This is a genomic window from Flavobacterium sp. ZE23DGlu08 (assembly GCF_030505335.1).
GTDB classification, from domain to species: domain Bacteria; phylum Bacteroidota; class Bacteroidia; order Flavobacteriales; family Flavobacteriaceae; genus Flavobacterium; species Flavobacterium algoritolerans.
Map to the genome: position 1 here is coordinate 3,690,067 of NZ_CP130045.1, position 115,343 is coordinate 3,805,409.

The window sequence follows — 115,343 nt, forward strand, 5'->3', positions numbered from 1 at the left end:
TACCGGAGCTTCCCGGACCTTGAATTCCGGAATTTTCAGATTGGTAATATTTGGCTCCAATTAAAAAAGCACTGGTGTTGTTTTTTATTCTGTACCGTTTTAAAAATCGTGCTTCAGCACCCCAATTGACAAATTCCCCTACTATTAAATCTCTTTCCGTTCCTAATACATCAGGATTAGATACTCTATTGGAACGATATCCAACAGCTTTGCGGCTAGCATCTAGCCCAAATAATTGCAGTGAAAAATCGGCATTAGCATTAAATTTATGTTTCAAGCGCAATGCAAATAAGTTCCAGTTTACTGCAAACCAATTCATGGTTCTGTTGCTTTGTGTAGGGTTATCGTTAAACATCACATCGGTCAATCCGCCGGCTTGTTGGGCTAGATAATTAAAATAAGTGTAGTCCAAATGCAAGGAAGTTTTATCGTTTAATTGATAATTTAAATTTCCAAAATAATTTTTACTCTCGAATTCAGAATTGGATCTAAAACCATTTCCTTGCTTGTAATTATAAAAGGTATAGTAACTGAATTTATCTTTTGTACCGCTTAATGAAGTGAAATTGGTAAACAAACCATAAGATCCAATGCTATTTCTTGTTGTAAATTCGAATGGTTTTTTGCTTGGCGTTTTTAATTTAAAATTGACTAATCCGCCAAATTGGGTTCCATATTGCAATGATGCTGCACCGCGAATTACTTGAATTTTTTCGAGAGCCTCGGTAGGTGTTGCATAATAACTTTCGGGATAACCCAAAACATCGGCACTGATATCATAACCGTTTTGTCGGGTATTAAAATTGGATGTTCGGTTTGGATCCAATCCACGTCCACCAATACTTAATTGTAAACCTCCATCTGAACTTTCGTTGATTGTTAATCCTACAACTTGAGCAAATATTTGACGTGCATTGTTGGTTGCCTTGTTTGCCGTAAGTTTGTTTAACGAGATTACTTCGGTTTTCTTTCCGGCATAAATGGCCGTTTCATCAATATCTTTTAATTTATTAAGTGCAAATATTTTTTCTTTTTGTTTATTGATAACTACTTCCGAAAGGTTGGTGATTTTATCTAAAATAATAACAATACTTTCTTCGGATGTTGAAACTGTTTTTTCTAAAAAGGCATAGTTTTCTTTGTAAAAAACGAGTTCATAATTGCCTGGTTTGTCAAACTCTATTGAAAACTCTCCTTTAGCGTTAGATAGGTATTTAGTCCCGGAAGATCTATTATATACTTCAACGGAAGCCAGTATTCTACCATCGTCAGCTGTAGTTATTCCTGAAATTTTATATTAGGAAAAACTATCTATTGTAAACAATAAAAACAGGATGTAACTAAAATCCTTTAATTTCATCGTTAAAAGGTAATATCCAAGTTTTGTGATGGAATGTTTCATTTTCGTTGGTTAAATTTATTGTTGGATTGATATATTTTTGACTTAATCTTCCATTGAGAGCGACGTAGCTTTCTACTCTAACTTCCGGGTTATAAATACCTTGTTTTTGGTAATAATCGTGTAAAAAATGTGCGTATTCCAAAATAAAATCCGGTTGAAAAGACATTTGTTTTTCCTGAAAAGTGGTTAAGAAATGACTGTTATCTACCATTATATTTTCTTTTGTTTTCGCATCGGTAACACTAAATTGTGTATAACCGGCTTTTTCCATAAGCATCACGCGCCACGAAAACCGAAATCCTTCCTCTGTCCAAAATAATTCGTCTGGATACAATACATATCGAAAAGGAAACAGTAGTTGGAAAGTTATAAAAGAGGTTAAAAAGGCGATTTTAATTTTATAAATCCCATTGAAATTCTGAATTTTTTCTTTTCCGTTCTCAAAGAAAGTTATACTGAAATTGAATAATTTTGAAACAGTTAGGAAACACTTTTTATGAAAATCCGCATCAAAAAAGAGCAATGAACTTACAATCATTATAAATGGAAAAACACCAATTGGGAAAAGAATTCTAGTCAAAATATGAAATACTACCACTAAAACAAAAGCGAATAATCGGGCTCTTTTATAAAGTAATAAAAAAGGAATACTTAAATCGTACATCATTCCTGTCCAACTGAAAGCATAATGCACCCAATTCTCGTTTAATAAAGAACCAATTATTGGTAAATTTGAATTATTTGGCAACCATATTTTGAGTGGCATGGCTTTAAAAAGCCAGTCGGAATTGAGTTTTGCTATACCTGCATAAAAATAGACAATTCCTAACAGCAATTTTAAAATATCAATAGTCCAACTCGGGATTTTCTAAAAGGCACTTTTTGGATTTCTATAGGCATCAACAGAAAAATAGGCGTTTGCCGGCAGAAAAATCATTATAAAACTCACAACCGTAATAAAATAATAATGGTTTAGGTAAGTGGTTTTATCCATAAATTCTATTTAGGTAAAGCTCAGGAAAAAGGTAATGATCGATAATTTATATTTGTATCCAATGGCGACAAATAAGGCAGCTAATCCTGAAATAAAAAACAATAAATAAGTATAAATTCCTAAAGGCTTTACCCACTCAAAACCATAATACGTAAAGTGAAATTGGGGTTGGATATAAAATTTATCAATCCAACCGTAACTCACAAATCGTATTAGACTTAAAACCATCATAACGCCAAACGCTAGCCTAAAAAAAGCTAGCGTTGATGCCTCTTGAAATTCTTCTTACACATTTATCGAAAAACCCATAAGGTATGGATGTAGAGTGGTTCCGTTCAACACAGCTTTCATTGTTCGTGCTACGCACGCAACGAAAGCTTAGCTGTTAGGTACTGGCGTTCTCATATTGTCAATTGTCTTTAAGCTCATTTTCTGTTTCTATTTTTGTTGCCAATTTTCGGAACAGTTCAAAATAAAAACCTACTACAAGAAAGTCCCGACCTGTTTCATCATTTATTTTATAGTCGAACTGATGTAAGTACCCCAATTGGATTGTTGAGCCTTTTGAAGGTTTATAGTTCAGTGTCATTTGTATTCTGTTCCGTTCAAAGTAAGGCTCGTTGTCGGTAAAAAACAATTCGTTACTAATGCTTGTCTGAAAAGGTTTGTACCCATTTCGTTCTTTCCCAAATGGATAAGATGCACCTAATCTATAACGAAAACGGTTACGGTAGCCATTGCTCGTCCATCGCAATTCTGCTCTGTATCGTTGTTCTATTTTAAATTTACCGACTGATTGAAAAAGTATTACCTGTGGCCAAAGTCTAAATTCGTCATTATTTTTTGGTAGAACAAAATTGCCTCCTTCTTTATATGTTTGGTAGCTACCTGCTCCTAATGTCAAATTTACATTTTTATGAACTTTGTAGTTTATACCGCCTTTATATTCGTAATAGTGAAAGTCGTTGTAAAATTTTAATGAACGCAATTGTGCTTCGCCAAATAAGCTTAGTTTGTCATTGTGATTGTATTTGATATTTAATATATTCCAAGAGCCTAAATCGAATTGCTGTGCATAAGTTATCGTAGGATAAATCATAAAACTCAATAGAAATAGTATCGTTCGTTTGTTATTTATTAACTTCATTTTTGATAGATTTTTCTACTACCAAAAATGAACTTTTTAATAGTAAGGCATTTGGGATTGTTAATACTCCTCTGTTTGGCGTTTTTATGAAGATAAAAAAGTAAGTAATATCTATTAGCTCACCTTCAGTTTCTTTCCCTTCAAAAGTTATTGCTATGGTATCACCAACTTTTATTGGGTGTTGGAAAAAAAGAATTAGGCAAGCTGTAATATTCGTAAGAATGGACATTTCAGCAAAAAGTGCTACACCAAAAACAGTAAGTAACGAACTTGCAAATATTAAAATGTTTTCTTGCTTAACACTCCATATAGCCACTATGATTGCAAATTCCAGTGATATTGACCACCCAATTCCAATTTAAAGTGAGCACCTGATTCCAATTCAAAATGACCACCCAATTCCGGGGCAAAATGACCACCCCATTTTTCATTAAAAACTACTCTTTTTCATCTGTTAATTAGTGTTCAAATATACTTAAATATTATCCTTTGTTTATCCCTCTTTTTTTTCTCATAGATTCTCCATGTAATTCGAGTCGATGAGATTGATGTATCAGCCTATCCAAAATTGCATCAGCTATGGTTTTTTCTCCAATGATGTCATACCAGCCTTGCACTGGGATTTGTGAGGTTACAATGATAGAACCGTTATTATGCCTGTCTTCAATGATCTCTAAAAGGGTAATTCGGTTACTGCTATCCAAAGCTTGGAGTCCAAAATCGTCTAATATAATAACATCTTGCCGTTCTATTTTGGCCAATTCTCTCAGGTAAGAACCATCTGCTTTGGCCATTTTTAATTTAGCAAACAGCTTCGAAGTATTAAAATAACTTACTTTAAAACCTTGGATACAGGCTTGATAACCTAATGCTGTGCCTAAATAACTTTTGCCTACACCAGTGCTTCCCGTTATTAAAATGTTTTCATTTTTTTCGACAAATTCACATTCTGCCAGACGCAGTATGGTATTTCGATCCAGATTACGGGTTTGGTCAAAATTGATACTTTCAATATTTGATTTGTAATGGAATCGGGCGTTGGTGATACTGCGGGCAATACGCCGATTGTGCCTTTCATCCCATTCGGCATCAATAAGCATCGATACAAACTGATCGAGCGTGTAATGGTCTGTTTTTCCGCTTTCAATGGCTGTTTTAAAAGCATTGTGCATGCCGTAAAGCTTCATTTGTTTCATTTTTGTTACTGTGGATTCATTCATGATTACTGTGTTTTAATTTAATTATAATACTGTTTTCCTCTTATGTTAGCGTGAATTGGAAGTTCCTGCTCAGGTTCTTGTTCAAATTCGATATGATCTAAGTTGTTTTCTAAAATATTTTGAATGGTCTTAAAATTGTAAATTTTAAAATCAAGTGCCCGCTTACAGGCATTTATTAATCGCTCTTTCCCTACCTTTTTCTCGAAGTTTAATATTCCCAAACAACTTTTATAAGCCTGTTCAGGATGGTTTCTACTTTCAATTATTTGCATAATATATTCTGCTACTGACTCGTCAATACTACTGGCCCAATCAATGAAGCGGGCAGCACTCCACTGAGCTACAAATTGATGCGTGCTAGCCATATGTTCCGGGATTGTGGTATAGATATAAGGTTTGTAATTCCTTGGATGGATGGCTATTCGATTGTATTTGTGATAGATCTCTACCGTTGATTTGGTATACAATAGTTTCGCTTTTTTCTTGACATATTGATACGGAACGCTATAGTAATTTTTGTCCTGACTTAATTGAACATGCCCATTTTGCATTACTGTTGCAAAGGATTGGTATTTGATTTCAAAACGTTCTTGTGGTAATGGACTTAGTTTTTGTTGTTCATCTTCTAAAAATAATTCTATCCGAGAGTACGGACGTCCTGTGAGTTTTCGACTGTTATGAGCATCCAATAAATCCCATATTTGCTGGTTTAATTCTTCCAGAGAAAAGAATTTAGTTTCTTTTAGATTTACATAAATCCTTCGATACAAGATCTTAACAGCTCCTTCAACCAATGATTTGTCTCGGGGTTTATAAGCCCTGGCAGGCAAGATTGTAGTTTGGTAATGTTCGGCTAAATCAGCCAAGGTTTCATTAATGGTGGGTTCAAAACGACTGCTTTTTATCACTGCAGATTTTAAATTATCCGGAACAATTGCCGCAGGAGTACCTTCAAAAAAACGCATAGCATTTTCTACCGATGTAACAAAATCTTCCTTTTGTTGGCTCATGGAAGCTTCGGCATAGGTGTATTGACTGGCTCCTAATATGGCTACAAAAAATTGTACTTCTTTAATTTCTCCCGTGTCTTTATCAATGATGGAGAGTGTTTTTCCAGCATAATCCACATACATTTTATCACCCGCTTTGTGATTCATGTGCATCACTGGATTGACTCGTTTGCTCCATATTTTATAATGATGTCCAAATTGCGAGCTTCGGTAACCATTAGGATTTAGGACAATATATTGCTCCCACATGTGCTGTATGGTAACGCCAACTTTTTTTAGTTCGCGTTCCATTTTAGGAAAAAAATCATAAAGAAGCTGCAGTTTGGGACTGATTGATTCCACGGTAGTGTGTGAGAACAAAAGTTCTAACTCAGCATCAGTTTTTTCACTAATTACTTCAAAACTTAATCCTAGCACTTCAAATAAAGAAATATACTTCTTTACCGTATTTCTAGAAAGAGATAAGTACTTACTTATGAATAACTTACTTTTTCCGTTACAGTAGAACTTAATTGCTTTTCTAATTTTACTCATGTCTGTTATTTTGTTTGCCATAATCCGTCTTTTTTTAACGAATGTATGGTGCTAACAACATGAAAAAGTAAGTAGTTTTTGATGATCAATTGTACCCCAAAATTAGGTGGTCAATTTGAACTGGAAAGTGGTGGTCAGTTTGCTCCGAAACTGGTGGTCAATTTGCACTGGAATAGGATGGTCAATTTGACTGGTTTTTCCACCTTTACCATACCGTCTTTAAACTTCTTGTCTTTGGCTTCCTGTTCTTTCTTTTGTGTGTCGGATTTTTCCTTTTCCATTGCCGATTGCTTTTTAGCTTCTTCCAACTGTTTCATAAAGGCTTCCATATTTACCATTAAACCTGAAGCGGTTTGCAAAGGAGTTGTTATCTGCTGAAAAAATCCCTCATCCAATTCTTCTGCCGTTCCCCTTAGATTAAGTGGTGGTATCAGTTGTTTTGCGTTATCTCCACATTGCTCATTTTGAAGTATTATAGAAACAATAAGGTTGTTTTCTATACCCTTTGATATAGTGAGTTGTAAATCTCCTGTAATGCCCATTTGCGCTATCTGATTGAAAAAATTTGTGTTCATCGTTCTAAAAATTTAATTGTTTTTACATGGCTCTTTTATTACTGTTAACTTCTCGTATATATCTGTCCAATAGGTGTTCTGCCTTTTATCAAAATCGGAGTAGCTTTTATCTTCGTGCATGTATTTTTTGTACTGTTTGGTTATACGGATTGCTTCTTTAAGGTCTGTTACTTCAATAGGGCAACCGTTTAAATCTGTTACTTTCATTTTTTGCTATTTAAAAGCAACCACCCGAAGGCGGTCGCCTGTGGTTATACATTCAGATTAATTGAAATTGAATACGTCTGCACCGATTTTATCGAAAGAAGTGCATAATTCAAATGCTTTCTGTGATTTGATTTGAGCTGTTCCACCCATTACAATACTTTGTAACTTGGCTTCATCATCTTTGTAATTGCGTACATTCTGATAGTAGCCTGTCACAGCATTGTACGCCCCGAACAATGTGCCTTTGGTGGTATCCATTTGTTGAGTGTCGCTTGTCATAGCGTATGCAAAGGCATCTTGCACCACATTTTTGAACACGGTGGAAACTTCATCGTCCGCACCCTTTTTAAGCAAATCCAATGTTTCCTTGTTCGGGCAAAGAGCCAATTGGATTAGTTTTTTTACTTCTTGGTCAGTAACCTTTAGTTTAGCCCACTGGTTGAATATTCCTTCTAACTGGTTGCTTAAGGTATGCGCTAATCCCATAACCTTGTGGGCATTTTCCAAGTGCTGTTTTGCTCCCGAAGTATGTTTGATGCGTACCACATTACTCATCGAACGAAGCGAGGCGTTAAGGGTATTTTGGCAAATAATACGGATAGGGGTGAAGGCTGCTGTTATGCTTCCACTGCCATTGTGTGAAGTGGTTAAGAAAATGTACTTTTCCGTTACATCATCGCCATTTCCTACTCGGATATAGTCGGGTAGTTTGGCAGTGATAAAGATGCGTTCCCCTTGTCCCAATGCTCCTGCGGTTTCATACAATATTCCCTCGTCACCGCCTACAATAGCATCAAAGAAATTGAACGCTTCACGGTTTTGTACGATGTGGTAATCTTTACCCACCACACCCAATACGGCATTGTTATCGGTACGGATATTGGCAAAGTAGTTGGGAACGTGCAGTTCGTTGTTGCCTATTTCTATATCGTTTGCCGTTTCAATAATGCCCGAACATTTTGTATATAGCGGTGTTTTGATGACTTCATAGTCTAATCCTGCATGTTTTATAGCTTCTTCGCTTGTTGGGTATTGCTCTACAATTTGCCCCAAACCGTGCCATGCTTTTTCTTGTACGCTAAAGAATGAATAACGTCCTGTTGTGCTGTTGAAATTGATATTATGTGCCATGATTAAATGATTTAAAAAGTTTAAATATTATTTAGATACTCGTTGTTAAAATGGGAGGTCGTCCTTTGTATCGTCATTGTTGTTTACTGTAGGAGCTTGTACCGTATCTACTTTTTTACCTCCCCCGTGCAGTTTGATTTGCGAGGTGTTGTAATTCAGTCCTGCGTGCGGTTGTCCGTCACTGCCTGTCCACGCTCTTGCGGTCACTTTGCCTGTAAGTTCTACCACCGTACCTTTTGTGAGTATCTGCGCTACTTTTGGGCTAAGCCAGTATGCGCAGTCGAAATACGTTGTCTGCTCTATGCGTTCGCCCACTTTGTTTTTGTAGCTGTCGTTGATAGCTACCGAAAAGTTTACTACTGTTTTGCTGTTCGACACGTTGCGTACCTGCGCATCCGCTGTCACTCTTCCTGTGATGTTCATAATTTCTACGATTTTTAGTGATTAATTTTTTTTGAAATTTTATTCGGCAATGAGAGGAGGTGCTGTTTTGTTTCATCAAATCCATTTTTAATATTTTACTTTTCATTGCTGACATTTTTTTTATTCGTCTAAAGAGCCGGAGTATGCTATGTTTCGTTTCAGGAGCATAAAAAGGTTAGTGTTTAGCAATAGCAAGGTTTTGACAAAAAAATACAACACGGATGGGTGGAGATTTTTTGTCAAACCTGAAGGGCCTGGCCTTGCTATTGCGTTAAGAACACGGAATTACCTTTGCTGCTGAAATGAGACAAAAGCATACTGGTTATTGAATTTAAAAATGACCGGGAAGTAATGAAGAGATTGGGAAATGGTTTTAATGATCAGAAAATTTCATCAATATGACCAAAGCTCTAAATCGATGTTTAGATTTTTTTTAAAACTGCTGCTGATAGAGTTATTATTATTATTATTATTATTATTAGATGTAGTTACAGCACAAATAGCTGCTGTTGGTACTGCTGATAGAGGTATTGATTATATATTAGATGTAGCTGTAATATGAAAAGTTGATGCTGATGTTGTTAATATAGCTAAATAATTATACATTTGTTCACTAATGTTAAGTGTTCACGTTTTCGTGAACATAAATATAAAGTGAACAAGATGAACGAGCAGTACATTATACAGAACGCAATACATAGTCTTCATAAAGATGAGATACGGGCTGAATGGAGAGAAGCAGCTAATGATGGTTTCATTGATGGAAAGCTGACGCTTCATATGAAGCATCATCCAGCTGTTGTATTAAATGTAGAAGTTAAAAAAGAACTACGTGGAATGCATCTTACTATTATGGAGGATAAGGCACGTAATGAAGCACCATTTATGATAGTTGCTGATCGTATATTTCCTAAGGTTAAGCAGGAGTTAAAGGAAAAGCAAATCAATTACTTGGAGGCAAGCGGAAACATGTTCCTGGTAATGGATGGTCTTTACATTAATATTGACGGCAGGAAAAATGAGGTTACTGCAACTACAGGCGGCAACCGTGCTTTTACAAAGACTGGGCTGCAGGTCATATTCCAGTTTCTAATTGAAGAAGAATGGGTAAATCGGCCATATCGTGAAATAGCGCAACGCACCGGTACAGGCTTGGGTAATATCAATAATATATTCAATGGGCTGGCACAGGAAGGTTTTCTTTTACAGCTGACAAAGAATGAGCAGAAGTTGGAAAATAAAAAGCAACTGTTGGAAAAATGGATTTTGGAATATGAGAAACGCCTTAAGCCAACGTTAAATATTGGTACATTCAGGTTTCTGAAGGAAGAAGATTTTTACAATTGGAGAGGAATCCCTCTTAAAAACCAAAAAACATATTGGGGCGGAGAACCTGCCGGGGCAATTTATACCAATTACCTGCGTCCGGAAGAGTTGACAATTTATACCGCAGAAGAGTGGAATGATTTGATCAGGAACTATAGATTGGTTCCGGACAAGCAAGGAAACGTCAAGGTATTTAAGAAATTCTGGAAACATGATGAAGCAAACGAAAATGCAGTGCATCCACTTTTGGCATATGCCGATTTAATGAATAAGGGAGATAGAAGATGTACAGAAACAGCACAAAAAATATACGATGAGTATCTACAAGATAAGTTTTAAGCAATTAAGGCAAGAAGCAAAACTTTCAGAAATGCTTACGGCATTAGAGAGGGGTTTAAAAAAGTTTAGTATAGATTTTTATCTCGTTGGGGCAGTGGCACGCGATGTTTGGATGTCCGCAATAAATGACATTCCGCCAAGCCGTATTACGGGAGATATAGATTTTGCTGTTTTCATCAATGATAAAGGAACCTATGAAGAATTAAAAAAATATCTGATAGAGGCTGAAGGATTCCATCCATACAAAGGCAATGCATTTGTACTGGTGTGGAAAAGTTACATTCAAGTTGATTTACTGCCGTTTGGCGAGATAGAAGGTAAAGGATCTCATGTAAGGGTCGAAGGCACCGGTCTTACAGATGTTAGTGTTCCCGGTTTTAAGGAAATATATGATGCAGGACTTCCGGAAGCAGAACTGGAAGGAAAGCACCACTTTAAATTCTGCACGCTTCCAGGAATAGTATTGTTAAAGTTGATGGCATATGAGGACCGACCTGAAATCCGTAGGGACGATATCAAAGACATCGGTAAGATTTTAAAGCACTTCTTCGACATGTATGCCGAAGAGATTTATACAAACCATCTCGATTTATTTGGTCAAGATCAAGAACTCGATATGCTGGCTGCACGCGTTATGGGTCGGGATATGGCAAAAATAGCAAGACTGAATGAAGAGTTGTTTACCAGAATCGCAGCTCTGCTGGATAAGAATACGGTAAGCCCTGCCAGTAGTGAAATAGCAAAAATTATGGCTGAGTTTTTCGAAAATACGGTTCAGGCTAGCATGGATATGTTGATTGAGATTAAGGTCGGATTTATGGAGTAGGATTAATATTGTATCATAATATAATGAATTCGGAATTTAAAACAAGGGATAGAATCTTACTTTAAAAAAGAGGCTGCAGTAAAAATATTAAATTTTTCGTAAGCCTGCATCCACTTTAACTTAGTATGGCCAGTATTTATTGTTTCCCTCCTTGAAGAAGAACTTTGTAGACAACTAAGAATTTTTAGTATTAATGATTTAGTACAAATGCTGCTTATTATCAATAGTATTTGTGTTTAAGACTTTTTTGTATATTTGAGAAATTATTAAATACTTCAATTTCTTTAAAAAAAACAGCTACTCTTATAGAAATTTAGGGGCACTTAGAGTAATCAATTTTTGTCTGCAAGCTGAAAGAGAAAAAAAGGAAATAATAGATGCAGTAGTACCTACAATACGGTATTATTAATTTCGATAAGATCAAAACAATCAGACTAAAATCCAAATTGAAAATCCAAATTCTATTTATTAGCTTAATTTTTATGAGCGTTTTATCTTGTAAACATCAGGGAACTGATACAAAACAAGACACAACGGAATCAATTGACGCAAAATCACTTAATTTAATTAAGAAGAAATCTCTAGTTGCATCATTGACCCCAAATATTAAATACTTTACAGAGCAATTAGACAATACAAAAGGACTTTCAAACAGTTCCGTAAATGCTATTTTTCAGGACTCTGAAAATTTACTTTGGATAGGAACTTGGGACGGACTCAACAGATACGACGGAAGTAATTTTAAAATTTTTAGACCGGAACTTGATAATGAAAATAGCTTGAGCAATCAGGTTATTCTTAAAATAGCCGAGGATAAAACAGGCCAAATATGGATATTAACCATTCACGGTATCAATAGATTTGATAAAAAGACAGGAACTTTTCACCGGTATTATTTTTCCAGAGCCAATACACCACCACTCTCCGAATCAGAATTTAATATGGCACTAGATAGTTCGAAAAATGTCTTTTGTGCGGTTAAGGATTGGGGAATTGGATATTTTGATGGCTCGGTTTTTCAAGTATTAGATAATAAAAAGTTTCCTTCCACGGCAGTACAAAAAATGGAATTCGCATCTACTGGCGAACTTTTGGTGTTGTTTGCAAACAATGATTTGTATTCAATGTCAATTAAGGATTTGGGTAACCAAAAAAAAGCAATTTCGAAAGCAACATTAATTTCCAAAGGTATTCGAACATTTAATACTGTTTCAAAACAAAAAATTTGTCTTATTTCTACTGATGGAAAGGCAAGATTATATTCAGTTTATAACAAAACGAGTGAAACAATTGCTGAAGATTATGTTGTAAATAGTATTGGTCAGGTTTCTGATGGACTTGTCCTTTCAGGAAAGTCAGGTTATTTTATTATTGACGAAAATGGACAAAAAAGAAGTACATCTTGGTTGAAACTGCTGCAGAATCAAAAAGTGACAACCTTATTCCAGGGGAGTGAAAATATTATTTGGACGGGAACGGATGGTGATGGAATTTTTAAGATGTACCCACTTAAAAAATCATTTAATTTAGTTACAAAAGCACAAGTCCCCATGCTTGATGGGGGAATTGTTCGCGCATTTCTGGAGGTTGAAGGGAATTCATTCTGGGTTGGTACAAAAGGTAAAGGGTTGTTTCGTTTCTATTCCGGTTTTTATTTAAATCCAGATAATCCATTGCAGTATTCTACTTTCAATGAAAATAACAGTGCTATAAACAATTCGGTATATGCTTTATCCAAAGGAAAAAATGATTTGATTTTTATTGGAACAGATGGAGCCGGATTAACCATTTTTGATTTGAAATATTCTAAACTTATTAATTGGAATCAAATTTTAGGAAGTGCTGAGTGTAGTTATTTTAAATCCATTTATTCAATTTTTCAAGATGAGAAAGGATTTGTTTGGCTTGGGACAAATGGATTTGGGATGATTCGTTGCAAAATTGAGCGTGTTGGTTCACAACTTAAAGTAACCGATTTCAAGCAATATCTAGCCAGCAATAAGACAGGAACGCTTAGTAGTACAATTATTTTTGCTATTGTACCAAAAGATGAGAACCAGCTTTGGATTGGTACTCGTTTGGGCGGTTTAAATCTTTTTGACAAAAATACGGAAAAATTTCAAACCTTTAAAAATATAAAAGACGACCCAAAAAGTCTTTCCAATAACGATATTCTATGTTTACAGAAAGACGTTCAAAACAGGCTTTGGATAGGTACAAGTTTTGGATTAAACCTTTTGGAAGATTTAAAGCCTGATGGGAAAGCTATTTTTAGAAGTTTCACGGATAAAGAGGGACTTCCTAATAATACTATTCACGGAATTGTATCGGATCAGAAATCGAATCTTTGGATTAGTACAAATTTTGGTTTGTCTAACTTTAATCTCAATGGATTTAAATTTATTAATTATACAAAAAATGAAGGGCTTCAGAATAATGAATTTGCCGATGGGGCTTTCTACCAAAACACCAAGACAGGCTTTGTTTTTATGGGAGGAATCAAAGGATTTAATTATTTTTTGCCTCAGAATATAAAGGAGTCAGCACTAGTTCCTGATATTTTTATAGATAAAATTAGCGGTCAGAATCAAGCTACTCCTTATTATCAGGGATTAGTTATCTCGCCGAATTCTAAAGAAGCTCCTTCGATTGTCTTAAAACACAATCAGAATTTTTTTGACATTGAAATGGCTGCTTTAACGTATATAAACAGTGAAAAATGCCAATATGCGTATCAATTAAAGAATTTTGATAAGAATTGGAATGCAATCAATAATAGGCGAATTATATCCTTTACAAATGTACCTAAGGGGAACTATTCTTTATGGATAAAATGGACCAATAGCGACGGCGTTTGGAGTAAACCTGTTCATGCAATTGATATCCGGATTAAACCTGTATTTTGGCAATCCAATCTTGCCATTGTAATTTACATTGTTTTGGTAATGCTTTTCATTTTGTTTGTGCTCAGTTATTACAAGAAACGACAGTCTTTAAGTCAAAATATTCTTTTTAGAAAACGTGAAGAAGAACTTCATGAAAACCGACTTACATTTTTTACCAATGTGGCACATGAATTCCAGACACCTTTGACATTAATTGTTGGACCCGTTCAAAAATTATTGGAGACACAAAATCTCAATGAGAGAAACCAGAAGTATATTCAGATGATTCAAAGGAATTCATCACGATTGCTTTTTCTGACCCAGCAATTATTAGAATTTAGAAAAGCGGAATATGATTACCTTGAAGTTACAGTAAAAGAATTTGATCTTGTGAACTTAGTGGAGCAAATAGCTGAATTGTTTGATGAATGGGCATTAGATAAAAATATTGAGTATAAAGTGGATTTTCCCGCATCATTGCAAGGTTGGTACGACAAGGATAAAATCGAGAAAATTGTTTTCAACCTGATGTCAAATGCTTTTAAATATACTCCTGTAAAAGGAAAAATAAACCTCGTATTTAATATCGAAGAGGCAAATTCAAAGCGATTGAACATTACCATTGTAAATACAGGTAAAGGAATTTCAAAGCAGAAATTAGAGTCGTTATTTGACAGATTTTTTGTCCCTGGTGTCAATGGAAATTCAGAAACTGATATGTTTAGGACCGGTATTGGCTTGGCTTACATCAAAAGGCTTGTAACTGTATTACGCGGTGAAATTCAAGTTTCAAGTATTGCCAATGAAGAAACGAGATTTACAATTCTGCTGCCATGTGACAAAGAATCCTTTACGGAAAAAGAATTGGATTCTGGAGTAAGTCCAATTTTGATTTCGCAGCATCTTAAAAATATTTTGGAAGAAATTCCAAATGCTTCAAATGACATTTCTAATAAAATTTCATCTTTGGAACAACTGGAGGATAATAGAAAAGTGATTTTGATAGTCGAAGATGAAAAAGAAATTCATTTATTTCTCAAGGATTTATTGGAATTAAAGTATAAAATAATAGTTGCTTATAATGGTTTAGAAGCTTTAGAAATACTAAAAGATACATTCCCTGATATTATCATAAGTGATGTTATGATGCCAGAAATGGACGGTGTAGAACTTTGTAGAATAGTAAAGCAGGACTTAAATACCTGTCACATTCCATTTATAATGCTTACCGCAAAAGATTCTGTTATTCACAGAATTGAAGGTCTGGATAGTGGAGCCAATTCGTATATTCCAAAACCTTTTTATCCGGATCATTTATTGGTACGAATACAAAAATTATTAGAAGAGAAAGAGTTGATTTCGCAATATTTTTCACAGGAAACGCTTACGGATAACCTTTCGAAACTTCCAGTGAATTATGAGGATAAAGATTTTATAAAAAAGGTTATTGATTTAATTCGTCGCAATATCGATAATGAAAATTTGCAAAGTTTATTTATTGAAAAAGAATTAGGCATCAGTAATTCTCAATTGTATCGAAAAATAAAACAACTATTTGGTTTTACTCCGGGGGATTTAATACGAACGATACGTTTAAAGTATGCAGCTGAACTGCTGCGTAAAAATGTATTAACAGTTTCAGAGGTATGTTACCAATCCGGTTTTAATAATCGCTCCTACTTTTACAGGGAGTTTAAAAAAATCTATAATACCACACCCAAGAATTATCAATTAAAGTTTAGAGGTAAATAATATGGGGTCTATTTAATTATCTAAATAACAGCGTATTACAGTATGGTGTACACTTTTGATGAAATAGTGTACACCTTTTTTTATACTCCATATTTACTTTTATGAACTGATATTTAAGCCAAAAAAAAACATTAATGTATTTAATTAACCTAATTTTTATAGACATGAAAAAAATAACACAGTTTATTAACCAATTTAATACTTTCTAGTAATGAGAAAAAATATGATTTATAATTTGTTCTTAATTTGGACAATAGTATCAGGGAGTGTTCTAAGTGCACAAACAGTTAAGGGAGTTGTTTCGGATAACAGCGGTCCATTACCACAAGTAAATATTAGTGTAAAGGGAACCCAAATAAATACGGTAACTGACTTTGACGGTAATTACAGCATCAATAATGTAGAGGCTAATGCAATTTTAGTTTTCAGTTATATTGGGTATGTAACTAAGGAAGTTCCTTTTCAGGGAAATAGTACAGTTAATGTTGTTTTAGTTGAAGATTCACAAAAATTAGGAGAAGTAATTGTGGTAGGATATACCAGCCAAAAAAAGGCTTCTATCACTGGTGCAATAAGCACGGTGGATATGGGAGATTTGTCTAAAACCAGAATTGCCGATGTAGCTCAGGCATTGCAGGGACAAATCGCAGGAGTGTTTGTGGCTGCGAATACAGGCGCACCTGGCGATGGGATTAAATTGCGTATCAGAGGAGAAGGGACTCTTGGTAATAATGAAGTTTTGTATGTAGTTGACGGAGTTCCCACACGAGATATATCGTTCCTGAGTCAATCTGATGTCAAAACGATGACAGTACTTAAAGATGCCGCTGCGGGTGCTATTTATGGTTCGAGAGCTGCAGGAGGAGTTGTTTTGATTACGACTAAAAGCGGACTTAAAGGAAGAAGCAGTTTTGATGTAGATTATTTTTCAGGAATTCATTTTGCTACAAATCTTCCTAAAATGCTGAATACGGATCAATATTTAACTGTAAAAGATCAAGCTTGGCATAACACGGCAGGAAATGCAGCATCAGCAGTAAGTCCTTATGCCGCTGACAGAAATAGAACTGATTTATCTGATACAGATTGGCAGGACGAATTATTTACTACCGGTATCTCAAAAAACTTCCAAGCTTCTGCGAGCGGGGGATCAGAAAACGTACAGTATTTATTTTCTGGTGGATATTTTGGACAAGACGGAATTGTAGTTGAAAATAACGACAGGTATCAGCGATTCAATTTTAGGTCTAATGTAAGTGCTGATGTTTCGGACCGATTCAAAGTAGGCACTAACATTCAGCTGAGTTATGCAAAACAGGATAAATTATCTTCCAGTGGTGATGTACCTGGTGTGATTCGTCAAGCATTGATTCGTACACCAGTAATTGGAGTGTATAAAGATGTAAACGACCCAACGTATTCTGCCAGTAATCCATACACTGATTTACCTTTTTACACTGGACCCAACGAGGGATGGAGTAAAATTTATGAATTTGGTTCCAATCCAATTGCTATAGTTCATTTTACAGATGATAAAAGAAATACGTTTCAAACTTTTGGAAATGTTTTTGGTGAATATGCCTTGCTAAAAGATAAATCTTTAAAGTTTAAAAGTAATTTGGGTGTGGATATTCGGTTTACTCATAATAAAAATTTCGCATCAAACTATGGAGATTCTAATATCAGCGATACTTCTAATCCATTTTTTGGCTTAGGAAGAAATAACCGACCTAATGGTTTAGACGAAAATAGAGGACAAGACATGGCATTCACGTTCACCAACACGTTAAATTATTTAAAGACATTTAATGATTTGCACAACGTAAATCTATTGTTAGGAATGGAAAGTATTTCCAGTAAATCCGCTGCAATTGGCGGTAGCAGACAAAATTTTGATAATACTACCGATGCCTTCAGATACCTTGATTATGGAAGTTTAGTAAATATTTATAATTCCGGATCAGCCAGTAACTGGGCTTTATTATCTTATTTTGCTTCAGGAACGTATGGCTATGCTAATAAATATTTTGCAACAGCAACAGTACGTGCAGATGCTTCTTCGAGATTTGGACCCAATAATAAATGGGGTTACTTTCCTTCAGTTTCTGCAGGTTGGGTACTATCTGAAGAAGGATTTATGGATAAAGCAGATTGGATTTCGAATTTAAAAGTAAGAGCAAGTTGGGGACAGGCAGGAAATCAAGAATTACCAAATAATGCATATGAGACTCTGGTATCGTCAACAGGAGGAGTTATAAATGTAATTCGTTACGGTAACCCGGATTTAAAATGGGAAACGACCACGCAAACTAACTTTGGTTTAGATTTAGGGATTTTAAAAAATAAATTGTCATTTACTGCAGATTATTTTAGTAAAACTACTGATGATATTTTATTGACCGTAGGCTTACCCGCAGTTTCAGTTGGTGTTATTCAACGAACCTTCGTAAATGCAGGGGAAGTTACTAATAAGGGATTTGAATTTGGGGTGAATTTTCAAAATAATGACAATGAATTCACGTATGGTATCAATGCTAATGTTGCCACATTAACTAATAGGGTAAATAAATTACAAGAATTTGTAAAGAACTTAACGGATGATTTTACACGTACAAAAACGGAAGTAGGTCAACCAATAAGTTCGTTCTATGGGTATCAATTTGATGGAATCTATCAAAACACGGCAGAAGTTAACACCCATTTGTTTTCAAATTCAAATGCTACACAACCAGGAGATATAAAGTTTAAAGATTTAAATGGTGACGGACAAATAAATGCCGATGACAGAACTTTTATTGGTAATCCAATTCCAAAAGTAACGTATGGAATCAATTTTAATGCAGGTTACAAAAACTTTGATTTTTCATTTTTATTGCAAGGCGTTGAAGGTGTTGATCGTTATAATGATCTGAAACAGATTCTAAATTATGATAGCCGCCCATTCAATTCTACAACAGCAGTATTGGATAGTTGGAATGGCGAAGGGACAAGCAATACTATACCTCGACTTACTTTTAATAATAATGGTGGTGGTAATGTCTCTAGTGTTTTTGTAGAAGATGCTTCCTATTTGAGATTAAAAAATATTGAACTTGGGTATACTTTCGGCAAGTCAATCATTGGTTTACAAGACCTTCGTTTGTATTTGTCAGGCCAAAATTTATTTACAATTACGGACTACACAGGCTTGGATCCAGAGTCGACTTCTTTAATAGACAAAGGAACATATCCTCAATCTAAGTCGTTTATTTTTGGAGTGAGAGTAAAACTTTAAATAAGAAATTAAAAAATATAAATTATGAAAAATTTATTTAAAACGGGTATAGTTTTAGGTTTGCTGTCAATGGCAAGTTGCCAAGATGAGCTTACGCAAGAGCCTATTGGATTGACAACTTTGGAACAGGCCAATAGTACACCAACACTCAATACAGTTGAAACCGCGGTTGCCTCTTCGTATGAGCTACTCTCTAATCGATTGAATATTTTAGCACAATGGGATTGGGCCGGAGGTCTTGTATTTCAAAATGATTATATCATGCAGGATATCGCATCAGATGATATGGAGAAAAAATGGAATTCAGATGGGGATCAGGCCTGGATGGATGAAATTAATAACTTCACTTTTACATCAACTAATGGAGGCCCAAACGGATTGTGGAAATACAATTATGAAGGGATAAAAAGACTGAATATCGCGATTGAATTACTTACAAAAGCAGATATTGAAACTATTACAGGAATCAGTACTGCCAGAAAAAACCAATTGTTAGGTGAGGCCTATTTCCTTAGATCTAATTATTACTTTTCATTGGTAACTAATTTTGGAGATGTTCCTTTAATTTTAAGTCCTGTAAAAACCTACCAAGAAGCTTTTGAAGTTGCAGTTAGGACCGATAAAACATTAGTTTGGGATCAAATAAAGTCAGATTTAACTTTGGCTAAAGGATTGTTGCCAAACTCCAAATTTTCTTCTACCACTGAAAAATGGAGAGCATCAAAAGGCGCGGTGATTGCGCTTCAAGCAAAAGCAGCTTTATATACACAAAAGTGGTCAGAAGTAGTGACTCTGGTTGATGAATTAGCGTCATTGGGTTATAGTTTAAATGCTAATTATTTTGATAATTTCAATGCCTCTAAAGAATACGCAGAGAACGAAGTTATTTTTTCTTACGACCATCAATCAAATTCTAATCCGAGAAGAGGTAATGGGATTTGTGCTCCTTTAGGATGGGGTTTCTTTGCACCGAGTACCGATTTTTTAAATTCGTTTGAGCCAAATGACCCAAGAAAATTTTATACCGTTGATGTTGCAAATCAGAATATAAATAAAATGTTGGGAAGTGTGAACGGGGCCAATAAAGGAAATGATGATGCTTCTACTAACAAGGTTTATATGCGTTATGCGGATGCCTTACTTTGGAAAGCTGAAGCACTTAACGAAACTGGCAATTATTCTGGAGCGATTGCTATTATCAATCAAATAAGAGCCAGAGCAAGAACTTCGGTAACAGCTACAGGTGGAACAGCTCCAGTTGGGACTTTAATAGACAGACCAGCATCAACTGATAAAGCAACAGTAAAAGGTTGGTTAATTTCAGAAAGAAGAGCAGAACTTGGTTTTGAAAATCAAAGAATGATGGATTTAAAAAGATGGGGAATTGCAAAAGCAGTTATGACAGCCCACGGCAAAAATTTCCAAGACAAGCATATTTTGTATCCAATTCCTCAATCAGAAATTGATGCATCAGCTGGAACACTAACGCAAAATTCAGGATATTAATAAATAATTAAAGTGGTTTGGTTTAATTAATATCCCTTAAGAAGTAGCAGTTGCATATTAAAAATTGCTACTTCTTTATTTTTATATTTGAATTGGCATTAAAATAAAAAGTAAAATCAAAACTACTACTTACAATTTTAGAAATTTCAACAGGCTTATACCAACTTCATAAACCTCAAGGAAAAGGGGTTTTTTATTTAATTGTAAATGAATGCAATAGCATTGATTTTACAGGTTGAATTTTTAATAAACTATTCACTAACATATTCTTAGAATGAGTTCCTACTTTAAAAATAAAATAAAAAATAGAATAGCATGAAAGACATTGCAAAACGATTTGAACAGAACCCATTATTATCACCAAAAGATTTGCCTGCAAGCATAGAAGGGCTACAAGTTACCTGTTTGCTAAATCCGGGTGTCTTTCAATATAATGGAAAAACATGGTTATTGGTAAGGGTTGCTGAAAGACCAGAACAAAAAGAAGGCGTGATTTCTTTTCCGGTATTAACTGATAAAGGAACTACTGAAATTATTGAAATCGCTAAAGATGATTCGGAATTAGATGCCAGTGACGCTAGAATTATTAATTACAAAGGGGTAGATTATTTAACGACACTTTCACACCTGAGATTGTTATGCAGTGAAGATGGGATTAATTTTTATGAACCCGAAGATTATCCACTACTGGTAGGAGAGGGAATGCTAGAGACTTTTGGTATCGAAGACAGTAGAGTCGCTTTGATTGATGGTAAATATTATTTGAGCTTCACTTCTGTGTCAGATAATGGGGTAGGTGTTGGTTTACGTACTACCACTGATTGGAAAAATTTCGAAAAACACGGAATGATTATGCCTCCCCATAATAAGGATTGTGCCATTTTTGAAGAGAAGGTGAATGGAATGTATTATGCTTTGCATCGTCCAAGCAGTGTTGAGATAGGCGGAAATTATATTTGGATTGCTTCTTCTCCGGATGCGATTCATTGGGGAAATCACCAATGTATTATCAAAACAAGAAAAGGCCTTTGGGATAGTAAAAGAGTAGGTGCTGGTGCGGCTCCTATCAAAACGGAAAAAGGCTGGTTAGAAATTTACCATGGTGCTAATGAAAATCATCAATATTGTTTAGGTGCTTTTTTAATGGATTTGGAGGATCCTACTAAAGTTATTGCAAGAACAGAAGAACCTATTATGTTTCCTACGGCAGATTACGAATTGAGCGGTTTCTTCGGGAATGTAGTGTTTACAAATGGACACATCGTAGAACCTGACGGGGATACATTAACCATTTATTACGGTGCTTCAGATGAGTTTGTTTGTGGTGCAAAGTTTTCTATCAAAGACATTTATTCACTTTTAAAATTTGATTATGTTTAAAAAAATTAAAAATGAAATTGAACATTTTCAAAGTCAAACGCGAAATTTCCGCATCCTGATTTTTACCAATTTAGTTTACGCTTTAGTGTTGCCAGTTATTGATATTTTCGTGGCCGCTTACATCATGAGAAACTCAAATGATACTTCTAAAGTAGTTATTTATCAGTTGGCTATTTATACAGGCATACCGCTTACGTTTATATTAAATGGTTTTCTATTGAAACACTTCAATATTCGAAAACTATATTCTGCCGGAATGATGCTTAGTGGTGTGGCTATGATTGTCATGATGTCATTCGAGATATTAGATTTAACCGGAATTGGAATAGCGGGAATTATAATGGGAATGTCTTTTGGTTTGTATTGGTCTAATAGAGATTATTTGGCATTAGCGATTACAAATGACAAAAACCGTAATTATTACTATGGACTAGAGACTTTTATCTATACGATTATTGCCATCATTATTCCAGCAACAATAGGTTGGTTTATCCAATCAAAAACTGGTGATGCAGAGAAGCACGATGCTTATATTATCATCACAGGAATAGTTTTTCTTATCACGATTTTAGCTTCTGTAGTATGTTTCAGAGGTAAATTTGAAAACCCGGCTCAAAAGCAATATATCTTTTTTAAATTCCATCCGCTTTGGAATAAGTTACTGTCTTTGGCAACTTTCAAAGGTTTGGCACAAGGATTCTTGGTTACTGCTCCTGCAATGCTTATTTTTAAATTATTGGGTGAAGAAGGCGCATTGGGAAATGCACAATCTATTGGAGCAGTATTAGCGGCCATCATTATTTACCTGATTGGTCGTTTTTCTAAACCTTCTGACAGAATAAAGATATTTTCTGTAGGGCTTATTCTTTTTGCTCTTGGCGCTTGTCTAAATGGATTTTTATACAATCAGACAGGAGTAATTATATTTTTGTTGTTATTATTGATTGCGAAACCATTAATGGATTTAGCTTATTTTCCTATTCAGTTGAGAGTGATTGATATTGTTTCGCACATTGAAAAAAGAGGTGAGTTTACTTATATATTGAACCATGAAGCAGGTTTGTACGTTGGAAGACTTTTTGGTGCAGGAACATTTCTAGCATTATATTACAGCGTATCTGAAGATTTTGCTTTACGTTATGCGGTTGGAATTATTGCTCTATTGCAATTGTGTTCTATTTATATAAGCAAAAAAATCATCAAAGAAGGGAACAAACTATCTCCTGAGGTACCCGAAGAAATAGAGATGAAAGTCCTGGAAGATGTAGCTACCAAATTAGTTTAAACTTAAATCAAATTAAGACATGAATACTATTTTCAAAATTACTTTCGTCGGTGTGTTTTTTATTCTTTTTGGAATAAATGCAAATGCGCAGGTAAAACAACAAAAGATTGATCGTGTGGATCAAATGCCAAACTTGCCACAACCATTTCAAATCATTGATTATAAAAAACTGGCGGTCAGTTTTGATAGTACGGTGTATGATTTTAATGCCAAAGGCAAATATTGGCCAATGGTATGGATAGACAGTAGCAAAAAGAATTTTCCTCAGGACGTTGTGGGTTTGTATACCGCTGTGGCTGATGTACGACAAGGAACGAACAATAAAGGAATGTTTCATGAAGCTTTAGCCACGATAGGGGCCACATTAGGAGCGAGTTTGGTAGGAATTGACAAAACCAAGCAGCAAAATCTTAACTATGTAAGTATGCTGAAAAATTATTTCAATTCGGAAACGGGTTGGGATATTATGATGAATAACACGTGTCCGGAAGTTGCTTTATTAGGAGGCGGTTATGGACGTGACTGGTGGTATGATGTATATCCAAATCTTTTATTTTATGCCGTTTATGATAAATATCCGAATGAACCGGGTTTTGATGTCATCGCTAAAAGCATAGCCGAAAAATTCTTCAAGGCCGATTCTATTTTGAACGGGAATTATGATTATTCCTATTTTGATTATGGCAAAATGAAACCCATGAAAAATAATATCTGTGCACAACCCGATGCGGCCGCTGGTCATGCTTGGGTTTTGTATGCAGCGTATAAAAAGTTTGGTGATCCACGATATTTAAAAGGAGCAAAAAGCGCTTTATCCGCTTTACAGTCTCAACCAATAAATCCAACGTACGAATTATTAATGCCTTTTGGCGCTTATTTAGCAGCAAGAATAAATGCTGAAGAAGGAAAAGAGCAATACGACACGAATAAAATGTTAGGTTGGACCTTTGACGGAACTGCAATTTGTAGGGAAGGTTGGGGAGTATTGGTGGGTAACTGGAATGGTTTTGATATTTCAGGAACGGTTGGCAGTACAGTAGATCATGGCGGTTATGGCTTTTTGATGAATACTTATGATATGGCTTGGCCAATGGTTCCAATGGTTCGCTACAACCAATCGTATGCTACAGCTATCGGGAAATGGATGTTGAATGCCGCAAATGCATCCCGCTTTTTTTATCCGCAGCACATGCCGGATGAACATGAAACAATCTCTGAACTTGCTGAGGTAAGTAAAGGAGTAATTGGTTATGAAGGTATTATTAAACAATCCAGCTATAAGGAATATGAAAATTTAAAAGGACCGGTCGCTCAGGGAGATGGACCACTTTGGGTACTGGGTCAAAATCCCAAGGAGTCTCAGTTTAGTGTTTACGGCAGTGGACACGTAGGTATCTTTGGTAGTATTATTCGAGAAACAAATGTTGAAGGAATTTTGCAACTGAATTTGCTGGCTACTGATTTTTACAGTGATAAAGCCTATCCTTCTTTTTTATATTATAATCCTCATACAACTAAGAAAAAAGTTTCAATACAAACAGAACAAGGAAAAAAAGTGGATTTGTACAATACAGTTTCTGGACGTTTTGTTACCCGTAACGTTTCTTCTTCGGCTAAAATAAAGATTGCACCAGAAAGTGCAACGGTTATTGTTTGCGTTCCTTCAGGCGGTAAAATAACCTATGAAGGTTCTAAAATGTTGATTGATGGTATTGTGGTTGATTATAATTATCAACTGAAACGATAAAAGAATCTTGAGATGAAATCTAACTTAGTAATCATTACTTTACTTTCCTTTTTTATGTTTAATAGTAGTTCTGTGAAAGCACAAGACGATAAGAACTCCCAAAAATGGTGGAAAGAATCAGTATTTTATCAAATCTACATGCCCAGTTATGCAGATAGTAATAGAGATGGATACGGAGATTTTAAAGGCATGACCAGTAAGTTGGATTATTTGAAAGATTTAGGTATAAAAGGGATTTGGCTTACTCCATTTCTGACTTCTCCTAAAGTAGATAATGGCTATGATATTGCTAATTATTACGAAGTGGATCCCACTTACGGAAGTAAAGCAGATTTTGATGAATTTTTGAGCGAAGCCCATAAAAGAGGAATCAAAGTAATTATGGATATGGTTCTGAATCATACTTCTACGGAAAGTAAATGGTTTCAGGAATCAAAGAAATCACTTGACAATCCGTATCGTGATTATTATATATGGAAAGATAAACCTAACAATTGGGAATCTTTTTTTGGTGGTATAGCTTGGGAAAAAGACACGACGACTAATCAATATTATTATCACAAGTTTGATAAAAAAATGGCGGATCTCAACTGGTCCAATCCAAAAGTGGTCGCTGAGGTTCAAAAAATACTTCGTTTTTGGTTGGATGCTGGCGTCGATGGATTTCGATTGGATGTGATTAATTTTTTATCAACCGACGGAATTACAGCTGATAATCCAATTAAAGATGGTCAGCAACAGCATATCAACGATATTGATCAGGCTGGCGTGAAAAAGGCGATGCGAATAATAAAATCCACCGTCAGCGAATATGAGAGTCGTTTCATTGTTGGCGAAATAGGAAGCGACAAAATTGAAGTTTTAAAACAATACCAATCGCAGGATTTATTGGATGTAGTTTTTAATTTCAACTTTGGAAGCATTAAAACATTTTCTTCACAGCGTAGTTTTGAGGAGTTGCAAAGCATGGAAAAAAACATGAGCAATTATCCAACTCTATTTTTTGGAAGCCATGACATGCCTCGAATGATTGACAGATTAGCTGATGGGAATCCAGAAAGAGCTTTGGCTTTAGCAACTTTGATGCTTACCGCCAAAGGTGTTCCTTTTGTTTATTATGGCGAAGAAATCGGGATGCATAATATTATTTCCAACAACTTGGATGAAATGGTAGATATTCAGGGAAGAACTCATTATCAATTGGCTTTGGCCAAAGGTAAAAGTCCAGATGAGGCTCTTATGGAGGGGAATGAACACAATCGTGATAAATCTAGAAGTCCGATGCAGTGGAATGGAAATGCTTTTGCCGGCTTTTCAACAGAGAAAACTTGGATTAAATTCAATTCGAATTATAAGAGAGTCAATGTTCAGCATTTAATGAATAAAGAAAATTCAATTCTTAACGGTTACAAAAAACTGATTGCCTTAAGAAATAATGAAAAAGTGTTACAATATGGAACCTACGATAGATTGGAATACAACGACAATCAAATTTTGTTTACCCGATCTTTTGAAGGTGATAAAATAACTGTGGTACTAAATTTTGGCACAGCAAAGAAAATTAGTATTCCAAAAGGAGCAAAAATCCTAATGGGAAACCCGAAATTAAAACTAAACGATTTTATTATTTACAGAAACTAGCATTGGCAAAAAAACATCAATCGAATATTTTTTACTTTTTTAAAACAATACAAATGAATCTTAACATACCTAATACTTTAGAAAAAAGTGCTGTTTTTGAACAAATTGCAGCAGCTTTGAAACAAGAAAATTTTACCGTTATAAAACAAGATGAAACCCGTCCTTGGGGAGGATTTTTTGTAATTGACGAAAGTCAAGCCGCTGCTTTTGCGGCTAAATTTTTCCCTCATTTAGCAATGGATTCGATTAGAATTACAAATAAGTTAAGTCCGAAGATTCTTGTGGTGGCTCCAACTAAACGGTTGTCGTGGCAATTTCACCATCGCAGAGCAGAAATATGGAAGATACTTTCAGGAGTTGTTTGCGTGAAAACTAGTCTCACTAATGAAGAAGGTGAAATTCAGGAACTGCAACCAGGTACTTTTAGACAAATGGATAAAGGAGAACGTCATCGACTAGTAGGATTAGATTCATGGGGAATAGTGGCTGAAATTTGGCAGCACACTGATCCTGAAAATCCTTCTGATGAAGATGATATCGTTCGTCTGCAAGATGATTTTGGCAGATAAATATGAATATATTTTGTATTTAACTATTTCAGAAGTTAAAAAGTTTAAATACTAAACTATCTTACAGTAAATGAAACTTTTTTTATTCCTTAGGTATATTACAGAGGGTTTTTATATGTATGGATGATTGTTAACTTTTTTCTGTTTTTTCCTTTTTAGAGTAAATAGAATAAACTGGATATGAAAATAAAACCTGCAGTATAAATTAATTTACATTTTTGTAATTAATTTGATTGTTAAATTCTTCATTAGTTTCATAATTCAAAGCAGAATGTCTCCTTTTTCTGTTGTACCAAATTTCAATGTATTGCAGCAAATTTCAGTGATATTGACCACCCAATTCCAATTTAAAGTGACCACCTAATTCCAATTCAAAATGACCACCTCCATTTTTTATTAAGAACTACTCTTTTTCATCTGTTAATTAGTATTCAAATATAATTAAAATATTACCCTTTATTTATCCCTCTTTTCTTTTTCATAGATTCTCCATGTAATTCGAGTCGGTGGGACTGATGTATAAGCCTGTCCAAAATTGCATCAGCTATAGTTTTTTCGCCAATTATATCATACCAACCTTGTACTGGGATTTGTGATATCACAAGTATATAACCTTTATTATGTCTGTCTTCAATGATCTCTAAAAGGGTAATTCGATTGTGACTATCTAATGCTTGGAGTCCAAAATCGTCTAGTATAATGACGTCTTGCCTTTCAATTTTGGCAAGTTTTCGCGGGTAAGAACCATCTACTTTGGCCATTTTTAATTTAGCAAACAACTTCGAAGTATTAAAATAGCTCACTTTAAAACCATGTGTGCAGGCTTGATAACCCGTTGCAGTGCCTAAATAGCTTTTGCCTACACCAGCAATTCCTTTGATTAAGATGTTTTTTTTTTACAAATTCACATTCTGCCAGACTCAGCACCATGTTGCGATCTAGATTACAGGTTTGGTTAAAATTGATACTTTCAATATTTGACTTGTAATGGAATCAGGCATTGGTTATACTGCGCTGAATACGACGATTGTGTCTTTCATCCCATTCCGCATCAATAATCATCGATACAAACTGATCAAGTGTGTAATGGTCAGTTTTCCGCTTTCAATGGCTTTTTTAAAAGCATTATAAATGCCATAAAGCTTCATTTGTTTCATTTTTGTTACTGCGGATTGCTTCGCCTGTTCGCTTACGCTCGGGTCATTCATGTTTTCAAGATTTAATTTAGTTATAATATTGTTTTCCTCTGATGTTTACGTGACTAGGGAGTTCCTGCTCGGGTTCTTGCTCAAAATCAATATGCTCTAAGTTGTTTTCTAAAATATTCTGTATGGTCTTAAAATTGTAAATTCTAAAATCAAGTGCCCGTTTACAGGCATTTATTAATAGCTGCTTACCAACCTTTTTTTCGAAGTTTAGTATTCCTAAACAACTTTTATAAGCCTGTTCAGGATGGTTTCTGTTTTCGATTGTATTTATAATAGATCTCGGTTGATTTGGTATACAAGAGTTTCGCTTTTATCTTTACATATTGATGCGGAACACTGTAGTAATTTTTGTCCAGACTTAATTGAACATGCCCGTTTTGCATTACCGTTGCAACGGATTGGTATTTGATTTCATAGCGTTCTTGTGGTAGTGGACGCAGTTTCTGTTTCTCATCCTCTAAAAATAATTCTTTTCGAGAGTACGGACGTCCAGTGAGTTTTCGGCTATTATGAGCACCTAATAAATCCCATATCTGCTAGTTTAATTCTTCAAGGCTAAAGAATTTGTTTTTTTTTAAGTTTACATAAATCCTTCTGTACAATATCTTAACAGCTCCTTCAAATAATGACTTATCTCTTGGTTTATAAGCCCTGGTTGGCAAGATTATAGTTTCATAATGTTCCGCTAAATCGGCCATGGTTTCATTAATTGTCGGCTCAAAACGACTGCTTTTTATTACTGCGGATTTTAAATTATCCGAGACAATTACCTCAGGATTGCATTCAAAAAAATGCATGGCATTTTTTACCGAAGTGACAAAATCTTCCTTTTTCTGGCTCATGAAGGCTTCGGAATACGTGTATTGACTGGCTCCAAATATGGCCACAAAAAATTGTACTTCTTTGATTTCTCCAGTGTGGTTATCAATAATAGAGAGTGTTTTTCCGGCATAATCCACATACATTTTATCACCGACTTTGTGATTCATATGCATTACTGGATTGACGCGTTTACTCCATACTTTGTAATGATGAGTAAATTGCGAACTCCTGTAACCATCAGATTTATGGCAATATATTGTTGCCACTTATGTTGTATGGTAACGCCAACTTTTTTTAGTTCACGTTCCATTTTAGGAAAAAAATTATGGAGTGCCTGCAATTTGGGACTAATGGATTCCAAGTAGTCTGTGAAAACAAAAGTTCTAGTTCAGCATCTGTTTTTTTATCAATTAATTCAAAGCTTAATCCGAGAACTTCAAATAAAGAAATATACTTCTTTACCGTATTCCTGGAAAGGGATAAGTAGCTACTTATAAGTAACTTACTTTTTCCATCAAAATAGAATTTAATTACTTTTCTAATTTTACTCATGTCTGTTATTTTGTTTGCCATAATCCGTATTTTTTAACGAATGTATGGTTCTAACAACATGAAAAAGTCAGTAGTTTTTAATAATCAATTTACCCCGAAATTAGGTGGTCAATTTACACTGGAAAGTGGTGTTCAATTTAACCGGTTTTTCCTCCAAAGGGTAATATATTTCCAATGTATAAAGAATGTATAAAGACGGCATCACACCTGAAGATTATGTACAAAAATATGAACAATCCATTAAAAATATTATTGGAGCGGATGGACAATTAGACCTTATTTTATTAGGAATGGATGATGATGGCCATACAGCTTTACTATTCCCTGGTGAAGACGTTCTTCAAGAAATCGACAAACAGGTAGCAGCCTAATATCTGGAGTCTGAGAATATGTATCGCATTACCCTGACGGCGCCTATAATTAATAAAGCCAGTGAGATCGTAGTGGTCACTTTCGGAGAAAATAAAGCGTATGCCCTAAATGAAGTTTTATATGGGGTTTATAACGCACGGAAATATCCTATGCAGTTAATCAAAGCATTGGATGGAAATCTGCTGTTCCTGACCGATCAGGTCGCTATAGGTACAAACCCATAATTACAGATTCAGTACCATACTGTAAAAATATTCCTTTAACTCCATCTATATTTCTTCTTTAGCACGGAGTTAGATACCTGATATACTCAGACTGGATAAGCAGTAAACAAAGTGCCATTATTTCTTAAGCTCTTAAATCCTGTCTGTTGTCAATCCAAAACATTAGGGTGCCACTTTTACTCTTTTTCAATTCTTTCGAATAATGACGCTTAACTGATGCTGTCACCGTTTCCTTAGCGTTAAAATAATTCTTGTTCTTTCCTCAATACACTGATTTAGTTGACAATTTTATAACGAATAATTCAAATTTAAAGCCTTATATCTATTAAAATACAATTTAGTAAATCCTTCCATGCTTATATCTATGTTTTCAATAAATTAATGCAGTTACCACTTATTCCAGTTACGTTGCAGTTATTACTTCTTGTTTTATATTTAAAAAGGTTGCCTTTACATTTGTACAATATTTAACCCCCAAATCCTTTTCTACTATGAAAAAAATTAACTCAATTATTGCAATCGTAACCTTATCGATTGCCTTTTCAGCAACTGCTTCAGCACAAGTAACTGCAAACGCTCCTACAACGGCTACTATTGTGGCTCCAATTACGATTACTAAAAATGTGGATATGAATTTTGGAAACGTGGCAGTTTCAAGTACTGCAGGGACTGTGCTTATGAATGCTTCAGCTACCCCAGCAAGAACTGCTTCTGGTGGTGTTACTTTACCAACAACAGCGACAGGAACGCCTACTGCAGCTAAATTTACTGTAGGAGGAGAGGGTGTATACACGTATGCGATTACGTTGCCTTCGACTGGTCTCACACTTGATGAAGCTGGAGTTGGAACTGCAACCATGACTGTTAGTACTTTTACCAGCACACCTTCTACAACCGGTACTTTAACAGCGGGTTCACAAATTGTGTACGTTGGGGCAACACTTAACGTTGGAGCTTCACAAGTTGCTGGTTTGTACGAAAACACTACAGGTTTTGCTGTGACAGTAAATTATAACTAATACTACTAAAATAAAGGGTGCTTCTAATTTTAGAGTGCCCTTTTTTTATCGTTTTTTACTGTTGCTGTCCCTGGTAAAACCCAAAGCGGAATCAATGAAACAAGGACTCCCATGAAAGAGAAAATTTTACTGCTGTTACTGTTTTTTTTACCCTTTACAGGTTCTTTAATGGCGCAGGTTCCCATCTCCATTTCGAAAAACACAGACATGAATTTTGGTACTATAGCGGCTTCATCTGGTGGTACAGTTGTATTGTCTCCTTCAGGATCAAGAACTGCATCCGGCGGATTAATCCTGCCCTCCTTTATCGGAACGGTTAGTGTGGCTCAATTTACAGTAACTGGTGAGCCTCGTTATACCTATGCAATCACTTTACCTGCTTATTTCACGCTCTATGAATCTGGAGTTGGTCCTGCAACTATGGTTGTTACTGCTTTTACCAGTACTCCTTCTTTTACCGGTACTTTATCAGGCGGTACAGAAACCATTCTTGTTGGCGCAACGCTAAATGTTTCAGGTTCTCAAACCGCAGGTTCCTATACCAATGCTGCCGGTTTTGAAGTGACTGTAAACTATAATTAGTCGTATGAAAAGGGCGTTTTGTATCCTTATTTTTACCTCTTTAAACTTTGCTTTCAATACTAATATTGAAAGCTAATAAAATGAATGACTTGCCATGAAAGAGAAAATTATACTGCTGTTACTGTTGTTTTTACCCTTTGCAGGTCCCTTAATGGCGCAAGGGGATTTGATGATTTTTCCAAAACGCATCGTTTTTGAAGGAATTCAAAACAGGACACAAAATATTAACCTGTCCAATGTTGGGAAAGATACCGCCACTTATAAACTGTCGTACAGCGAGATAAAAATGGATCAGGACGGAAAATTTATTGCTATTGAAGAGCCCGAAACAGACCAGCATTTTGCCTCTCCTTATTTGCGGTTTTACCCCCGCATGGTTACGCTTGCTCCTAATGAATCGCAAACCGTAAAAATACAGCTCATCAAAACTGATGAACTGCAACAAGGGGAATACCGTTCCCATCTTTATTTCCGTGCCGTGCCTAAAAACAAGGTTTTAGAGAAAGAAGATCCCGCCCATAAACCGGAAGGCCTGAGCATCAGTATAACCCCTGTTTTTGGAATTTCGATTGCCAATGTCATTACCATAGGAGAATCTACCACAGCGGTGACACTTTCTAATTTGGTAGTGGAACGATCTGAAGACGGCATCACTCTGTCTCTGGATTTTAACCGCAACGGCAACAGGTCTTGTTATGGCGACATACAGGTCAACCATATTTCTGCTGCAGGAATTACCACCAGCGCAGCCAGCGTAAAAGGTTTTGCCGTGTACACCCCGGGAATTCTACGCCGAACCAAAATGAAATTGAGTACGGTCCAAAAGACAGATTATACTAAAGGCCAGCTTCAGGTCATCTATTCCGCTCAAGACAAAGGCAAGAAATATGCTGAGGCGACCCTACGTTTATAACACCCTAAAATACAGCACTGATGTATTCCTTAATGGCACGTTTATTTATTTTACTGCCCCCAAAAGCTGTTCTAGGAATAGACTCTTTAACTTCTGCTGCCTGTCTTGTTAAAGACAGTGTATGGCTTGTTAATCCTTATAATGGATAAGTTTATCCAAAAAAAACAGTTTCCGCTTAGCCAGTGGACTTCTTTCATTGGACTTCTTACGCAAAAGTCCGGCGCCCTTTTATATCTATTCATTATCCTATTGGCAAGTGTGTATTCTCCTGCCAGCGCGCAAGAACGCGACTGCGATGAAGTACTGGTATCGCTTCAGGTGAAATACATCGGTAGTACTGAGCTGCCTTCGATAATCTGTGGCGAACAAGTGTATCTTTCGGTTCCCGATGTTTTTGCTTTTTTACAAATCAAAAACACTACTAATACTGCTTTCAGCATCATAGAAGGTTTTTTTATCCAACCCAACAACACTTTCAAAATTGATGAAACTGTCGGCCAAATAACTTATCAAGGACGAGTAATTCCGCTGAAACATGGCGATTTAATCCGCACCACTACCAATTTGTTTTTGAAAGCGTCCTATTTTACTACGGTTTTTGAACTCGAAAATAACTTTAGCTTTAGAAATTTGTCTGTTTCGATGTCCTCAAAACTGGAACTTCCTGCCATCAAAGCAGCACGCACCGCACAACTGCGCGCTAATATCAATAAAATCAAAAACGAATTTACCGCCGATACCACCATTGTCAGGGACAAACTCCTGTTTCATTTTGGAACAGCTGACTATGCCGTGAATACTATCCAACAGACTAATGGCGCTCATTCGGAGAGACTGCTTTTAAATTTGGGAGGCATGCTTGCTGGTGGAGAACTTACCAGCGCACTGAACTTTAGCAGCAACCAGCCTTTTTCAATAAAAAACCAATATTACCGTTGGCGGTATGTCAACGACAACAATAAAAACATCAGCCAGATCACTCTGGGAAAAATAGGTGCGTCATCAACGGCCACTATTTTGTATCCGATTACCGGTGGGCAAATCACTAATGCACCTACTCAAATCAGAAAATCTTTCGGCACCTACGCCTTAAGCGATCACACCCAGCCCGACTGGATGGTGGAACTGTATATCAACAATGTTTTAGTCGATTACGTAAAAGCGGATGCTAACGGTTTTTTTACTTTTAATGTACCGCTGATTTATGGTCGCACCGAAATTTCGCTGCGCTATTATGGCCCATGGGGAGAAGAACAGGTTAGTGGTAAACAATTTGTGATTCCGTTTCAATTTCTTCCCAAAAAAGAACTGGAATACAATGCAAGTTTTGGATTAATTGAAGATGGCAGGAACAGTCTTTTTACGAATGCTAAAGTAAACTATGGACTTTCTGAACGCATCACGATAGGAGGCGGCGTGGAATACGTTTCATCTTTAGCAAACCATAAAATCATCACTTTTGTAAATTCATCGATTCGGGTGGCACCTCAATTTTTTATTTCGGGAGGCTATTATCCGAACCTAATGTACAATGGGAAACTGAACTATACGGCCGCAAATAATCTGCGGTTGGAGATGGATTATGCCAAATATGACAAAACCCAGCAGGCCGTGCGTTTCAATTATTCCGAAATGCGCAAGGCAACGCTGTCCTTCCCGATACGAACGGCTCATTTTTCGGGTAATTCCCGATTGTCCGTCCAGCAGAATTTATTCAATACCACTAAGTTCATCACTTCCGAGCTTTTATTGTCCGGAACGGCCTATGGTTTGAATTTTAATTTCACCACCAATTCCTTTTTCACCCCCACCGGCAAACCGTTAATATTCAGCAACCTGTCCTCTTCAGTCCGGCTCCCAAAAGGCTTTGTTTTAATCCCTCAGGCTCGATACGAATACGATGGGGACGGCATCACTTCATTAAGAGCCGAAGTAAAAAAACAAGTTTTCAAAAAAGGCTTTGTTCAGGCTTCTTTTGATCAGAATTTTAAGACCAACAGCAGTTACCTGCAAATAGGTTTCCGATATGATTTACAGACTAAAAGTGTTGGTTTTTTAAGCAGTTTTGCCAAAAATCAAGCTTCATTTTCTCAGTCGGCCAACGGCAGCCTTATTTATGAGCCCAAAGCAGATTTTATCGATTTTAACAATAAAATCAATGTAGGAAGGGCAAGCATGAAATTCATACCTTTTTTAGATACCAACAACAATGGAAAACGAGAGCCGAATGAAACTCTCGTAATAGGCATACAGATTATATTGAATGGTGGCGGCAAACAGATTAACTCCAAAGACGGCACCACTATAATTACCGGATTAGAACCCTACATAAAAAATCATGTCGAACTCAACACTGACAGGATCAACAACATTGCGTGGCGGGTAATCAACAAAAAATTAAATATTACGCTAAACCCCAATCAATTAAAAACAATTGAAATCCCTGTTGTTGTAGTGGGAGAAGTAGGCGGAACGGTGAACAGAAATGAAAATGGAAAACACATTGGAACCGGAGGTTTAAAAATCAATATTTATGATACGGATAATGTTCTTACCACCATCATTCTTTCGGAACCCGACGGGTATTTTAGTTTTCTGGGTTTAAAATCAGGAAAGTATTCCGCAAAAATAGATTCGCTGCAATTACAAAAATTAGAGATGAAGGCCCAACCCGCTATCGCAGCTTTTGAAATTGACAACGGAGTGGATGGAGACCTTGTGGACAATCTTGAATTTGTACTGCATAAAGGAAAAATTGAAAAATCGGATACTGAAACGATTCCATTGAATAATGCAGGTAAAACAGCCGTTGTTGCCATTTCTGAAATAACAACTGATCCATTAGAGCATAGCGAAGAAGTCGTTTATAGCGTGCAACTGCTGTCATCCAAAAAACAACTTCCGTTAAACCATCCTTGGTTCAAAAACAAAAAAGACATAGTTGAATATGAACATTCTGGCGATTATAAATATAATTGGGGCTCTAGTAACTCTCGCACTGAAGCCAACAAAATTAAAAATAAGTTGCGTTCAGAAGGCTATCATGATGCTTTTGTCGTATGTTTTTATGACCACAAAAGGATCAGTAGCCAAGAAGCCAAAGCAATAGAAAAAAAGAATGCCGCTATTCAGTTCGCAGCCACTTCTCCAAAATCAGAACACGCAATTTCAGAATCTAATACATCCGTTACCGATTCAAATACAGCAGAAGAAGATGAAAGCAGTCCCGAAGATGGATTAATTTTCAAGACCCAACTTCTAGCTTCAAAAAAGAAAGTGGCCTTATCTGATTCGTTTTTCAAAGGTTTGAAGGAAGTTAAAGAATACCTGCATAACGGATTGTACAAATATACTATGGGCACAAATAAATCGATGAAAGAAGCGAAGAAGGATAAAAACAAGTTGCGTTCCCAGGGATTCTCTGGTGCATTTGTAGTGCCTTTTAATGACAATAAAAGAATAAGCACCCGAGAATCCAAAACAATTATTAAAAAGAAAGCGATTGTTCCGTTAGTAACAATTTCTCAAGAATTACAACCTGTGATTTCCATTCCATACACTCCCATTACCACTGAAAGTAAGCAAGAATTCTATGGAAACAGTGCAGAAGATGGATTAATCTTCAAGACCCAGATTTTGGCTTCCAAAAAGAAATTGGCAGTAACTGATCCGATTTTTAAAGGGTTGAAAGGCGTTAAAGAGTATCTGCACAAAAAATGGTATAAATACACGATCGGTATCAATAAATCATTAGCAAAAGCGAACAAGATTAAAAACAAACTGCGTTCCCAAGGGTTCTACGGGACTTTTGTGGTACCTTTTTATAACAATAAGAGGACAAGCATACAAGAAGCCGATGTGATCAACAAAAAAAATGCAACTGATTTGTTAGAAGCTGCTTTTCAAAAATTACAATTAGATCTTTCCACCACTACTTCCATTAACGATGCAAGTGCTGAAGACCTGTCAGGAAACAGTCCCGAAGAAGGATTAATTTTCAAAAACCAACTTTTGGCTTCAAAAAAGAAAGTGGCGTTAACTGATCTAGTTTTCAAAGGTTTGAAAGGGGTTAAAGAGTATAAACATAAGGGAATGTATAAATACACAACGGGTACCAGTAAATCGATAGCGGAAGCATACGAGATTAAAAACAAGCTACGTTATCAGGGGTTTTCTAACGCTTTTGTAGTGCCTTTTTATAATGATGAACGAATAAACTCCGGTAAAATTAGTGGAGTAGTGTTTTTCAAAGCTAAAAATTTAGATGGGATTGCTGGTATAAAAGTACTTATCTATGACTCCAACAATACTATAATCACTGCTACCCTTTCAGAAGCTGATGGAACTTTCACCGTTCTGGGCTTAAAGCCGGGAGATTACACCGCCAAATTAGACAGTGAACAATTGGAAAAAGCACAAATAATACCAACAGTACTGGTTCAAAAATTCAGTATTGCCAATGATAATGTTAAGGCTAAATTGAAATTTATTTTGGAAGCAAAAAACAATAAAAACCAACAGCCAGGTGAAACAGCTACCAGCAACAAAATAACTTCCCAAAAAGGTTTGGTTTTCAAGGTTCAGATAATGGCTTCGAAACATAGGAAATATTTTCTAAATTCCTCGTTTAAAGCTTTAAAAGGAATTGAAATGTATGAACACGAAGGTTGGTACAAATACACTTGGGGAGAAGCCAATACTCTTGAAGAAATAAGAAAAATAAAAAGAGATCTTCAGGAGCTCGGATTTAAAAAAGCTTTTATAGTTCCTTTTTATAATGAGTTGAGAATGGATTTACAAGAAGCTACAGGAGAAGTTTCCCTGAAAATAAATGGTGATTTATACGAGCTTGGAGGCATTAAAATAAATATTTATGATGACAACAATATATTTGTCACCTCTTTGCTTTCAAAATCCGATGGTCATTTTAGTTTTCTTGGATTACGTCCGGGAAATTACAGCGCAGCTTTAGATCAAACTCAATTGGATTATTTGAAAATGACTTCTGATAGTGATTATTTCCAATTCACTATTGGCAAGGATAGTGATGGAGACGTTGCTAAGCAAATAGAATTCATACTGTATCCAAAAGCGTCAAATTCAAAATAAACCACGGACTTTAAATCCATAGATTAGGTTTAGCAGACTTAAAGTTTGCGGGGTTTTTAACCACGTATTTGCCCCGAAGGAATTAGTAAAAATTCGTGACCGATGCGAACAATGTACAAAATTAAGAAATAATCGCTATGCTTTTTTCATTCCGCCGAAGGACCAATAAATCCTTTATTTAATTACATTGTCAGCGAAACGGCCTTTAAAACATAAAAGGATTAAATAGGACAATAATGAAATAGTAATTATCGAAAATGACCGTACCGATTTGGAGTGAATTAAAATCAATACAAGTATAACAAAGGGTACTTTATTTCACTTATACCAATATACACCCATTTATTACTTTTTAATGTATAATAAAGGATATAATGACCGTATAATGAATTAATCTATTATATTACAATTTTAAAAATTAACAGTTATTGTATACGTAAATAATTAGTAATTAATAATTTATAGTATTAATTTAACATAAGAACCTATATAATTCCAAATTTCTATTCTATGATGCCTATTAATTCAATAATTATAAGCAAAGAAAAAAATACTTTACAAATTTTAAAGAAATTTGAAGAGGATAATGGTATGATTATGAAAATAATTAGTGATACTGGCTCTATAACCGACGGAATCGCTATAATAAAATCAACAAAACCGGATCTTATTTTCTTAGATATTCTGTTTAAGGACGATCTTTTTTTTGAAATGCTAGAACAATTAGAATTTAACATCCCAAAATTGGTGTTTATCTCTGAAAAGGGAAATTATGCGGTAAAAGCATTTAAGCAAAATGCAATCGATTTTATCTTAAAACCAATTGATTTTAATGCTATTATTTTGGCTGTTTACAAAGTAATCAAAATAATTGAAATGGAGCGTTCTTATCAGAATCAAAAAATTAATAGCCTGAATATTATGAACTCTTTTAATCAAAGTAATGAATATGTGGCCGTTTCCTCCGTAGATAAAATTGAACTGATCCACATGTCGGAAATAATTTTTTGTAAAGCAGAAGGAAAATACACTAATTTTTTTCTCCTTAATGGTAAAAAAGCAATGTCCAGTAGAAATTTAGGAGAATACAGCAACCTTCTGGACAGCAATTATTTTTTCAGAATACATCATTCTTACATTATTAATCTTCGGCATATTATAAAAATTTCAAAAAAAGATGGTTATTTCTGTGAATTATCAAACGGGCTGATTTTACTGGTGGCCAAAAGACGACAGGATGATTTTAACAAATTTATAAAACTGAAAGAGTAATATAACCGATTCAAAATTTTGATTTTTTCTCCCAATATCTAATAATTCCTATGAAAACTAAAACAGTAATTGTCGAACACGATCCCGCTTATATTGAATTGATTCAACACGAATTAAAAAAAGAGAATATCAATTATATATCAGAAACAGTGAAGACCGAAAATAAATATAAAAAGACACTTTATAATTTCAAACCATTTAGCATCCTTTCAAATTATACTTTTTCCTTATTTGAGGGAGCTACTGCATTTAAGTTAAAGAAAAAACTTCACAATTTAACCACTAAAGTGAACAGCGTATGAAAAAGTCTATATCAAGCACAAAAACAACTAATGCAATTGAAAAAAGATTAGATTGTCCTTTAAATAGCAACTATTCTATAACATACGAAACTCCTAAGAAAAAAAAAATAGAAAAAGCACCCAAAATAGAAAAAGAGTGGTTTTATGATTTGTTTTTGCAAGCTCCTTCATGCATAGGAATTTTAAAGGGACCCAACCATGTGTATGAATTAGTTAATGATTTATATTTACAGTTAATAGAAAAAAAAAGGATATCATTGGCAAGACCGTAAAAGAAGTTTCGCCGGAACTGGAAGCGCAGGGAATTTTTGATTTTTTAGATACGGTCTATAAAACAGGTAAGACATTCTCAGCCAATGAGATGCTGATTAAATTTGATTTCCACGGAAACGGAAAATTGGTAGACATCTATTTGAATATCATCTACCATGCGCATAGAGATAAGGAAGGCAATATTGACAGCATTTTTTTCTTTGCCAATGATGTAACGGAGCAGGTGGTGTCACGCAAAAAAATTGAGGAAAGTGAAAATCGCTATGAAGAACTTTTTCAAAATTTACCCCTGGCAACCTATTTCTGCGATGCAGAAGGACATATAATAAAATACAATATAGCAGCGAAGGCCTTATGGGGCATAGAACCGGAAATAGGAAAAGATAAGTGGAGCGGATCCTCTACTATTTATGATAAGGAGGATAATCAAATTCCATTTAATACATGTCCAATGGCAGTAGCACTAAAGGAAGGCAAAGTAATAGCTGGCGAGGAAATAATTATCGAACGTCACAATGGGGAAAAGCGAAATGTGGCATCATACCCAATCCCTTTTATTGATGTTGGAGGTCAGATAACAGGAGCTGTTAATGTGCTGACTGATATTACCGAAAATAAAGTGGCACTGCAAGCCCTTAAGGAAAGTGAATCCAAATTAAAAGAAGCTCAAGCAATTGCACATCTTGGAAATTGGGAACTCAATTTTGAAACAGGAATAGCTTTATGGTCCGATGAAACATGCCGTATTTATAGACTTTCACCAGAAGACAACAAACATTTCTTTTCTGACTGGATATCTTTTATCCATCCTGACGATTTGGATAATGTAATAGCAATAGTTAATGAATCTCAAAGAACATTAAGCAATTGCGTTTTAAAAAATCGAATTCTTTTGAAAGATGGGACAATAAAGCACATCCATTCAGAATGCAGGTTTAAATTTGACCAAAACGGAAAACTGATCAGTTTATTCGGTATAGCACATGATGTAACCGAAATAAAATTGGCCAGATTACAACTCGAACAGCAAAATAAAGTACTTGCTTTTCAAAACGAGGAAAAAGAAAACCGTACAATAGAATTATCCATTGCCAACAAAGAACTCATCAAAAGAAATACAGAACTGGACCGTTTTGTCTACAGCGTATCTCACGATTTGCGTTCCCCGCTTACCTCCATTCTTGGGCTGATTTCTTTTATTGAAGAAGAAAGCCAAGAAGCAGATACCCTTGAACATATACTTATGATTCGCAATAGTATTAACCGCTTGGATGAATTTATTAAAAATATCCTCAGCTATTCTCGAAATAACCGCACGGAGCTGGAAATAGAAAAAATTTCGTTACAGAATACGGCGATTGACATTGTGGATTCACTTCAAAGTATGGAAGAGGCGAAAGGAATTCATTTCGAAATTGACATCAAGGAAAAGGATCCATTTTATTCCGATAAATTGCGCTTTAATACCATACTTGAAAATCTTATTTCCAATGCTATAAAATACCATGAGGAAGACGAATCAGACAGATATATAAAAATAACGGGGCAATCAGACCCTGAAAAACTGCAGTTCAGTATAGCCGATAACGGTATTGGGATAGCGCCAATACATCACTCTAAAATATTTGATATGTTTTTTCGCCTATCAAGTAACAAAGATGGATCTGGCATTGGGTTATATATTGTAAAGGATACGGTTGAAAGATTGCAGGGCACCATTCAGATTCATTCGGAAGAAGGCGTTGGAACTACATTTAGTATTACATTAAAAAATTTTAAAAAATGAAAGACGAATTAAACTCGAAATTTGAAAGAGTAATGATTATCGATAATAATAGCATAGACCTTTATATTTCATCACGAATGATTACCAAAAACAATTTTGGAAAAAAAGTATTAGAGTATTCGGCAGCAAAAGAAGCGCTAAAATATTTGCAGGACAATCAGGATAACATTCCCGTGCTACCGCAGATAATTTTTATCGATATATATATGCCTGAGATGTCGGGTTTCGACTTTTTAAGGGAATATGATACGCTATCATTTGCTTTAAAAAACCATTGCAGGGTATTCATTATTTCATCAACAATTAATGATGATGATATAGCCCGCGCTCGCATTGATAAAAACGTAGTCGCCTTTCGAGTTAAACCCATTATAAAAGAATTCCTGGATCGTATTATTGCGCATTAAAATTCTATTAACAATCCGTTGGGTGTAATTATTAAAAACGTCAGTTCTAGTGTTTTTTGTTCAGTAAAGTGGAATAAAAAATGTATCGAGAACCATTTTTAATATCTTTTGACCTAAAGTATAATAAATAATGGTATTAAATTCCATTCAGGTTCAGTCGAAAAAAAAACGTAACAAACTTTATTATTACACCGAAAATTTAAAACCATGATAAACGAATTAGAACCAAAATTTGAAACGGTAATGATTATTGACGATAATATGATAGATATTTATATCTCATCACGCATAATATCCAAAAATAATTTTGGGAAAAAAGTATTAAAATATTCGGATGCAAAAGAGGCACTAAAATATTTGCAGGAAAATGAGGAGAACATTCTCGTGCTACCGCAGATAATTTTTGTCGATATATACATGCCTGAAATGTCGGGATTTGAATTTTTAGAAGCCTTTGATAAATTATCCCCCGCTCTAGTAAATCAGTGTAGAGTATACGTTGTTTCCTCAACCATAGATGAGGATGACATTGCCCTCGCAAACGGTAATATAAATGTAGTTAGCTTTCAGGTAAAACCCATCAATAAAGAGTTTCTTGACCGCATTATTGTTGACTGAATACCCGTTTCCTCCATTTAATTCTAAAATTTGAAAATTTATTTTAATCTTTAAAGTTTTAGAATTTTTCTATATCCTGAATGCACCAGCAACGTCAATTTTGAGTAATATCATCGGATATAACAGAATCACTTTAACCTTTTAAGTTTTTTTAACCTTCTGCTCAAAAACTGCTTTGTGAGGTGTCCTGATAATTACTTATAATTTTATGTATATTTAAAATATGGAAAAATTTGACAAGAGAAAGTATTTTAGAATTTATCGATAAGTTCAAAACGGATTTAGATTGTTTAGAATATTTAGCAGAAATAAAGTGGAACGAAGGTTTTAAATGTGTAAAATACAATCACTCAAAATTGACTATTCACAAAAGAATTTTACAAGGGATTGTAACGCTTGCCATGATATTGAAATCCCGATTTTAGATACTATTTTTCACAGAGTTCGATTTGGTTTGAGAAAAGCATTTATAATTGTTTTTGAGATGAGTGCAACCACAAAGGTTTCTCTATAAAACAAATAACAAAACGATTAAAAATCAGTAGAACTACGGAAACTAATTTCATTAAAAAAGTTAGAATTAGTATGGCAAGTAGTGCTTCACAGCCAGTGATTGGTCAAGTTTTTGTTGATGAGTTTGTTTTTGGTGGTAATGAAGAACTCAAGAATGGAAGGAGCAAGGCTACAAAAAAAAGAAGTTGATAATCGCCATTGAAACAAATGATACTGGCGGAATCAAAAGAGTATATTTTGACCAACTTGAAGATTATTCGTTTAAAGAAATAGGCAAAATATTTGATAAACAGATTTCTAAATCGGCATCAATAAAAAAATACAAATGTATTGGTTATTATCCATTAAAATAGAGTTTGATTTGAAACAGATTAAAAGCGACAAAGGCAAATATTCAAAAGAATTGCACACTATAATTCATCAAGTAAAATCTTGGTTGAGAAGTACATTTTCTTAGGTTCATAAAGAGCATATTTAGAAGTGTTTAGGTGATTTTAGCTATTGAATCAATAGGTCGATTTACAAGGAAACATATTTAACCTAACTATTAGAAAGAATGATGAACACTCAAAGATTTTATATTAGAATATTATAGTAAATAAATAAATAAATAAATAAATGAACACCTCAAACTGCTTTAAAGACCAATTATTCCTTATGACGGTCACTTATTAATTTACATTTTATAAATTACAAGTAAACACTAATTTAGTTCTTTGAAATTGCTATTGATTTTGTAATTATATTATTAAAAATAATCTAATATAAAAAAATAACCTCCGAAAAAACCAAAATATTAATTGTCGAATCCTTTCAAACAAATATTGAATTGATTGCACAAGAATTAGAAAAAGGATTAACTCATAATAGTTTTGAGATTGCTAAATCTAAAAAAGAGTTCAAAAAGAAGTTGCTAATATATAAAGCTGATCTTATACTTTCTAATAATATATTCACCTCCTTTGATGGTCTGTCGATATTTTAAAGTAAAAAAAAGCTGGCACCGCAAACCCCTTTTATTTTTGTTTCCTATCCTGCCATGGAAGAACATATAATTGAATTTTTCAAAAATGGCTTAACTGATTTCCTATTGAAGGTCAATTTAATCAGTTTGCGAACTATAATAGAACGGACACTTCAAGATATTGCAAAGAACAAAAAAATGTAGCCTCTAATCCAAAAGAGCAATTCCGTATCCAAGAATTATAAAAAAACGAAAACCTTTCCTATCATAGCAATACATTACTATAAAATAGTTACATTTTTTTTGCTTCTTAGTCGACCAAACGATTCCTTAAAATTGCTGAACACCCTATTGCACGGTGATAAAAACTTTTTTTTTAAAATCCCTTTTTAAAAATTTTATTAACTGGAATAACGCATTCTAATTATTGATTTTAAAATTTTAATCTTTAAAGTTGTAGAATTTTACTTTTGTTACCTAGAATAAAATTTCGAAAAAACAATTTTAAATGCCAGTTATCCCTAATGGGAGACAGTTGTAACTTATCGTTTTTTCCTTAAAAAAAATCATAGTTAATTTATATTATAATTTGATATTAGTTAAGCCTCACCAATTAAATTTTAATGGTATTTATGAAAAAAACTATGTATATTCCTTATAAAACAATCTTAATTACATTATTCTTTACCATTTCTGGTACCACTGCCGCTTTATGCGAAACACCGCCATCACCTGCAGGTTTAGAAGAACCACCAGCACTAGAGATTGATTTATATCTGATTCCAATGATTATTGTAGGGACCATATTCTCATTTTTTGTTATTAGAAAAAACACTAGACCATAATTTAAAAAGCCATTAATTAGTATTAAAGCCTATTTTAAACTCCACCAATTTGGAATAGTAAAGTCGGTTGAGGTTTAGTAAAACGATCAATTGGTTGATGGAATCGATGTGGGAAATACATTCTGTAGAGAAAGTATGTTTTTGATAGTTTCCAATGCTTCCAAAGTTGCTTTTATCACTTTGGTAAAACAACTCAAAAAAGACAATTATAGCTTGTTGGATTGCCAATTACATAATGAATATATGAAAAGTTTGGGTTGCCGCGAAATTGCGAGAGATGCTTTTATGCCAATTTTGAAAACTGAACACTAAAACCGCAACTTTGTAAAACTCCAATTCAAAGTTGAAAATAATACCAATTCATTTTCCAACGTTGGCAAATCCATTATCAGTTTCAAGGTTTCATGCGCCATCATCGTGCCGATGATTCCGGGTAATGTGCCCAACACACCATTCAAATTACAATTGGGAACATCCTTTGGATTAGGCGGTTCTGGAAATAAATCCCGTAGGTTTTTGCTTCCTTTGTGATTGAAAACTGCCAGTTGTCCTTCAAATTTAAGAATACTACCGTAAATCAAGGGTTTTCCTAAAGTAACACAAGTGTCATTTACCAAATAACGGGTTTCAAAATTATCGGATCCATCCACAATACAATCAAAATCTTGCATAATTTGAATAGCATTTGCGGAGGTTAGTTTTTCTTCGAAAGTTACAATAGTAATCAAAGGGTTTAAGGTTTCCAAAACTGATTTTGTAGTTGTAGCTTTGTCTTGACCAATTTGACTCTCAGTATATAAAATTTGACGGTGTAAGTTATGAATTTCAATTTTGTCAAAATCTACAACGCCTATAGTGCCAACTCCTGCGGTAGAAATGTATTGTAATATGGGGCAACCCAATCCGCCAGCACCAATCACCAAAATTCTTGCTTTTTTAAGTTTTTCTTGTCCTAAATCGCCTATTTCGGGTAACATCATCTGGCGATTGTATCGTAAATAATCTTGAATTATGCTCATATTATATTTTAGAATTCAGATTGAAAATATAGCTTTTCAATCCACGGTGTTTATTAAATAAGGATTGTCTTTCCAAACAGGTTCGTATCCTTTGGTACTAATTATTTCGGCAATTTCTTGAGCCGAGCGTTCGTCACTAATCTCAAATTGTTCTAACGATTGAGGATCCACTACGTAACCACCAGGATTGGTTTTGGATCCCGCACTCATACTGGTAACGCCAATCGGAATAATATTATTTCTGAAGTTTTCGCTTTCACGGGTCGAAATCGAAATCTCCAAATCCTCATTCCACAGTCTGTAAGCGCAAATGAGTTGCGTCAGATCTTTGTCGTCCATAATAAAATTGGGTTCGATAATTCCTTCGGCGGGACGTAATCTTGGAAAAGAAACCGAATATTTAGTTTGCCAATAGTTTTTTTGTAAATAATCCAAATGCAAAGCGTTGAAAAAACTATCGGTTCGCCAATCTTCCAGACCTAATAACACCCCCAAACCAATCTTGTGAATTCCCGCTTTCCCAATCCTGTCAGGAGTTTCCAATCGAAAATCGAAGTTGGATTTTTTACCCTTAGTATGGTATTTTTTATACACTTCCTGATGATAGGTTTCTTGATATACCAAAACCGAATACACTCCAGCTTCGTGTAATTGCAGATATTCTTCGGTTGAAAGTGGTTGCACTTCGACCGAAATGGTTGAGAAATCTTTTTTTATTTGGTCAATCGCATTTAGAAAATAATGGATATTTACAGTATAATTGGCTTCTCCAGTGACCAATAATACGTGGTCAAACCCCATGGTTTTTAAGGCTTTAACTTCCCGTTTTATTTCAGCATCCGATAATGTTTTGCGCTTGATTTTGTTGTCCAGACTAAATCCGCAATAGGTGCAAATATTTTGGCATTCATTGCTCAAATACAGCGGAGCATACATTTGGATGGTTTTTCCAAATCGTTTTTTGGTCAATTTGTGACATTCTTGTGCCATTTGCTCCAAATAAGCTGCCGCAGCTGGTGAAATCAAAGCAATAAAATCATCTAGGTTTCTTTTGTTTTTTGCCAATGCTTGTTCGACTTGTTTGGTGGTCGTTTGGTGTATTTTGGTTTGAATGGCTTCCCAATTATAATCCCCAAAAACTGATTTGAATGTTTTCATTTTTCTGTTTTTTTACCGCAAGGTTCGCAAAGTTTTACGCAAGGGACATAACAAATAGCTTTGCGAACCTTGCGGTTAATAATGAATTCCGTTACTCATATAAAAAAGCTGTCAATGGGCTGGAAGCAACTGCTTGTTTGTATTGTTGTCCTAGTTTTGCTTCAAATGCTTTTCTTCCAGCTATTACAGCTTCCTTAAACGCTTCTGCCATTAATTTAGGATTTCCGGCTACAGCAATTGCGGTGTTTACCAGTACGGCATCGGCTCCAAGTTCCATAGCTTTGGCCGCATCAGATGGTGCGCCAATACCTGCATCAATTATGACAGGAACTTTACTTTGTTCAATAATTATTTCTAGGAAATCTATAGTTTTTAATCCCTTGTTACTTCCTATCGGTGATCCCAATGGCATTACCGCAGCCGTTCCAGCATCTTCTAAATGTTTGCACAAAACGGGATCTGCATGGATGTAGGGTAAAACAATGAATCCTAATTTTGCCAATGCCTCCGTTGCTTTTAGGGTTTCTATGGCATCTGGCATTAAATATTTTGGGTCGGGATGAATTTCAAGTTTTAACCAATTGGTTTCTAAAGCTTCTCTGGCGAGTTGAGCTGCAAAAATAGCTTCTTTGGCATTTCGTGCTCCCGAAGTATTAGGTAATAAGTTAATTCGAGGATGTTTTAAGTGATTTAAAATAGCGTCAGTATCTGTTTCCAGATCAATTCTTTTTAGCGCTACGGTTACCAATTCACTTTCGGAAGCCAGAATCGCTTCTTCCATTTCTCTGTTGGATCCAAATTTTCCAGTTCCTAAAAACAGCCTAGATTCTAGCGTTATGTCTCCTATTTTAAACAATGCCATTGCCATATAATTTTTCGTTAAGTTGTGTGATGAGTTTGTGTTTTTGGTTGCTTTGGGTAATGATTGCCGAAACAGCAATGCCATGAATACCTGTTTCTAGTAGCGAATCTACATTTTCTAGCGTAATGCCCCCAATAGCATAAATTGGGATTTCGATATTTGCGGCTTTCAATTGAGCTCTAATAGAACGGTAGCCGTCAAGTCCCAAAATTGGACTCAAATTGTCTTTGGTTTTGGTAAACTGAAAAGGACCTAAACCTATATAATCACATCCATTTTGAATGTGATTTTGAATAGCTGAAAAAGTATTTGCCGTAGCTCCAATGATTTTTGTATTGCCCAAAAGTACACGAGCATCCTTAATTTTCATATCGTCTAACCCTAAATGTACGCCATCGGATGCTATTTTTAGGGCAACATCTACTCTGTCGTTAATGATTAATGTTGCTTTGTAGGATTCGCAAAGCAATTTTATTTTTTTGGATAAAACATTAAAATCCAAATCGTTACCGTTTTTGAATCGCAACTGAATCCAAGTGCAACCATTGTCCAGTACTAGTTGAATGTTATGCAATTGTTCTTGAACGGTATTTCCTTGTGAGATGTATTGTAGCTTATTATACATGATAGCCTAGTAGAGTTGAGTTAGAAAACAAATAATTTTCGGTGTATGTTTTTGCGTTTTCGCAAGCGGTTTTCAGGGTTTGTTCCAAAGCCAAATTTGCCGTGATCGCTGCCGAGAGTACGCAACCCGAACCGTGTTTTTCGAACAGTAAAGTTTCTTTTGGCATAAGCCGACAAGCTTCTTTTTGGGTAAACAAATAATCAACACCAATTTCGGTTGGATTATGCCCGCCTTTTAGTAAAACAGAACAATAATGGGAATATGAGCTTGCAATGGAATCCGCATTTTTTTCTTCGAGATTAAATTGTCTGATTTCATTGAAATTTGGAGTAATCAAATCGATTTGCTTTAAAATATCGATTAAAATTTGTTGGTTCGAAAGGGTTAAAAAATCAAATTCGGTTGAAGATTTCAAAATGGGATCCCAAATGATTTTGATAGTTGGCGAATGTTTTTTTAGAAAAAGAATGATTTCATTCAAATAACTCAATGAGGGTACAATGCCAATTTTAACCACTTTAACAGGGTAGTTATTCAAAAGTGTTATTATGCATTCTACGACGAAGTCAATAGGAGTCCAATGTATTCTGTAAAACTCCTTTTCGGTTTGTATGGTATTTGCCGTATTGATGGCAAATCCATATACTCTATGTTGCTCAAAAGTTTTGATGTCTGCCAAAACTCCTGCGCCACCCGAAGGGTCGAATCCAGCTATAGTTAAAACGATTGGGCAATTTTCTGACATGATTTAAAATTTTCAATGGGATTATTTTGATTCCAAATGGTTCCTAATAGCGCTATATTGTCAAAGCCATTTTTTAATGTTTGGCTTACGTTTTTTGATTCTATTCCGCCCAAAGCGATGAGTTGCGTTCTAAAATTCTCTCTTTTTTTTATTTCTTCAAATAAATCTGTTTTCGAAGTATAGTTTTCTTTGGATATACTCGGATAAATTGGACTTAAAAAGGCATATTCAAAAGTGTCGTCCAGAGAATTGAAATCTTCAATAGTATGGACTGAACTCGATAAATAAAATCCTTTGGTTTTGTAATAGTCAAATGTCAATCTACTTGGCAACATCAGTGTTGCTTTTCGTTTGCTTTCGCTAAAATGAATGCGATTAATACCTAATTCTTCGGCTAAATCATAATAATTGTGTAGAACCAAACGCTCCCTATAATGTGGATTAATTTGAGATAGAAACTGCCTTATTTCATACTCTCCAAAGCTTGGTTTTCGAATATGAAAAAGTATCATTCCTTCCTCAAAAAGAGAATGGATGATGTTGATTTCGTTAGCTACTGAAATAGGATTTGAAATTACAATCATTGTTTAGGTTAGAGGTTAGAAGCGGGAGTGAAGTTCTAAAATTTTCCACTTCTAACTTCTTATTTTGTTAAATGTATATCTCTTTTCCTTGTTCAATAAATTCCACTGACTTCTCTTGCATTCCTTTTTCGGCCTCGGCAACATCACGGATTTCCTGTGATATTTTCATAGAGCAAAATTTAGGACCACACATAGAACAAAAGTGAGCCACTTTGGCACCGTCTGCGGGTAAGGTTTCATCATGGAATTCTCTGGCAGTATCAGGATCTAGAGATAAATTGAATTGGTCTTCCCAACGGAATTCAAAACGGGCTTTGCTCAATGCATTGTCGCGATATTGCGATCCAGGATGACCTTTGGCTAAGTCTGCAGCGTGTGCGGCAATTTTATAGGTTATCACTCCGTCTTTTACGTCTTTTTTATTGGGCAAACCAAGATGTTCTTTTGGTGTTACGTAACACAACATGGAGCAACCATACCAACCAATCATCGCAGCTCCAATAGCAGAGGTGATGTGATCGTAACCAGGCGCAATATCTGTTGTTAATGGGCCTAATGTGTAGAACGGAGCTTCGTCACAATGTTCTAATTGTTTCTCCATGTTTTCTTTAATCATGTGCATTGGGACGTGACCAGGACCTTCAATGAATACTTGTACATCGTGTTTCCAAGCTACTTTTGTAAGTTCTCCTAGTGTTTCCAATTCGGCGAATTGTGCAGCATCATTAGCATCGGCAATAGAACCGGGACGTAAACCGTCTCCCAAAGAGAAAGCCACATCGTATTGTTTCATGATTTCACAAATATCTTCAAAATGGGTATAAAGGAAGTTTTCCTTGTGGTGGAACAAACACCATTTTGCCATGATAGAACCACCACGGGAAACAATACCCGTAACACGTTCGGCGGTTAAGTGAATGTAACGCAATAATACTCCAGCATGGATGGTGAAATAGGAAACTCCTTGTTCTGCTTGTTCAATAAGGGTGTCGCGAAACACTTCCCAAGTCAAATCTTCGGCGATTCCGTTTACTTTTTCTAGCGCTTGATAAATTGGAACAGTTCCGATTGGCACTGGCGAATTACGAATAATCCATTCTCTGGTTTCGTGTATGTTTTTACCAGTAGACAAATCCATAATGGTATCGGCTCCCCAACGGCAGGCCCAAACGGCTTTTTCTACTTCTTCTTCTATAGTTGAAGTTACGGCGCTGTTTCCAATGTTAGCATTAATTTTTACCAAGAAGTTACGACCTACAATCATAGGTTCGCTTTCTGGGTGGTTGATGTTATTTGGGATAATGGCGCGGCCTCTGGCTACTTCGCTGCGGACAAATTCAGGTGTGATTTTGCTTTTAGGAGTGTGGGCTCCAAAACTATTTCCCTGGTGTTGGCATTGCATTGCTTTGGATTGCTCATTCAATTGTTCGATGCGTTGGTTTTCACGAATGGCGATATATTCCATTTCGGGAGTAATGATACCTTGTTTTGCATAATACAATTGAGATACATTGGCTCCTTTTTTGGCACGCATGGGTTTGTGCAAATATTCAAAACGCAATTCGTTTAATTTTTCGTCATTCAAACGTTTTTTCCCATATTCAGAAGAGATTTCAGTTAATTCTTCAACATCATTACGGTCCAAAATCCATTGTTCGCGAATGCGTGGTAATCCTTTTCGAATGTCAATTTCGATATTAGGGTCGGTGAATGGGCCTGAAGTATCGTAAACGGTTAGAGCTGGATTTTTTTCGATTCTTCCGTTTGACATTTTGGTGTCGGCCAAGGAAATTTCTCTCATGGCTACTTTTATCGGGTAAATTTCGCCATCGATATATACTTTTTTGGAATTAGGAAACGGGGTTTTTGAGATTTTTTCTTCGTTGTTCATATTTTATTAATTGAAAGATTTAATGATTATAAAATTGAAAGATTGAAGAGATGAATTTGATTAATATTTTAATCATTACATCTTTCAATCTTTAAATTAAAATATTTACCCACCTTGCGTAGCGGAAATGATGAGAATGTCGTCGGTTGGATTGAGGAAATGATTTTCCCAATTGGTTCTTGGAATGACGGTGGCGTTGATGGCTACGGCAATTCCGTTTTGTTTTTCGGGAATTTCTAAGTCAAGAAGTGCTTGTACAGTGAGACTGTCAAGGGCAAAATGTTTGATTTTATTGTTGATTTTTAGATCCATTCCTTTTTAAATTTAGTATAAGTTATACTTTAGGAATGCCTATAGGAGTACGCAATGGTACACGGAAGTCATCTTACTTTTCCCTACGCTAGTATTAACTAGATCAGGTTCAGAGGGTAAAATCTCAGCCTACAGTTGTAGACACCCCTAAAGTTGGAAACAAAAGTAGTGATTTTTTTTAGATTGCAGTTTTTTAGTCAAGACAAATTAGGGTATTTGGTTTTAAAAATTTATAATTCTTTATTTATTGCAGAAGATCCTAGAGATTATTCTGTATCAAGAGAAATAGATACAAACAATGGGGTAACAGCAGTTCTTTCTTGTGTAGAATCGAAAGGAGAAGTATTGAGGAGGAACTAAAGAATTTAAATAGAGATAAAATGTTAGGTAAAGGACGGAAAAACTTGACATTTAAAATATATTAACTCTCTTTATTGTTGATTATGAAAGCAATAGATAAAATAGTAGCTGAAATAAATCGAATAGATGCAGGAGATCTATTCGGATTTGATAATCTTGGATTAAATTCACATGAAGTTATTGCTGATTCTAAAGCATTAAGTAGATTAGTTGATAAAGGTGTTATCAGAGGAGGGGTGGAAAAGGTTATTTTTATAAGCCAAAAGTTTCCGTATTTGGAGAACAAAAAACTAAAGAAGATGTTTTACTTGCGCTTTGTTTATTTGACAAGAATAAACAAATTGCGTATTTTACTAGAACCAGATTGTATAATAGGGTGGTCAACATTACTGGAATTTGCAAATATACAACTGATTTGGATTTTCTTCTGGTAACTACCATAGAATTTAACAATATTTCCTTTTTTAATTGACTTCATAATTAATCCTTTATAATTTAGACTTGCTTAGTAAGTATATCAGAAATATAATTAATAGAATATAATTAATAGAATATTATTTAGTGCAATATATTGAACAAATTTTAAATAATTTTTATTGACGAAAATAGACTTTGTTTTTTAGTTCATTTTACGGTTTTCCATATTTTGAGAAAATAATTATTTAATTCCACACCATCTAGATTGTCTATAAACAATTGAAAATCATACAATTTAATCAATCCTTCTTTGTTTTCCGGTACATGTGCCAACTGCACAAAATTGATGTTTTGGTATAGGGATTTTTGTCCTAAATGTCTTGCATCATAATGAAAATTGCTTGTTGTAAAGTCTTTGTATCACAATACAAATTGTAATTTTTTAAAAACACTACAATGTCAAACTTTTGCGATAATTCATGATACTCCAGCGGTAAAAAATTGAGTTCACTGGCTTTTAATGTGATTTCATGGAATATGTAAGGATTGTCTAGACCTTTCATGATTTCTTAAATTTTTTCAGTTTGTTGGATAAATGCGGTGAATTTCCAGTTTTTAAATTGCGGCCTATTGTCGACTAAATTGATTACCTGTTCAAAGAAATAAGGATTGCCATTTGCGGTTAGTATTAGCTCAGATTTATTATTATTATTATTATTATTATTATTATTATTATTATTATTTGGGAAAACTAAAATGAAATCAATATCATTACAATAATAGTGGAGGTTCTGCTTTATCCAATAGCGGATTGCTTCTTGGTTTTTATGGGTTTCGTTAATTATGTTTTTGATGGGGAGTTGGTTATCTTGGATCCATGTCCAGAAATTGTTGATTTTTTTCATGAAGGGAAAGGTTTAATGTTTGAAAAGTTAATGCTGCTACAAGATGTAATTTTTAGTAAAAATGAATGGGTCTTTCTGCCGGATATGTTGTTTTTCTCGCAAAGCATTATCGTTTATCGCGGATAGTTTAGTTGCAAGTAATCAAATTCAAAAAATTACTCACACTATGTTATTTTTTTGTGGGTATTTTGATTTTGCAATTTATTTTCACTTGTCTGTTGCATGTCTGTCATATGCTATCAAATTGCATAATTCTCTCAATCTGCTGCGTACCCGATTTCCATAATGAGTTTCGATTTCTGAAGCTTAGAGGTTTGTAGTGATGTGAGTTTGGATTTTTTTTGTTGTGAAAATTTCATACCGACCTAATTAGATTTCTGCCATTACGTTGCATTCGTTTCCGAAATATTTTAGATTTTGCTCCACACCAAGATCATCGAAACAATACTTGAGAGCCGCTGGTTGTCCCCATTTTAATCTCAAATCCTTGCTGTATCTGCGGATTACTTCATAGTCGTCCTGAATAAATTCAAAGCTGATGTCTCGGCACGGTTTTACAGAAAATTTATGCAGTGTTTTTGTCAGGTGTTTCATTATACGCATAAGTGATGTTTTGCCACATTCAACGGGACCAGAAAGTAAAACCCCTTTGTTGAGGTTGATTCCATATTGAAAACAGGTTTGTTCATCTTATAGAAAATAGGCTGTGAGTTTGTAGATTATTGGATAATCATTTCAAGGATTTTGAAGTGATCGGCGTATAATTCTACTCCTTTTTTTCGAGCCAAACAATTATCTCTGAATAATTGTAATGGGTTTTTATTTCTGTTTCCATAACTTTAAAAATTAACTGTGAAGAGTGTAAATGTTTGGCTTGAGTTTGGCAAAGTGAGATTGCTTCGTTTCTCGCAATGATAAAACTGGATTAAAGTGGTTCTGAGTAGTCTTAGTCTGTTCTGGTGTTTAGGTGTTCTGAACGGTTTAGTGGTAATGTTTCAGTATTGTATTTATAATTATGGGAGTTCAATATCCAGTTTTGTGCTACGGCTTCCCAATCGATCATGGGTGTTTTTCCACCAACAAGCCAGCCGTTGCTCGAGAAATAATTGAAAAATTTATTGGCTTCGATTTCCGGAAAATTGTTTTCAAGGAAATAGAATTTTACTTTATCACTTGTTGGCTTCTCGACGCTCGTCTCTCGACTGCGCTCGTGATGACACGCTCGTGATGACACGCCAGAAGTTACATACTTTTCCTTTTTTGCGGAACTTTTTTCTTTTTGTTCTATATCAACATTTTTTTTAATATTATCTTCAATTTCAAAATTTTGTCCTTGCTCGCCTTCGTTTACACTCTTTAAATCGTTTGAAATGTTTGGTATGTTTGTTTATATAAGATACCAGTGCTTGTTCAGTGCCTGTGTCATTAGTAGTGCTGGACTTGTGCACAACTTATTCATTGACTAGTTCAAAAGCAGGTTCGTTTTTTGGTACTGTTATTGTTTCGCTTTTTGGAATTGGTTTTAAATTGTTTGAGAAATTGAAGAGGTAGACGTGGCTTCCTTTGAATGGATTGTTTGATGGTTCGTAGTTTATGTAACCTAATGAATGCAAATTTTTAAGGCACTTATGATAGATAGCTTTAGAACTGATTTTGTTAATTCGCATTAACTCATCCCGAGAGATACTGATTGGATTTTTGAATCGGTTGTAATTTCAGAATTGAAACAACGACATATACAAACTTATGTGTGTTAGATTGAGCGCTTTGTCGATCGCTACCTTTTGAAAAAATCCTGTTAGGTGTTTTATGTAATTCATTTTGTTAATTAATAGTGTCTCTCGATTACGCTCGAGATTAGGTTGATAGTTGAATGAGAATTAGATTGGTTCGTTTGTAATAATGAATTTACTTCAAAAGGGTAGGGAGGGCGTGCACTTTATTTCCATTCAGAAGTTTATCTATGCCACTTTGGTCGTAATATATATTGCCGCCAATTTTGGTATATGTCAATGTTCCATTAATTGGAAGGTTTTGTAATGTACCCGATGAAATGTTTAGTAGTTTTCGGACTTCATTGGAATTGAGCCATTGTTTCTGCTGTAGTGGTTTGAATTGAATGATTGCTTTTAAATAATTAAGAAGAAGACTGCGAAATTCTTGTTTAAGTCTTCCATTGTAATTAATTGCTCAGAATACATTCTGTTTTTGTTGGAAGGGGAGGTGCTGGTCTTTTCAAGTGCCATAACGTATGTTTTAGTTTGTTATGGCACAAAAGTGTTGGTTTCGATTTGTTTTATATCACAAGTGGTTCACAAGTTGTGATAGAAAAAATGGTTTTTTATTTTTAAGTGGTGTAGGTTATTGACTTATTTTGATTAATATAAATGTTGGGTTTTTATTGTATTTTTTCTTTTGTCTTGATACAAGAGAAACAAAAAAATCAAGCCTGAATATTTTTACACCAAAATTCATCGGACAAATTTCCCTATCGTGACGCCAGCGGCTCGTGTTTCACAGTCGACTCGCGGGTCACTCCCTGCGACCAACGCTTAAATTCTTATCGTGATTTTTTAGTTTAAAAATATAAGGGACTTTTTACGACTAGTGAATAGTTACTAGTGAAGAGATTCTTTTTTTTTTAGCTCCCTTAACTTTTATTACTACTTGCTGAATTTTAATTGTCAAGCCTGTAGTAGTCGTGCGGAACATTTCCTAAAGCGAACGGTAAAATATTTACCATGATTTGTAGTTTTTAAAATAATTTAGGCCGTTGGTTGCAATTAGTTTTTAGCCCTAATTGTCGTCAGTTAAAGTGATTTTCGTTGGGAAATTGTTTCAGAAACAAGATGATTTTGAATTAAAAATGGTTCTCGATATATTTTTTGCTAAGTTTTACTCCACAAAAAAACTACCAATAACGTTTTTTAACGGTATGATATTTTGGTTTCCAGTAATTATAATTTTCTTTTTTGGTTGATCAAAAAAGAAACAAAAAATCAAGTCTGCGCAACCTTATCGGTCTAATTAGTTTTCGAGTGCTAAAAGAGGCAGCACTCGCTGCGCTCAAACAGCTTTTCTTTTTACGCATTCTTCAAACATTTGACACTCGTCTGCGGATGCTACTGACGTTTGGGTCTGGTAAATATTAGCGAGTTGGCTAAACAGATTTAAAATCTTAAATGTCATCTTATATTGCTTTTTTTGGAATAAAATTTATGCCTTGAACTGACGTTTTGAATAATTATACCTAACAGGGTATAAGAGTGAGTAGAGCTGATTTTTTCTAATGATTTTTGAGTGTATAAAAATCACACAAAAAAAATATTTTTAAGTGTTGACTGCTATTGATTTGTTTAATTCCGTACATAAGTAGCTAGGGGATATTCCTGAACGGGATTTAAATGGTCTTGTGAAGTTTGAGTAGAACCAAAGCCAGCTTCGTATGCAAGAAATTTGTTTTTGTAAATACGGTATTTATTGTCTCTTTTAAGCAATTCTATGATATGATACATTGAAATTTGGTACAACAGAAAAAGGAGACATTCTGCTTTGGATTATGAAACTAATGAAGAATTTAACGATCAAATTAATTATAAAAATGTAGCTTAACTTAGATTCTGTTAACAAGTCGCTAAAATTTTTGTCAATGTATAGTATTAATATTAAAGTTCAATATTTCTGCAATATCAACACTGGTTAATGGTTTATGGTAAAATTTTTTCACAATTGAATATTGTTTAGCCCTTTCAATATCTACTTTGTCTATTGATGATGATAAAATATATAGTGTTATATTTTGGTAATCATTAAACTGTTCTGATTGTATTTCGTCTAAAAATCCCCACCCATCTAATACAGGCATATTTAGGTCCAAAAGAACAATACATTCGAAGTGATTTTCTGGACGCTCAATTAATCTTTCCAAACCTACTTTCCCGTCTTCGCATGGAATTATTGTCAAAGTAGAATCTATTTTACTCATCATCTTTTCAACAATTAGGCGAACTAATTGGTCATCATCTATTATCAATATCGTCTTACTCATTGTTTTTATTAAAAAATTGAATTTCTTGAGCTTCTTCTGTTATTTTTTTTACAATAGCATCCATTTCATCGGATGAAACTCTTAGTTGCTTTAACCAAAATATCAGCTCTTCTATATTTTCTTTTTCGGTTTCTATTAAATTGATGATGCCCAATATTCTTGCTAAGGGAGCTCTCACTACATGAGATTGCGTCCATGCAATATTTCTGAGTTTTTCATTTTGTAATTGAATATGTTGAATATAAAAACTTCTACTCAATGCAAATTCTATACTTTTAAGAAGAATTGCAGGTGATATTTCATCTTTTATCAAATAATCTTCGACACCTAATTTTAGACTTTCTTTTGCCAATGATAATTCTGCATATCCGGTTAGAATAATTACAGGAACTAGAAGCTTTATTGAAAGTACTTTTTCAATTAATTAAATGCCTGATTTGTCAGGTAAATGTAAATCAAGAAATATGAGATCAAAATTGAAATCAGGTTTTTTTTTTAAATTGAATGAAATTATCAAATGTCTTACATCTGATTATTTTCACAGTTTTGTACGCTTCAATCAGGTAATCTTCTATTAGCACAAAATCTCCATCATTATCTTCTAAGACAATCACAGATAAGCATTTTCCTGAATTTTGTTCGTTGCCCATTTTATTTAGTTAATATACTTAACTGTAACCAAAACTCTTCAATTTGTAGTATTGCTTTCATAAATTCTTCCATTTCTAAAGGTTTTTTTATGTAGCTATTACAATAGTTTTTGTATGCCTTATCAATATCTGTTTGGTTAGAGGAAGTAGTGAGCATAATAACAGGAATTTTTTTTAGGATCTCATCTTGCTTAATCTCCTGTAAAACTTCAAGCCCATTAAAAATGGGAATATTTATGTCTAACAAAATTATATCCGGTCTTTTAGCATCTGCAAACTCCCCTTTTTTGTTTAAAAAATCCAAAGCTTCTTGGCCATTTCTTGCCACACTAACTTTTGTTTCAAATTTGCTCTCCTCAAAAGCATCAAGTGTAAGAAGTATATCTCCTTCGTTGTCTTCTACAAGAAGGATATGTGCTAATTTTAAATTCTTGCTGCTCATAATTATTTAAGTTGTTTAATTTTTAATATTGTAAAGTAAAAAGTAGAGCCTTTATCTTTTTCGGATTCAACCCAAATTTCACCTCCCAGAAATTCAATGCTTCGCTTTGCAATTGCTAGTCCTATACCATTGCCATCGTTTTCTTTTTTGTTTTGTAATCGTTGAAAAATGATAAATATTTTATCGTAAAATTGTGGGTCAATTCCAATACCATTGTCTTTTATGGCAAACTGCCAAACATTTTCTTTTTCTATGTCACTAATTTCAATACGTGGTTGTTTATTTTTTTCCACATATTTTAAAGCATTGACAAGTAAACAATGAAAAATTTGTGTTAATGGAGCCCGATGGGTTTCAATAGATGGCAATCCATCAAAAATTATAGCAGCCTTTTTCTCAGCAATGAATTTTCTTCTGAGTTGATTATATTCAGAAACTATTTCATTTAAGTTGATTAATTCATTTTGATCGGTTTGTTTGTTTGCTCTTGAATAAAGTAATAAATCCAAAATAATTTGCTTCATCCTTTTGGCTCCGTCTGTTGCAAAATGAATGTATTGTAGCCCCTTTTCATCTAAACGATCAGAATATTTCCGTTTCAATTGATCCATAAAACTTGAAATCATTCGCAAAGGTTCCTGTAGATCGTGGGAAGCAATAAAGGCAAATTGTTCAAGTTCCTCATTAGAACGCTGCAATTCTTTTGATTGAATACTTAGTTTTTGATTAATAGCCAACAATTCTACTTCGTGATGCTTTTTTTCAGAAACATCAGTCATAGCACCTACCATGGGATGAAAGGCACAATCGTCGTATTGCGCGCAGTATCACCAATGCCCGATTCCATTACAAATCAAATATTGAGAATATCAATTTTGACCAAACCCGTAATCTTGACCGAAACATCGTACTGCGTCTGGCAGAATGCGAATTTGTAGAGAAAAATGAAAACATTTTAATCACGGGGACTACCGGTGTAGGTAAGAGTTATTTAGGCACAGCATTAGGTTATCAAGCCTGTATACAAGGTTTTAAAGTGAGTTATTTTAATACCTCGAAGCTGTTTGCTAAATTAAAATGGACAAAGCAGATGGTTCTTATCTGCGAGAATTGGCCAAAATTGAAAGGCAAGATGTTATTATTTTGGACAATTTTGGACTCCAAGCATTAGATAGTCATAACCGAATTACTCTTTTAGAAATCATTGAAGACAGGCATAATAATGGTTCTATAATTGTAACATCACAAATCCCAGTGCAAGGTTGGTATGACATCATTGGAGAAAAAACCATAGCTGATGTAATTTTGGATAGGCTGATACATCAATCTTACCGAATCGAACTGCACGGAGAATCTATGAGAAAGAAAAAAATCATAAACAAGGGATAATATTTTAAGTATATTTGAATACTAATTAACAGATGAAAAAAAAAGTAGTTTTTAATGAAAAATGGAGGTGGTCATTTTGCTCCGGAATTAGGTGGTCATTTTGAATTGGAATCAGGTGCTCACTTTAAATTGGAATTGGGTGCTCAATATCACTGGAATTTGCACCTTATCATCTTAATGATTCTTCCATTTAGACTTAAATGGCTTAATTATGTTTTTGGATTTCTTTGATGTTGTCTTGAATCATAATTACTCTTGTTAAATATCTAAACGTGGAATGCTTTCTCCATCAATTCTCGTTCGCTTCTGGGGATTCCTATCTCTTTAGCTATTGTTCTCCAGTTGCTTGTTACCATCAGCACTTCCTGTATAATGGTTTCCATTTGTTGTTTGTTGAGACGAAAATATTCTCCGACATTTTTTGCCAATTCAAAATCAAGATCATTGTTATCGGTGTCTATGTTTAAGGCTAAACCGTCTTTGTCGATAGAGGGATTCAGGTCGTAGGCCGGGGATAGTATCCAGCCTTCATTGGTTAGTATGAATCCGTGATTTCTTAAATGGTCATCTGTGTTGGAAATGGCAATATTGAAGATTATTCTGCGCCATAGCTGGTGTAGATTTGCTTCTATGTTTGTGCCATAATTGCTTATAAATTCAGCAATGTCCAGATAACTCGCGTGATTGTCACGAATTGTATCTTCATTATTCGCTGTCATGGTCATTGCAGAAGCAAAGTGAATTCTTTCTCCGTTTTCCCGGTCAAAACGTTTTGTAAAAAAGGTATGGTAGTTACCCATTATTTTTTCTATTCGGCATGGCGCCATTTCTATTCCGGCATTTATTGCCAGTTGATAGGCTAGAAATTCCCAAGCTGCTTTATCTGTTGTATCTGTTTTAGATGGAAATTTGGCAATCCAAAGACTTTTATCGGCATCCAAGACATTGGCTTTTGGTCTTGCTCCACCTAATGAGGAACCGGGTACCATTAAAACGGATAACCATTTTTTTACTTCATCATTATCATCGTCATTTTCAAAATTAGCCGCTGCGTTTTGCAATTCACGAATGGATGACCATGGTGGAGTAGAAGCTGTTTTATTGTTGTCCAGAAAATCTCCCTCGGGGTTTGTTTTAAAACGCAATGCTCCCATACGGCTTTCATCGTATACTCCTAAAAGAAAATCAATATCGTACAGCGTTTTAGGTTTTTCATTATTTTCTCTTGCTAACTGAGCCTCTCTTCGTTTCATTAGTGTACGTCCCCAAGTGTCGGGCATACTGTCTAGAAATATGCCAAAGTTTTCTTTCTGGTTTGGGTATTGTGGACCACCGTATAATTGAATGTCCGGGTCGAGTATAAATTTTTGTTCTGATTTAAGCCACTCGTTATCGTATTTAAAGCAGAATGTTTTTTTACTTTTGGCTTGTTGTGCCGATAGTATACCAATGATTTTTGGTTCAGACATTTCTTTCCAATGTGCGTAAACGTATATGTCGGTTTTGTTGGTGGACATTAGGAATGGTTTTGGTTTTTGATGGTTAGAGTTTAATTGACTGTACTCGTTATGACACTATTATTTTAAGAGTTCAAGATCCTGGAGTTTTCTTCCCAGTTCATCATCTGCAGCGAGTTTTAAAAAATCATCCTGAAGTCCTAATACTCTTAGCACATTAAAATAAGCACCAATAGCAACGCTAGGATTACCTTTTTCTATTTGATATAAAGTAGTCCTAACAATATCTGCTCTTTCTGCTACCTGAACAGCTGTTAGCTTTCTTCTTTTCCTGGCTAGTTTTATGTTTTCTCCCATCTGCTCTAATGTTATTTGGTGCTTAGGAAAAACGGTTTGTTTCTTTCTGCTCATTGTTTGAAATGTTCATTATTATGAACAAAAATAATGTTTATGTTCATAATAACAAACATTTTGTGTTTTTTTATCTTTTAAAGTTAGGGCTGTTCGATCTTTTATGACTATTTGTTTTAATTGCTATTTTTAAGAATTATTGGTTTATTATCATCTGAATCTTCTCTTTACTATTTGCATTTTACCACGTATTGCGCAGCAAAGTACAATTGAAATGCTCAATCAAATGAGAGTGAATTCGTCTATATTTTACTCTCGTTTTATCTTGGGTGAAATTCTTTGTTTGTTTTTACCCATTCATTTTTAATTTTCACTCAGCAATTTTAGATATTCAAAAATATTCAGGTTGTCCAAATGCCTGTGCCTTCTGTTAGTGTCGTAAAATTTTTCAATATATTCAGAAACTGAAGATTCAGCTTCGTGCTTGTTTTAAAACGATTCTGGTAGATAAGTTCTACTTTTAAAGTCTTGAAGAAATTCTCTGCAACTGTATTATCCCAGTAGTTTCCTTTTCTCGACATGCTTCAGGTAACTGATTTATGATTGCTTAATTCACGAACAAATTCTCCGCAGGCGTATTGTATTATCCAAGGTGAAAAAAAACTAAAAAACAAGTTAAAATATTGTTTATTAATGTATTAACTTGTTTGTTAGTTGTTGTTTTACGATATTTTGTTTTGCTATTTTCCAGTATTAAAAACTTTACTTAAATGAAATTTTATTAGTTGTTTCCCTTTTTCTCTCGTCGATGATTTTCGTATAGATCTGAGTGGTCTTTATATTTTTGTGCCCCAACATTTTCGATACCGTAAAAATGTCAGTACCTGCTGCCATCTGCAATGTTGCATACGTATGTCGAAAGCAGTGAAATGTAATGTGTTTTTCAATTGATGCGTCTTTAACCCAAATAGGCAGTAAACGATCCACGTCCCATTTTTTTAAATTTAAAAAGATTTTCCCATGCTCCATTCTTTGTTCACCTAAGAATTCAAGCGCTTCCTCAGAAATAGGTAGAGTAACTGGCTTATCCGTTTTCTGCTGTTTAAATCTTATATAATACCCTTCTTGTTTGCTGTATTGTACTTCTTCCCATGTAAGTTTTGATATATCGGAATAGCGCATGCCTGTGAGCAGAGAAAAAAGACTGATACGTTTGACAATTTCTTTTTTACAAGGGGTTTTAAATAACCTTACAGCTTCTTCCATGGTTAGAAAATTCCTTTGGGACTCTTGTTCCTTTATGCTTTCAATTGCAGCATTGACATCGGTCTGTAATAATCCTTTTTTGTATGCTTTTCGAAGAGTAGCTTTGATCTTATTGAAATAAGTTAAAGCTGTATTCTGAGCTAAAAACTTACCTTTTTTCCTAATACATTTTGCCTTTAAGAGATACTCCCTAAAATCTTCTATAACAGTCACATCGATATCCTGTACTAGTATATCCTCATTCTTAAGAAAATTTTCAAAGTGGATAATGGCATAAGTCCAGATATCACCGTTATTGCCCGTTTTATGCTCTGCAACAAGCTTGAGATACTGCAGAAATGATTTTTCGCCAATCTCTTTAAGACGAAGTTGCTCCAGCTCAAAAGTATTGTAGATCTGCGGCTTATTTACTTCATTAAACCTATTTGCACAAATAATTTCAGCTTTATATAGATTCTCAGAATTCATGGTTTTTTCAACATTATTTTTTGGTTTAGGAACGAGGTATAAACTTAAATACTCCCTACGGTAAAGTTTATGCGTCTTAGGATTGTATACCGGAGGGAAAAAATCAAGATATAGTGTAATCTTACCACTTGGCAGTTTCCTTTTTCTTAGCGTAACATTTATATTTTTCATCTTCCCACAGCATTAAAAATTATATCAATATCCTGTTTGGCTACACAGGTGAATTTTCCAACGGAATATTTTACTATACCCTGCCGTTGAATCAATAGATAGAGTGCTCCTGAAGAAATATTATACTTCTGTTGAATTTCCGTTATAGTATAGCAATTGTCAAAACCAGGGAATTGCTGTCCAGTTTTCAAGGTTACATCCTGTACAGGAATTGCAAAAAAAGCTTCAAGATCGCATCTCCGGATAACAGTTCGTTTGCCAAACTTTGCAATGTCCAGCTGTCCATTGTTAACTAACCTGTAAAGCGTACTTCGGCTGATTCCAAAAAGAAGGGTTGCCTGAGTAATTTTTAAAAACTCAAGTGGCTTTATTTTTTCCAAATCTGTGTTTAAAAGCTGAACGATCTCGTTATTGCTTTTTTCTACTTTTTCTTTGCGTACCAGTGATTTATAACCACGGCTGTTGCAAATGTGCGAACAATACCGTGTGCGCGTTGTTCTGGCTGTGAACTGTTTTTTGCAGTGCTCACAAATTCTGTTAACCTCAATGTTAGAACTCATAATGTGACTAATTTTGTGTCCCATTGTGTCTATGTGTCTCTCTGTGTGTCATCATTTCGCCAAAAAAAATTCCGATGAGGAAAATTATTTTCGTGGTACAATAATGGTACAAAAAGGAACAAACTATCTGCAAATAAAGCTAAATAAACAGAAAGAAGAATCCCAGTTAAAATGCCGTTTTATGACATTTTAACTGGGATTCTTTGTTTTATTTTGTGATGTTTTGTTTTGCTACTTTCCGATGCAGAAATTAGCAAAAATATTACCAAGCAATTCATCATTGGTTACTTGCCCGGTTATCATCCCAAAATGATATAAGGACTCTTTAATATCTAGAGCCATCAGGTCACTGGACAAGTTGGTTTCCAGTCCATATTTTACTTTTTGTATTTCATCTAAAGCTTTCAGTAATGAATCGTAATGTCTTGTATTAGTTACAATTGTTTCATTATTACGTAATGCTCCAGTATTGACAAATGATAACAATTGATTTTTTAAATCCTCAACGCCCAGTTTTTCTTTTGCAGAAATAAGTAAGATTTCGGGAATTTCAGATTTTATATTTTGGATTTCACTGTCTTCTAGTTTGTCGGCTTTATTACCAATAATTACAAGCGGTTTCAATGGAAATTGATTTTTAATTTTCTCCAATTCTACTTTCAACTTTAAACCTGAAACTTTAAACTCCGAACTATCAAACAGAAAAACGACTACTTGCGCTTGTTCTATTTTTTCGAACGTTTTTTTGATTCCAATGCTTTCCACCACATCTTGAGTTTCCCGAATCCCAGCCGTATCGATGAATCTAAATCCGATTCCGCCAATCACTAATTCATCTTCAATAGTATCACGTGTTGTTCCTGCAATTTCCGAAACGATGGCGCGTTCCTCATTTAATAAAGCATTCAAAAGAGTAGATTTCCCTACATTAGGTTCGCCAACAATAGCTACTGGAATTCCATTTTTGATGACATTCCCCACCGCAAACGAATCGATTAATCGTTTTAGAACAAATTCAATTCTGTTTAATAATTCATGAAATTGTGTTCTGTCGGCAAATTCTACATCTTCTTCAGCAAAGTCTAATTCGAGTTCGATTAGTGACGCAAAATTCAATAGTTCTTCTCTCAGTTTCGCTATTTCATTGGAAAAACCACCACGCATTTGCTGCATCGCAATCTGGTGCGAGGCTTCATTGTCTGATGAGATTAAATCGGCAACCGCTTCTGCTTGTGATAAATCAAGTTTTCCGTTTAAAAATGCGCGTAGCGTAAACTCACCCGCATCTGCCATGCGACAACCTTTTCGGAGCAATAACTGAATAATTTGTTGTTGAATATAGGTTGAACCGTGGCAGGAAATTTCAATCGTGTTTTCCCCGGTATAAGAATTCGGGCCTTTAAAAATAGACACCAAGACTTCATCCAAAGTTTTGTTATTGTCCACAATATGACCCAAGTGCAACGTATGTGTTTTTTGTGTTAGTAAATTTTTGTTTTTAATGGATCGAAAAACAGAATCACCAATAGTAATGGCATCTTCGCCGGAAATTCGAATTACGGCTATTGCTCCGGCTCCCGAAGGAGTTGCCAGTGCTACTATGGAATCTTGAGGTATCATATTTTTATTCAATTTTATGCAAAAGTAAGTAAAATTGACAACGCAACAAGACCTGCTTATTAAACCATTAACTTTATTTTTTGTTAAAAATTAGCCAAACTGATAATTATCATATTATTTTATTTTTTCTTTCGTAAATTTATATAGATTATTGATTTGCAGTAAATTAGTAAATATTATGAAAAAAATTCTATTTCCAACAGACTTTTCAGAAGTATCTAAAAATGCATTTATTTACGCATTAAAATTGGCAGATTCTATAGATGCTGAAATTATTACTATGCACGTTTATCAATTACCACAGGCGAACTATGTGAATGTTTCAGAATACTTACATGAAATTTATGATGTTACAGAGTTGAGTAATTTTGAAAACTACAAAGATGAAGTTCCCATTTTAAGGCATATTGCCGAAGAAAATAATTTGGGTAAAGTAAAAATTAGCCATGTTTTAATTTTAGGGAATTTAATTCATGAAATCGAAAAAATTACGAAGCATGAAAATATAGATTTTATAGTCATGGGTACTAAAGGCGCGACGGGTTTAAAAGAGACTTTTTTAGGGACTGTCGCCACAAAAGTGATGAATGACGTAAAAGCAGTTGTTTTGGCTATTCCTGAGCGTTGTAAATACCAACCCATAAAAAATTTACTTTTCATTACAGAATATAAACCTGAAGATATAGAATCCTTTATACGGGTTATGGCTTTGGCGAAAGTATTTCAGGCCCATATTGATTGTTTGCGTGTAGAATCGTCACATCATAATGGTAAGAATGACTACATGAAGGATTGGAATGACTTAATTAAAAACCACAATATTGCTTTGCATTCCATTTCAGGCGATGATGTTGAAGGTATAATATTAAATTTCATGGATTTACATAAAATTAATATGATTGCAATGCATGTGTACCATAAAAATTTCTTTCAAAAATTATTTGAAATCAGTCTTTCAAAAAAATTAGCATTTCATGTCAATGTGCCTATTCTGGCGATTCACGAGTGAATTTAATTTTGATATTATTTAAAGAATCGAAAAAAATAATTCAGTAATTTATTTTAGTAAATGAACTATTTTAATACTTAATAAAATGAAAAAAATTCTATTTCCAACAGATTTTTCTGAAGTCGCCACAAATGCTTTTGTCCATGCTTTAGAATTTGCAAAAATAGTTCAGGGAGAACTCGTTTTATTGCACACATTTGAATTGCCAATATATGACAATCAGTTTTTTCCTGAAAATTATGCTGTCATTTATGATTCTTTAGAGTTGTCCCAATTTGATATGTTTAAGGACGAAATCCCAAAATTGCGTGCCATAGCCGAAGAACGTCATTTGGATAAAATTAAAATGGCACACAGGCTTATGGATGGAGATTTACTTTTTAACATCAAAAGATCGATTAAAGAAGACAAAATAGATTTTGTAATAATGGGTACTTCTGGAGCTACCGGATGGGATGCTTTTTTTGTAGGCACAAATGCGGGAGCTGTAATCTCAGGAATTGATGTCCCAATGTTATGTGTACCAGCTGAAGCAAAATTCAAAAAAATAGAAATCATCGGATTTACAACCCGTTTTAGAACCAAAGATAAAAAAGCACTAAAAATGGTTTTGGATATTGCTAAAAAAACAAAAGCCAAAGTGAAATGTCTTTATGTAAAAACCAGTGATTCTGATGTTTCAAAAGATACTGTGGCTAAATGGGAAGAAGAATTTATTAATGAACCTGTAGAGTTTTTTGTGATAACGAGTGATGAAGTCAAAGAAACAATTTTGGACTTTATCATGTATAAAGAGATTGATATCTTGACGATGCTCACCTATAAAAGAGGTTTTTTTGAAGCGATTTTCAAACCTAGTCTGACAAAAAAAATAGCGACAAATTTTGATGTTCCAATTTTAGCGATTCATGTTGATTAGTGTATTAAATTGGTTTTCACCCGAGATCTAATTTGCTATATTTGTCATTCATTCAAATGAATTATGGAAATATACAAAGTCAAAAAAGAAGCGTTTTCAGCAGTATTAAATGGAATTAATAAAAAGTACAATAGTATAAGCATATTACGATTGCTGGCTATTGTATTTTTTTTGGTATCCATGTATTATTACATCAAAAACAGCGAAATTATTTTCATTGTTTTGTCAGTGCTTCTTTTTGGATTATTTGTATTCTTGATGCGCATTCACACCAAATTACTTTTCCGAAAGCAAGTCAATAAAGCGCTATTGGAAATCAATCAGAATGAAATTTCCTATCTGGAAAGAAATAAAATCCCTTTCGAAAACGGACAAGAATTCAATGATTTTCACCATCCGTATGCGTATGATTTAGATATTTTCGGAGAACATTCTTTGTTCCAAAACTTGAATAGAACTGCTACTTATATTGGTAAAAAAACATTGGCAAACCAACTTTTAACGCTTTTACCAAATGACGAAATTGTTAGAAATCATCAAGCAGTAAAAGAATTATCTGAAAAATTAGATTGGCGTCAGGAATTTTTGGCTTTCGCCAAAATAAGTAATGATAGTCAATCGAATTATGAGACTTTGCTCAAGTGGAGTGTATTCAATAGTTCGCCTTTATCCAAAATCAGTGTTTTTATATCTTACTTTTCACCACTTCTTTTTCTTGGGGTTTTGATTGTCTATTTAGTGACTTCTAATATCATTTTTGCTTCTGTTTTATCGTATTTGTTTGTATTTAATTTAATCGTTTTGGGTCGATTTATAAAGCGAATTCAAATCGAAATTGCCAATTCTACTAATATTGATAAAACCATTCATCAATATAGTTTGTTGCTTCAGAAGATTGAAGAAGAGTCTTTTCAGTCGGAAAAACTAATCGATTTGCAACAAAAACTAACCTTTAAAAAAGAAAATGCCAGCGTTCATTTCAAACAATTAGCCGATTTATTTTCGAGAATGGACAGTATCTCGAATTTAGTAACCGCTGTTGTATTCAATGGAACTTTTCTTTTTAATCTGCATGTTTTAAAATCTTTAATTCAATGGAAAAACGACCATAGGGCGGCGTTGGAAGATTGGTTAGAAGTTATCGGTGAATTCGAAATGTTGAACAGTTTGGCCAATCTTTCTTATAATAATCCGGAGTTTGTATATCCAACATTGAACACGAATTTTGAAATTGATTTTACAGATTTAAGTCATCCATTACTAAATGAAAAAACCAGAATTGGGAATGATGTGTGTTTTCAACCGCAATCATTTATGATTTTAACGGGTTCTAATATGTCAGGAAAAAGTACATTTTTGAGAAGTTTGGGAATCAATATGGTATTGTCAGGAATGGGTTCACCGGTTTGTGCCAGCCAAGCAAATGTGCATCCGTTACCAGTTTTAGTTTCCATGCGATTATCGGATTCGTTGTCTGATAGTGAATCGTATTTCTTTGCAGAAATAAAACGCTTAAAGCAAATTATGGATGAACTGGAAGACAGACCCGCTTTTGTTTTGCTAGATGAGATATTACGCGGAACCAATTCAGATGATAAACGAAATGGAACAATCGAAGTAGTTAAAAAAGTGATTGGTAAAAAAGCAGTTGGAGCCATTGCTACACACGATATTGAAGTTTGCCTGACTACAAATGAATATCCAAATATACTAACCAACAAATGTTTTGAAGTAGAAATTATCAATAATGAACTCCATTTTGATTACAAACTTCGAGACGGAATTTGTAAAAACAGAAGCGCTACATTCCTGATGAAAAAAATGGGAGTGATTTAGTTAGTATACAGTGTTCAGTTTGTCTTTGCGAGGAACGAAGCAAACCCACTAATACGAGCAATCATAGCTAATCATCGAAGATGTAAATACGATATGAGATTCATCCTTCGTCGGAATGACAAAAATACAAAAGTAATAAAAGCAGAAAACCGTCCTGATAAATCGAGACGGTTTTTTAAATATAAAAATGGTTTGGTTAATAGCGTATTTGTTATGCAATGGTAAGTATTATATTTCAATTTTAAAAATCAAAATATAACAATTTCAAAATATAATGTTAACTGTTCAGCATTACTGGCATTACAAGCATGGTAACAGTTTCACCTTCTTCTAATCCATCAACAGGAGTAAGAATTCCGGCTCTGTTTGGCAATGACATTTCAAGCATAATCATATCCGATTGTAAGTTAGTCAACATTTCAGTCAAGAAACGAGAATTATACCCTATTTGCATATCATCCCCTTGATAATCACAAGTCAATCTTTCTTCGGCTTTGTTAGAATAGTCAATATCTTCAGCAGAAACATTCAATTCAGCACCAGCGATTTTCAAACGAATCTGGTGTGTAGTTTTGTTCGAAAAGATAGCCACACGACGTACAGAACTCAAAAATTGAGAACGGTCAATCATTAATTTATTTGGATTCTCTTTTGGAATAACCGCTTCGTAATTTGGATATTTTCCATCAATTAAACGGCACATTAAAACATAATTATCAAAAGAAAAAGTAGCATTCGAATCGTTATATTCAATTTTTACTTCAGCATCTGAAGTTCCAAGAATATTTTTTAAGATGTTCAAAGGTTTCTTTGGCATAATAAAATCAGCCACTTGAGAAGCGGTTACATCAGTACGCGCATATTTCACTAATTTGTGTGCATCAGTAGCTACAAAAGTCAATCCTTGTGGCGAAAACTGGAAGAATACACCAGACATTACCGGGCGTAAATCATCATTTCCGGCAGCAAAAATAGTTTTGCTTATGGCTGTTGCCAAAACATCAGCAGGAACAAGTGTTACAGATGGATCGTCTAAGTTTACCGATTTTGGAAATTCGTCTCCAGGGGCATAAGCTAAAGCATATTTTCCAGAATTAGAACTGATTTCTATCGTACTGTTTTCTTCAACCGTGAAAGTTAAAGGCTGTTCCGGGAATGTTTTAAGGATTTCCAAAAGCAATTTTGCAGGGACAGCAACGCTTCCTTTACTTTCTGAATCAATTCCTAAAGTAGCAGACATGGTTGTCTCTAAATCAGAAGCAGAAACCGTTAGCACATTATGGTCTAAATCAAATAAAAAGTTATCTAAAATAGGCAAAGTATTACTGCTGTTGATAACGTTACCTAAAACTTGTAATTGTTTCAATAAGTACGAACTCGATACTATAAATTTCATCTGTTTTGTTTTATTTTTTAAGGTATTTCTTTAATTCAGAAATACGATACATTTTACAAATATATCGTAAACTATTCTAGTTTGGAAACTTTTTTATTAACATCTATTTGCTGTATTTTCTTTTTCGAAGGAAAGTAAATACGACACCAAAAAGACCTAAAATAAGAATTGGAAGCCCGATAGTTAGGATTTGTGTTCGGGTATAGTTTTCATAAACTTTTTCTTTATCCAATAAAGGTAAATCAAGATCTTTGCTTCGAATGTTAATAAGTCCAGTATCATCCAATAGATAATTCACGCAATTTATGAGGAAATCTTTATTATCATACAAATTTCCAGACCTTTGGTCGTAGCCCAATTCTATCGGTTGAAAGTTTTTATCCAATTGGTTTTTTATCAAATCCCCATCTGATATCACAATCATTTTGTTCTCTTTTCCTGTGGCTTGAAATGTTTTTTGTTCAAATGGCAACACTCTATTTTCAAACATGGAATGGAATGAGCCTTCCAATAAAACCGATAATGGAATCTTTCCTTTGTTCAGGTAATCAGCAGGCGAAGTTTCTTCGGTAACGATATTCAAATTGACTTCTGTTGGAGTTCCTATTTTTTTTGAATACTGTGACGATTGCAACAAAATGGTTTTCTTAATTCCGTTTTTTAAGGTGTCAATTGGATTCGCAAAATCAAATTTGATTCCACCTAAGTTTTTCACAATCGGATGCAAACTGTTTGGATACACCTGAGGTGCAAATTTCCAGTTGAATTCCTGAAATTGAGTTGCACTTCCTTGTTCTCCAGTAGCCAGTTTTATTGGACTTCCTTGTTCATCTTTTACTAAATCAGGATTGATTCGGATTCCGTATTTAAAGAACATATCATTCAAATTCAAATCTTTTGGATAGGCTAGAGTGGCTCCGGATGAATCATACAAACTATCCATTTCTGCCGTAACTTGGTCAATCAACCACAATGTTTTTCCGCCGTTGATGATAAATTGGTCTAAAACCTGCTTCTCCGCATCAGTAAATGTTTCGGTAGGTTTTGCAATAACAGCCAAGTCATATTTTTCTAAAGCTTCCAGACTTTCTATTGGACTTTTGGCAACCGAATCTAATGTAAATGGGCCAATATGGTAGCTTTCGCGCACTTGTAAAAGAAATTTAGCCATCAAAATATCTTGCAATTCTCCATTTCCTTTGATAACAGCGATTTTCTTTTGCTTTGCTTTAGTAACTTTATTCAAAGCCTCAGCAATTGAGTATTCCAAATGCTGAACAGATCCAATCACTTTTTGAGTAGTTGTTGCTCCCATAATGTTTTTCAACAATGGAATATTAACTTCCTTATTATCATAAACGGCAATTGCCCAAGGAAAAACCATTGCTTGAGATTGTTTTCCTTTATCGTCAACGGTTATGTTTATTGGCGTAAGCCCTTTTCGATACAAATCTTTAATATTGTCCATGCTGGCGTCTTCGTTCTCCAAAGGATCTACGAATTCAAAAACAATATTTTTGTTGTACGCTTGGAATTCTTCCAATAATTGCTTCGTTTCTAGTTGTAAACGTTTGAATTCAGCTGGTAAATCACCTTGCATATACACTTTTATAGACAACGGATTTTGAACTTGCTTGATGATGTTCAATGAAGTAGGGGAAAGCGTGTATCTTTTATCTTTTGTTAAATCAAAACGATGAAAAAAGGAACTTCCTATTACATTCGCAAGCACTACAATTGCAAGGATTATCAATACTGATTTCAGGTTATTTTTCTTAGAAGTAGTCATTACGATTTGAAAGATTTTAGATTATAAACAGTAAATGAAAGAAAGACAACGGTTATGCTTGTAAAATAAAGAATATCTCTTGTGTCTAATACGCCTCGGCTCATACTTTTGAAATGATCTTGCATTCCTAATGAGGCAATTATGGAAGATACATTTGGAACAACAGAAGCTAAACCTTCAAATCCAAAATAAAAGAAGAAACATAAAAAAACGGCAACAATAAAAGCTACAATCTGGTTATCAGATAATGTTGATGTGAAAATTCCAATAGCTGAATACGCAGCAATCAGGAATAATAATCCAAAATAAGAACCAATTGTGCTTCCCATATCGAGATTGCCTTCCGGTATTCCTAAATTAGAAATAACGGCTACATAAATGAATGTTGGGATAATTGCCATTACAATCAAAAGCAAAGCGCCAAGAAATTTTCCGTTTACGATTTGCCAAATACTTAATGGTTTAGTCAATAATAATTCTAATGTTCCTTGTTTTTTTTCATCCGAAAAACTACGCATTGTTACTGCAGGAATCAAGAATATCAAAATCCATGGTGCCAAAGTGAAAAATGGAGTCAAATCAGAAAAACCGGTATTCAGAATATTATAATCTCCTTCGAAAACCCAAAGAAACAATCCGTTAATAATTAGAAAAATGGCAATAACTAAATAACCTATAGGCGAACCGAAAAAGGATTTTATCTCTCGTAAAACTATTGATTTCATTCTTTATGTTTATTCGTTTATTTGTGTATTCGTTGATTTGAAACTGCTAACTGAACACTGATCACTGCAAACTGACCACTTTATCTACGCTCCACGCTTCTGGTTTGTCGTTGAATAATTTCTTGGTGAATGTCCAAACATCGTAAAAAAGTTCGGAATTTCTATAATTTTCTAAGTCAGTTTCGGTTTCCCAATAACTGTAGGTAAAGAAAATACTTTTATTGTTTTTATCCTGATACAATTCTAAGAAACGATTTCCGGGCGCATTTCGTATTTTATCTTTCATTAACTCAAAGTTTTCTAAAAAAGCAGGGATATGTTCCTTGTGAAAACTCAATTTTACTATTCGTACAAACATTGTTTTTTTGTTTAAAGTTTAAAGTTCAATACGTTTAAAGTTGCTCAACTTTAAACCTTAAACTTTAAACAAATTTTATAATTATAATATCTCTATAACTCAATCCCAATAAACTATTTGCCGAACCTACTTTAGAAGGATTGCTTCTGAAAATTGCAATTTCAAGAAAACCGGCTTCGTTGAAAATGGCTAATTTTTCGCCTTCGTAGGACTTGATAGGATATTTATCTGAACTTGCAATTGCGGAATAGTTGGGCAAAATTGTTTTGATATTTTTGGTTTTCAAAACAATTTCATACGGTCTTCCTTTGGCAACTTCGATAAAATATTTTTTAGAAATATTGGTAATTACATTCCCAAAATGGTCAATGTAAATCACATGACCTTTTAATGAATTCCCATCATCCGAAATTGTGGCTTGCAGATTTGTAACTTGCTTAATCGTATTTATTTCTTTACCAATGACATTCATTAAACCGCCTTTGGCTAAATGGCAGGCTACTTTTACAAATACGTCCAGATCAGTAGCTTCGCTTGGCAAACGATCATGAATATTAATTGCGACCATTTTTTGCGGAACAATTTTTTGCGAAAGCATACTTAAAATCCCATTATCGGCGGCAATAAAATAATGATTGTTCCATTGCATCACAATATGCTGATTCTCTTTATTCGATTCCATATCCACTCCTACAAGATGAACCGTGCCTTTTGGAAAGCTCGCGTAGGATGCTCCAATAATGTAACTTGCTTCTACCGTGTTGAATGGATCAATATCATGTGAAATATCAATAATTAATGCTTCGGAATACTCAGACAAAATTTTCCCTTTCAACGCACCTACAAAGTGATCTTTCAAGCCGTAATCGGTAGTTAGGGTAATTATTGACATAAATTTGTTTATAACTATTTGGTGTTATGTAAACCTAATTTTATTAAATTTGAGAAGTGCAAAGCTAATAATAGTAAACTCAAAAAACGAAAAACAAAAAACAATTTCTATTTAAAAACAAGAAATATACCCGACAGCCAATTGATTTATAAAAAAATTAATTCTAATTTAAAACTACCTCATTTGAACGAAAGAATAATCGAGCTCATAGACATCGCTCCAAAAGACTTTTGGGGCGCTCAAGACACTCATCTTGAAACAATTAAAAAATACTACCCAAAATTAAAGATTGTCGCTCGGGGAACAACTTTAAAAGCTTTTGGAGAAAAAGAGGTTTTAGACGAGTTCGAAAAACGTTTTCAGCGGTTAATGCTTCACTTTACACGTTACAACACTATTGATGACAATGTTATTGAACGTGTTATTCTAAGTGACGGTCAAGACGAGAGAAGAGCCTTGGGACATGATAAAATTTTAGTACACGGAGTAGGAGGAAAAATCATCAAACCTATGACACCCAATCAACAATTGTTGGTGGATACCATGGAAAAGAATGATATGGTTTTTGCTGTAGGACCTGCCGGAACCGGAAAAACGTACACCGGTGTTGCTATGGCTGTGAAAGCATTAAAAGAAAAACAAGTTAAACGTATTATACTGACACGTCCAGCGGTTGAAGCAGGGGAGAACCTTGGTTTTTTACCTGGCGATATGAAAGAAAAATTAGACCCTTACATGCAACCTTTGTATGATGCTTTGCGCGATATGTTACCTAACGAAAAACTGGAAGATTATATTTTAAAGGGAATTATTCAAATAGCGCCATTGGCATTCATGCGTGGTAGAACGTTAGATAATGCTTTTGTAATTTTGGATGAAGCACAAAACACTACGCATTCACAAATGAAAATGTTCTTAACACGTATGGGTAAAAGCGCTAAATTTATGATTACCGGAGATCCTGGACAAGTTGATTTGCCACGAAGAACCATTTCTGGACTCAAAGAAGCTTTATTGGTTTTGAAAGATATTGATGGAATTGGAATCATTTATCTGGATGACAAAGACATTGTACGTCACCGATTAGTGAAAAAAGTGATTGATGCTTACAAGATGATTGAGAATAACGATTAATAAAAAATAAGTCACTTAGATACAAAGTTTTATGAAGCGGAAAGCGAGTTCATTTTCAATAGAAAAATGATTTGCTTTTCGCTTCACTATTTTAAAGTAAAAATGGATTTTCTTTACGGATTAAAATAAAAATCAATCGATTCCTTTTGTATCTCTTCAAAATGCAATAAATTTGGAATTAATAAAATGTCAGTCGAAAAGAAATGATTTTAAAAGAAAAAATTAAAGTAGTAATTAGTGATTTAGATGGAACTTTACTCAATTCAGATCACAAAATTTCCCAATATACCAAAACTGTTTTTCAAGAACTCCACAATCAAAATTATTTAATAATTGTAGCAACTGGCCGCCATCACTTGGATGCTATGCCTATAGTTGCAGGATTGAATGTTCCACTTTATTTAGTTACCTCAAATGGAGCACGCATCCATTCTCCTGAGAAAGAACTTCTTTTTTCTTTTAATATGGAAAGTGATGCTGTTAAATCGGTCTTGTCTTTAGATATTGACCCTGAAATTACAACAGTATTATTCAGAGAAAATGTTTGGCAAACGAATAAAAATAATGAAAAACTAAATAAATTTCAACCAGAAGTAAATTATCATCCTGAACTGGTAGATTTTGATAGTTTAGAAGATTTGAGCGCTATAAAAGTATTTTTCACACACGAAAAACATTCGAAATTAATTGAATTAAGAGATCAAATTCTAGAAAATCACACAGGGCTTTTTAGTCATGCTTTTAGTCTTCCGCTTTGTTTGGAATTTATGGACAAATCAGTAGACAAAAGTGTTGCGATTGCAAAAATTTTAGAAAAAGAAAATCTTGTTTTTCAGGAAGCTATATCTTTCGGTGATGGATATAATGATGAAAATATGCTTAAATCTTCGGGTAAAGGTTTAGTTATGGGGAATGCACCGGATAGTTTGAAAGATAAACTTTCTCATTTAGAAGTGATTTCAACTAATGATAATGAAGGAGTTGCAAAATATATAGCAGAGCAAATATTAAATAGTTAAAAGTCTTTAAATAAGTACTTTTTTAAAATGATTTTAGAATCCCTTTTTTTAATAAAAACAGTAAAATGAATAAAAAAATAATCCTTGTTATCTGTATTTTGTTTTCCATAACATTCCAAAGCCAAGCGCTAAAACTGGAAGAAATCATGAAAGGCAATGCTTTTATTGGTGCGCAACCAGAAAGTGAAAGATGGTCTTTAGATGGTCAAAAAGTTTATTTTGATTGGAATCCAAATAATGAATTGGGTACAAGTACTTATTTTTGGAAAAATGGATTATCAAAACCCGAATTAGCATCGCCAAATGAAGCTGCTTTTTCAAAATTAGATTTGAAAAAGACAACCAATCCAGATTTGTATTATTATATCGATAAAGGAAGATTATTTTCGTATTCCTTAAAAAGCAAAACCTCAAAAAAACTTTACCAACAAAGCAGTCCAATTGCTAATTTACAAATGGGCGCTGTTGCAGGAATATTGTATTTCAGACAAAATGAAAATCTTTTTCAGTTTAATACGAATGAAGGTTCTATTATTCAAATCACTAATTTCAGAAGAGGCAAAGGAGAAGATACAGCTGTTGAAAAAGAATCTTTTTTGAAAAGTCAACAAGAGGAATTATTCCAATTTGTCAGAGATCAAGAAGCGTTGAAAAAATGGAATTTAGCAAAATCGAAAACTACAAAATCTGATTTTCCAAAACCGTATTATTATGGAAAAAACACTTTTGGAAACTTAAAAGTAGATCCAAAAGGTAATTTTGCGACTTTCAGATTAATAGAAGATTCAGAACGTAAGAATGAAAAAATGGAACTTTTCATTACTGCCGATGGGTACAATCAAATTGAAGATACTAAAGAGAAAGTTTCAGTAGATAATTTGTTAGCAACCAAATTCGGAGTGTATAACATCGCCAAAGATTCTGTTTATTTCGTAAATTTTTCATCATTAAGTCATATTCAGGATGTTCCTAAATATTTTGAGTTGTATGAAAAATCAAAAACTGCAGAAAAAAAGAACAAACTAATTGTGGTTCAGGAACCTGTTTACAATGAAAATGGTTCTTATGCCATTGCCGAAATCAGAAGTCAGGATAATAAAGACCGATGGATTGTCAGTTTAAATTTAGAAAATGGAACTTTCCAGGAATTAGATTATCAACATGATGAAGCTTGGATTGGCGGACCCGGAATCCCTTCAAATTCATACGGAAGAGGAACGCTAGGATTTTTGGGCGACAATGAAACTGTTTACTTCCAATCTGAAGAAACCGGTTATTCTCATTTGTACACTTACAATTTAAAGTCAAAAAAGAAAACACAGCTGACCAAAGGAAATTGGGAAGTGCGTAACGTGAGTTTGTCAAAAGATAAAAAGTCTTTTTATTTGACCACAACGACTACGCATCCGGGAAACAGAAATTTCTATAAATTGGAAGTTTCTAATGCCGTTTTACAACCTATTTTAACTAAAGATGGCGCTCATGAAGTGAGTTTGTCTCCAGATGAAAGCACATTATTGGTGCGTTATTCGTTTAAAAATAAACCTTGGGAATTGTATGTAGCGCATAATAAAAAGAATACAAATTTAAATCAGATAACGTATTCAACATCGGAAAGTTTCAAAGGATATTCTTGGCGTGAACCGGAAGTAATTACTTTCAAAGCGCAGGATGGAACTCCTGTAAATGCCAGATTATACAAGCCACAAACTGCCAATGCAAATAAAGCTGCAATCTTGTTTGTTCATGGAGCAGGTTATTTGCAAAACGCGCATAATTATTGGAGTACATACCACAGAGAATACATGTTTCATAATTTATTGGTTGATTTGGGTTATACTGTTTTGGATATTGATTATAGAGGAAGTGATGGATACGGGCGTGATTTTAGAACAGGAATTTACCGTTTTATGGGCGGAAAAGATTTAACAGATCACATAGACGGAAAGAAATATCTAGTCGAAAATCATGGAATTGACGCGTCAAGAGTTGGTATTTATGGAGGTTCTTATGGTGGTTTCATCACGTTGATGGGAATGCTGACTACTCCTAAAGAGTTTGCTTCCGGTGCTGCTTTACGTTCTGTAACTGATTGGGCACATTACAATCATGGGTATACTGGAAACATTCTTAATTTTCCGGAAACAGATCCGGATGCCTACAAAAAAAGTTCACCAATCTATTTTGCAGATAATTTACAAGGAGATTTATTGATGCTTCACGGAATGGTAGATGACAATGTAGAGTACAAAGATATTGTTCGTTTGTCTCAGCGTTTTATCGAATTAGGGAAGAAAAAATGGAGTTTATCCAGTTTTCCTGTGGAAGCGCATGGTTTTAAAGAAACCTATTCTTGGGTTGATGAATACAGCCGAATCTTAAATTTATTCAACGATACGTTGCTTAAAAAATAACTTTAGAGATAAAAATGAAATTTAAGAGTTCTGTTCTTTGCGAAACTCTATGAAATAGTTTTAAATTTGCAGGAACAAAAAATAAACACACACACAACAATTATAATGAGCAATACAATCACAACTACAAATTTTAATTTTCCAAACCAGAAATCGGTTTACCGCGGTAAAGTAAGAGAAGTTTATAATATCAATGATGAACTTTTGGTTATGGTTGCTACAGACAGGCTTTCGGCTTTTGATGTAGTTTTACCAAAAGGAATTCCATATAAAGGTCAAATTCTAAACCAAATTGCTACTAAATTCATGGAATTGACGGAGGATATTGTTCCAAACTGGTTGATTGCAACTCCTGATCCAAATGTAGCTGTTGGTCATTTATGTGAGCCTTTTAAAGTAGAAATGGTAATCCGTGGTTATGTTTCAGGTCATGCCGCACGTGAATATGCGCTTGGCAAAAGAGAAATTTGTGGAGTGACAATGCCTGACTATTTGAAAGAAAACGATAAATTTCCTGAACCTATCATTACGCCGACTACCAAAGCGGATAATGGAGAGCACGATGCTGATATTTCTCGTGAGGATATTTTATCGAAAGGAATTGTTTCTGAAGAAGATTATGTTGTTTTAGAAAAATTCACAAGAGATTTGTTTCAAAGAGGAACTGAAATTGCTGCCAGTCGTGGTTTGATTTTGGTTGACACCAAATATGAATTCGGTAAAACCAAAGAAGGTGTAATTGTCTTGATTGACGAAATTCACACACCGGATTCTTCTCGTTATTTTTATGCTGAAGGATACCAAGAAAGACAAAATAATGGTGAAGAACAAAAGCAATTGTCAAAAGAGTTTGTTCGTCGTTGGTTAATCGAAAATGGTTTTCAAGGATTGGAAGGACAACAAATTCCAAATATGACTGACGAATACATTGAAACTGTTTCTGAAAGATACATCGAATTATACGAAAATATCTTAGGAGAGAAATTTGTAAAAGCAGATATCACCAATATAGATGAAAGAATCGAGAAAAATGTATTGGAATATCTAGCCAATAGATAATATACTTTTTGCAAATAAAAAAACCGTCTCGTTTTAAAAACGAAACGGTTTTTGTTTTTATTGAAAATACGGTTATTCTTCTAAAACTGCTTTTAGGTTATTCAATCCATCTTGCAAATCTTTTCCAAGCATTTCTTCCATATTCATTATCGGCAACATTAAATTCATTGGATAAGGCATTTTTCCATCAAAACCCCATTTTACTTTGGTTTGATTTGTCGAAACTGCTTCGGTTATCATGTAGGCATTATCGGTGGATTCAAACGGAACTTTGAAACGCAGTTCAAAATCGATGCGTTTGCCTTCAACAATTTTCTTGATTTCCTGTTCGCCAACACCTACATTTTTATCTTTGCTATCCCAACCCGTAATAGCACCAACGGTTCCGTCAGTTCCTGTGAATGTTTTCTTCATTGCAGGATCTTTTGAAGACCAAACGCTAAAATTATCTTGATTTTTTAAATATTTTATATAGTTGAAAACACTGTCCTTGGGCTTGTTGATTGTAATTTCTCTTTCTACTGCATATTCTTTTGGCAGAAATAAAGCAATTAATAATGCCAAAACAATGATTCCAAATAATCCTAAAAGAATTTTTTTGATGATGTTCATGATTTTTAATTTTAAATTAATGGTTATTTTGATTTTATAATTTGAGATTCGTAACAAGTAATCCATTCTTGAACAGACATTTTTTGTGCGAGCTCAGCAATTAATTCAAATGGAATTTGATTTACCTTCTTAAATCGGATGCAACTTTTTCCCATGTCTAATTTTTGTGTGCTGTGTTTTGGATATTCGGTGACAAACCAATTCAGTAATTCAGGATTAGCATAAATACCCATATGATATACCGCGATGAAGTTTTTCTGGGAAGCAAAACTCATAAATGGTAACGGTAATTCAGGAGTGCAATGATAGCCATTTGGGTAAATAGAATGTGGAACAACATAACCAATCATGCCGTATGTCATTTGTTCAACAAATCCTTTTGGAATATTTTTTAGAATAGTTTCTCTAAGTTTTTTAAGAGCATCTTTTCTTTCTTCGGGGATCTCTTCTAAATAAGCGGAAACTGTGGTGGCGGTTGATTGCATTTTTAAGGATTGTTTGAGTAAAGTTAATAAAAAAACCGCAATTCATAATTTGAACTGCGGTTTTTAGCCCCGATAAAAGTGGAAATCCTTTTCCTTTTTTTTAAAGGAAAAGATTATAACGGATAGCGGGATTAGCTCCAAAAGCTATTTGAAATAAGAGAATGTTTCTTCGTTTTCTAATTTCAATAAGGTTTCGTAAATTAATTTAATCACGTTTTCAACGTCATCACGATGTACCATTTCAACCGTGGTATGCATATAACGCAACGGCAAGGATATCAAAGCCGAAGCCACGCCACCATTACTGTAAGCAAAAGCATCAGTATCTGTACCCGTAACACGTGACGAAGCCAATCTTTGGAACGGAATTTCTTTTGCCATAGCAGTTTCTAAAATTAATTCTCTCAAATTATTTTGAACAGCAGGCGCATACGTTACTACAGGACCTTTACCAATTTTTGTGTCACCTTCAATTTTCTTTTCGATCATTGGAGTAGTGGAGTCATGACAAACATCAGTAACAATAGCTACGTTTGGTTTGATGGTTTTGGTAATCATTTCGGCACCGCGAAGACCTACTTCTTCCTGAACCGAATTCGTGATATACAATCCAAAAGGAAGTTTTATTTTGTTTTCGTGCAATAAACGAGCTACTTCGGCAATCATGAACCCGCCCATACGGTTGTCAATCGCGCGACAAACAAATTTGTTATCGTTCAAAATCATGAATTCATCAGGATATGTAATTACACAACCTACATGAACACCCATTTTATCAACCTGTTCTTTTGTTTCGCAACCAATGTCAATGAATAGATTGTCAACTTTTGCTACTTCTTCCTTTCCTCTATTGCGAGTATGAATAGCCGGCCAACCAAAAACACCTTTTACAATTCCTGCCTTAGTATGAATATTGACACGTTTTGAAGGTGCAATTTGGTGATCTGAACCACCGTTTCTAATCACATAGATTAATCCATCATCAGTGATATAGTTTACATACCATGAAATTTCGTCAGCATGCCCTTCGATCACTACCTTATAAGGTGCATCCGGATTTATAATTCCAACAGCAGAACCATAAGTGTCCGTTATAAAAGTATCCACATAAGGTTTTAAATAGTCCATCCATAATTTCTGTCCACCACTTTCATATCCGGTAGGTGATGCATTATTAAGATAGTTTTCTAAAAACTCAAGCGATGACTTGTTTAATATTGATTTAGTGCTCATAAATTTATTTTTTTGCTAAATTATAAATTTGGCATTACAGTTGTGTATATAATGTATAATTTTGGCAATTAAATTTTCCTATATGAAGCTAATTAAATTTTTGTTGTTTTGTCTATTTACCACTCTGTCGGCTAATGCACAGGTAATACCTCAGGATACCACAAAGATGGGGTATGAGTTAGAAGATGACGAATCTATTCTTAATGATACGATCCAATTACCGGAAGTCTTAATATATAAGGAGAAAATGGATCCCGAAGCAAGAAAGCAATTCCTAATCCTTCAAAATCGTGTTTATAAAACCTATCCTTATGCAAAGCTGGCTTCTGAGAGACTGTCAAATCTAAATAAAGGAATGGCAAACCTTAAAACAAATAAGGAGAAAAAAAGATACTTTAAGATAGTAGAAAATTATTTGAGTGATGAGTTCGAAGCTAAACTTAAAAAGCTTTCTCGTAAACAAGGTCAAATATTGGTAAAGTTAATTCATCGCCAAACAGGTACTACAACCTATGAATTGGTGAGAAACCTTAAAAGTGGCTGGAAAGCATTTTGGTCTAATACTGCTGCAAGTATGTTTGATATTAATTTAAAAACAAAATATGCGCCTTTCGATGTTAATGAAGACTATTTGATAGAAACTATATTAGTACGGGCATTTGATTCCGGAAGATTGCAAAACCAGAATCCGGCAAAACCGGTTGATTATAGTAATCTAACTGATTCCTGGGAGTCCAGAGCTGAGAAGCTGAAAAAATAATAAAACAATTTGTGCGTTCCACCTTGAATATAAAGAAAGGCGATTCTCTTAGTGGAGAATCGCCTTTCTTTATATTATGGAGTCGGGCTATGTGCTACAAGTCCTCGTTCCGCCAAAAAAAGGCGGGACTGTGGGCTTTTCGCTTCTATCCCTAACGCGAACTTTGGATAAGTAGAGCTTTTTGTTGTTTTGATGTATATTTTGTGACCTTATATATAGGATAGAATGGGAAAGAGAAGTTTGTTACTAATGTATAGCATAAAACCATTTTATTAATCCAGAGCAGTTTTTTTGTTAGCGTACTAGTAAGGTAAGTCGTTTCCAAGGAGCAAAGTGAAGTGTTCGGCTCTAGAAAAGACAATAAAGCGATAATTCCCCAAGATTTTATAAAGAAGGTAAAGGCAGTTGAAAGTTGCCCATCCTTATTGGAATAGGTGGTTTTGATTTGAAATCACGATGACCGGAAGTTAAAAGGCAGTTTATCATAAAAAACTTTACTATTCAAGAATCATGTTTTCAGCGAGTTAAAGATTGGGTTGTAAAAACATGAAAAAAAAGGTTTAAAAAAGCTTGTAAAAGCGAATAAAGGTGCTACTTTTGCACCCGCAATGACGCAGACGTTCTTTAGAAGACTGACAAGTAAACTGGATTGAGAGAGGGAATTTATTTTCAAAAAAAGATTCAGAAAAGCTTGTGAGATTAGAAAGAGCTTATTACATTTGCACCCCGCAAAACGCGCAAAGTTCCTTGACAAACTGATAAGAAAACGGTAGTAAAACGGAGATAAAAATTTCCAAAAAAAACTTCAAAATTTTCTTGCCAGTTAAAAAAGAAGTTGTACTTTTGCACCCGCTTCGAGAAACACTTTAAGTAGTGTTGACGAAGGGAAAAACAAAGAAGAACACGTTCCTAGACATATTGAATTGACAGCCGTTTTGAAAGAGATTTCAAAACAAAAGAATGAGAGTAATAGAATCGAGAGATTTGAAAAAACCACTAGAATTTAGTCGAATAAACAAAGAGAGAAGATTTATCTGATCTCACACAATATACGATGAAGAGTTTGATCCTGGCTCAGGATGAACGCTAGCGGCAGGCTTAACACATGCAAGTCGAGGGGTATAGTTCTTCGGAACTAGAGACCGGCGCACGGGTGCGTAACGCGTATGCAATCTACCTTTCACAGAGGGATAGCCCAGAGAAATTTGGATTAATACCTCATAGTATTATAGAGTGGCATCACTTTATAATTAAAGTCACAACGGTGAAAGATGAGCATGCGTCCCATTAGCTAGTTGGTAAGGTAACGGCTTACCAAGGCAACGATGGGTAGGGGTCCTGAGAGGGAGATCCCCCACACTGGTACTGAGACACGGACCAGACTCCTACGGGAGGCAGCAGTGAGGAATATTGGACAATGGGCGCAAGCCTGATCCAGCCATGCCGCGTGCAGGATGACGGTCCTATGGATTGTAAACTGCTTTTGTACAGGAAGAAACAGTTCTACGTGTAGAACCTTGACGGTACTGTAAGAATAAGGATCGGCTAACTCCGTGCCAGCAGCCGCGGTAATACGGAGGATCCAAGCGTTATCCGGAATCATTGGGTTTAAAGGGTCCGTAGGCGGTTTAGTAAGTCAGTGGTGAAAGCCCATCGCTCAACGGTGGAACGGCCATTGATACTGCTAAACTTGAATTATTAGGAAGTAACTAGAATATGTAGTGTAGCGGTGAAATGCTTAGAGATTACATGGAATACCAATTGCGAAGGCAGGTTACTACTAATGGATTGACGCTGATGGACGAAAGCGTGGGTAGCGAACAGGATTAGATACCCTGGTAGTCCACGCCGTAAACGATGGATACTAGCTGTTGGAAGCAATTTCAGTGGCTAAGCGAAAGTGATAAGTATCCCACCTGGGGAGTACGTTCGCAAGAATGAAACTCAAAGGAATTGACGGGGGCCCGCACAAGCGGTGGAGCATGTGGTTTAATTCGATGATACGCGAGGAACCTTACCAAGGCTTAAATGTAGATTGACCGGTTTGGAAACAGACTTTTCGCAAGACAATTTACAAGGTGCTGCATGGTTGTCGTCAGCTCGTGCCGTGAGGTGTCAGGTTAAGTCCTATAACGAGCGCAACCCCTGTTGTTAGTTGCCAGCGAGTCATGTCGGGAACTCTAACGAGACTGCCAGTGCAAACTGAGAGGAAGGTGGGGATGACGTCAAATCATCACGGCCCTTACGCCTTGGGCTACACACGTGCTACAATGGCCGGTACAGAGAGCAGCCACTGGGTGACCAGGAGCGAATCTATAAAACCGGTCACAGTTCGGATCGGAGTCTGCAACTCGACTCCGTGAAGCTGGAATCGCTAGTAATCGGATATCAGCCATGATCCGGTGAATACGTTCCCGGGCCTTGTACACACCGCCCGTCAAGCCATGGAAGCTGGGGGTGCCTGAAGTCGGTGACCGCAAGGAGCTGCCTAGGGTAAAACTGGTAACTAGGGCTAAGTCGTAACAAGGTAGCCGTACCGGAAGGTGCGGCTGGAACACCTCCTTTCTAGAGCTTTAGTGTTAGCTATATGCACGCTAAAGAAAGAAGACGAAAGTTCAAGTTGGAAGCAAACCCCAACGTTTTATTACTCTTGCTGTTAGTTCAAATAATACCATTTAAGAATAAGAGTGTCTCGTAGCTCAGCTGGTTAGAGTACTACACTGATAATGTAGGGGTCGACAGTTCGAGTCTGTCCGAGACAACTATTTTAGACTTAAATAAAAGAAGAAATTCTAGAGTTGAGGAGTTATGAAATATAAATTCATAATTCATAATTCACAATTCATAATTAGATTGGGGGATTAGCTCAGCTGGCTAGAGCGCCTGCCTTGCACGCAGGAGGTCAACGGTTCGACTCCGTTATTCTCCACTATTCGAGTGAATAGTAAAGAGTAAAAAGTAATTAGTCAAAAACTAATCACTAATTACTAAGGGCTAATCACTAGAAAAAAGTTCATTGACATATTGAGATAAGAAAATAATAAAAAGTAGAAAGCATTTTTACTTGTTTATCATTAGACAAGTAAAGAAACGGTCTCGTTTTAATTAACGAGATTGGTACAATAAGCAAAATAAGGGCGTATGGGGGATGCCTTGGCTCTCAGAGGCGATGAAAGGCGTGATAAGCTGCGAAAAGTTACGGGGATTGGCACACACGATACGATCCGTAAATACCTGAATGGGGCAACCCACTATGTTGAAGACATAGTACACCGATAGGTGGGCAAACCCGCTGAACTGAAACATCTAAGTAGGCGGAGGAGAAGAAAACAAAAGTGATTCCGTAAGTAGTGGCGAGCGAACGCGGATTAGCCCAAACCAATGTTGTTACGGCAATGTTGGGGTTGTAGGACCACGTTATTTGTTGCGGATAGAATTAGAATCTACTGGAAAGTAGAGCCAAAGAAGGTGATAGCCCTGTATAAGTAATAGAAGATAACGATAGTGGTATCCTGAGTAGGGCGGGGCACGTGAAACCCTGTCTGAATTTGGCGGGACCATCCGCTAAGGCTAAATACTCCTGAGAGACCGATAGTGAACCAGTACCGTGAGGGAAAGGTGAAAAGAACCGTGAATAACGGAGTGAAATAGATCCTGAAACCATACGCTTACAAGCGGTCGGAGCCCTTTAGTGGGGTGACGGCGTGCCTTTTGCATAATGAGCCTACGAGTTAACGTTGCTGGCAAGGATAAGTGGTTAAGCCACGGATCCGTAGCGAAAGCGAGTCTGAATAGGGCGCTTTAGTCAGTAGTGTTAGACGCGAAACCGTGTGATCTACCCATGGGCAGGATGAAGCGCTGGTAACACAGTGTGGAGGTCCGAACCGGTTGACGTTGAAAAGTCTTCGGATGACCTGTGGGTAGGGGTGAAAGGCCAATCAAACTCGGAAATAGCTCGTACTCCCCGAAATGCATTTAGGTGCAGCGTTATGCGTAAAGTTATATAGAGGTAGAGCTACTGATTGGATGCGGGGGCTTCACCGCCTACCAATTCCTGACAAACTCCGAATGCTATATAATGTTTCATAACAGTGAGGGCTTGGGTGCTAAGGTCCAAGTCCGAGAGGGAAAGAACCCAGACCATCAGCTAAGGTCCCCAAATATATGTTAAGTTGAAAGAACGAGGTTTGTCTGCCCAGACAGCTAGGATGTTGGCTTGGAAGCAGCCATTCATTTAAAGAGTGCGTAACAGCTCACTAGTCGAGCGGACGAGCATGGATAATAATCGGGCATAAACATATTACCGAAGCTATGGATTTGTAATTTATTACAAGTGGTAGGGGAGCATTCTAACAGGGTAGAAGGTGTGTCGTAAGGCATGCTGGACTGGTTAGAAAAGAAAATGTAGGCATAAGTAACGATAATGCGGGCGAGAAACCCGCACACCGAAAGACTAAGGTTTCCACAGCTATGCTAATCAGCTGTGGGTTAGTCGGGACCTAAGGCGAACCCGAAAGGGACAGTCGATGGACAACGGGTTAATATTCCCGTACTAGTTATTACTGTGATGGGGTGACGGAGTGATGAAAGCGCCGCGAACTGACGGAATAGTTCGTTGAAGTACCTACCTATAAGCTGCGCAGGCAAATCCACGCGGCTTGGGGAAATACGATAGTACTCGGAGTCTTCGGACAAAGAGATAGTGCGCCTAAGGGCTTCCAAGAAAAACCTCTAAACTTCAGGTAATAAGTACCCGTACCGCAAACCGACACAGGTAGTCGAGGAGAGAATCCTAAGGTGCTCGAGAGATTCATGGCTAAGGAATTAGGCAAAATAGACCCGTAACTTCGGGAGAAGGGTCGCCAGCAGCAATGCTGGCCGCAGTGAAGAGGTCCAGGCGACTGTTTATCAAAAACACAGGGCTCTGCAAAATCGTAAGATGAAGTATAGGGCCTGACACCTGCCCGGTGCTGGAAGGTTAAGAGGAGATGTTATCTTCGGAGAAGCATTGAATTGAAGCCCCAGTAAACGGCGGCCGTAACTATAACGGTCCTAAGGTAGCGAAATTCCTTGTCGGGTAAGTTCCGACCTGCACGAATGGTGTAACGATCTGGACACTGTCTCAGCCATGAGCTCGGTGAAATTGTAGTAGCGGTGAAGATGCCGCTTACCCGCAGTGGGACGAAAAGACCCTGTGCACCTTTACTATAGCTTAGTATTGACCTTGGATAAATGATGTGTAGGATAGGTTGGAGACTGTGAAGTGGCGTCGCTAGGCGTTGTGGAGTCATTGTTGAAATACAACCCTTTGTTTATCTGAGGCCTAACCCCGCTTTGCGGGGGACATTGCTTGGTGGGTAGTTTGACTGGGGTGGTCGCCTCCAAAAGAGTAACGGAGGCTTCTAAAGGTTCCCTCAGTACGCTTGGTAACCGTGCGTAGAGTGCAATGGCATAAGGGAGCTTGACTGAGAGACATACAGGTCGATCAGGTACGAAAGTAGAGCATAGTGATCCGGTGGTTCCGCATGGAAGGGCCATCGCTCAAAGGATAAAAGGTACGCCGGGGATAACAGGCTGATCTCCCCCAAGAGCTCATATCGACGGGGGGGTTTGGCACCTCGATGTCGGCTCGTCACATCCTGGGGCTGGAGAAGGTCCCAAGGGTTGGGCTGTTCGCCCATTAAAGTGGCACGCGAGCTGGGTTCAGAACGTCGTGAGACAGTTCGGTCTCTATCTACTGTGGGCGCAAGAAATTTGAGTGGATCTGATTCTAGTACGAGAGGACCGAATTGGACAAACCTCTAGTGTATCTGTTGTCACGCCAGTGGCATCGCAGAGTAGCTACGTTTGGAAGGGATAAGCGCTGAAAGCATATAAGCGCGAAACCCACCACAAGATGAGATTTCTTTTAAGGGTCGTGGGAGATGACCACGTTGATAGGCTATAGATGTAAAGGCAGTAATGTCATAGTCGAGTAGTACTAATAACCCGTAAGCTTATGTACGCTTTTCTCCCGTCTTTCGGGACGGGAGAAGAAACTTTCTAATACTTTTTATTTTCTTTATCTCAGTATGTTAAGATATTATGTAATTAATTATCAATGATAAATTGTTAATTGTTACAAATAATTGCCCAAAGCAATTATAACCTCTTAAGGTGGTTATTGCGGCGGGGCTCACCTCTTCCCATCCCGAACAGAGTAGTTAAGCCCGCCTGCGCAGATGGTACTGCAGTTATGTGGGAGAGTATGTCGTCGCCTTTCTTTGAAGACCCTGTTCTAACGAACGGGGTTTTTTATTCATACTTTTCATTATAAGAAAAGTATATTGGTACCTTAGCTCAGATGGTAGAGCAATGGACTGAAAATCCATGTGTCCCTGGTTCGATCCCTGGAGGTACCACAAAATGCTCGGATGGTGAAATTGGTAGACACGCTGGACTTAAAATCCAGTGAACAGCAATGTTCGTGCGGGTTCAAGTCCCGCTCTGAGTACAAGAACTTCAATTGGCTAACGCTGACTGAAGTTTTTTTTGTTTTAAAAATAAAGAATTCTCATCATTTATTTATTTTTTGTATTATAATTCATTTAATGACAGTTATATTTTACAAATGTTAACTCGAAGCGTACTGCATTAGTGTGATTAACATTTTTGAAAAGCAATGTTTATTGAAAGGATGAGTATTTAATATTTTCATCTTTGATGAAGATAAATACTTCTCATATAATGCTGTTTTTAGAAGTAATAAAGTTTAGTTTATAATTAACGGTTCATTTTAGATATTTAAGAAGTTGTTGATAAATTATTAAACTTTAACGTTTGTTCCACTTAATAGTTTATTGCATTTGGTGAAAAAAAAGTACTTTAGTTAATTGTTTAATAAATCGTTATCCAAAAACAATTAATCTATGAAAAGAAGATCTTTTTTAACTACTGCAACTTTAGCGTCTGCAGGTCTTACCACACTTTTGATTACAGGCTGTACTTCTGGCACTAAAAAGGAAGAAGATTCAGTATCAGTTGAAGATTCCAATACGATCTTTGAATTGGATGAAGAAACCATCGGCAGTTTAAGAGAAAAATTAGCTTCTGGAAAATATACTTCGGAGCAATTAGTACAATTATATTTAAAACGTATTGAAGCTATTGATAAAAATGGACCTCAATTGAATTCTGTTATCGAAGTCAATCCTGACGCAGTTGCTATTGCAGTTGCTATGGATAAAGAGTTGAAAGCTGGTAAAAGCAGAGGACCTTTACATGGAATCCCCGTTTTAATAAAAGACAATATAGACACAGCAGATAAAATGCAAACCACTGCAGGATCTTTAGCAATGGCTGGAAATATTGCTTCAAAAGATGCTTTTGTAGTTAAAAAACTGAGAGAGGCCGGAGCAATAATCATTGGGAAAACAAATTTAAGCGAATGGGCAAATTTTCGTTCAACACAATCGTGTTCCGGATGGAGTAGCAGAGGCGGTCAGACTAAAAATCCATATATCTTAGATCATAATCCATGTGGTTCCAGTGCGGGTTCTGGAGTAGCAGTATCAGCTAATCTTTGTGTAGTTGCAGTTGGAACCGAAACGGATGGCTCTATTGTTTGTCCGGCTTCGGTAAATGGAATTGTAGGCATTAAACCAACTGTAGGTTTGGTTAGTCGATCTGGAATTATTCCAATTTCAAAAACACAAGATACAGCTGGTCCTATGGCGAGAACTGTAACCGATGCCGCTATTTTATTAGGCGCAATGGCAGCTGTTGACCAAGATGAAGCTGTAACGCTTGAAAGCAAAGGAAAAGCTCAAAAGGATTATACCACTTTTTTAGATGTAAATGCATTGAAAGGCAAGCGCATTGGGATTGAGAAAAAGCCACAAGGAAATAATAAATATATTAATGCACTTTTAGACGATGCCATTAAACTTCTAAAAAAGCAAGGTGCTGTCGTTATCGAAATTGACTATTTGGATAAAATTAATGCTTTGGGTCAAGCCGAATTTGAAATTTTACAGTACGAATTTAAAGACGGATTGAACAATTATTTGGCTACAGCCAATGCAAAAGTAAAAAATTTAAAAGAGGTCATTGATTTTAATACTGCTAATGAAGATAAAGCAATGCCTTATTTTAAACAAGAAACATTAGAGAGTTCTAACCTTAAAAAAGGATTGGATGATAAAAAATATGTAGATGCATTAACTGTAAGTTTTGAAGGAAGTAAAGGTGTTTTAGATACTGTTTTTAAAGAAAATAAGTTAGATGCCATTTGTGGAATAACGATGGGACCTGCTTGTAGTATTGATGTTATTTACGGGGATCGTTGGGGAGGATATTCTCTGACTTCTCCTGCTGCAGCAAGTGGATATCCACATATTACGGTTCCTAATGGGATGGTTTATGATCTTCCTGTTGGTTTATCTTTTTTTGGAACTCCCTATACTGAGGGACAATTAATAGGATTGGGTTATGCTTATGAGCAAGCTTCTAAAAAGCGCTTAAAACCAGCTTTGAAACCTTCTTTTTTGTAATAAAATAGATTTAAAAAATATTTAAAAGGGTAAAGAGTGAATCGCTTTTTACCCTTTTACCCTTTTATATTTTTATAATATTCACAAATGGAGTTAATTGGGCATTCCGGACATTTAGGCTGTGGCCGACAAATTTCTCTTCCTAAAAATGAAATAGCTATTCCGATTTCTCCCCAAATTTCTTTTGGTAAAACCTGCATTAGCTGCTTTTCGGCTTTGATTCCGTCTTTGGTTTCTGGGATTAATCCAATTCTGGGTGCAACCCTAATAACATGTAAATCAGCGATAATTCCTTCAGCCGGAATTTTTGCTTCGCGAAGAATTACATTGGCTGATTTTCGTCCGATTCCTTTTAAGGCAACTAAACCGTCCATAGTAAGTGGAATATTTTCATCTTTTTGTATGGTTTGCGCTATTTCTATAAGCCAGTTGGCTTTGGTTCCAAAATTCCTGACTTTTGAAATGTGCGGAATTAGTGCTTCCACATTGGAAACAGTTAAACTTTCCATGTTAGGATATGCTTCAAATAGGATAGGGGCAATTTTATTAATATTGGCATCAGAATCCTGTGCGGATAAAACGACCATCACCATAAGTTGATATAAATTATGATACTCAAGGGGATGTTTTCTTCCTTTATATTTGGTTAGAATTGGTTCTAAATTTGTAGTCCAATCAGTAGCATTTTCAAATAAATTCATAGCTTTATTCTTTAAAATCAACAGATAAAGAGTTCACACAATAGCGTTGTCCGGTTTTTGTAGGTCCATCATCAAATACATGTCCTAAATGGCTGCCGCAATTAGCGCAAAGAATTTCAGTACGTTTCATGCCATGTGTCGTATCGGAAATGTATTGTACTTTTCCTGGAATGGATTCATCAAATGATGGCCAACCGCAATGCGCATCAAATTTAGAGTTACTTTCGAATAAAGGCTCTCCGCAAGCACCACAGCAATATGTTCCTTTTTCATAATGCAAATTATAGGTTCCGGTGTGAGGGTATTCAGTCCCTTTTTGGCGAAGAATTCGGTAGCGTTCTTCTCCTAATTGTTCTTTCCATTCTTGTTCGGTTTTTTCTACAGGATATTTCATGATTTTAAGTTTTTTATTTTATGTATAATATTGTAATACAGCTATTTATTTTGAATGAATTGAACTGTTTTTTCAATTACTTTATGATTTCCTAGAATTTTTCGATGTCCTAATCCATCAGTTAATAATAACTCTCCGTTTTTCAAATATTTATGAATGTGAATTCCTGCCTTTACAGGAACTTCAGGGTCATTGTTATCATGGATTACCAAAACTGGAATAGCAATTTCTTTGGCCGCTAAAAAAGCAGAATAGCTATTCATTTTTTCTTGGTACTTTTTCTCGAAATGCAAACGTAAAAGAGTGCTTATTATTGGTTTCAATTCTAATTTTGCTACAAAATCATCCATAATATCTTCTACAATATCCCCACTGCCAATGACTACGGCATGATTTACTTTTAATCCTTTTTTGATAGCATTCAAAACGGACATTCCTCCTAATGAATGGCCAATTGCTGCTTCAAATGGTCCGAATTGGTTGTCTATTTCTAAAATTGTAGCGATAAAATCGACCATAATGGTAGTTTTTCCAGGTGATTTTCCATGAGCTGGTGCATCAAAACTAATAGTTGAATATCCTGCCTTAAGCAATTCATCGGCTATTTTGAATAATTGTGTTCCGCGTCCCGACCAACCGTGAACCAATAAAATTTTCCTCTTACTTTTTCCATATTGATACAAAACAACCTCTTTATCAATTGCAGGAACTGGGATTAATTTTTGAATGCTATTGCGATCCATTTCTAATTCTCTTTTTGGAATTTTATGTTTTATGGGTGTTGTAAAGAGTTTAGCAGCAAATAGTGTAATTAGTTTTGGAGAAATAAAAGAGATTAATTTACTGGTTAATAAGATAATCCTAGGAATTTTCAATGATTGGGTATGATTAGAAGTTTTTTTTGTCATTTCAATAAATTTTCAAGCGTGTAATTATATTATAATTTTTTTAGTAAATTTAGAAAAACATAAAAGTAGTATTTTTTATAAAGTTTTTTGTTGGGATTAACATAAAAGGCGGAAATATTAAATAATTCGTATTAACTAAAAACACCAAAATTTCATAAATGGAAATATTTCATATCAGTGCAGAGTGTTACCCGGTAGCTAAAGTAGGCGGTTTAGCTGATGTTGTGGGTGCATTGCCAAAATATCAAAATAATGCAGGACATCAAGTGCGGGTAGTGATACCTTGTTATGATACAAAATTCAAAAAAGAAAATGATTTTGAATGTGTTCATTGGGGACATGTGAAATTGGGGAATTTTAATTTTCCTTTTAGTGTTCTCAAAGAAAAAACGGATAAGTTAGGATTTGAATTGTATTTGGTTGAAATCCAGGAATTATTTGATAGAAAAGATGTTTATGGATATCAAGATGATATTGAACGTTTTTTATCTTTTCAAATCGCCACTTTGGATTGGATTATAGGTAGAAATGAAGTTCCAGATGTAATTAACTGTCATGATCATCATACTGGTTTGATACCATTTATGATGTTGTATTGTCATAAATACGAAAAACTCCAAAATATTCCTTCCATGATTACCATTCATAATGGTTTGTATCAAGGGCAGTTTGGTTTTGATAAATTGTATTATTTGCCAGAATTTGATTTGGCTCATGTCAAAGTTTTAGAATGGGATAATTGCATCAATTCATTGGCAGTAGCCATAAAATGCGCTTGGGCAGTTACCACAGTTTCTCCTAATTACCTGAATGAGATTAATTATTCGGCTAATGGTTTAGAAATGTTATTTAATCTGGTTCGCTATAAATCCAGAGGTATTTTGAACGGAATTGATATCGAAGTCTGGGATCCTGCTAAAGATGCGATGTTAGAAAAAAACTATTCGATTAAAAATTTCGAAAAAGGAAAGCAAGAAAACAAAGAAAAATTATGCAAGCTTTTTAATTTGGATCCAACAAAACCACTTTTTAGTTTTATTGGTAGGTTATTAGAAGAAAAAGGAGGCGATTTATTGCCTCATGCTGCAGCGCTAGCTTTATCTGAAAATTTTCAACAAATTAATATTTTAATCTTAGGTTCAGGAAATACTGCTATTGAGAATCAATTGAACGGTTTATTAGCTGATTACAAAGGGAATTACAATACATTTATTGGATACAATGAGGAATTAGCTCACTTGATTTATGCAGGTTCTGATTTTTTATTAATGCCTTCAAGAGTGGAACCTTGTGGTCTAAACCAAATGTACTCGTTGCGATATGGTACAATACCTATCGTAAGAAGAACAGGCGGACTGCGAGATACAGTGATTGATTTTGGAGATGATGGAAACGGAATTTGTCACGACCAAGCAACTGTGGGCGATGTTTGTTATTCGATTCAAAGGGCAGTAAATTTATATGACGATAAAAAACATTTAAATAAAATTATAAAAAAAGGAATGAGTACTGATCATTCTTGGGAAAGAGTTTGTCTGGAATATATAGAAATGTACAATTTAATAATTAACAAAAAATGAAAGCTAAAAAGAAAAATGTTATTGCAATTATTTTAGGTGGAGGACAAGGATCCAGATTATATCCATTGACAGAAACAAGGTCTAAACCTGCTGTGCCAATAGGAGGTAAATATAGATTGGTCGATATTCCAATTTCAAATTGCATGAATTCAGATATTTACAGAATGTTTGTTTTGACACAATTCAACTCTGCTTCTTTAAATGCCCATATAAAAAACACTTATAATTTTAGTATTTTTAGCCATGCTTTTGTTGATATTCTTGCTGCAGAGCAAACTCCAGACAATCCAACTTGGTTTCAAGGTACTGCCGATGCTGTAAGACAGTGTATGCCTCATTTCCTGAACCATGATTTTGATTATGCTTTGATTCTTTCCGGAGATCAATTGTATCAAATGGATTTTAATGATATGGTAGAAGAGCATATCAAGAGAGAGGCCGATATTACAATAGCTACTTTGCCTGTAAATGCAAAAGATGCTCCTGAATTTGGAATATTAAAAACAAACTCTGAAAGCTGTATTGAATCTTTTATAGAAAAACCTGCTAAGGAATTGTTGCCAGACTGGGAATCGGATGTGAGTGAGCAAATGAAGAGTGAAGGCAAGCATTATTTAGCTTCAATGGGAATTTATATCTTCAACAAAAAACTGTTGGTAGATATCATGTCAAATAAAGAAACCAAAGATTTTGGTAAAGAAATTATACCACAAGCGGTAGGGAATAAAAAGATATTGAGTTACCAATATGAAGGATATTGGACTGATATTGGTAATATTGATTCTTTTTTTGAAGCGAATATTGGACTGACTGAAGATTTACCTAAATTTAATTTATTCGATAACGACAATAAAATTTTTACCAGACCAAGATTATTACCGCCTTCAAAATTCCAAAAAACAATGATTGATAAATCATTAATTTCCGAAGGCTGTATTTTGAATGCCAAAGAAATAAACCATTCTGTTATTGGTATTAGATCCAGAATAGGTGAGGGAACTATCATTCAAAATTGTTATGTTATGGGGAATGATTTCTATCAGAATATTGATGATATGAATGAGGACGTTAAAAGCAATAAACAATTGATTGGTATTGGGGAAAGATGCTTTATAAACAATGCTCTTGTAGATAAAAATTGCAGAATTGGTAATGATGTTTACATCAATGGAGGAAGTCATTTAGAAGATTTTTCGAATGAATTGTATGCCATTAAAGACGGAATTGTTGTTATTAAAAAAGGAGCAGTTATACCGGATAATTACATCATAAAATAAATTTATAAACTGTTTTTTCTTAAAAATAATATTCTATTCTTTTTCTAAAAATAGAATTATACAATTGTTATATGAGTAAAGTTATCTCGCATTCCCTTTTTACCGATTTTGATATCGATTTATTCAAATCAGGGAAACATTTCCGGCTGTACGAAAAACTAGGCGCACATCTTATAACGGTTGACGGAGTAGATGGTGTTTATTTTGCCGTTTGGGCTCCTACGGCTCATTCGGTATCGGTTGTTGGAGATTTCAATTTTTGGACACAAGGAGAGCATCTGTTGCAAGTCCGTTGGGATTCTTCCGGTATTTGGGAAGGATTTATTCCAAACATCAAAAAGGGGACAACCTATAAATATAAAATACAATCCAATAATGGTGGGATAATAACAGAGAAAGCCGATCCGTTTGCTTTTTATTGTGAAAAACCCCCACATACGGCATCAGTAGTTTGGGATTTAGAGTATAAATGGAAAGATAAAAACTGGATGAAAACGCGTCAAAATCATAATGGTTTAGACAAACCTTATTCTGTTTATGAAGTCCATTTAGGTTCTTGGAAACGCCATACAGAAGGAAATCGTTTTTTGACCTATGTAGAATTTGCCGAAGATTTAGTAAATTATGTAAAAGAAACTGGTTTTACTCACGTGGAGTTTATGCCAATTATGGAATACCCTTATGATCCTTCTTGGGGATATCAATTGGTAGGATATTTTGCGCCAACTTCTCGTTTTGGGAATCCGCAAGAATTCATGCATTTAGTAGATAAATTACACGAAGCAGGAATTGGAGTAATTCTGGACTGGGTTCCTTCTCATTTTCCAGATGACGCCCATGGTTTAGGATTTTTTGACGGATCGAATCTTTTTGAACATCCAGACCGAAGAAAAGGCTATCATCCGGATTGGAAAAGTTTAGTTTTTAATTATGGACGAAATGAAGTTCGTTCCTTCTTAATCAGTAATGCATTATTTTGGTTGCATCATTATCATGCAGATGCTTTACGAGTAGATGCAGTTGCCTCGATGTTGTATTTGGATTATTCCAGAAATGATGGTGAATGGGAACCCAATATTTACGGAGGAAGAGAAAATCTGGATACGATTAGTTTCCTGAAAGAATTTAATGAAGCCGTTTATCTAAATTATGAAGGCGCTCAAACTATAGCAGAGGAAAGTACTTCGTTCCCAATGGTTTCCAGACCTACATCTGTTGGTGGTTTAGGTTTTGGTATGAAATGGATGATGGGTTGGATGCACGATACTTTAGAATATTTTCAAAAAGATACGGTGTATAGAAAGTACCATCAAAATGATTTAACTTTTTCGATGACCTATACCTTTTCAGAAAATTTCATGTTACCGCTTTCGCATGACGAAGTAGTATATGGGAAAAAATCGATAGCGGGAAGAATGCCAGGAGATGAATGGCAGAAATTCGCGAATTTAAGATTACTATACGGCTACATGTTTATGCATCCCGGAACTAAATTGTTGTTTATGGGAAGTGAATTTGGACAAAGTAGTGAGTGGAATTTTGAAGGAAGTTTAGATTGGCATTTGTTGCAATATCCGTATCATGAAGGGGTAAAACTATTGATTACAGATTTGAATAAATTGTATAAAACACAACCTGCATTGCATGAAAAACAATTCAGTCCGGAAGGTTTTGAATGGATTAATTATTCTGATCATCAAAATGCGGTAATGTCTTTCATTCGTAAAGGAAATGACCCAAAAGAGGATGTAATTGTAGTGTGTAATTTCACACAAGTTGTTTGCCCTAATTACCGAATTGGTTTGCCTAAAAAAGGAAAATTGACAGAGATTTTTAATAGTGATGCTGCAAATTATGGAGGAAGTGGAGTTTCTAACGCTAAAAAAATAGCAATTGAAGCTATGCCTTATGATGGAAGAGATTATTCGACAGAGTTGCTTTTACCGCCATTAAGTGTAACCGTTTTTAAAATTTCATAAGTATAAAAGGGTTCTTTTTTTAAAATAAGAATAACTAATGGTTTTCATTTATAATGGAAACCATTATTATATATAGTTGATTTTTATATTAAAATACACTATAACGTTTTCGCGAATAAAACCCACATATATAACTGTTTACAAAGTAATTTTGTAAGTTTGAGTTCTAGGAAAAGATTAAAATTAATACCATATAAAATGATTACAAATACAGAATTAGAATATAAAGGCGATTTATATCCCACAAAAATAACTTCTTTTGAGCATGAAGTAGATTCAATATTTTTTCATACCGATAATAGTGTCATATTAAAAGTAACCGTATTAAGAGATAGTCTAATCCGGTTTAGATTTACGACAAAAGGGTATTTTAGTAACGATTTTTCTTATGCAGTTGATAAAAGTCATTCTCATGGATATAATTTTCTTGAGGTTTCTGAAGTAGAGGATTATTATCAGATAAAAACCAGTAAGGTAAAATGTAGAATTCAAAAAATAGATATGAGGTTGTCTATTTTTGATTTGGAGGACAATATTATTTTAGAGGATGAATTGGGTTTCCATTGGGAAGAAAGCTATGAATACGGGGGAAATATCGTAAAAATGAGTAAGGCTTCAAAAGATGGGGAATGCTTTTACGGACTTGGTGATAAAGCAACTCAAATGAATTTGAAAGGTAAGAGACTGGAAAATTTTGCAACGGATCAATATGCTTTTCAAAAAGACCAGGAACCGTTGTATAAAGTAGTTCCGTTTTATATTGGATTACAAAACAAACAATCTTATGGTATTTTCTTTGATAATACGTTTAGAACCTATTTTGATTTTTGTCATGAAAGAAGAAACGTAACGAGTTATTGGGCAGAAGGTGGAGAAATGAATTACTATTTCATTTACGGACCACAAATGCAAGATGTTGTTACTACCTATACTGATTTGACCGGAAAACCTGAATTACCGCCGCTTTGGGCACTTGGATACCACCAATGTAAGTGGAGTTACTATCCGGAAAGTAATTTAAAAGAAGTTGCAGCTAAATTTAGAGAGTTGAAAATTCCATGTGATGCACTGTATTTAGATATTGATTATATGGAAGGTTTTCGATGTTTCACTTGGAACAAAGAATATTTCCCAGATCCAAAAAGAATGGTGGCTGAATTAGCCGAAGACGGTTTTAAAACAGTGGTTATTATTGATCCGGGAATAAAAATTGATAAAGAATACGCTATATATAAAGAAGCTTTAGAAAAAGATTATTTCTGCAAAAGAGCTGATGGTCCATACATGAAAGGGAAAGTTTGGCCAGGAGAATGTAATTTTCCGGATTATACAAATCCAGCAGTAAGAGAATGGTGGGCGGGATTATTCAAAGAATTAATTTCAGATATTGGAGTAAAAGGAGTGTGGAACGATATGAATGAACCTGCGGTTATGGAGGTTCCTAATAAAACGTTTCCTATGGATGTACGCCATGATTACGATGGAAATCCTTGCAGTCATAGAAAAGCACACAATATTTACGGTACACAAATGGCGAGGGCAACGTATCACGGTGTGAAACGATTTGCTTATCCAAAAAGGCCTTTTGTAATAACAAGATCAGCATACGCTGGAGCACAACGCTACACGTCTTCTTGGACAGGAGATAATGTTGCGACTTGGGAACATTTATGGATTGCAAATATTCAAGTGCAGCGCATGTCTATTTCGGGAATGGGTTTCACAGGATCAGATATTGGTGGATTTGCTGAACAGCCTTCAGGGGAATTATATGCACGTTGGATTCAATTAGGTGTTTTTCATCCTTTTTGCAGAACGCACTCTTCTGGAGATCATGGTGATCAGGAGCCATGGGCTTTTGATGAAGAAGTTATCGATATCACCAGAAAATTTGTCAATTTAAGATATCAATTATTACCGTATTTATATACTATGTTTTGGCAATATATTGAGGAAGGAATTCCCATGCTGAAACCATTAGTGTATTATGATCAGGACGATATTCAAACGCATTACAGAAATGACGAATTTGTTTTTGGTAATCAAATATTAGTTTGTCCAATTTTAGAGCCAAATGCTTTAGGAAGAAGGATGTATATTCCTCGAGGACAATGGTATAATTATTGGACCAACGAAGAAGTAAAAGGAGGAAAAGAAATTTGGGTAGATACTAAATTTGATCAGATTCCAATTTTTGTAAAAGCTGGGGCAATCATTCCTAAATATCCTGTTCAGCAATATGTTGGAGAGTTAGAATTTGATGAGTTAACACTAGATATTTACTACAAAGAAGGAAAAGAAAAATCAGTGGTTTATGAAGATGCCCAAGATGGGTATGATTATAAAAAGGGGAGATACAGCTTCTTATCATTTCAAACAACCGGTAAAGAGAAAGAGCTGATTATTCAGTTGCATAAAGAAGGAAAATACGATACGAATTATTCTAAATATAAAATAAATCTTATTGGATTACCATTTAAAGTCAAAATGATCGAAATTGATAATGTAGAGGTGTCATTTGATAAAAATACTTTAGAAAATGAAGGTTACTTGATTGTTGATAAAGGGTTTACGGCATTTCATATTACTGGTGAATAACAAAAAAGTTGATACTTTTACATTTAATTATGTAAATTTAAATGTTTATAATAATTGTATTTTTGTTTAATATTTAAAATCTAAAATTATGAAAAAGCATTTAATAGTAGGGATTTTTGCAGTAGGATTAGTTTATTCTTGTGCAACGAATCCTATAACAGGGAAAAAAAATTTAAATTTTGTTTCTAATAGTGAGTTGTTTCCAACATCGTTTCAACAATATGGGACTTTCTTAAAAGAAAATAAGGTAATTACCGGAACTGCCGATGCTAGAAAAGTTGAAACTGTAGGGATGAGAATTAAAGCTGCTGCAGAAAAATATTTAATTTATTTAGGTCAATCACAATATTTGCAAGATTACCGTTGGGAATATAAATTAATTGACAATAAAGAAGTGAACGCTTGGTGTATGCCAGGAGGGAAAATTGTTGTTTATTCAGGGATTTTACCAGTTACATTAAATGATTCTGGTTTAGCGACTGTAATGGGACATGAAGTTTCTCACGCCTTAGCAAATCACGGTGCGCAACGTATGAGTGCCGGACAAGCTCAAGAGGTACTTGGCCAAGTTATAGCTGTTGGAACATCTGGTAAAAGTGAACGAACGCAGCAAATATGGGGTCAAGCATATGGATTAGGTTCTCAGTTTGGTGTAATGCTTCCTTTTAGTAGAAATCACGAGACTGAAGCAGATAAAATTGGACTTACTTTAATGGCAATTGCGGGGTATAATCCAGATGAATCAATTACTTTTTGGTCTAGAATGGCTGCCCAATCTTCTGGACAAGCACCCCCAGAATTTATGAGTACGCACCCTTCTGACGCTACAAGAATTGCAAACTTAAAAGCATTAATCCCAGAAGCTAAAGCTCTAGCGGCTAAAGTTGGTATTATTTACAAATAGTAACTTATTATTATAAAATATCTAAACAGGTTGTCCTTAAAATGGATAGCCTGTTTTTTTTTGAATATGAGTCATAATTATTATGCATCTCTTTACTCATTAATGATTTGTTAATGCATAAATATTTACTTTTTATATCGTTCTTAGCAAAAAATAAATAAATTCGTATCCTAAAAAAATAAACATGGCAGATTTAGAAAAAGGGAGTAAAAAATTATTAAACGCTTGGGCTTTTTATGATTGGGCAAATTCAGTTTATACACTAACTATTGCATCTGCTGTATTTCCTATTTTTTATGAAGCTTTATTTTCTGAGCGTGATCACTACATTGATGTTTTTGGCTTGCATCTAAAAAATTCAGCTTTAATTAGCTTTATTACCGCTTTAGCATTTTTATTAGTGGCTTTTATTTCGCCTTTATTGTCTGGTATTGCAGATTATGTGGGGGATAAAAAATCATTTATGAAATTCTTTTGCTACCTGGGAGCGCTTTCTTGTATGGGATTGTATTGGTTTAATCTTGAACATATATACATTGGATTGGCATTTTATTTTTTTGGATTGATTGGGTATTGGGGAAGTTTAGTTTTTTATAATTCCTATTTACCAGATGTTGCTTATGTAGAGCAACAAGATAAAATTAGTGCCAAGGGATATTCATTTGGATACGTTGGAAGTGTTATTTTATTGATTATCAATTTAGCGATGATCATGAAACCAAAACTTTTTGGAATTACTGGAACTGATGGAGAAGCAGCCATGAAAGCCATGCGATATTCATTTGTTATGGTTGGAGTTTGGTGGATATTATTCAGTCAATATACGTACTATTATTTGCCAAAAGGGAATAAAAACGCCGACCGTAAAGTAACACATCATGTTGTATTTAACGGTTTTAGAGAGTTGAAAAAAGTTTGGTTTTTATTGAAAGAAAATATTGCATTAAGACGGTATTTAGGAAGTTTTTTTGTGTACAGTATGGCCGTACAAACGGTAATGCTAGTTGCCACTTATTTTGGAGCACAAGAAATTGCTTGGTCCTCTAAAGCTGAAAGTACTACGGGTTTAATTATTTGTATTTTGATCATACAATTAGTTGCTGTTCTAGGGGCAGTTATCACTTCAAGAGCCTCAGAAAAATTCGGAAATATTCCAACTTTAATTGTAATTAACTGTATTTGGGCAGTATTTTGTGCAATTGCATTTTTTATTACTTTGCCAATACATTTTTATGCTATGGCAGGAATTGTAGGACTTGTGATGGGAGGGATTCAAGCTTTATCACGTTCAACTTATTCTAAATTATTACCTGAAACAGATGATACAGCTTCCTTTTTTAGTTTCTTTGATGTTGCTGAAAAAATAGGAATTGTTATAGGAATGTGTATCTATGGAATTATCGATCAAATCACGGGAAGTCCAAGGTTAGCAATTGTATTTCTTGGTGTATTCTTTGTTGTGGGTATTCTGTTATTAAAAAGAGTGCCAAAAAAAGGCGTTTTAAATTAATAAAACACCTTCATAATAGTTTTTATTTTTAAAATTAGGCTCTCGATATAGCTCCTGAGCCATTTACTTTCGTATCTTTTTTCTTTGGGTCTCCAATGTATTCAATATCTCCTGAACCAGAAACTCTGGCATGAAGACTTTCACTGCAAAAAACTTTACTGTCTCCTGAACCAGAAACGGTAATCTTAGCGTTTTTAGCTTTCAAATCACCGGCATCAATATCACCGGAACCATTTAAATTACTGTTAAAATTTTCAGTTTTCCCAGCAAGAACTATATCTCCTGAACCACTTAAATTAACATCAAAGTCATTTGCTTCAACATCTAATTTCATATCACCTGAACCGGTCAATTTAGCTGAAAATGATTTCGTTTTAATGCTATTTTTAGTCATTACATCACCAGAACCAGTCAAAGAAACTTGATTTATACTCTCGAAAGGTACAGTTATGATAATTTGTTGTCCTTTGCTTACGCTGATATATTTGTTCTTTTCTGTAGAAATTTTCAATACCTGATCGACAACCTCGACTTTAATGTAAGACAATAAGTTTTCTTCCCCTTTTATCGTAATATTTCCTTCTTTTCCAGAAACTAATTCAACGTCAAAAAATCCTGTTATTGCAATTTCATCATATGAAGCGGTGCTTCTTTTTTCAGAAGTTACTTTTCCATTTCCTTTTATTTTTTCATTGGATGACCATTGCGCATTAGCCATTGTAGTTAGTAATAGTGAACAACTAACAAATAATTTGATTGAATTTTTCATAAATAAAGCTTTAAGATTATTGTTTTTTTACTAGTATTACATTTCCGTAATCTGAAATTATAGAGACATTGTTAACTCCTCTTTTCTTATAAAAACCACTGTATTTTTTTAAGTTGTTTGAGTCTTCTTTAGAATTTACTTCTAATTCATTGTCATATTTAAAATTGGCATATTTTACAGTCACATTAAAATCAAAAGCATAATTAGCATCAAATCCAATGTTTAATCCCGTGTAACCAGCTGCAATATTTACAGTGTTGGCTTTCGCATTAATAGTTCCAATAGTTACATTGCTGTATTTTGTGGACAGTTTTAAATTATTGGATAATTCACCTATTTTGAGTGTTAGATAATTTCCGGTTGCATCTAATGATTTTACATTCTGAATTTTAATATTTCCGTATTTACTGATGTATTTAACAGCATCACTTTCTTGAATATCTACATCCGTATAATCAGAAGCTAAATCGAGTTTTGCAACTTCTCCAATTTTCAAATTCGAATACTTTGCTGTAACAGTAGCATTTTTTAAAAATGAAATACTTGAGTTAGAACAATATTCTACTAGGATGTTACTGGAGTTTCCGGATAATCTGCCTAAAGCTATTTTGCCATATTTACATTTAATTTCAGCATCAGAAAACAAGTCAGATGTAGTGATATTTCCATATTTATTATGAAGTTTTACACTTCCATTTTTTGGTATTTTGAGCGTATAATTAATTTGAAAACTATTGTTTTTGCCATTACTCTTATAACTGGAGTTTCCTAAAATGGTTTTTGCAGTAATCATCCCTTTCAGTGCAATTATATCAACATCAATATCGTTGATGCGCTGGTTGACCCAATTTTCGTTATCACCACTCACTTTTATGACAATATCCAATTCGGTTTTATCTTCGTCCCAAGTTGTTACTGAAATATTGCCGTATGAGTTATCAATATAAAGACCAGCATCCGAGTTTACGAAATAAGCTTTTTTAATATTTTTTTGTTTGGTATGGATATAATCAGGATCATTGGAAAATCCTAAAAATGGAATTAAAACGAATAATAGGAGTAGTTTAAATTGTTTTTTCATCAGAAATATTTTTTAATTTTTCATTGTTTTCAATATGTAACAGTACATTTTGTAAAAAAGAAATTCGGGTTTGAAGATTGCTGATCATCGCATAAATAATTTGCTTGCTTTCTCCATTTGTTTCTAATTCCTTAATTATTTTTTCATAATCACTATCTAATGTTCTCATTTGTTTGAGTGCATCGGAAATTATTTTTTCATTTTCAGGTGATTTTTTCTCTCTTATTTTTTCTAATTCATTTTCAATTAAAACGGTAAAAATAGAATCTGTTTGTTTGGTTTCTTTTGATGCAAATCGCAATTCTTCTGTTTTTTTAGGAGTAGTATTGAAGATTGAAAGTCCCAACATAACTACGATAGAAGCAGCGATTCCAATAGAAACGAAACGTTTCCAATTTGATTTCTTAGATTTTAATTTTTTTAAAAACCGTTCCTCATGATGATTTTCAATAGTTTCAATGTCCCATTGATTTTCAAATTTGTCAAATAATTTGTCTAGTTTTTTATTTTCCTTTTTCATATTTCCTCTAGTTTTTTTCTTAAACAATCCTTGGCTCTGCTGAGTGTAGTTCTGCAATTGGCATAACTGATATTAAGTATTTCGCTGATTTCTTCTTGGTCATAACCTTCGATGAAAAAAAGAGTCAAAACCATTCTGTAATTATATTTCAGAGAGTTGATGACCTCTAAAATTTGTTTTACTTTTAACTCATTGAAATCTATAATTTCAGTTAAAGCCGTTTCTTTTTCTTCAATTTTATAAAGTGTAGTATCAAAGTCTTCTGATTTGAATTGATTATTTTTTTTGTAAAAATCGATACTACAGTTCACGACTATTCTTTTTAACCAAGCACCAAAAGCAACTTCTTGTTTATAGTCGTTTATCTTAGTGAATGCTTTTAAAAAACCTTCCTGCATAACATCTTCAGCAAAATGAACATCTTTGACAATACGAAAGGACACATTATACATCGCTTTTGCATAGCGATTGTAAAGTTCACACTGTGCTTTTTGATTTTTTTGCCTGCAGAGCAAGATTAATTCTTCGATATTATGGTTGGTTAAACTCAAACAGCTGATTTTAGTTTATTATAAGGACTCGACCTTTTCACGTTTGTTACACTTTTATAAAACTAAATTATATTTTTTTAAAATAGAGTTCAATATTATTTAAATTATAAAATTATTCTAACCTTAGAATCATTGTTTTTTGCCAAAGAATAAACAGATTTAATTTTTATTTTGGCATAATGATTGTCTCTTTTAGTAGGAAGTGAATTATACATGTCAGATGTCGATTTTATTCAAAATAAACGGCATGATCCTTATATTTGCTTAATAAATGAAAATTTTTAATGACAAAAAGACTTAAATAATATATGTCAAATCATAAAATACTTACTATTGACAATCTGTCACTTCAGGAATTTGATTCAGAAGCAGATTTAATTCCACTTTTGACTCCTGAAGATGAGGAGGAAATGAATAATGAGGCTTTACCGGAATCATTGGCTATTTTACCGTTACGGAATATGGTTTTATTTCCTGGGGTTGTAATACCAATTACTGCTGGGCGAGATAAATCAATAAAATTAATCAATGACGCTAATGCTGCCGGTAAAACTATAGGAGTTGTTGCTCAAAAAAATGAAGAAGACGAAGATCCAACCAAAGACGATATTCATGCAATAGGAACTGTAGCCCGCATTTTACGTGTGCTAAAAATGCCTGATGGTAATATCACTGTAATTCTTCAAGGTAAAAAGCGCTTTGAAATTGATTCAGTTGTTTCTGAAACGCCATACATTACTGCAAAAATCAAGGAAGTTCCTGAAAAAAGACCTAAGAAAAACGATACTGAATTTGTAGCAATTCTGGATTCAATCAAAGAATTAGCGATTCAAATCATTAAAGAAAGTCCAAATATTCCAAGCGAAGCAACCTTTGCCATCAAAAATATTGAGAGTCAATCCTTCTTGATCAATTTTGTTACTTCTAATATGAACTTGTCTGTTGAAGAGAAACAAGATTTATTAGCGATTAATGAATTGAAAGGTAGAGCTTTAGAAACGTTGCGTTATATGAATGTTGAGTTGCAAAAACTCGAATTGAAAAATGACATTCAATCTAAAGTTCGTTTTGATTTAGACCAACAACAACGCGAATATTTCCTTCACCAACAAATGAAAACCATTCAGGAAGAATTGGGTGGCGTTTCTCAGGAAGAAGAAATGGACGAAATGTTGCAGAAGTCTTTGACTAAAAACTGGGACGAAAAAACTAAAAAACATTTCGATAAAGAATTATCTAAAATGCGACGCATGAATCCGCAAGCGCCTGATTTTGGAATTCAAAGAAACTATTTAGAGTTGTTCTTGGAATTGCCTTGGAATGAATATTCTAAAGATGATTTCGATTTAAAAAAAGCACAAAAAATATTGGACAGAGACCATTTTGGTCTTGAAGACGTTAAGAAAAGAATGATAGAACATTTGGCAGTTTTAAAATTGCGAAATGATATGAAATCTCCAATTATTTGTTTGACAGGACCTCCGGGAGTAGGAAAAACATCAATTGGACGCTCTATTGCAGAAGCTTTGGGTAGAAAATACGTTAGAATTTCGCTTGGTGGTTTGCGTGATGAAGCGGAGATTCGTGGGCATAGAAAAACGTATATTGGCGCTATGCCGGGACGAATCATTCAAAGTTTGAAAAAGGCAGGAACTTCAAATCCAGTTTTTGTTTTGGATGAAATCGATAAACTATCAAATAGCAATCAAGGAGATCCATCTTCGGCATTACTGGAAGTTTTAGATCCGGAGCAAAACAATTCTTTTTATGATAATTTCCTTGAAATGGGATACGATTTGTCTAAAGTGATGTTTATTGCCACGTCTAATAATATGGCAGCGATTCAACCTGCGTTGAAAGACAGAATGGAAATCATCAAAATGTCAGGCTATACGATTGAAGAAAAGGTAGAAATTGCGCGTCAGCATTTGTTTCCAAGACAATTGAAAGAACACGGTTTGACAACTAAAGATTTGACTATTGGAAAAAAACAATTAGAGAAAATCGTCGAAGGATACACACGTGAATCAGGTGTTCGTGGTCTTGAAGCTAAAATTGCTCAAGTAATCCGTAATGCAGCCAAATCTGTTGCGATGGAAGAGGAGTATAACAAAAAAGTTACCGAAGAAGATATCATAAAAACACTTGGTGTTCCAAGATTGGAAAGAGATAAATACGAGAACAATGATGTTGCCGGAGTGGTAACTGGTTTGGCTTGGACTTCTGTTGGGGGTGACATTCTGTTTATAGAATCGTTGCTTTCTCCAGGAAAAGGAACTATGACCATTACCGGAAACTTAGGTACGGTAATGAAAGAATCGGCAACCATTGCTTTAGAATATATCAAGGCAAATGCGAAACTTTTAGGATTGGATTCAGAGATACTTTCTAAATATAATATTCACTTGCACGTTCCGGAAGGTGCTACTCCAAAAGACGGTCCAAGTGCCGGTATTGCAATGTTGACGTCATTAGTTTCGCTGTTTACACAAAAACGAGTGAAGAAAAACTTGGCAATGACAGGAGAAATTACCCTGCGTGGGAAAGTTTTGCCAGTAGGCGGAATCAAAGAAAAGATTTTGGCGGCAAAAAGAGCGAATATAAAAGAAATTATTCTGTGTCACGAAAACAAAAGTGATATTGATGAAATAAAACCAGAATATCTGGAAGGACTTTCTTTTCATTATGTGAAGGAAATGAGCGAAGTATTGAAATATGCTTTGACTGATCAGAAAGTGAAAAATGCCAAGGATTTAAAATAAAAGTTAATTCCAAATTTTAAAATTCCAAATTCTAAAACCTGATTTTCAGTGCTTAGAATTTGGAATTTTTATTTGTAATTACGGGTTTTAAAGTTGCCATTTATTGTATTTATAATTTTATCTTCGCATTTACGTTTTACCTTACATAAGTTGCACTTTAAAGCATGTTAAAAAAACTTTTATTATACACCTCTTTTTTCATTTGTTCTGTGTCTTACAGTCAAATAGGAGGTAAGTATACCTATCAGTTTTTGAATTTGGTCACTTCGCCAAGACAAGCGGCACTGGGAGGAAAAGTAATCACTATTTATGATGATGATGTGAATCAGGCCCATTTTAATCCAGCAACCATAAATGCTGAAATGGACAACCATTTGGCTTTGAATTATGGAAGCTATTTCAAGGAAGTAACTTACGGAACGGCTTCTTATGCGTACACGTACGATCGACATTTGCAAACTTTTCAGGCTGGAGTAAATTATGTAAACTATGGCAATTTTGAAGGCTATGACGAAAACGGTCAACCAACCTCAGAATTTACAGGAAGTGAAATTGCCCTTTCTTTTGGCTATGCCTATAACATTCCCTATACCAATATTCATGTAGGTGCCAGCGCCAAATTAATTTCTTCTACCTTAGAAAGTTATAATTCTTTAGGTGGTGCAATTGATATTGGGGCACTTTTTATAGATGAAAAAAATGATGTAAATTGGGGTTTGGCTATTCGAAATATTGGGACTCAATTTTCTACTTATAATGCTACAAACGAAAAGCTGCCACTCGAAATAATTGCTGGCGTTTCGCAAGAATTAGAAAATGTACCTATTCGTTGGCATCTTACTTTGGAAAATTTGCAGCAATGGAATATAGCTTTTTCAAATCCGGTCAGGGCAGAATCATCATTTGACGGAACGGAGACTGAAGAAAAAATTTCATTTGTAAATAATGCGTTGCGACATGTAATAGTAGGAGTAGAGCTTTTTCCAAAAAAAGCATTTAATTTGCGTGTGGGATATAATTTTCGAAGAGCAGAGGAATTACGCCTTCAGGAACAACGTAATTTTTCGGGAGTTTCATTAGGTTTCGGACTTAAATTGAATAAGTTGAAATTTAATTATTCGTATTCCAGATACACATTGGCAGGAAATACAAGCCTTTTTGGGTTAACCATTAACTTTCAAGAATAATTTTTTCCTTTGAAAATTATGGAAGGACAGTTTGATTAATTATTAAAATTTAAATACAATATTTTGAAAAAAATTACCATCGCAATTGACGGATTTTCATCGACAGGAAAAAGCACGTTGGCCAAACAACTTGCGAATCATTTAGGATATATTTACGTTGATACTGGGGCAATGTACCGTGCCGTAGCTTTATTTGCCATGCAAAACGGGTACATAAATGCGGATTCTTTTGATAAACAAACATTAATTAACAGTTTGCCAAATATAAAATTGCAATTCAAATTCAATGCTGATTTAGGTTTTGCCGAAATGTATTTGAATGAAGTAAATGTTGAAACCGAAATCAGAACGATTGAAGTTTCCAGTTTTGTGAGTAAAGTAGCTGAAGTTTCTGAAGTTCGTGCCAAATTAGTCGAACAGCAAAAAGAAATGGGAAAAGACAAAGCAATAGTAATGGACGGAAGAGATATTGGGACTGTAGTTTTTCCGGATGCAGAGCTTAAAATTTTCATGACAGCAAGCGCAACTACAAGAGCGCAAAGGCGTTACGATGAGTTAGTTAAGAAAGGTGATGCTGTGACTTTTGATGAAGTTTTGGCAAATGTAGAAGAGCGCGATTACATTGACACGCACCGTAAGGATTCCCCTTTGGTTATGGCGGAAGATGCTATAGAAATTGATAATTCGCATTTGAATCGTGAGGAACAATTCGAGCTTGTGTTGGAATTGGTAAATGAAATTACTAAAACGGCATAATTATTTGCAGATCTCATTTTTAATAGTAGATTTACGCCTTGTTAATTTTTAAAAATAAAAAACAATTCATCTCATGGGAATTAAAAATAGATTGGTAATAATGAGCTTTCTTCAGTTTTTTGTTTGGGGAGCTTGGCTGATTACCATTGCAAATTACTGGTTTGGCACAAAAAACTGGGAAGGAACTCAATTTGGGTTGGTTTTTGGGACTATGGGAATTGCTTCTTTATTTATGCCAACACTAACTGGGATTATCGCTGACAGATGGATAAATGCTGAAAAATTATATGGAACGCTACATATTTTATATGCTGCGGTTTTATTCTATATTCCTCAAGTTACCACTCCAAATTCTTTTATTTATATTATGCTTTTGGCGATGTGTTTTTATATGCCAACGATTGCTTTGAGCAACTCTATATCGTATAATGCCCTCAAATTAAACAATAAAGATATTATTAAAAATTTTCCACCTATTCGGGTTTGGGGAACAATAGGTTTTATTGTTGCGATGTGGATTACTAATTTAACGGGAAACAAATCAACAGAATATCAGTTTTATATAGCAGGTTTAGCGGCAGTATTTCTAGGGATTTATTCCTTCACTTTGCCAAAGTGTAAACCGCAACGTTTGTCTAAAGAAAATGCTTCTATCATGGAAACATTAGGGTTAGAATCGTTTAAATTATTTGCTGATTATAAGATGGCTTTGTTTTTTGTTTTCTCAATGTTTTTAGGAGGCGCTTTACAGTTGACAAATGCCTATGGAGATGTTTTCTTAGATGAGTTCAAACATTTTCCAAAATATGCTGATTCATTTGTTGTAGAATATTCGACCATAATAATGTCAATTTCTCAAATTTCGGAAACCTTATTTATTCTTGCGATTCCTTTTTTTTTAAGACGTTTTGGTATCAAACAAGTTATGTTGATTAGTATGCTTGCTTGGGTATTGCGTTTTGGATTGTTTGCTTACGGAAATCCAACAAGTGGTTTATGGATGATTATTATGTCTTGTGTGGTTTACGGAATGGCATTTGATTTCTTTAATATCTCAGGGTCATTATTTGTTGAAACGAATACAGACCCTAAAAATCGTTCCTCAGCACAAGGTTTGTTTATGATGATGACCAATGGTTTTGGAGCAGTTTTAGGAAGTTTTACTTCGGGATGGGCTATTGATAAATATTTTACAAAATCATTTAATAATACTACTGATTTGGCTGGTTTCTTGGAAACAGAAACGACTAATCCAAAAATGTTGGAATTTGTTACCGGTCAAGGGAATTCAATTACTGCCGATGGATTGTTTAGTAAAGTAATTTTTATGAAAGACTGGCATACAATTTGGCTGGCTTTTGCAATTTACGCATTGATAATTGCCGTTGCATTTGCAGTTTTATTCAAGCACAAACACAATCCTATGGATGTTGAAAATGTAAGTCACTAAAACAGGATTGAAATAATATAGAACCCGATATTTTTATACGATATCGGGTTTTTTTATACTGAAAAATCAGGATAAAACCTATCTAGCCCCGATGGAGCTGATATCCTCGCATCTCGTCTTTTGGGACGAGAGGAGAGATAAAGGCGAGAGCGGGAACTTTGCTTGCAAAAAAGCCAATTAATTCGCTCCTGATTATCAATCGATTATCTTGTCTGTAAAATTTTGCTGTTTAAGATAAATGTGTTACTTTTGCAGTCCTTTTGGTGAATAAGAGTTTCCTTTAGGGTTCAACTAATTATACAAACAACTTCTGTTGTTTTCTAGCACATTAAGAAACTCGAGAAAATACAGAATACAAATTTTTAATCAGCATGTCTGAACAATTAAAATCACAAGAAGAGTTTTTAGCAAATTTTAACTGGCACAATTTCGAAGAAGGTATTGATGCTGTTGATGAGAAAAACTTATTAGAATTCGAAGAACTAGTTTCAAAAACATTTATCGCTACTGATCAAGAAGAAGTTGTAGATGGTGTAGTTGTTAGAATTACAGATAGAGACGTTATCGTTGATATCAACGCAAAATCGGAAGGTGTTATTTCATTAAACGAATTCCGTTACAACCCAGCATTAAAAGTAGGTGATACTGTTGAAGTATTAATTGACATCCGTGAGGATAAAACTGGTCAATTAGTATTATCTCACAGAAAAGCACGTACTATCAAATCATGGGATAGAGTTATTTCGGCTAACGAAACAGGAGAAATCGTTAATGGTTTTGTAAAATGCAGAACTAAAGGTGGTATGATCGTTGACGTTTTCGGAATTGAAGCTTTCTTACCAGGATCTCAAATTGATGTTAAACCAATTAGAGACTACGATGTATATGTAAACAAAATGATGGAATTCAAAGTGGTAAAAATCAACCACGAATTCAAAAATGTTGTTGTTTCTCATAAAGCGCTTATTGAAGCGGATATCGAAATCCAGAAAAAAGAAATCATCGGTCAATTACAAAAAGGACAAGTATTAGAAGGTGTTGTTAAAAACATTACTTCTTATGGTGTCTTTATTGACTTAGGTGGTGTTGATGGATTGATTCACATTACTGACCTTTCTTGGTCTAGAATCAACCACCCATCTGAAGTTCTTGAATTAGATCAAAAATTAAACGTTGTAATCCTTGATTTCGATGACGAAAAAACAAGAATACAATTAGGATTGAAACAATTGAACGCTCACCCATGGGACGCTTTAGATGCTAACTTAAAAATTGGTGATAAAGTAAAAGGTAAAGTAGTTGTAATCGCTGATTACGGTGCATTTATTGAAGTTGCTGAAGGTGTTGAAGGTTTAATCCACGTTTCTGAAATGTCTTGGTCTACTCATTTACGTTCTGCTCAAGATTTCGTAAAAGTAGGTGATGTTGTTGAAGCAGTTATCTTAACATTAGACAGAGATGACCGTAAAATGTCATTAGGTATCAAACAATTGTCTCAAGATCCTTGGACTGATATCACTGCTAAATACCCAGTAGGTTCTAAACATACAGGTATCGTTAGAAACTTTACAAACTTTGGAATTTTCGTAGAATTAGAAGAAGGAATTGATGGATTAATTTACATCTCTGACTTATCTTGGACTAAGAAAATCAAACACCCATCTGAATTTGTAAACGTTGGTGAAAAACTTGACGTTGTAGTATTAGAATTAGATGTTGAAGGACGTAAATTATCTTTAGGTCACAAACAAACTACTGCTAATCCTTGGGATCAGTATGAAGATTCTTTCGCAGTTGGAACTATCCACACAGGTGAAATTTCTGAAATCGTTGACAAAGGAGCTACTGTAGAATTCGGAGATGATATCGTTGCTTTCATTCCTACACGTCACCTTGAAAAAGAAGACGGAAAGAAATTGAAAAAAGGTGATTCAGCTGATTTCAAAGTAATCGAATTCAATAAAGAATTCAAAAGAGTAGTTGCATCTCAC

The 115,343-nt window shown here is 34.8% G+C and carries 96 protein-coding genes, 4 tRNA genes, 3 rRNA genes, 6 pseudogenes and 1 riboswitch (2 of these 110 only partly in view); of the genes and pseudogenes, 54 read left to right on the forward strand and 55 right to left on the reverse strand.

Translation table 11 applies throughout. From position 1 onward, the window contains the following. The 10 genes and pseudogenes from Q1W72_RS16105 to Q1W72_RS16150 form a co-directional block, all read right to left on the reverse strand. Window positions 1–1,291, reverse strand: the 5' portion of a protein-coding gene (locus Q1W72_RS16105) for a TonB-dependent receptor (protein WP_233206931.1). 1,070 nt of this gene lie to the left of the window's left edge; only the first 1,291 of its 2,361 coding nucleotides appear in the window; it begins with the start codon at window positions 1,289–1,291; the stop codon falls past the left edge of the window. A 49-nt stretch (window positions 1,292–1,340) separates the two neighbouring features. Further along, window positions 1,341–2,627: pseudogene (locus Q1W72_RS16110) on the reverse strand (HTTM domain-containing protein). Window positions 2,628–2,805: 178 nt separating this feature from the next. After that, a complete protein-coding gene (locus Q1W72_RS16115) occupies window positions 2,806–3,543 on the reverse strand; it encodes a DUF2490 domain-containing protein (protein ID WP_099715219.1) in 738 nt (245 codons plus the stop codon). After that, entirely contained in the window at window positions 3,527–3,859 is a 333-nt protein-coding gene (locus Q1W72_RS16120; RefSeq protein ID WP_302136412.1) for a mechanosensitive ion channel domain-containing protein, read from the reverse strand. The genes Q1W72_RS16115 and Q1W72_RS16120 overlap by 17 nt, the downstream gene beginning before the upstream one ends. Before the next feature lie 166 nt (window positions 3,860–4,025). Continuing rightward, window positions 4,026–4,763 (reverse strand): IS21-like element helper ATPase IstB, encoded by a 738-nt coding sequence (istB, locus tag Q1W72_RS16125; protein ID WP_113667236.1) that lies wholly within the window; start codon window positions 4,761–4,763, stop codon window positions 4,026–4,028. Between the two features lie 17 nt (window positions 4,764–4,780). Then, window positions 4,781–6,328: an IS21 family transposase gene (gene istA, locus Q1W72_RS16130; RefSeq protein ID WP_158730039.1), complete on the reverse strand. Its 1,548-nt coding sequence runs from the start codon at window positions 6,326–6,328 to the stop codon at window positions 4,781–4,783. 173 nt (window positions 6,329–6,501) lie between these two features. Beyond that, window positions 6,502–6,882 (reverse strand): annotated as a pseudogene (locus Q1W72_RS16135) (PRTRC system protein E); the annotation flags it as partial. 12 nt (window positions 6,883–6,894) lie between these two features. Beyond that, a complete protein-coding gene (locus Q1W72_RS16140) occupies window positions 6,895–7,089 on the reverse strand; it encodes a hypothetical protein (RefSeq protein ID WP_086452617.1) in 195 nt (64 codons plus the stop codon). A 57-nt stretch (window positions 7,090–7,146) separates the two neighbouring features. After that, window positions 7,147–8,220: a DUF932 domain-containing protein gene (locus Q1W72_RS16145; RefSeq protein WP_302136418.1), complete on the reverse strand. Its 1,074-nt coding sequence runs from the start codon at window positions 8,218–8,220 to the stop codon at window positions 7,147–7,149. Between the two features lie 45 nt (window positions 8,221–8,265). Continuing rightward, window positions 8,266–8,643, reverse strand: coding sequence for a single-stranded DNA-binding protein (locus Q1W72_RS16150; protein WP_302136420.1), 378 nt, complete (start codon window positions 8,641–8,643; stop codon window positions 8,266–8,268). Between the two features lie 663 nt (window positions 8,644–9,306). On the opposite strand from Q1W72_RS16150, the gene Q1W72_RS16155 reads away from it, so the two are divergent. The 10 genes from Q1W72_RS16155 to Q1W72_RS16200 all read left to right on the forward strand — a co-directional run bounded on the left by Q1W72_RS16155 (window position 9,307) and on the right by Q1W72_RS16200 (window position 27,173). Then, entirely contained in the window at window positions 9,307–10,308 is a 1,002-nt protein-coding gene (locus tag Q1W72_RS16155; protein ID WP_302136422.1) for a type IV toxin-antitoxin system AbiEi family antitoxin, read from the forward strand. Next, window positions 10,283–11,134 carry a hypothetical protein gene (locus Q1W72_RS16160; protein ID WP_302136424.1) on the forward strand — a complete coding sequence of 284 codons (852 nt, stop codon included), beginning with the start codon at window positions 10,283–10,285 and terminating at the stop codon, window positions 11,132–11,134. Before Q1W72_RS16155 ends, Q1W72_RS16160 begins: the two co-directional genes overlap by 26 nt. Window positions 11,135–11,616: 482 nt before the next feature. Next, window positions 11,617–15,771 carry a two-component regulator propeller domain-containing protein gene (locus Q1W72_RS16165; protein ID WP_302136426.1) on the forward strand — a complete coding sequence of 1,385 codons (4,155 nt, stop codon included), beginning with the start codon at window positions 11,617–11,619 and terminating at the stop codon, window positions 15,769–15,771. 211 nt (window positions 15,772–15,982) lie between these two features. Then, entirely contained in the window at window positions 15,983–19,045 is a 3,063-nt protein-coding gene (locus Q1W72_RS16170; protein WP_302136428.1) for a TonB-dependent receptor, read from the forward strand. Window positions 19,046–19,069: 24 nt separating this feature from the next. Next, window positions 19,070–20,551 (forward strand): RagB/SusD family nutrient uptake outer membrane protein, encoded by a 1,482-nt coding sequence (locus Q1W72_RS16175; RefSeq protein WP_302136430.1) that lies wholly within the window; start codon window positions 19,070–19,072, stop codon window positions 20,549–20,551. Window positions 20,552–20,866: 315 nt separating this feature from the next. Then, entirely contained in the window at window positions 20,867–21,931 is a 1,065-nt protein-coding gene (locus Q1W72_RS16180) for a glycoside hydrolase family 130 protein (RefSeq protein ID WP_302136431.1), read from the forward strand. After that, window positions 21,924–23,216: an MFS transporter gene (locus tag Q1W72_RS16185; RefSeq protein ID WP_302136433.1), complete on the forward strand. Its 1,293-nt coding sequence runs from the start codon at window positions 21,924–21,926 to the stop codon at window positions 23,214–23,216. Before Q1W72_RS16180 ends, Q1W72_RS16185 begins: the two co-directional genes overlap by 8 nt. A 19-nt stretch (window positions 23,217–23,235) precedes the next feature. Beyond that, on the forward strand, window positions 23,236–24,963 hold the full coding sequence (locus Q1W72_RS16190; protein ID WP_302136435.1) for a hypothetical protein: 1,728 nt from the start codon (window positions 23,236–23,238) through the stop codon (window positions 24,961–24,963). Between the two features lie 12 nt (window positions 24,964–24,975). Beyond that, window positions 24,976–26,604 (forward strand): alpha-glucosidase, encoded by a 1,629-nt coding sequence (locus tag Q1W72_RS16195; protein WP_302136437.1) that lies wholly within the window; start codon window positions 24,976–24,978, stop codon window positions 26,602–26,604. Between the two features lie 53 nt (window positions 26,605–26,657). Continuing rightward, window positions 26,658–27,173 (forward strand): phosphoheptose isomerase, encoded by a 516-nt coding sequence (locus tag Q1W72_RS16200; RefSeq protein ID WP_302136439.1) that lies wholly within the window; start codon window positions 26,658–26,660, stop codon window positions 27,171–27,173. A gap of 449 nt (window positions 27,174–27,622) precedes the next feature. Here the strand turns inward: Q1W72_RS16200 and Q1W72_RS16205 are convergent, their stop codons facing one another. The 5 genes from Q1W72_RS16205 to Q1W72_RS16225 form a co-directional block, all read right to left on the reverse strand. Beyond that, entirely contained in the window at window positions 27,623–28,060 is a 438-nt protein-coding gene (locus tag Q1W72_RS16205) for an ATP-binding protein (RefSeq protein ID WP_367881686.1), read from the reverse strand. Window positions 28,061–28,231: 171 nt separating this feature from the next. Continuing rightward, window positions 28,232–28,381 (reverse strand): hypothetical protein, encoded by a 150-nt coding sequence (locus Q1W72_RS16210; protein ID WP_302136442.1) that lies wholly within the window; start codon window positions 28,379–28,381, stop codon window positions 28,232–28,234. Window positions 28,382–28,917: 536 nt separating this feature from the next. Then, window positions 28,918–29,370, reverse strand: coding sequence for a hypothetical protein (locus Q1W72_RS16215; RefSeq protein ID WP_302136444.1), 453 nt, complete (start codon window positions 29,368–29,370; stop codon window positions 28,918–28,920). Between the two features lie 5 nt (window positions 29,371–29,375). Continuing rightward, window positions 29,376–29,513: a hypothetical protein gene (locus Q1W72_RS16220; protein ID WP_302136446.1), complete on the reverse strand. Its 138-nt coding sequence runs from the start codon at window positions 29,511–29,513 to the stop codon at window positions 29,376–29,378. Next, a complete protein-coding gene (locus tag Q1W72_RS16225; RefSeq protein ID WP_302136448.1) occupies window positions 29,498–29,776 on the reverse strand; it encodes a hypothetical protein in 279 nt (92 codons plus the stop codon). The genes Q1W72_RS16220 and Q1W72_RS16225 overlap by 16 nt, the downstream gene beginning before the upstream one ends. A gap of 164 nt (window positions 29,777–29,940) precedes the next feature. On the opposite strand from Q1W72_RS16225, the pseudogene Q1W72_RS16230 reads away from it, so the two are divergent. From Q1W72_RS16230 to Q1W72_RS16285, 12 genes and pseudogenes are all read left to right on the forward strand, one after another. Then, a pseudogene (locus Q1W72_RS16230) lies at window positions 29,941–30,351 on the forward strand (6-phosphogluconolactonase). A gap of 491 nt (window positions 30,352–30,842) precedes the next feature. Further along, window positions 30,843–31,370: a DUF4402 domain-containing protein gene (locus Q1W72_RS16235; RefSeq protein WP_302136450.1), complete on the forward strand. Its 528-nt coding sequence runs from the start codon at window positions 30,843–30,845 to the stop codon at window positions 31,368–31,370. Window positions 31,371–31,481: 111 nt separating this feature from the next. Next, a complete protein-coding gene (locus tag Q1W72_RS16240) occupies window positions 31,482–31,952 on the forward strand; it encodes a DUF4402 domain-containing protein (RefSeq protein WP_302136452.1) in 471 nt (156 codons plus the stop codon). Between the two features lie 94 nt (window positions 31,953–32,046). Continuing rightward, a complete protein-coding gene (locus tag Q1W72_RS16245) occupies window positions 32,047–32,865 on the forward strand; it encodes a molecular chaperone (RefSeq protein WP_302136454.1) in 819 nt (272 codons plus the stop codon). A gap of 141 nt (window positions 32,866–33,006) precedes the next feature. Continuing rightward, window positions 33,007–37,974, forward strand: a complete 4,968-nt coding sequence (locus Q1W72_RS16250) for a carboxypeptidase-like regulatory domain-containing protein (RefSeq protein ID WP_302136456.1) — start codon at window positions 33,007–33,009, stop codon at window positions 37,972–37,974. A gap of 510 nt (window positions 37,975–38,484) precedes the next feature. Continuing rightward, on the forward strand, window positions 38,485–39,246 hold the full coding sequence (locus tag Q1W72_RS16255; protein ID WP_302136458.1) for a LytTR family DNA-binding domain-containing protein: 762 nt from the start codon (window positions 38,485–38,487) through the stop codon (window positions 39,244–39,246). 50 nt (window positions 39,247–39,296) lie between these two features. After that, complete coding sequence (locus Q1W72_RS16260; RefSeq protein ID WP_302136460.1) at window positions 39,297–39,548, forward strand: hypothetical protein; 252 nt, start codon at window positions 39,297–39,299, stop codon at window positions 39,546–39,548. Continuing rightward, on the forward strand, window positions 39,545–39,820 hold the full coding sequence (locus Q1W72_RS16265; protein WP_302136462.1) for a hypothetical protein: 276 nt from the start codon (window positions 39,545–39,547) through the stop codon (window positions 39,818–39,820). The genes Q1W72_RS16260 and Q1W72_RS16265 overlap by 4 nt, the downstream gene beginning before the upstream one ends. Before the next feature lie 140 nt (window positions 39,821–39,960). Then, entirely contained in the window at window positions 39,961–41,607 is a 1,647-nt protein-coding gene (locus Q1W72_RS16270; protein WP_302136464.1) for a PAS domain-containing sensor histidine kinase, read from the forward strand. Next, window positions 41,604–42,014, forward strand: a complete 411-nt coding sequence (locus tag Q1W72_RS16275; protein ID WP_302136466.1) for a response regulator — start codon at window positions 41,604–41,606, stop codon at window positions 42,012–42,014. The genes Q1W72_RS16270 and Q1W72_RS16275 overlap by 4 nt, the downstream gene beginning before the upstream one ends. A gap of 207 nt (window positions 42,015–42,221) precedes the next feature. Then, complete coding sequence (locus Q1W72_RS16280) at window positions 42,222–42,632, forward strand: response regulator (RefSeq protein WP_302136468.1); 411 nt, start codon at window positions 42,222–42,224, stop codon at window positions 42,630–42,632. A gap of 233 nt (window positions 42,633–42,865) precedes the next feature. After that, window positions 42,866–43,686: pseudogene (locus Q1W72_RS16285) on the forward strand (IS1595 family transposase); the annotation flags it as partial. 1,078 nt (window positions 43,687–44,764) lie between these two features. Here Q1W72_RS16285 and Q1W72_RS16290 read toward each other — a convergent pair. Next, window positions 44,765–44,914 (reverse strand): hypothetical protein, encoded by a 150-nt coding sequence (locus Q1W72_RS16290; RefSeq protein WP_302136470.1) that lies wholly within the window; start codon window positions 44,912–44,914, stop codon window positions 44,765–44,767. A 175-nt stretch (window positions 44,915–45,089) separates the two neighbouring features. On the opposite strand from Q1W72_RS16290, the gene Q1W72_RS17055 reads away from it, so the two are divergent. Next, complete coding sequence (locus Q1W72_RS17055; protein WP_367881687.1) at window positions 45,090–45,266, forward strand: hypothetical protein; 177 nt, start codon at window positions 45,090–45,092, stop codon at window positions 45,264–45,266. Here Q1W72_RS17055 and Q1W72_RS16300 read toward each other — a convergent pair. The 8 genes from Q1W72_RS16300 to thiS all read right to left on the reverse strand — a co-directional run bounded on the left by Q1W72_RS16300 (window position 45,263) and on the right by thiS (window position 52,150). Next, entirely contained in the window at window positions 45,263–45,973 is a 711-nt protein-coding gene (locus Q1W72_RS16300; protein WP_302136472.1) for a HesA/MoeB/ThiF family protein, read from the reverse strand. The genes Q1W72_RS17055 and Q1W72_RS16300 overlap by 4 nt on opposite strands. Window positions 45,974–46,009: 36 nt before the next feature. Beyond that, on the reverse strand, window positions 46,010–47,131 hold the full coding sequence (thiH, locus tag Q1W72_RS16305; protein WP_302136474.1) for a 2-iminoacetate synthase ThiH: 1,122 nt from the start codon (window positions 47,129–47,131) through the stop codon (window positions 46,010–46,012). Window positions 47,132–47,222: 91 nt separating this feature from the next. Next, on the reverse strand, window positions 47,223–47,993 hold the full coding sequence (locus tag Q1W72_RS16310; RefSeq protein WP_302136476.1) for a thiazole synthase: 771 nt from the start codon (window positions 47,991–47,993) through the stop codon (window positions 47,223–47,225). Beyond that, the gene (locus tag Q1W72_RS16315) at window positions 47,980–48,618 is read right to left on the reverse strand and encodes a thiamine phosphate synthase (protein WP_302136478.1); all 639 of its coding nucleotides are present in this window, start codon (window positions 48,616–48,618) and stop codon (window positions 47,980–47,982) included. The genes Q1W72_RS16310 and Q1W72_RS16315 overlap by 14 nt, the downstream gene beginning before the upstream one ends. Next, a complete protein-coding gene (locus tag Q1W72_RS16320) occupies window positions 48,611–49,363 on the reverse strand; it encodes a hydroxymethylpyrimidine/phosphomethylpyrimidine kinase (protein ID WP_302136480.1) in 753 nt (250 codons plus the stop codon). The genes Q1W72_RS16315 and Q1W72_RS16320 overlap by 8 nt, the downstream gene beginning before the upstream one ends. Beyond that, window positions 49,336–49,947 (reverse strand): thiamine phosphate synthase, encoded by a 612-nt coding sequence (locus Q1W72_RS16325; protein ID WP_302136482.1) that lies wholly within the window; start codon window positions 49,945–49,947, stop codon window positions 49,336–49,338. The genes Q1W72_RS16320 and Q1W72_RS16325 overlap by 28 nt, the downstream gene beginning before the upstream one ends. Window positions 49,948–50,014: 67 nt before the next feature. Beyond that, window positions 50,015–51,838, reverse strand: coding sequence for a phosphomethylpyrimidine synthase ThiC (thiC, locus tag Q1W72_RS16330; RefSeq protein ID WP_302136484.1), 1,824 nt, complete (start codon window positions 51,836–51,838; stop codon window positions 50,015–50,017). Window positions 51,839–51,943: 105 nt separating this feature from the next. Further along, window positions 51,944–52,150 (reverse strand): sulfur carrier protein ThiS, encoded by a 207-nt coding sequence (thiS, locus tag Q1W72_RS16335; protein WP_302136486.1) that lies wholly within the window; start codon window positions 52,148–52,150, stop codon window positions 51,944–51,946. A 63-nt stretch (window positions 52,151–52,213) separates the two neighbouring features. Further along, a riboswitch (TPP riboswitch) is annotated at window positions 52,214–52,309 on the reverse strand. Here thiS and Q1W72_RS16340 point away from each other — a divergent pair. Beyond that, window positions 52,304–52,510 (forward strand): hypothetical protein, encoded by a 207-nt coding sequence (locus Q1W72_RS16340; RefSeq protein ID WP_302136488.1) that lies wholly within the window; start codon window positions 52,304–52,306, stop codon window positions 52,508–52,510. It overlaps the preceding riboswitch by 6 nt. 83 nt (window positions 52,511–52,593) lie before the next feature. Continuing rightward, window positions 52,594–52,944 carry a hypothetical protein gene (locus Q1W72_RS16345; protein WP_302136491.1) on the forward strand — a complete coding sequence of 117 codons (351 nt, stop codon included), beginning with the start codon at window positions 52,594–52,596 and terminating at the stop codon, window positions 52,942–52,944. Between the two features lie 354 nt (window positions 52,945–53,298). Here the strand turns inward: Q1W72_RS16345 and Q1W72_RS16350 are convergent, their stop codons facing one another. The 10 genes and pseudogenes from Q1W72_RS16350 to Q1W72_RS16395 form a co-directional block, all read right to left on the reverse strand. Beyond that, on the reverse strand, window positions 53,299–53,490 hold the full coding sequence (locus Q1W72_RS16350) for a hypothetical protein (RefSeq protein ID WP_302136492.1): 192 nt from the start codon (window positions 53,488–53,490) through the stop codon (window positions 53,299–53,301). A 6-nt stretch (window positions 53,491–53,496) separates the two neighbouring features. Then, a complete protein-coding gene (locus Q1W72_RS16355; RefSeq protein ID WP_302136493.1) occupies window positions 53,497–53,832 on the reverse strand; it encodes a hypothetical protein in 336 nt (111 codons plus the stop codon). A 369-nt stretch (window positions 53,833–54,201) separates the two neighbouring features. After that, on the reverse strand, window positions 54,202–54,435 hold the full coding sequence (locus Q1W72_RS16360) for a hypothetical protein (RefSeq protein ID WP_302136495.1): 234 nt from the start codon (window positions 54,433–54,435) through the stop codon (window positions 54,202–54,204). A 343-nt stretch (window positions 54,436–54,778) separates the two neighbouring features. Further along, window positions 54,779–55,066, reverse strand: coding sequence for a hypothetical protein (locus Q1W72_RS16365; protein ID WP_302136497.1), 288 nt, complete (start codon window positions 55,064–55,066; stop codon window positions 54,779–54,781). Window positions 55,067–55,740: 674 nt separating this feature from the next. Then, window positions 55,741–56,078 (reverse strand): annotated as a pseudogene (locus Q1W72_RS16370) (helix-turn-helix domain-containing protein). Window positions 56,079–57,188: 1,110 nt separating this feature from the next. Further along, window positions 57,189–57,347: a hypothetical protein gene (locus Q1W72_RS16375; RefSeq protein ID WP_302136499.1), complete on the reverse strand. Its 159-nt coding sequence runs from the start codon at window positions 57,345–57,347 to the stop codon at window positions 57,189–57,191. Window positions 57,348–57,478: 131 nt separating this feature from the next. Further along, window positions 57,479–57,880 carry a response regulator gene (locus Q1W72_RS16380; protein ID WP_302136501.1) on the reverse strand — a complete coding sequence of 134 codons (402 nt, stop codon included), beginning with the start codon at window positions 57,878–57,880 and terminating at the stop codon, window positions 57,479–57,481. Beyond that, on the reverse strand, window positions 57,873–58,232 hold the full coding sequence (locus Q1W72_RS16385; protein WP_302136503.1) for a hypothetical protein: 360 nt from the start codon (window positions 58,230–58,232) through the stop codon (window positions 57,873–57,875). The genes Q1W72_RS16380 and Q1W72_RS16385 overlap by 8 nt, the downstream gene beginning before the upstream one ends. A 299-nt stretch (window positions 58,233–58,531) precedes the next feature. Further along, on the reverse strand, window positions 58,532–58,972 hold the full coding sequence (locus Q1W72_RS16390) for a response regulator (protein WP_302136504.1): 441 nt from the start codon (window positions 58,970–58,972) through the stop codon (window positions 58,532–58,534). A gap of 2 nt (window positions 58,973–58,974) precedes the next feature. After that, entirely contained in the window at window positions 58,975–59,751 is a 777-nt protein-coding gene (locus Q1W72_RS16395; RefSeq protein WP_302136505.1) for an ATP-binding protein, read from the reverse strand. Window positions 59,752–59,798: 47 nt separating this feature from the next. Here Q1W72_RS16395 and istB (Q1W72_RS16400) point away from each other — a divergent pair. Beyond that, window positions 59,799–60,361 (forward strand): annotated as a pseudogene (gene istB / locus Q1W72_RS16400) (IS21-like element helper ATPase IstB). Window positions 60,362–60,415: 54 nt separating this feature from the next. Beyond that, the gene (locus Q1W72_RS16405; protein ID WP_302136507.1) at window positions 60,416–60,592 is read left to right on the forward strand and encodes a hypothetical protein; all 177 of its coding nucleotides are present in this window, start codon (window positions 60,416–60,418) and stop codon (window positions 60,590–60,592) included. A gap of 35 nt (window positions 60,593–60,627) precedes the next feature. On the opposite strand, the gene Q1W72_RS16410 is transcribed toward Q1W72_RS16405, so the two are convergent. The 6 genes from Q1W72_RS16410 to mnmE all read right to left on the reverse strand — a co-directional run bounded on the left by Q1W72_RS16410 (window position 60,628) and on the right by mnmE (window position 66,254). After that, window positions 60,628–61,878 (reverse strand): type II toxin-antitoxin system HipA family toxin, encoded by a 1,251-nt coding sequence (locus Q1W72_RS16410; RefSeq protein WP_302136508.1) that lies wholly within the window; start codon window positions 61,876–61,878, stop codon window positions 60,628–60,630. A 60-nt stretch (window positions 61,879–61,938) separates the two neighbouring features. Further along, the gene (locus Q1W72_RS16415) at window positions 61,939–62,229 is read right to left on the reverse strand and encodes a helix-turn-helix domain-containing protein (RefSeq protein WP_302136510.1); all 291 of its coding nucleotides are present in this window, start codon (window positions 62,227–62,229) and stop codon (window positions 61,939–61,941) included. A gap of 341 nt (window positions 62,230–62,570) precedes the next feature. After that, the gene (locus Q1W72_RS17060; RefSeq protein ID WP_367881672.1) at window positions 62,571–62,750 is read right to left on the reverse strand and encodes an IS3 family transposase; all 180 of its coding nucleotides are present in this window, start codon (window positions 62,748–62,750) and stop codon (window positions 62,571–62,573) included. A 181-nt stretch (window positions 62,751–62,931) separates the two neighbouring features. Next, a complete protein-coding gene (locus Q1W72_RS16420; RefSeq protein WP_302136512.1) occupies window positions 62,932–64,074 on the reverse strand; it encodes a site-specific integrase in 1,143 nt (380 codons plus the stop codon). Next, window positions 64,071–64,634, reverse strand: coding sequence for a helix-turn-helix domain-containing protein (locus tag Q1W72_RS16425; protein ID WP_302136514.1), 564 nt, complete (start codon window positions 64,632–64,634; stop codon window positions 64,071–64,073). Before Q1W72_RS16425 ends, Q1W72_RS16420 begins: the two co-directional genes overlap by 4 nt. Window positions 64,635–64,865: 231 nt before the next feature. After that, complete coding sequence (gene mnmE, locus Q1W72_RS16430; RefSeq protein ID WP_099715405.1) at window positions 64,866–66,254, reverse strand: tRNA uridine-5-carboxymethylaminomethyl(34) synthesis GTPase MnmE; 1,389 nt, start codon at window positions 66,252–66,254, stop codon at window positions 64,866–64,868. Between the two features lie 178 nt (window positions 66,255–66,432). On the opposite strand from mnmE, the gene Q1W72_RS16435 reads away from it, so the two are divergent. The 3 genes from Q1W72_RS16435 to Q1W72_RS16445 all read left to right on the forward strand — a co-directional run bounded on the left by Q1W72_RS16435 (window position 66,433) and on the right by Q1W72_RS16445 (window position 70,018). Beyond that, the gene (locus Q1W72_RS16435) at window positions 66,433–67,263 is read left to right on the forward strand and encodes a universal stress protein (RefSeq protein ID WP_099715406.1); all 831 of its coding nucleotides are present in this window, start codon (window positions 66,433–66,435) and stop codon (window positions 67,261–67,263) included. 85 nt (window positions 67,264–67,348) lie between these two features. After that, window positions 67,349–68,182 carry a universal stress protein gene (locus Q1W72_RS16440; protein WP_099715407.1) on the forward strand — a complete coding sequence of 278 codons (834 nt, stop codon included), beginning with the start codon at window positions 67,349–67,351 and terminating at the stop codon, window positions 68,180–68,182. A gap of 63 nt (window positions 68,183–68,245) precedes the next feature. Beyond that, window positions 68,246–70,018, forward strand: coding sequence for a DNA mismatch repair protein (locus Q1W72_RS16445; protein WP_099715408.1), 1,773 nt, complete (start codon window positions 68,246–68,248; stop codon window positions 70,016–70,018). A 277-nt stretch (window positions 70,019–70,295) separates the two neighbouring features. Here the strand turns inward: Q1W72_RS16445 and dnaN are convergent, their stop codons facing one another. The 5 genes from dnaN to Q1W72_RS16470 form a co-directional block, all read right to left on the reverse strand. Continuing rightward, window positions 70,296–71,414, reverse strand: coding sequence for a DNA polymerase III subunit beta (gene dnaN, locus Q1W72_RS16450; RefSeq protein WP_099715409.1), 1,119 nt, complete (start codon window positions 71,412–71,414; stop codon window positions 70,296–70,298). Window positions 71,415–71,517: 103 nt separating this feature from the next. After that, entirely contained in the window at window positions 71,518–73,203 is a 1,686-nt protein-coding gene (gldG, locus tag Q1W72_RS16455) for a gliding motility-associated ABC transporter substrate-binding protein GldG (protein WP_302136521.1), read from the reverse strand. Then, the gene (gldF, locus tag Q1W72_RS16460; RefSeq protein WP_302136523.1) at window positions 73,203–73,928 is read right to left on the reverse strand and encodes a gliding motility-associated ABC transporter permease subunit GldF; all 726 of its coding nucleotides are present in this window, start codon (window positions 73,926–73,928) and stop codon (window positions 73,203–73,205) included. The genes gldG and gldF overlap by 1 nt, the downstream gene beginning before the upstream one ends. A 61-nt stretch (window positions 73,929–73,989) precedes the next feature. After that, window positions 73,990–74,286 carry a putative quinol monooxygenase gene (locus tag Q1W72_RS16465; protein ID WP_302136525.1) on the reverse strand — a complete coding sequence of 99 codons (297 nt, stop codon included), beginning with the start codon at window positions 74,284–74,286 and terminating at the stop codon, window positions 73,990–73,992. Between the two features lie 64 nt (window positions 74,287–74,350). Next, window positions 74,351–75,178, reverse strand: a complete 828-nt coding sequence (locus Q1W72_RS16470) for an S-adenosyl-l-methionine hydroxide adenosyltransferase family protein (protein WP_099715413.1) — start codon at window positions 75,176–75,178, stop codon at window positions 74,351–74,353. A 183-nt stretch (window positions 75,179–75,361) separates the two neighbouring features. Between Q1W72_RS16470 and Q1W72_RS16475 the strand changes: the two genes are divergently transcribed. The 4 genes from Q1W72_RS16475 to Q1W72_RS16490 all read left to right on the forward strand — a co-directional run bounded on the left by Q1W72_RS16475 (window position 75,362) and on the right by Q1W72_RS16490 (window position 80,804). Beyond that, window positions 75,362–76,312 (forward strand): PhoH family protein, encoded by a 951-nt coding sequence (locus Q1W72_RS16475; protein WP_099716327.1) that lies wholly within the window; start codon window positions 75,362–75,364, stop codon window positions 76,310–76,312. Between the two features lie 203 nt (window positions 76,313–76,515). Beyond that, window positions 76,516–77,331 (forward strand): Cof-type HAD-IIB family hydrolase, encoded by an 816-nt coding sequence (locus tag Q1W72_RS16480; RefSeq protein WP_121342119.1) that lies wholly within the window; start codon window positions 76,516–76,518, stop codon window positions 77,329–77,331. Between the two features lie 65 nt (window positions 77,332–77,396). Further along, window positions 77,397–79,745, forward strand: a complete 2,349-nt coding sequence (locus Q1W72_RS16485) for a prolyl oligopeptidase family serine peptidase (protein ID WP_302136528.1) — start codon at window positions 77,397–77,399, stop codon at window positions 79,743–79,745. 105 nt (window positions 79,746–79,850) lie between these two features. Further along, a complete protein-coding gene (locus Q1W72_RS16490) occupies window positions 79,851–80,804 on the forward strand; it encodes a phosphoribosylaminoimidazolesuccinocarboxamide synthase (RefSeq protein ID WP_121342117.1) in 954 nt (317 codons plus the stop codon). Window positions 80,805–80,876: 72 nt separating this feature from the next. Here the strand turns inward: Q1W72_RS16490 and Q1W72_RS16495 are convergent, their stop codons facing one another. The 3 genes from Q1W72_RS16495 to Q1W72_RS16505 all read right to left on the reverse strand — a co-directional run bounded on the left by Q1W72_RS16495 (window position 80,877) and on the right by Q1W72_RS16505 (window position 83,134). Continuing rightward, window positions 80,877–81,416: an SRPBCC family protein gene (locus tag Q1W72_RS16495; protein ID WP_302136529.1), complete on the reverse strand. Its 540-nt coding sequence runs from the start codon at window positions 81,414–81,416 to the stop codon at window positions 80,877–80,879. Between the two features lie 23 nt (window positions 81,417–81,439). Next, window positions 81,440–81,901 (reverse strand): DUF1801 domain-containing protein, encoded by a 462-nt coding sequence (locus Q1W72_RS16500; RefSeq protein WP_302136531.1) that lies wholly within the window; start codon window positions 81,899–81,901, stop codon window positions 81,440–81,442. 144 nt (window positions 81,902–82,045) lie between these two features. Beyond that, window positions 82,046–83,134: a M42 family metallopeptidase gene (locus tag Q1W72_RS16505; RefSeq protein ID WP_099715419.1), complete on the reverse strand. Its 1,089-nt coding sequence runs from the start codon at window positions 83,132–83,134 to the stop codon at window positions 82,046–82,048. An 82-nt stretch (window positions 83,135–83,216) separates the two neighbouring features. On the opposite strand from Q1W72_RS16505, the gene Q1W72_RS16510 reads away from it, so the two are divergent. From Q1W72_RS16510 to Q1W72_RS16550, 9 genes are all read left to right on the forward strand, one after another. Beyond that, window positions 83,217–83,894, forward strand: coding sequence for a DUF4294 domain-containing protein (locus Q1W72_RS16510; RefSeq protein ID WP_302136533.1), 678 nt, complete (start codon window positions 83,217–83,219; stop codon window positions 83,892–83,894). Between the two features lie 1,051 nt (window positions 83,895–84,945). Continuing rightward, a 16S ribosomal RNA gene (locus tag Q1W72_RS16515) occupies window positions 84,946–86,459 on the forward strand. Window positions 86,460–86,582: 123 nt separating this feature from the next. After that, a tRNA-Ile gene (locus Q1W72_RS16520) sits at window positions 86,583–86,656 on the forward strand. Between the two features lie 93 nt (window positions 86,657–86,749). Then, window positions 86,750–86,823 (forward strand) — tRNA-Ala (locus Q1W72_RS16525). A gap of 191 nt (window positions 86,824–87,014) precedes the next feature. After that, window positions 87,015–89,898, forward strand: a 23S ribosomal RNA gene (locus tag Q1W72_RS16530). Between the two features lie 148 nt (window positions 89,899–90,046). Continuing rightward, a 5S ribosomal RNA gene (gene rrf / locus Q1W72_RS16535) occupies window positions 90,047–90,156 on the forward strand. Together the 16S, 23S and 5S rRNA genes with 4 tRNA genes alongside form the textbook arrangement of a ribosomal RNA operon. A gap of 66 nt (window positions 90,157–90,222) precedes the next feature. Continuing rightward, window positions 90,223–90,295, forward strand: a tRNA-Phe gene (locus Q1W72_RS16540). Between the two features lie 6 nt (window positions 90,296–90,301). After that, window positions 90,302–90,387, forward strand: a tRNA-Leu gene (locus Q1W72_RS16545). Window positions 90,388–90,802: 415 nt separating this feature from the next. After that, complete coding sequence (locus Q1W72_RS16550) at window positions 90,803–92,425, forward strand: amidase (protein WP_302136534.1); 1,623 nt, start codon at window positions 90,803–90,805, stop codon at window positions 92,423–92,425. 56 nt (window positions 92,426–92,481) lie between these two features. Here Q1W72_RS16550 and nth read toward each other — a convergent pair whose 3' ends face one another. From nth to Q1W72_RS16565, 3 genes are read right to left on the reverse strand one after another with little or no spacing between them, the layout of a single operon-like run. Next, the gene (gene nth / locus Q1W72_RS16555) at window positions 92,482–93,126 is read right to left on the reverse strand and encodes an endonuclease III (protein ID WP_302136535.1); all 645 of its coding nucleotides are present in this window, start codon (window positions 93,124–93,126) and stop codon (window positions 92,482–92,484) included. A 4-nt stretch (window positions 93,127–93,130) separates the two neighbouring features. Further along, window positions 93,131–93,520: a peptide-methionine (R)-S-oxide reductase MsrB gene (gene msrB, locus Q1W72_RS16560; protein WP_099715422.1), complete on the reverse strand. Its 390-nt coding sequence runs from the start codon at window positions 93,518–93,520 to the stop codon at window positions 93,131–93,133. A gap of 41 nt (window positions 93,521–93,561) precedes the next feature. Continuing rightward, window positions 93,562–94,428 (reverse strand): alpha/beta fold hydrolase, encoded by an 867-nt coding sequence (locus tag Q1W72_RS16565; protein WP_302136537.1) that lies wholly within the window; start codon window positions 94,426–94,428, stop codon window positions 93,562–93,564. Between the two features lie 158 nt (window positions 94,429–94,586). Between Q1W72_RS16565 and Q1W72_RS16570 the strand changes: the two genes are divergently transcribed. The 6 genes from Q1W72_RS16570 (at window position 94,587) to Q1W72_RS16595 (ending at window position 104,276) form a co-directional block, all read left to right on the forward strand. Continuing rightward, window positions 94,587–96,008, forward strand: a complete 1,422-nt coding sequence (locus Q1W72_RS16570) for a glycogen synthase (protein WP_302136539.1) — start codon at window positions 94,587–94,589, stop codon at window positions 96,006–96,008. After that, entirely contained in the window at window positions 96,005–97,285 is a 1,281-nt protein-coding gene (locus tag Q1W72_RS16575; RefSeq protein WP_099715425.1) for a glucose-1-phosphate adenylyltransferase, read from the forward strand. The genes Q1W72_RS16570 and Q1W72_RS16575 overlap by 4 nt, the downstream gene beginning before the upstream one ends. A 71-nt stretch (window positions 97,286–97,356) precedes the next feature. Continuing rightward, entirely contained in the window at window positions 97,357–99,264 is a 1,908-nt protein-coding gene (gene glgB, locus Q1W72_RS16580) for a 1,4-alpha-glucan branching protein GlgB (protein WP_302136540.1), read from the forward strand. A 198-nt stretch (window positions 99,265–99,462) separates the two neighbouring features. After that, the gene (locus Q1W72_RS16585) at window positions 99,463–101,862 is read left to right on the forward strand and encodes a glycoside hydrolase family 31 protein (RefSeq protein WP_302136541.1); all 2,400 of its coding nucleotides are present in this window, start codon (window positions 99,463–99,465) and stop codon (window positions 101,860–101,862) included. 88 nt (window positions 101,863–101,950) lie between these two features. Further along, window positions 101,951–102,766, forward strand: coding sequence for a M48 family metallopeptidase (locus Q1W72_RS16590; RefSeq protein ID WP_302136542.1), 816 nt, complete (start codon window positions 101,951–101,953; stop codon window positions 102,764–102,766). Window positions 102,767–102,950: 184 nt separating this feature from the next. After that, window positions 102,951–104,276 (forward strand): MFS transporter, encoded by a 1,326-nt coding sequence (locus tag Q1W72_RS16595; RefSeq protein ID WP_302136544.1) that lies wholly within the window; start codon window positions 102,951–102,953, stop codon window positions 104,274–104,276. Window positions 104,277–104,310: 34 nt separating this feature from the next. Here Q1W72_RS16595 and Q1W72_RS16600 read toward each other — a convergent pair whose 3' ends face one another. The 4 genes from Q1W72_RS16600 to Q1W72_RS16615 are packed head-to-tail and all read right to left on the reverse strand — an operon-like array spanning window position 104,311 to window position 107,197. Next, a complete protein-coding gene (locus tag Q1W72_RS16600; RefSeq protein WP_099715430.1) occupies window positions 104,311–105,045 on the reverse strand; it encodes a head GIN domain-containing protein in 735 nt (244 codons plus the stop codon). Window positions 105,046–105,061: 16 nt separating this feature from the next. Continuing rightward, entirely contained in the window at window positions 105,062–106,126 is a 1,065-nt protein-coding gene (locus tag Q1W72_RS16605; protein WP_302136546.1) for a hypothetical protein, read from the reverse strand. Continuing rightward, entirely contained in the window at window positions 106,110–106,646 is a 537-nt protein-coding gene (locus Q1W72_RS16610) for an anti-sigma factor (protein WP_099716329.1), read from the reverse strand. Before Q1W72_RS16610 ends, Q1W72_RS16605 begins: the two co-directional genes overlap by 17 nt. Then, window positions 106,643–107,197, reverse strand: a complete 555-nt coding sequence (locus Q1W72_RS16615; protein WP_302136547.1) for an RNA polymerase sigma factor — start codon at window positions 107,195–107,197, stop codon at window positions 106,643–106,645. Before Q1W72_RS16615 ends, Q1W72_RS16610 begins: the two co-directional genes overlap by 4 nt. A 308-nt stretch (window positions 107,198–107,505) precedes the next feature. Here Q1W72_RS16615 and lon point away from each other — a divergent pair, with 308 nt between their 5' ends. The 5 genes from lon to rpsA form a co-directional block, all read left to right on the forward strand. Beyond that, window positions 107,506–109,959: an endopeptidase La gene (lon, locus tag Q1W72_RS16620; RefSeq protein ID WP_302136549.1), complete on the forward strand. Its 2,454-nt coding sequence runs from the start codon at window positions 107,506–107,508 to the stop codon at window positions 109,957–109,959. 164 nt (window positions 109,960–110,123) lie between these two features. Next, on the forward strand, window positions 110,124–111,146 hold the full coding sequence (gene porQ / locus Q1W72_RS16625) for a type IX secretion system protein PorQ (RefSeq protein ID WP_302136550.1): 1,023 nt from the start codon (window positions 110,124–110,126) through the stop codon (window positions 111,144–111,146). A gap of 63 nt (window positions 111,147–111,209) precedes the next feature. Continuing rightward, window positions 111,210–111,902, forward strand: a complete 693-nt coding sequence (gene cmk / locus Q1W72_RS16630) for a (d)CMP kinase (RefSeq protein WP_302136552.1) — start codon at window positions 111,210–111,212, stop codon at window positions 111,900–111,902. 73 nt (window positions 111,903–111,975) lie between these two features. Further along, on the forward strand, window positions 111,976–113,352 hold the full coding sequence (locus Q1W72_RS16635; protein WP_099715436.1) for a nucleoside permease: 1,377 nt from the start codon (window positions 111,976–111,978) through the stop codon (window positions 113,350–113,352). A 371-nt stretch (window positions 113,353–113,723) separates the two neighbouring features. After that, window positions 113,724–115,343, forward strand: the 5' portion of a protein-coding gene (rpsA, locus tag Q1W72_RS16640; protein ID WP_099715437.1) for a 30S ribosomal protein S1. 156 nt of this gene lie beyond the right edge of the window; only the first 1,620 of its 1,776 coding nucleotides appear in the window; its start codon is at window positions 113,724–113,726; its stop codon lies beyond the right edge, outside the window.

Bases quoted from the DNA above. Each gene is read 5' to 3' on its own strand.
- Q1W72_RS16170 (WP_302136428.1), top strand. From the start codon at position 15,983: ATGAGAAAAAATATGATTTATAATTTGTTCTTAATTTGGACAATAGTA.
- Q1W72_RS16355 (WP_302136493.1), bottom strand. From the start codon at position 53,832: ATGAAAAAAATCAACAATTTCTGGACATGGATCCAAGATAACCAACTC.
- Q1W72_RS16375 (WP_302136499.1), bottom strand. From the start codon at position 57,347: ATGTATCATATCATAGAATTGCTTAAAAGAGACAATAAATACCGTATT.
- Q1W72_RS16280 (WP_302136468.1), top strand. From the start codon at position 42,222: ATGATAAACGAATTAGAACCAAAATTTGAAACGGTAATGATTATTGAC.
- Q1W72_RS16465 (WP_302136525.1), bottom strand. From the start codon at position 74,286: ATGTTTGTACGAATAGTAAAATTGAGTTTTCACAAGGAACATATCCCT.
- Q1W72_RS16600 (WP_099715430.1), bottom strand. From the start codon at position 105,045: ATGAAAAATTCAATCAAATTATTTGTTAGTTGTTCACTATTACTAACT.
- Q1W72_RS16180 (WP_302136431.1), top strand. From the start codon at position 20,867: ATGAAAGACATTGCAAAACGATTTGAACAGAACCCATTATTATCACCA.
- Q1W72_RS16225 (WP_302136448.1), bottom strand. From the start codon at position 29,776: ATGGCAAACAAAATAACAGACATGAGTAAAATTAGAAAAGTAATTAAA.
- Q1W72_RS16310 (WP_302136476.1), bottom strand. From the start codon at position 47,993: ATGGCATTGTTTAAAATAGGAGACATAACGCTAGAATCTAGGCTGTTT.
- Q1W72_RS16240 (WP_302136452.1), top strand. From the start codon at position 31,482: ATGAAAGAGAAAATTTTACTGCTGTTACTGTTTTTTTTACCCTTTACA.
- Q1W72_RS16350 (WP_302136492.1), bottom strand. From the start codon at position 53,490: ATGAAAGGTCTAGACAATCCTTACATATTCCATGAAATCACATTAAAA.
- lon (WP_302136549.1), top strand. From the start codon at position 107,506: ATGTCAAATCATAAAATACTTACTATTGACAATCTGTCACTTCAGGAA.
- Q1W72_RS16325 (WP_302136482.1), bottom strand. From the start codon at position 49,947: ATGATTGTAATTTCAAATCCTATTTCAGTAGCTAACGAAATCAACATC.
- Q1W72_RS16150 (WP_302136420.1), bottom strand. From the start codon at position 8,643: ATGAACATCACAGGAAGAGTGACAGCGGATGCGCAGGTACGCAACGTG.
- Q1W72_RS16380 (WP_302136501.1), bottom strand. From the start codon at position 57,880: ATGAGTAAGACGATATTGATAATAGATGATGACCAATTAGTTCGCCTA.
- Q1W72_RS16255 (WP_302136458.1), top strand. From the start codon at position 38,485: ATGATGCCTATTAATTCAATAATTATAAGCAAAGAAAAAAATACTTTA.
- Q1W72_RS16185 (WP_302136433.1), top strand. From the start codon at position 21,924: ATGTTTAAAAAAATTAAAAATGAAATTGAACATTTTCAAAGTCAAACG.
- Q1W72_RS16570 (WP_302136539.1), top strand. From the start codon at position 94,587: ATGGAAATATTTCATATCAGTGCAGAGTGTTACCCGGTAGCTAAAGTA.
- Q1W72_RS16440 (WP_099715407.1), top strand. From the start codon at position 67,349: ATGAAAAAAATTCTATTTCCAACAGATTTTTCTGAAGTCGCCACAAAT.
- Q1W72_RS16550 (WP_302136534.1), top strand. From the start codon at position 90,803: ATGAAAAGAAGATCTTTTTTAACTACTGCAACTTTAGCGTCTGCAGGT.
- Q1W72_RS16490 (WP_121342117.1), top strand. From the start codon at position 79,851: ATGAGCAATACAATCACAACTACAAATTTTAATTTTCCAAACCAGAAA.
- Q1W72_RS16260 (WP_302136460.1), top strand. From the start codon at position 39,297: ATGAAAACTAAAACAGTAATTGTCGAACACGATCCCGCTTATATTGAA.
- glgB (WP_302136540.1), top strand. From the start codon at position 97,357: ATGAGTAAAGTTATCTCGCATTCCCTTTTTACCGATTTTGATATCGAT.
- Q1W72_RS16425 (WP_302136514.1), bottom strand. From the start codon at position 64,634: ATGAGTTCTAACATTGAGGTTAACAGAATTTGTGAGCACTGCAAAAAA.
- Q1W72_RS16235 (WP_302136450.1), top strand. From the start codon at position 30,843: ATGAAAAAAATTAACTCAATTATTGCAATCGTAACCTTATCGATTGCC.
- thiS (WP_302136486.1), bottom strand. From the start codon at position 52,150: ATGGATCTAAAAATCAACAATAAAATCAAACATTTTGCCCTTGACAGT.
- istB (WP_113667236.1), bottom strand. From the start codon at position 4,763: ATGAATGAATCCACAGTAACAAAAATGAAACAAATGAAGCTTTACGGC.
- Q1W72_RS16480 (WP_121342119.1), top strand. From the start codon at position 76,516: ATGATTTTAAAAGAAAAAATTAAAGTAGTAATTAGTGATTTAGATGGA.
- Q1W72_RS16345 (WP_302136491.1), top strand. From the start codon at position 52,594: ATGAAAGCAATAGATAAAATAGTAGCTGAAATAAATCGAATAGATGCA.
- Q1W72_RS16390 (WP_302136504.1), bottom strand. From the start codon at position 58,972: ATGAGCAGCAAGAATTTAAAATTAGCACATATCCTTCTTGTAGAAGAC.
- Q1W72_RS16245 (WP_302136454.1), top strand. From the start codon at position 32,047: ATGAAAGAGAAAATTATACTGCTGTTACTGTTGTTTTTACCCTTTGCA.
- Q1W72_RS16175 (WP_302136430.1), top strand. From the start codon at position 19,070: ATGAAAAATTTATTTAAAACGGGTATAGTTTTAGGTTTGCTGTCAATG.
- Q1W72_RS16145 (WP_302136418.1), bottom strand. From the start codon at position 8,220: ATGGCACATAATATCAATTTCAACAGCACAACAGGACGTTATTCATTC.
- Q1W72_RS16195 (WP_302136437.1), top strand. From the start codon at position 24,976: ATGAAATCTAACTTAGTAATCATTACTTTACTTTCCTTTTTTATGTTT.
- Q1W72_RS16415 (WP_302136510.1), bottom strand. From the start codon at position 62,229: ATGAGCAGAAAGAAACAAACCGTTTTTCCTAAGCACCAAATAACATTA.
- Q1W72_RS16265 (WP_302136462.1), top strand. From the start codon at position 39,545: ATGAAAAAGTCTATATCAAGCACAAAAACAACTAATGCAATTGAAAAA.
- mnmE (WP_099715405.1), bottom strand. From the start codon at position 66,254: ATGATACCTCAAGATTCCATAGTAGCACTGGCAACTCCTTCGGGAGCC.
- Q1W72_RS16575 (WP_099715425.1), top strand. From the start codon at position 96,005: ATGAAAGCTAAAAAGAAAAATGTTATTGCAATTATTTTAGGTGGAGGA.
- gldG (WP_302136521.1), bottom strand. From the start codon at position 73,203: ATGACTACTTCTAAGAAAAATAACCTGAAATCAGTATTGATAATCCTT.
- Q1W72_RS16290 (WP_302136470.1), bottom strand. From the start codon at position 44,914: ATGGTCCCTACAATAATCATTGGAATCAGATATAAATCAATCTCTAGT.
- Q1W72_RS16405 (WP_302136507.1), top strand. From the start codon at position 60,416: ATGAAAAATGGAGGTGGTCATTTTGCTCCGGAATTAGGTGGTCATTTT.
- istA (WP_158730039.1), bottom strand. From the start codon at position 6,328: ATGGCAAACAAAATAACAGACATGAGTAAAATTAGAAAAGCAATTAAG.
- Q1W72_RS16565 (WP_302136537.1), bottom strand. From the start codon at position 94,428: ATGACAAAAAAAACTTCTAATCATACCCAATCATTGAAAATTCCTAGG.
- Q1W72_RS16360 (WP_302136495.1), bottom strand. From the start codon at position 54,435: ATGCGTATAATGAAACACCTGACAAAAACACTGCATAAATTTTCTGTA.
- Q1W72_RS16200 (WP_302136439.1), top strand. From the start codon at position 26,658: ATGAATCTTAACATACCTAATACTTTAGAAAAAAGTGCTGTTTTTGAA.
- Q1W72_RS16410 (WP_302136508.1), bottom strand. From the start codon at position 61,878: ATGTCCACCAACAAAACCGACATATACGTTTACGCACATTGGAAAGAA.
- Q1W72_RS16300 (WP_302136472.1), bottom strand. From the start codon at position 45,973: ATGAGCATAATTCAAGATTATTTACGATACAATCGCCAGATGATGTTA.
- Q1W72_RS16165 (WP_302136426.1), top strand. From the start codon at position 11,617: ATGAGCGTTTTATCTTGTAAACATCAGGGAACTGATACAAAACAAGAC.
- Q1W72_RS16320 (WP_302136480.1), bottom strand. From the start codon at position 49,363: ATGTCAGAAAATTGCCCAATCGTTTTAACTATAGCTGGATTCGACCCT.
- Q1W72_RS16505 (WP_099715419.1), bottom strand. From the start codon at position 83,134: ATGAGCACTAAATCAATATTAAACAAGTCATCGCTTGAGTTTTTAGAA.
- Q1W72_RS16190 (WP_302136435.1), top strand. From the start codon at position 23,236: ATGAATACTATTTTCAAAATTACTTTCGTCGGTGTGTTTTTTATTCTT.
- Q1W72_RS16510 (WP_302136533.1), top strand. From the start codon at position 83,217: ATGAAGCTAATTAAATTTTTGTTGTTTTGTCTATTTACCACTCTGTCG.
- Q1W72_RS16500 (WP_302136531.1), bottom strand. From the start codon at position 81,901: ATGCAATCAACCGCCACCACAGTTTCCGCTTATTTAGAAGAGATCCCC.
- Q1W72_RS16605 (WP_302136546.1), bottom strand. From the start codon at position 106,126: ATGAAAAAACAATTTAAACTACTCCTATTATTCGTTTTAATTCCATTT.
- Q1W72_RS16590 (WP_302136542.1), top strand. From the start codon at position 101,951: ATGAAAAAGCATTTAATAGTAGGGATTTTTGCAGTAGGATTAGTTTAT.
- Q1W72_RS16275 (WP_302136466.1), top strand. From the start codon at position 41,604: ATGAAAGACGAATTAAACTCGAAATTTGAAAGAGTAATGATTATCGAT.
- Q1W72_RS16115 (WP_099715219.1), bottom strand. From the start codon at position 3,543: ATGAAGTTAATAAATAACAAACGAACGATACTATTTCTATTGAGTTTT.
- Q1W72_RS16210 (WP_302136442.1), bottom strand. From the start codon at position 28,381: ATGAATGACCCGAGCGTAAGCGAACAGGCGAAGCAATCCGCAGTAACA.
- Q1W72_RS16610 (WP_099716329.1), bottom strand. From the start codon at position 106,646: ATGAAAAAGGAAAATAAAAAACTAGACAAATTATTTGACAAATTTGAA.
- Q1W72_RS16470 (WP_099715413.1), bottom strand. From the start codon at position 75,178: ATGTCAATAATTACCCTAACTACCGATTACGGCTTGAAAGATCACTTT.
- dnaN (WP_099715409.1), bottom strand. From the start codon at position 71,414: ATGAAATTTATAGTATCGAGTTCGTACTTATTGAAACAATTACAAGTT.
- msrB (WP_099715422.1), bottom strand. From the start codon at position 93,520: ATGAAATATCCTGTAGAAAAAACCGAACAAGAATGGAAAGAACAATTA.
- Q1W72_RS16250 (WP_302136456.1), top strand. From the start codon at position 33,007: ATGGATAAGTTTATCCAAAAAAAACAGTTTCCGCTTAGCCAGTGGACT.
- Q1W72_RS16215 (WP_302136444.1), bottom strand. From the start codon at position 29,370: ATGAATCACAAAGTCGGTGATAAAATGTATGTGGATTATGCCGGAAAA.
- Q1W72_RS16140 (WP_086452617.1), bottom strand. From the start codon at position 7,089: ATGAAAGTAACAGATTTAAACGGTTGCCCTATTGAAGTAACAGACCTT.
- Q1W72_RS16445 (WP_099715408.1), top strand. From the start codon at position 68,246: ATGGAAATATACAAAGTCAAAAAAGAAGCGTTTTCAGCAGTATTAAAT.
- Q1W72_RS16585 (WP_302136541.1), top strand. From the start codon at position 99,463: ATGATTACAAATACAGAATTAGAATATAAAGGCGATTTATATCCCACA.
- Q1W72_RS16595 (WP_302136544.1), top strand. From the start codon at position 102,951: ATGGCAGATTTAGAAAAAGGGAGTAAAAAATTATTAAACGCTTGGGCT.
- porQ (WP_302136550.1), top strand. From the start codon at position 110,124: ATGTTAAAAAAACTTTTATTATACACCTCTTTTTTCATTTGTTCTGTG.
- Q1W72_RS16495 (WP_302136529.1), bottom strand. From the start codon at position 81,416: ATGAACATCATCAAAAAAATTCTTTTAGGATTATTTGGAATCATTGTT.
- Q1W72_RS17055 (WP_367881687.1), top strand. From the start codon at position 45,090: ATGTTTTTGATAGTTTCCAATGCTTCCAAAGTTGCTTTTATCACTTTG.
- Q1W72_RS16635 (WP_099715436.1), top strand. From the start codon at position 111,976: ATGGGAATTAAAAATAGATTGGTAATAATGAGCTTTCTTCAGTTTTTT.
- Q1W72_RS16315 (WP_302136478.1), bottom strand. From the start codon at position 48,618: ATGTATAATAAGCTACAATACATCTCACAAGGAAATACCGTTCAAGAA.
- thiC (WP_302136484.1), bottom strand. From the start codon at position 51,838: ATGAACAACGAAGAAAAAATCTCAAAAACCCCGTTTCCTAATTCCAAA.
- Q1W72_RS16435 (WP_099715406.1), top strand. From the start codon at position 66,433: ATGAAAAAAATTCTATTTCCAACAGACTTTTCAGAAGTATCTAAAAAT.
- nth (WP_302136535.1), bottom strand. From the start codon at position 93,126: ATGAATTTATTTGAAAATGCTACTGATTGGACTACAAATTTAGAACCA.
- Q1W72_RS16160 (WP_302136424.1), top strand. From the start codon at position 10,283: ATGAGTATCTACAAGATAAGTTTTAAGCAATTAAGGCAAGAAGCAAAA.
- Q1W72_RS16420 (WP_302136512.1), bottom strand. From the start codon at position 64,074: ATGAAAAATATAAATGTTACGCTAAGAAAAAGGAAACTGCCAAGTGGT.
- Q1W72_RS16485 (WP_302136528.1), top strand. From the start codon at position 77,397: ATGAATAAAAAAATAATCCTTGTTATCTGTATTTTGTTTTCCATAACA.
- Q1W72_RS16155 (WP_302136422.1), top strand. From the start codon at position 9,307: ATGAACGAGCAGTACATTATACAGAACGCAATACATAGTCTTCATAAA.
- Q1W72_RS16220 (WP_302136446.1), bottom strand. From the start codon at position 29,513: ATGGAACGTGAACTAAAAAAAGTTGGCGTTACCATACAACATAAGTGG.
- gldF (WP_302136523.1), bottom strand. From the start codon at position 73,928: ATGAAATCAATAGTTTTACGAGAGATAAAATCCTTTTTCGGTTCGCCT.
- thiH (WP_302136474.1), bottom strand. From the start codon at position 47,131: ATGAAAACATTCAAATCAGTTTTTGGGGATTATAATTGGGAAGCCATT.
- Q1W72_RS17060 (WP_367881672.1), bottom strand. From the start codon at position 62,750: ATGTCGAGAAAAGGAAACTACTGGGATAATACAGTTGCAGAGAATTTC.
- Q1W72_RS16395 (WP_302136505.1), bottom strand. From the start codon at position 59,751: ATGACTGATGTTTCTGAAAAAAAGCATCACGAAGTAGAATTGTTGGCT.